This window comes from Microbacterium sp. NPDC077663 (assembly GCF_044542795.1).
GTDB lineage: Bacteria > Actinomycetota > Actinomycetes > Actinomycetales > Microbacteriaceae > Microbacterium.
Genome location: NZ_JBITVE010000003.1, coordinates 449938 through 562449, shown reverse-complemented (window position 1 = coordinate 562449; position 112512 = coordinate 449938). Strand labels below are relative to the sequence as shown.

Annotated in this window: 107 protein-coding genes and 1 pseudogene (1 of these 108 only partly in view); 64 read left to right on the top strand and 44 right to left on the bottom strand. The window is 71.3% G+C overall.

The window, feature by feature from the left end; translation table 11 throughout:
* Both ACIGEP_RS15360 and coaBC read right to left on the bottom strand, forming a co-directional pair.
* On the bottom strand, positions 1 to 522 hold the beginning of the coding sequence (locus ACIGEP_RS15360) for an AMP-dependent synthetase/ligase (protein WP_396662493.1). The gene continues 1281 nt to the left of window position 1, outside the view; the window shows 522 of its 1803 coding nt (coding positions 1–522); the start codon lies at positions 520 to 522; its stop codon lies off the left edge, out of view.
* A gap of 59 nt (positions 523 to 581) precedes the next feature.
* Positions 582 to 1799, bottom strand: a complete 1218-nt coding sequence (coaBC, locus tag ACIGEP_RS15355) for a bifunctional phosphopantothenoylcysteine decarboxylase/phosphopantothenate--cysteine ligase CoaBC (RefSeq protein ID WP_396662492.1) — start codon at positions 1797 to 1799, stop codon at positions 582 to 584.
* A 42-nt stretch (positions 1800 to 1841) separates the two neighbouring features.
* Here coaBC and ACIGEP_RS15350 point away from each other — a divergent pair, with 42 nt between their 5' ends.
* Positions 1842 to 2543 (top strand): NRDE family protein, encoded by a 702-nt coding sequence (locus ACIGEP_RS15350; protein WP_396662491.1) that lies wholly within the window; start codon positions 1842 to 1844, stop codon positions 2541 to 2543.
* The gene (locus tag ACIGEP_RS15345) at positions 2519 to 3214 is read left to right on the top strand and encodes a YdeI family protein (RefSeq protein ID WP_396662490.1); all 696 of its coding nucleotides are present in this window, start codon (positions 2519 to 2521) and stop codon (positions 3212 to 3214) included. The genes ACIGEP_RS15350 and ACIGEP_RS15345 overlap by 25 nt, the downstream gene beginning before the upstream one ends.
* Here the strand turns inward: ACIGEP_RS15345 and ACIGEP_RS15340 are convergent.
* Positions 3197 to 4132 (bottom strand): NAD(P)/FAD-dependent oxidoreductase, encoded by a 936-nt coding sequence (locus tag ACIGEP_RS15340; protein WP_396662489.1) that lies wholly within the window; start codon positions 4130 to 4132, stop codon positions 3197 to 3199. The two genes, ACIGEP_RS15345 and ACIGEP_RS15340, sit on opposite strands and share 18 nt — an antisense overlap.
* 66 nt (positions 4133 to 4198) lie before the next feature.
* Between ACIGEP_RS15340 and ACIGEP_RS15335 the strand changes: the two genes are divergently transcribed.
* Both ACIGEP_RS15335 and ACIGEP_RS15330 read left to right on the top strand, forming a co-directional pair.
* Positions 4199 to 4750, top strand: a complete 552-nt coding sequence (locus tag ACIGEP_RS15335; RefSeq protein WP_396662488.1) for a helix-turn-helix domain-containing protein — start codon at positions 4199 to 4201, stop codon at positions 4748 to 4750.
* A gap of 32 nt (positions 4751 to 4782) precedes the next feature.
* The gene (locus ACIGEP_RS15330) at positions 4783 to 5364 is read left to right on the top strand and encodes a hypothetical protein (protein WP_396662487.1); all 582 of its coding nucleotides are present in this window, start codon (positions 4783 to 4785) and stop codon (positions 5362 to 5364) included.
* 3 nt (positions 5365 to 5367) lie between these two features.
* Here the strand turns inward: ACIGEP_RS15330 and ACIGEP_RS15325 are convergent, their stop codons facing one another.
* A complete protein-coding gene (locus tag ACIGEP_RS15325) occupies positions 5368 to 5742 on the bottom strand; it encodes a VOC family protein (RefSeq protein ID WP_396662486.1) in 375 nt (124 codons plus the stop codon).
* Between the two features lie 62 nt (positions 5743 to 5804).
* Entirely contained in the window at positions 5805 to 6428 is a 624-nt protein-coding gene (locus tag ACIGEP_RS15320; protein WP_396662485.1) for a hypothetical protein, read from the bottom strand.
* A gap of 141 nt (positions 6429 to 6569) precedes the next feature.
* On the opposite strand from ACIGEP_RS15320, the gene ACIGEP_RS15315 reads away from it, so the two are divergent.
* Positions 6570 to 7811, top strand: coding sequence for a DUF222 domain-containing protein (locus tag ACIGEP_RS15315; RefSeq protein ID WP_396662484.1), 1242 nt, complete (start codon positions 6570 to 6572; stop codon positions 7809 to 7811).
* A gap of 7 nt (positions 7812 to 7818) precedes the next feature.
* Here ACIGEP_RS15315 and ACIGEP_RS15310 read toward each other — a convergent pair whose 3' ends face one another.
* The 3 genes from ACIGEP_RS15310 to aztA are packed head-to-tail and all read right to left on the bottom strand — an operon-like array spanning position 7819 to position 10574.
* Positions 7819 to 8178, bottom strand: coding sequence for a hypothetical protein (locus ACIGEP_RS15310; protein WP_396662483.1), 360 nt, complete (start codon positions 8176 to 8178; stop codon positions 7819 to 7821).
* Between the two features lie 12 nt (positions 8179 to 8190).
* Positions 8191 to 9873: a glucose-6-phosphate isomerase gene (pgi, locus tag ACIGEP_RS15305; RefSeq protein WP_396662482.1), complete on the bottom strand. Its 1683-nt coding sequence runs from the start codon at positions 9871 to 9873 to the stop codon at positions 8191 to 8193.
* Positions 9870 to 10574, bottom strand: coding sequence for a zinc ABC transporter ATP-binding protein AztA (gene aztA, locus ACIGEP_RS15300; protein WP_396662481.1), 705 nt, complete (start codon positions 10572 to 10574; stop codon positions 9870 to 9872). The genes pgi and aztA overlap by 4 nt, the downstream gene beginning before the upstream one ends.
* A 54-nt stretch (positions 10575 to 10628) precedes the next feature.
* On the opposite strand from aztA, the gene aztB reads away from it, so the two are divergent.
* From aztB to aztD, 4 genes are read left to right on the top strand one after another with little or no spacing between them, the layout of a single operon-like run.
* On the top strand, positions 10629 to 11474 hold the full coding sequence (gene aztB / locus ACIGEP_RS15295; protein WP_396662480.1) for a zinc ABC transporter permease AztB: 846 nt from the start codon (positions 10629 to 10631) through the stop codon (positions 11472 to 11474).
* Positions 11471 to 12661: a hypothetical protein gene (locus ACIGEP_RS15290; protein WP_396662479.1), complete on the top strand. Its 1191-nt coding sequence runs from the start codon at positions 11471 to 11473 to the stop codon at positions 12659 to 12661. Before aztB ends, ACIGEP_RS15290 begins: the two co-directional genes overlap by 4 nt.
* The gene (locus ACIGEP_RS15285) at positions 12658 to 13554 is read left to right on the top strand and encodes a metal ABC transporter solute-binding protein, Zn/Mn family (RefSeq protein ID WP_396662478.1); all 897 of its coding nucleotides are present in this window, start codon (positions 12658 to 12660) and stop codon (positions 13552 to 13554) included. The genes ACIGEP_RS15290 and ACIGEP_RS15285 overlap by 4 nt, the downstream gene beginning before the upstream one ends.
* A gap of 23 nt (positions 13555 to 13577) precedes the next feature.
* Positions 13578 to 14768, top strand: a complete 1191-nt coding sequence (gene aztD, locus ACIGEP_RS15280; protein WP_396662477.1) for a zinc metallochaperone AztD — start codon at positions 13578 to 13580, stop codon at positions 14766 to 14768.
* Between the two features lie 87 nt (positions 14769 to 14855).
* On the opposite strand, the gene ACIGEP_RS15275 is transcribed toward aztD, so the two are convergent.
* The 4 genes from ACIGEP_RS15275 to cofE form a co-directional block, all read right to left on the bottom strand.
* Positions 14856 to 15713 carry a hypothetical protein gene (locus ACIGEP_RS15275; RefSeq protein ID WP_396662476.1) on the bottom strand — a complete coding sequence of 286 codons (858 nt, stop codon included), beginning with the start codon at positions 15711 to 15713 and terminating at the stop codon, positions 14856 to 14858.
* Entirely contained in the window at positions 15710 to 16402 is a 693-nt protein-coding gene (locus ACIGEP_RS15270; RefSeq protein WP_396662475.1) for a LuxR C-terminal-related transcriptional regulator, read from the bottom strand. Before ACIGEP_RS15270 ends, ACIGEP_RS15275 begins: the two co-directional genes overlap by 4 nt.
* Positions 16390 to 17661, bottom strand: coding sequence for a histidine kinase (locus tag ACIGEP_RS15265; protein ID WP_396662474.1), 1272 nt, complete (start codon positions 17659 to 17661; stop codon positions 16390 to 16392). The genes ACIGEP_RS15270 and ACIGEP_RS15265 overlap by 13 nt, the downstream gene beginning before the upstream one ends.
* Before the next feature lie 63 nt (positions 17662 to 17724).
* Positions 17725 to 18501, bottom strand: coding sequence for a coenzyme F420-0:L-glutamate ligase (gene cofE / locus ACIGEP_RS15260; RefSeq protein ID WP_396662473.1), 777 nt, complete (start codon positions 18499 to 18501; stop codon positions 17725 to 17727).
* 33 nt (positions 18502 to 18534) lie between these two features.
* Between cofE and cofD the strand changes: the two genes are divergently transcribed.
* Complete coding sequence (gene cofD, locus ACIGEP_RS15255; RefSeq protein ID WP_396662472.1) at positions 18535 to 19557, top strand: 2-phospho-L-lactate transferase; 1023 nt, start codon at positions 18535 to 18537, stop codon at positions 19555 to 19557.
* A 938-nt stretch (positions 19558 to 20495) separates the two neighbouring features.
* Positions 20496 to 20705 (top strand): hypothetical protein, encoded by a 210-nt coding sequence (locus ACIGEP_RS15250; RefSeq protein ID WP_396662471.1) that lies wholly within the window; start codon positions 20496 to 20498, stop codon positions 20703 to 20705.
* A 653-nt stretch (positions 20706 to 21358) separates the two neighbouring features.
* Here ACIGEP_RS15250 and ACIGEP_RS15245 read toward each other — a convergent pair.
* The gene (locus ACIGEP_RS15245; protein WP_396662470.1) at positions 21359 to 22705 is read right to left on the bottom strand and encodes an aminotransferase class I/II-fold pyridoxal phosphate-dependent enzyme; all 1347 of its coding nucleotides are present in this window, start codon (positions 22703 to 22705) and stop codon (positions 21359 to 21361) included.
* A 113-nt stretch (positions 22706 to 22818) separates the two neighbouring features.
* Between ACIGEP_RS15245 and ACIGEP_RS15240 the strand changes: the two genes are divergently transcribed.
* The 14 genes from ACIGEP_RS15240 to ACIGEP_RS15175 all read left to right on the top strand — a co-directional run bounded on the left by ACIGEP_RS15240 (position 22819) and on the right by ACIGEP_RS15175 (position 38936).
* Positions 22819 to 23667 carry a nitrilase-related carbon-nitrogen hydrolase gene (locus ACIGEP_RS15240; protein ID WP_396662469.1) on the top strand — a complete coding sequence of 283 codons (849 nt, stop codon included), beginning with the start codon at positions 22819 to 22821 and terminating at the stop codon, positions 23665 to 23667.
* A 13-nt stretch (positions 23668 to 23680) separates the two neighbouring features.
* Positions 23681 to 25117: a dihydropyrimidinase gene (gene hydA, locus ACIGEP_RS15235; protein ID WP_396662468.1), complete on the top strand. Its 1437-nt coding sequence runs from the start codon at positions 23681 to 23683 to the stop codon at positions 25115 to 25117.
* Between the two features lie 23 nt (positions 25118 to 25140).
* A complete protein-coding gene (locus tag ACIGEP_RS15230) occupies positions 25141 to 26157 on the top strand; it encodes a TIGR03842 family LLM class F420-dependent oxidoreductase (protein ID WP_396662467.1) in 1017 nt (338 codons plus the stop codon).
* Positions 26154 to 27035: an ABC transporter permease gene (locus ACIGEP_RS15225; protein WP_396662466.1), complete on the top strand. Its 882-nt coding sequence runs from the start codon at positions 26154 to 26156 to the stop codon at positions 27033 to 27035. Before ACIGEP_RS15230 ends, ACIGEP_RS15225 begins: the two co-directional genes overlap by 4 nt.
* Positions 27036 to 27066: 31 nt before the next feature.
* Positions 27067 to 27861: an ABC transporter ATP-binding protein gene (locus tag ACIGEP_RS15220; protein ID WP_396662465.1), complete on the top strand. Its 795-nt coding sequence runs from the start codon at positions 27067 to 27069 to the stop codon at positions 27859 to 27861.
* 7 nt (positions 27862 to 27868) lie between these two features.
* Positions 27869 to 28633, top strand: coding sequence for an ABC transporter permease (locus ACIGEP_RS15215; RefSeq protein WP_396662464.1), 765 nt, complete (start codon positions 27869 to 27871; stop codon positions 28631 to 28633).
* Between the two features lie 67 nt (positions 28634 to 28700).
* Positions 28701 to 29876, top strand: coding sequence for an ABC transporter substrate-binding protein (locus tag ACIGEP_RS15210; RefSeq protein WP_396662463.1), 1176 nt, complete (start codon positions 28701 to 28703; stop codon positions 29874 to 29876).
* A 64-nt stretch (positions 29877 to 29940) separates the two neighbouring features.
* Positions 29941 to 31245: an aspartate aminotransferase family protein gene (locus ACIGEP_RS15205; protein WP_396662462.1), complete on the top strand. Its 1305-nt coding sequence runs from the start codon at positions 29941 to 29943 to the stop codon at positions 31243 to 31245.
* A gap of 21 nt (positions 31246 to 31266) precedes the next feature.
* Complete coding sequence (locus ACIGEP_RS15200; RefSeq protein WP_396662461.1) at positions 31267 to 32775, top strand: CoA-acylating methylmalonate-semialdehyde dehydrogenase; 1509 nt, start codon at positions 31267 to 31269, stop codon at positions 32773 to 32775.
* Positions 32776 to 32785: 10 nt separating this feature from the next.
* Positions 32786 to 35035, top strand: a complete 2250-nt coding sequence (gene cofG / locus ACIGEP_RS15195; RefSeq protein WP_396662460.1) for a 7,8-didemethyl-8-hydroxy-5-deazariboflavin synthase CofG — start codon at positions 32786 to 32788, stop codon at positions 35033 to 35035.
* Positions 35032 to 36501 carry a flavin-containing monooxygenase gene (locus ACIGEP_RS15190; protein WP_396662459.1) on the top strand — a complete coding sequence of 490 codons (1470 nt, stop codon included), beginning with the start codon at positions 35032 to 35034 and terminating at the stop codon, positions 36499 to 36501. The genes cofG and ACIGEP_RS15190 overlap by 4 nt, the downstream gene beginning before the upstream one ends.
* Complete coding sequence (fgd, locus tag ACIGEP_RS15185) at positions 36498 to 37505, top strand: glucose-6-phosphate dehydrogenase (coenzyme-F420) (RefSeq protein WP_396662458.1); 1008 nt, start codon at positions 36498 to 36500, stop codon at positions 37503 to 37505. The genes ACIGEP_RS15190 and fgd overlap by 4 nt, the downstream gene beginning before the upstream one ends.
* Positions 37506 to 37525: 20 nt before the next feature.
* Positions 37526 to 38101: a 2-phospho-L-lactate guanylyltransferase gene (gene cofC, locus ACIGEP_RS15180; protein ID WP_396662618.1), complete on the top strand. Its 576-nt coding sequence runs from the start codon at positions 37526 to 37528 to the stop codon at positions 38099 to 38101.
* Positions 38102 to 38105: 4 nt separating this feature from the next.
* Entirely contained in the window at positions 38106 to 38936 is an 831-nt protein-coding gene (locus ACIGEP_RS15175) for an aldo/keto reductase (RefSeq protein WP_396662457.1), read from the top strand.
* Positions 38937 to 38950: 14 nt separating this feature from the next.
* Here ACIGEP_RS15175 and ACIGEP_RS15170 read toward each other — a convergent pair whose 3' ends face one another.
* Together ACIGEP_RS15170 and ACIGEP_RS15165 are read right to left on the bottom strand one after the other, a co-directional pair.
* A complete protein-coding gene (locus tag ACIGEP_RS15170; RefSeq protein WP_396662456.1) occupies positions 38951 to 40120 on the bottom strand; it encodes an RtcB family protein in 1170 nt (389 codons plus the stop codon).
* A 481-nt stretch (positions 40121 to 40601) separates the two neighbouring features.
* On the bottom strand, positions 40602 to 41168 hold the full coding sequence (locus tag ACIGEP_RS15165) for a TetR family transcriptional regulator (protein WP_396662455.1): 567 nt from the start codon (positions 41166 to 41168) through the stop codon (positions 40602 to 40604).
* A gap of 85 nt (positions 41169 to 41253) precedes the next feature.
* Here ACIGEP_RS15165 and ACIGEP_RS15160 point away from each other — a divergent pair, with 85 nt between their 5' ends.
* Positions 41254 to 42378: a zinc-binding alcohol dehydrogenase family protein gene (locus tag ACIGEP_RS15160; protein WP_396662454.1), complete on the top strand. Its 1125-nt coding sequence runs from the start codon at positions 41254 to 41256 to the stop codon at positions 42376 to 42378.
* An 8-nt stretch (positions 42379 to 42386) separates the two neighbouring features.
* Here ACIGEP_RS15160 and ACIGEP_RS15155 read toward each other — a convergent pair whose 3' ends face one another.
* Positions 42387 to 43175 (bottom strand): siderophore-interacting protein, encoded by a 789-nt coding sequence (locus ACIGEP_RS15155; RefSeq protein WP_396662453.1) that lies wholly within the window; start codon positions 43173 to 43175, stop codon positions 42387 to 42389.
* 109 nt (positions 43176 to 43284) lie between these two features.
* Between ACIGEP_RS15155 and ACIGEP_RS15150 the strand changes: the two genes are divergently transcribed.
* Genes ACIGEP_RS15150 through ACIGEP_RS15135 form a run of 4 tightly spaced genes read left to right on the top strand, consistent with a single transcriptional unit; the run spans position 43285 to position 47009 of the window.
* Entirely contained in the window at positions 43285 to 44265 is a 981-nt protein-coding gene (locus ACIGEP_RS15150; protein ID WP_396662452.1) for a siderophore ABC transporter substrate-binding protein, read from the top strand.
* 20 nt (positions 44266 to 44285) lie between these two features.
* Entirely contained in the window at positions 44286 to 45251 is a 966-nt protein-coding gene (locus ACIGEP_RS15145; protein WP_396662451.1) for an ABC transporter permease, read from the top strand.
* The gene (locus ACIGEP_RS15140; RefSeq protein ID WP_396662450.1) at positions 45244 to 46257 is read left to right on the top strand and encodes an iron chelate uptake ABC transporter family permease subunit; all 1014 of its coding nucleotides are present in this window, start codon (positions 45244 to 45246) and stop codon (positions 46255 to 46257) included. Before ACIGEP_RS15145 ends, ACIGEP_RS15140 begins: the two co-directional genes overlap by 8 nt.
* The gene (locus ACIGEP_RS15135) at positions 46254 to 47009 is read left to right on the top strand and encodes an ABC transporter ATP-binding protein (RefSeq protein ID WP_396662449.1); all 756 of its coding nucleotides are present in this window, start codon (positions 46254 to 46256) and stop codon (positions 47007 to 47009) included. Before ACIGEP_RS15140 ends, ACIGEP_RS15135 begins: the two co-directional genes overlap by 4 nt.
* On the opposite strand, the gene ACIGEP_RS15130 is transcribed toward ACIGEP_RS15135, so the two are convergent.
* Positions 47006 to 47218, bottom strand: coding sequence for a hypothetical protein (locus ACIGEP_RS15130; protein WP_396662448.1), 213 nt, complete (start codon positions 47216 to 47218; stop codon positions 47006 to 47008). The two genes, ACIGEP_RS15135 and ACIGEP_RS15130, sit on opposite strands and share 4 nt — an antisense overlap.
* A 52-nt stretch (positions 47219 to 47270) precedes the next feature.
* Here ACIGEP_RS15130 and ACIGEP_RS15125 point away from each other — a divergent pair, with 52 nt between their 5' ends.
* On the top strand, positions 47271 to 48098 hold the full coding sequence (locus ACIGEP_RS15125; protein ID WP_396662447.1) for an alpha/beta fold hydrolase: 828 nt from the start codon (positions 47271 to 47273) through the stop codon (positions 48096 to 48098).
* Between the two features lies 1 nt (position 48099).
* Here the strand turns inward: ACIGEP_RS15125 and ACIGEP_RS15120 are convergent, their stop codons facing one another.
* Together ACIGEP_RS15120 and ACIGEP_RS15115 are read right to left on the bottom strand one after the other, a co-directional pair.
* Positions 48100 to 49035, bottom strand: coding sequence for a DNA-3-methyladenine glycosylase family protein (locus ACIGEP_RS15120; RefSeq protein ID WP_396662617.1), 936 nt, complete (start codon positions 49033 to 49035; stop codon positions 48100 to 48102).
* Between the two features lie 61 nt (positions 49036 to 49096).
* On the bottom strand, positions 49097 to 49822 hold the full coding sequence (locus tag ACIGEP_RS15115; protein ID WP_396662446.1) for a winged helix-turn-helix domain-containing protein: 726 nt from the start codon (positions 49820 to 49822) through the stop codon (positions 49097 to 49099).
* Between the two features lie 425 nt (positions 49823 to 50247).
* Here ACIGEP_RS15115 and ACIGEP_RS15110 point away from each other — a divergent pair, with 425 nt between their 5' ends.
* On the top strand, positions 50248 to 50547 hold the full coding sequence (locus ACIGEP_RS15110) for a GNAT family N-acetyltransferase (protein WP_396662445.1): 300 nt from the start codon (positions 50248 to 50250) through the stop codon (positions 50545 to 50547).
* Positions 50548 to 50552: 5 nt separating this feature from the next.
* Here ACIGEP_RS15110 and ACIGEP_RS15105 read toward each other — a convergent pair whose 3' ends face one another.
* Positions 50553 to 50846: a hypothetical protein gene (locus tag ACIGEP_RS15105; RefSeq protein ID WP_396662444.1), complete on the bottom strand. Its 294-nt coding sequence runs from the start codon at positions 50844 to 50846 to the stop codon at positions 50553 to 50555.
* Positions 50847 to 51004: 158 nt separating this feature from the next.
* On the opposite strand from ACIGEP_RS15105, the gene ACIGEP_RS15100 reads away from it, so the two are divergent.
* From ACIGEP_RS15100 to ACIGEP_RS15080, 5 genes are read left to right on the top strand one after another with little or no spacing between them, the layout of a single operon-like run.
* Positions 51005 to 51262: a hypothetical protein gene (locus ACIGEP_RS15100; RefSeq protein ID WP_396662443.1), complete on the top strand. Its 258-nt coding sequence runs from the start codon at positions 51005 to 51007 to the stop codon at positions 51260 to 51262.
* Between the two features lie 39 nt (positions 51263 to 51301).
* On the top strand, positions 51302 to 51619 hold the full coding sequence (locus ACIGEP_RS15095; RefSeq protein WP_396662442.1) for a DUF2277 domain-containing protein: 318 nt from the start codon (positions 51302 to 51304) through the stop codon (positions 51617 to 51619).
* A 44-nt stretch (positions 51620 to 51663) separates the two neighbouring features.
* The gene (locus tag ACIGEP_RS15090; RefSeq protein ID WP_396662441.1) at positions 51664 to 53160 is read left to right on the top strand and encodes an MFS transporter; all 1497 of its coding nucleotides are present in this window, start codon (positions 51664 to 51666) and stop codon (positions 53158 to 53160) included.
* A gap of 55 nt (positions 53161 to 53215) precedes the next feature.
* Complete coding sequence (locus ACIGEP_RS15085; protein WP_396662439.1) at positions 53216 to 54364, top strand: exonuclease SbcCD subunit D; 1149 nt, start codon at positions 53216 to 53218, stop codon at positions 54362 to 54364.
* Positions 54361 to 57372, top strand: coding sequence for an AAA family ATPase (locus tag ACIGEP_RS15080; protein WP_396662438.1), 3012 nt, complete (start codon positions 54361 to 54363; stop codon positions 57370 to 57372). Before ACIGEP_RS15085 ends, ACIGEP_RS15080 begins: the two co-directional genes overlap by 4 nt.
* Here the strand turns inward: ACIGEP_RS15080 and ACIGEP_RS15075 are convergent.
* Together ACIGEP_RS15075 and ACIGEP_RS15070 are read right to left on the bottom strand one after the other, a co-directional pair.
* Positions 57357 to 58016: pseudogene (locus ACIGEP_RS15075) on the bottom strand (response regulator transcription factor). The gene ACIGEP_RS15080 and the pseudogene ACIGEP_RS15075 sit on opposite strands and share 16 nt — an antisense overlap.
* A gap of 2 nt (positions 58017 to 58018) precedes the next feature.
* The gene (locus ACIGEP_RS15070; protein ID WP_396662437.1) at positions 58019 to 59500 is read right to left on the bottom strand and encodes an ATP-binding protein; all 1482 of its coding nucleotides are present in this window, start codon (positions 59498 to 59500) and stop codon (positions 58019 to 58021) included.
* A 90-nt stretch (positions 59501 to 59590) separates the two neighbouring features.
* Between ACIGEP_RS15070 and ACIGEP_RS15065 the strand changes: the two genes are divergently transcribed.
* The 3 genes from ACIGEP_RS15065 (at position 59591) to ACIGEP_RS15055 (ending at position 61405) form a co-directional block, all read left to right on the top strand.
* On the top strand, positions 59591 to 60742 hold the full coding sequence (locus tag ACIGEP_RS15065; protein ID WP_396662436.1) for an aminoglycoside phosphotransferase family protein: 1152 nt from the start codon (positions 59591 to 59593) through the stop codon (positions 60740 to 60742).
* A 61-nt stretch (positions 60743 to 60803) separates the two neighbouring features.
* On the top strand, positions 60804 to 61184 hold the full coding sequence (locus ACIGEP_RS15060; RefSeq protein ID WP_396662435.1) for a hypothetical protein: 381 nt from the start codon (positions 60804 to 60806) through the stop codon (positions 61182 to 61184).
* 41 nt (positions 61185 to 61225) lie between these two features.
* Entirely contained in the window at positions 61226 to 61405 is a 180-nt protein-coding gene (locus ACIGEP_RS15055; protein ID WP_396662434.1) for a hypothetical protein, read from the top strand.
* A gap of 30 nt (positions 61406 to 61435) precedes the next feature.
* Here ACIGEP_RS15055 and ACIGEP_RS15050 read toward each other — a convergent pair whose 3' ends face one another.
* A complete protein-coding gene (locus ACIGEP_RS15050) occupies positions 61436 to 61993 on the bottom strand; it encodes a nucleosidase (RefSeq protein ID WP_396662433.1) in 558 nt (185 codons plus the stop codon).
* A gap of 23 nt (positions 61994 to 62016) precedes the next feature.
* Complete coding sequence (locus ACIGEP_RS15045) at positions 62017 to 64083, bottom strand: NAD(+) synthase (RefSeq protein WP_396662432.1); 2067 nt, start codon at positions 64081 to 64083, stop codon at positions 62017 to 62019.
* Between the two features lie 100 nt (positions 64084 to 64183).
* Here ACIGEP_RS15045 and ACIGEP_RS15040 point away from each other — a divergent pair, with 100 nt between their 5' ends.
* Positions 64184 to 67729 carry a TM0106 family RecB-like putative nuclease gene (locus ACIGEP_RS15040; RefSeq protein WP_396662431.1) on the top strand — a complete coding sequence of 1182 codons (3546 nt, stop codon included), beginning with the start codon at positions 64184 to 64186 and terminating at the stop codon, positions 67727 to 67729.
* Here ACIGEP_RS15040 and upp read toward each other — a convergent pair.
* Positions 67714 to 68346 (bottom strand): uracil phosphoribosyltransferase, encoded by a 633-nt coding sequence (gene upp, locus ACIGEP_RS15035; protein WP_251578538.1) that lies wholly within the window; start codon positions 68344 to 68346, stop codon positions 67714 to 67716. The two genes, ACIGEP_RS15040 and upp, sit on opposite strands and share 16 nt — an antisense overlap.
* 67 nt (positions 68347 to 68413) lie before the next feature.
* Between upp and tadA the strand changes: the two genes are divergently transcribed.
* Positions 68414 to 68842, top strand: a complete 429-nt coding sequence (gene tadA, locus ACIGEP_RS15030) for a tRNA adenosine(34) deaminase TadA (protein WP_396662616.1) — start codon at positions 68414 to 68416, stop codon at positions 68840 to 68842.
* A gap of 8 nt (positions 68843 to 68850) precedes the next feature.
* Here the strand turns inward: tadA and ACIGEP_RS15025 are convergent, their stop codons facing one another.
* A complete protein-coding gene (locus ACIGEP_RS15025; protein ID WP_396662430.1) occupies positions 68851 to 69963 on the bottom strand; it encodes an alpha/beta fold hydrolase in 1113 nt (370 codons plus the stop codon).
* Positions 69964 to 70006: 43 nt separating this feature from the next.
* Between ACIGEP_RS15025 and proC the strand changes: the two genes are divergently transcribed.
* Positions 70007 to 70840 carry a pyrroline-5-carboxylate reductase gene (proC, locus tag ACIGEP_RS15020; protein WP_396662429.1) on the top strand — a complete coding sequence of 278 codons (834 nt, stop codon included), beginning with the start codon at positions 70007 to 70009 and terminating at the stop codon, positions 70838 to 70840.
* Between the two features lie 9 nt (positions 70841 to 70849).
* Here the strand turns inward: proC and ACIGEP_RS15015 are convergent, their stop codons facing one another.
* The gene (locus tag ACIGEP_RS15015) at positions 70850 to 72097 is read right to left on the bottom strand and encodes an MFS transporter (RefSeq protein ID WP_396662428.1); all 1248 of its coding nucleotides are present in this window, start codon (positions 72095 to 72097) and stop codon (positions 70850 to 70852) included.
* A gap of 64 nt (positions 72098 to 72161) precedes the next feature.
* On the opposite strand from ACIGEP_RS15015, the gene ACIGEP_RS15010 reads away from it, so the two are divergent.
* A complete protein-coding gene (locus tag ACIGEP_RS15010) occupies positions 72162 to 72659 on the top strand; it encodes a MarR family winged helix-turn-helix transcriptional regulator (protein WP_396662427.1) in 498 nt (165 codons plus the stop codon).
* 6 nt (positions 72660 to 72665) lie between these two features.
* Here ACIGEP_RS15010 and ACIGEP_RS15005 read toward each other — a convergent pair whose 3' ends face one another.
* Positions 72666 to 73337 carry a TrkA family potassium uptake protein gene (locus ACIGEP_RS15005; RefSeq protein WP_064003900.1) on the bottom strand — a complete coding sequence of 224 codons (672 nt, stop codon included), beginning with the start codon at positions 73335 to 73337 and terminating at the stop codon, positions 72666 to 72668.
* A complete protein-coding gene (locus ACIGEP_RS15000; RefSeq protein WP_396662426.1) occupies positions 73330 to 74772 on the bottom strand; it encodes a TrkH family potassium uptake protein in 1443 nt (480 codons plus the stop codon). Before ACIGEP_RS15000 ends, ACIGEP_RS15005 begins: the two co-directional genes overlap by 8 nt.
* 67 nt (positions 74773 to 74839) lie before the next feature.
* Here ACIGEP_RS15000 and ACIGEP_RS14995 point away from each other — a divergent pair, with 67 nt between their 5' ends.
* The 5 genes from ACIGEP_RS14995 (at position 74840) to ACIGEP_RS14975 (ending at position 76365) form a co-directional block, all read left to right on the top strand.
* Positions 74840 to 75244: an ArsR/SmtB family transcription factor gene (locus ACIGEP_RS14995; protein ID WP_396662425.1), complete on the top strand. Its 405-nt coding sequence runs from the start codon at positions 74840 to 74842 to the stop codon at positions 75242 to 75244.
* A gap of 99 nt (positions 75245 to 75343) precedes the next feature.
* Positions 75344 to 75535 carry a helix-turn-helix domain-containing protein gene (locus ACIGEP_RS14990; protein ID WP_018186843.1) on the top strand — a complete coding sequence of 64 codons (192 nt, stop codon included), beginning with the start codon at positions 75344 to 75346 and terminating at the stop codon, positions 75533 to 75535.
* Positions 75536 to 75616: 81 nt separating this feature from the next.
* Positions 75617 to 75715: a 30S ribosomal protein bS22 gene (locus tag ACIGEP_RS14985; protein WP_003792170.1), complete on the top strand. Its 99-nt coding sequence runs from the start codon at positions 75617 to 75619 to the stop codon at positions 75713 to 75715.
* 96 nt (positions 75716 to 75811) lie between these two features.
* A complete protein-coding gene (locus ACIGEP_RS14980) occupies positions 75812 to 76069 on the top strand; it encodes a glutaredoxin family protein (protein WP_396662424.1) in 258 nt (85 codons plus the stop codon).
* Complete coding sequence (locus ACIGEP_RS14975; protein WP_396662423.1) at positions 76066 to 76365, top strand: Dabb family protein; 300 nt, start codon at positions 76066 to 76068, stop codon at positions 76363 to 76365. Before ACIGEP_RS14980 ends, ACIGEP_RS14975 begins: the two co-directional genes overlap by 4 nt.
* A 6-nt stretch (positions 76366 to 76371) precedes the next feature.
* On the opposite strand, the gene ACIGEP_RS14970 is transcribed toward ACIGEP_RS14975, so the two are convergent.
* The 6 genes from ACIGEP_RS14970 to aspS all read right to left on the bottom strand — a co-directional run bounded on the left by ACIGEP_RS14970 (position 76372) and on the right by aspS (position 83081).
* Positions 76372 to 77478, bottom strand: a complete 1107-nt coding sequence (locus tag ACIGEP_RS14970; RefSeq protein ID WP_396662422.1) for an ABC transporter ATP-binding protein — start codon at positions 77476 to 77478, stop codon at positions 76372 to 76374.
* Positions 77475 to 78287 (bottom strand): ABC transporter permease, encoded by an 813-nt coding sequence (locus tag ACIGEP_RS14965; RefSeq protein ID WP_396662421.1) that lies wholly within the window; start codon positions 78285 to 78287, stop codon positions 77475 to 77477. Before ACIGEP_RS14965 ends, ACIGEP_RS14970 begins: the two co-directional genes overlap by 4 nt.
* Complete coding sequence (locus ACIGEP_RS14960; protein ID WP_396662420.1) at positions 78275 to 79219, bottom strand: ABC transporter permease; 945 nt, start codon at positions 79217 to 79219, stop codon at positions 78275 to 78277. The genes ACIGEP_RS14965 and ACIGEP_RS14960 overlap by 13 nt, the downstream gene beginning before the upstream one ends.
* On the bottom strand, positions 79216 to 80352 hold the full coding sequence (locus ACIGEP_RS14955) for an ABC transporter substrate-binding protein (protein WP_396662419.1): 1137 nt from the start codon (positions 80350 to 80352) through the stop codon (positions 79216 to 79218). The genes ACIGEP_RS14960 and ACIGEP_RS14955 overlap by 4 nt, the downstream gene beginning before the upstream one ends.
* 136 nt (positions 80353 to 80488) lie before the next feature.
* Entirely contained in the window at positions 80489 to 81652 is a 1164-nt protein-coding gene (locus ACIGEP_RS14950; protein ID WP_396662418.1) for a mechanosensitive ion channel family protein, read from the bottom strand.
* A gap of 88 nt (positions 81653 to 81740) precedes the next feature.
* Positions 81741 to 83081, bottom strand: coding sequence for an aspartate--tRNA(Asn) ligase (gene aspS / locus ACIGEP_RS14945; RefSeq protein ID WP_396662417.1), 1341 nt, complete (start codon positions 83079 to 83081; stop codon positions 81741 to 81743).
* A gap of 111 nt (positions 83082 to 83192) precedes the next feature.
* Here aspS and ACIGEP_RS14940 point away from each other — a divergent pair, with 111 nt between their 5' ends.
* Genes ACIGEP_RS14940 through ACIGEP_RS14910 form a run of 7 tightly spaced genes read left to right on the top strand, consistent with a single transcriptional unit; the run spans position 83193 to position 89579 of the window.
* On the top strand, positions 83193 to 83867 hold the full coding sequence (locus tag ACIGEP_RS14940) for a DedA family protein (protein WP_396662416.1): 675 nt from the start codon (positions 83193 to 83195) through the stop codon (positions 83865 to 83867).
* A 24-nt stretch (positions 83868 to 83891) separates the two neighbouring features.
* Positions 83892 to 84521, top strand: coding sequence for a histidine phosphatase family protein (locus tag ACIGEP_RS14935; RefSeq protein WP_396662415.1), 630 nt, complete (start codon positions 83892 to 83894; stop codon positions 84519 to 84521).
* Entirely contained in the window at positions 84518 to 85117 is a 600-nt protein-coding gene (locus ACIGEP_RS14930) for a TlpA family protein disulfide reductase (protein WP_396662414.1), read from the top strand. The genes ACIGEP_RS14935 and ACIGEP_RS14930 overlap by 4 nt, the downstream gene beginning before the upstream one ends.
* Complete coding sequence (locus ACIGEP_RS14925) at positions 85114 to 85929, top strand: cytochrome c biogenesis CcdA family protein (protein WP_396662413.1); 816 nt, start codon at positions 85114 to 85116, stop codon at positions 85927 to 85929. The genes ACIGEP_RS14930 and ACIGEP_RS14925 overlap by 4 nt, the downstream gene beginning before the upstream one ends.
* The gene (locus tag ACIGEP_RS14920; RefSeq protein ID WP_396662412.1) at positions 85910 to 87655 is read left to right on the top strand and encodes a cytochrome c biogenesis protein ResB; all 1746 of its coding nucleotides are present in this window, start codon (positions 85910 to 85912) and stop codon (positions 87653 to 87655) included. Before ACIGEP_RS14925 ends, ACIGEP_RS14920 begins: the two co-directional genes overlap by 20 nt.
* 27 nt (positions 87656 to 87682) lie before the next feature.
* Positions 87683 to 88705 carry a c-type cytochrome biogenesis protein CcsB gene (ccsB, locus tag ACIGEP_RS14915; RefSeq protein WP_396662411.1) on the top strand — a complete coding sequence of 341 codons (1023 nt, stop codon included), beginning with the start codon at positions 87683 to 87685 and terminating at the stop codon, positions 88703 to 88705.
* Between the two features lie 4 nt (positions 88706 to 88709).
* Positions 88710 to 89579, top strand: coding sequence for a metal-dependent hydrolase (locus ACIGEP_RS14910; RefSeq protein ID WP_396662410.1), 870 nt, complete (start codon positions 88710 to 88712; stop codon positions 89577 to 89579).
* A 36-nt stretch (positions 89580 to 89615) separates the two neighbouring features.
* Here ACIGEP_RS14910 and ACIGEP_RS14905 read toward each other — a convergent pair whose 3' ends face one another.
* Together ACIGEP_RS14905 and ACIGEP_RS14900 are read right to left on the bottom strand one after the other, a co-directional pair.
* A complete protein-coding gene (locus ACIGEP_RS14905) occupies positions 89616 to 91919 on the bottom strand; it encodes a YhgE/Pip family protein (RefSeq protein WP_396662409.1) in 2304 nt (767 codons plus the stop codon).
* Positions 91916 to 94795: an MMPL family transporter gene (locus tag ACIGEP_RS14900; protein ID WP_396662408.1), complete on the bottom strand. Its 2880-nt coding sequence runs from the start codon at positions 94793 to 94795 to the stop codon at positions 91916 to 91918. Before ACIGEP_RS14900 ends, ACIGEP_RS14905 begins: the two co-directional genes overlap by 4 nt.
* Positions 94796 to 94901: 106 nt before the next feature.
* On the opposite strand from ACIGEP_RS14900, the gene ACIGEP_RS14895 reads away from it, so the two are divergent.
* The gene (locus ACIGEP_RS14895) at positions 94902 to 95498 is read left to right on the top strand and encodes a TetR/AcrR family transcriptional regulator (RefSeq protein WP_396662407.1); all 597 of its coding nucleotides are present in this window, start codon (positions 94902 to 94904) and stop codon (positions 95496 to 95498) included.
* A gap of 15 nt (positions 95499 to 95513) precedes the next feature.
* Here ACIGEP_RS14895 and ACIGEP_RS14890 read toward each other — a convergent pair whose 3' ends face one another.
* On the bottom strand, positions 95514 to 96500 hold the full coding sequence (locus ACIGEP_RS14890) for an o-succinylbenzoate synthase (RefSeq protein ID WP_396662406.1): 987 nt from the start codon (positions 96498 to 96500) through the stop codon (positions 95514 to 95516).
* Positions 96501 to 96586: 86 nt separating this feature from the next.
* Between ACIGEP_RS14890 and metH the strand changes: the two genes are divergently transcribed.
* On the top strand, positions 96587 to 100213 hold the full coding sequence (gene metH / locus ACIGEP_RS14885; protein WP_396662405.1) for a methionine synthase: 3627 nt from the start codon (positions 96587 to 96589) through the stop codon (positions 100211 to 100213).
* A 9-nt stretch (positions 100214 to 100222) separates the two neighbouring features.
* Here the strand turns inward: metH and ACIGEP_RS14880 are convergent, their stop codons facing one another.
* Positions 100223 to 101035 (bottom strand): DUF1206 domain-containing protein, encoded by an 813-nt coding sequence (locus tag ACIGEP_RS14880; RefSeq protein ID WP_396662404.1) that lies wholly within the window; start codon positions 101033 to 101035, stop codon positions 100223 to 100225.
* 75 nt (positions 101036 to 101110) lie between these two features.
* Here ACIGEP_RS14880 and ACIGEP_RS14875 point away from each other — a divergent pair, with 75 nt between their 5' ends.
* The 3 genes from ACIGEP_RS14875 (at position 101111) to ACIGEP_RS14865 (ending at position 104429) form a co-directional block, all read left to right on the top strand.
* The gene (locus tag ACIGEP_RS14875; RefSeq protein ID WP_396662403.1) at positions 101111 to 102118 is read left to right on the top strand and encodes a LacI family DNA-binding transcriptional regulator; all 1008 of its coding nucleotides are present in this window, start codon (positions 101111 to 101113) and stop codon (positions 102116 to 102118) included.
* A gap of 227 nt (positions 102119 to 102345) precedes the next feature.
* Positions 102346 to 103857, top strand: coding sequence for an alpha-N-arabinofuranosidase (locus ACIGEP_RS14870; protein WP_396662402.1), 1512 nt, complete (start codon positions 102346 to 102348; stop codon positions 103855 to 103857).
* A gap of 26 nt (positions 103858 to 103883) precedes the next feature.
* Positions 103884 to 104429, top strand: coding sequence for a hypothetical protein (locus ACIGEP_RS14865; RefSeq protein ID WP_396662401.1), 546 nt, complete (start codon positions 103884 to 103886; stop codon positions 104427 to 104429).
* 1 nt (position 104430) lies between these two features.
* Here ACIGEP_RS14865 and ACIGEP_RS14860 read toward each other — a convergent pair whose 3' ends face one another.
* Positions 104431 to 105324 (bottom strand): zinc-ribbon domain-containing protein, encoded by an 894-nt coding sequence (locus ACIGEP_RS14860; protein WP_396662400.1) that lies wholly within the window; start codon positions 105322 to 105324, stop codon positions 104431 to 104433.
* A gap of 44 nt (positions 105325 to 105368) precedes the next feature.
* On the opposite strand from ACIGEP_RS14860, the gene ACIGEP_RS14855 reads away from it, so the two are divergent.
* Complete coding sequence (locus tag ACIGEP_RS14855) at positions 105369 to 106160, top strand: hypothetical protein (protein ID WP_396662399.1); 792 nt, start codon at positions 105369 to 105371, stop codon at positions 106158 to 106160.
* 7 nt (positions 106161 to 106167) lie between these two features.
* Here ACIGEP_RS14855 and ACIGEP_RS14850 read toward each other — a convergent pair whose 3' ends face one another.
* From ACIGEP_RS14850 to ACIGEP_RS14840, 3 genes are read right to left on the bottom strand one after another with little or no spacing between them, the layout of a single operon-like run.
* On the bottom strand, positions 106168 to 106581 hold the full coding sequence (locus tag ACIGEP_RS14850) for a glucose-6-phosphate dehydrogenase (protein WP_396662398.1): 414 nt from the start codon (positions 106579 to 106581) through the stop codon (positions 106168 to 106170).
* Between the two features lie 43 nt (positions 106582 to 106624).
* The gene (locus ACIGEP_RS14845; protein ID WP_396662397.1) at positions 106625 to 109363 is read right to left on the bottom strand and encodes an ATP-binding cassette domain-containing protein; all 2739 of its coding nucleotides are present in this window, start codon (positions 109361 to 109363) and stop codon (positions 106625 to 106627) included.
* Positions 109360 to 109899, bottom strand: a complete 540-nt coding sequence (locus ACIGEP_RS14840) for a hypothetical protein (RefSeq protein WP_396662396.1) — start codon at positions 109897 to 109899, stop codon at positions 109360 to 109362. Before ACIGEP_RS14840 ends, ACIGEP_RS14845 begins: the two co-directional genes overlap by 4 nt.
* A gap of 92 nt (positions 109900 to 109991) precedes the next feature.
* On the opposite strand from ACIGEP_RS14840, the gene ACIGEP_RS14835 reads away from it, so the two are divergent.
* Positions 109992 to 110894, top strand: a complete 903-nt coding sequence (locus ACIGEP_RS14835; RefSeq protein WP_396662395.1) for a 1,4-dihydroxy-2-naphthoyl-CoA synthase — start codon at positions 109992 to 109994, stop codon at positions 110892 to 110894.
* Between the two features lie 8 nt (positions 110895 to 110902).
* Positions 110903 to 112069 carry an AMP-binding protein gene (locus tag ACIGEP_RS14830; RefSeq protein WP_396662394.1) on the top strand — a complete coding sequence of 389 codons (1167 nt, stop codon included), beginning with the start codon at positions 110903 to 110905 and terminating at the stop codon, positions 112067 to 112069.
* On the opposite strand, the gene ACIGEP_RS14825 is transcribed toward ACIGEP_RS14830, so the two are convergent.
* Positions 112037 to 112441 (bottom strand): VOC family protein, encoded by a 405-nt coding sequence (locus tag ACIGEP_RS14825; RefSeq protein ID WP_251578614.1) that lies wholly within the window; start codon positions 112439 to 112441, stop codon positions 112037 to 112039. The two genes, ACIGEP_RS14830 and ACIGEP_RS14825, sit on opposite strands and share 33 nt — an antisense overlap.
* Between the last annotated feature and the right edge of the window lie 71 nt (positions 112442 to 112512).

Sequence of the window (112512 nt, the reverse complement as noted above, 5' to 3'; positions counted from 1 at the left end):
CGTCACCTCGTCGGCACGCGAACGCAGGTCGTCGAGAACCGGGATGCCGCCGGCCACCCGGTCGCGGGGATCCATCGCGTACGCGCCGAGCGGCCCGGTCGCGGTCTCGGCGAACCCGTCGGCGAGCAGGCGGGTCTGCGCCTCGGTGCCGCCGACGCCCAGCACGACGCGCGCGTCACGGACGATGGCGGCGACCTGGACAGGCGATGACGTCTCGTAAACGGGGACGACGACCGCGCCGGCGAACCACGCCGCGAGGTCGGTGACCGCCCACTCGTAGCGGGTGGAGGCGAGGATCGCGAGGCTGTCACCGGGGGTGACGCCTGCGGCCACGAACCCTTTGGCGAGCCGGCGGACGTCGGCGAGGAACTGCGCCGTCGAGACCCGTTGCCACGAGCCGTCGCCCACGGGGACGTCGAAGGCGGCATGGTCGGGAGCGAACTGCGCCCGCCGTACGAGCAGGTCGGTGACGTTGCGGTACCCGTCCGCGGGCGCGAGAAGGGGAGTGTGTATCTGCGGCACGCCTATGATTCGGAGCGCTCCGCGGATCGGATTCCTCCGATTCCGCGGCACGTGGAGGCTCAGCGCAGGCGCAGAACCGCGTCCCACAGGGCGTCGGCGACGGCCCGCTTCGAGCCCTCAGCCCGAGCGGTCACCTCGTCGGACGCGTCGACGAACAGCACCGCGTTGCGGCCCGACTCGAAACCCTCCTGCCAACCGACCCGGTTGACCGTGAGCAGGTCGACGCCTTTCCGGGTCCGCTTGCGGACGCCGCGCTCACGCAGCTCCTCCTCGTCGGCCGCCGTCTCGGCCGCGAAGCCGACGATCGTCTGTCCGGGGCGACGCTCCCGGACGAGTCCGACGAGGATGTCGGGGTTCTCGACCAGGTCGAGCGTGACGGTGCCGTCCTCCTTACGGATCTTGACGTCCGAGATCTCCGGTACCGAGAAGTCTGCGACCGCCGCCGCCATCACCACGACGTCCGACTCGGTGGCCGCGGCGCGCATCGCGGCGTCCATCTCCGCTGCCGTGAGGGCGCGTTCGACGGCGATCCTCGGGTGGTGCAGGGCGGTGTCGAGCACGCTCTCGTCGACGTGAGCGGCGACGATGTGCACGTACGCGCCGCGGTCGGCGGCCGCGAGTGCGACGGCAACGCCCTGCTTGCCGCTCGAGCGGTTGCCGATGTAGCGGACCGGGTCGATCGGCTCGCGCGTGCCGCCTGTCGAGACGACGACCTGAAGGCCCGCGAGGTCGCCCGCCGCCTCCTCCGCCGGCGCCCCGGCAGCGGTGAGGGCCGCGGCGACGATCTCGTCGGGTTCCACCATGCGCCCCGGTCCGCTGTCGCCGCCGGTCAGCGGGCCGTCGGCGGGGCCGACGATGCGCACGCCGCGCGCGCGGAGGGTGGCGATGTTGGCCTGGGTCGCGGCGTGGTCCCACATGGCGGTATGCATCGCGGGAGCGACGACGACCGGCGCAGTGGCGGCCAGCAGCGTGACGCCGAGGAGGTTGTCGGAGATGCCCGCGGCCATCTTGGCGAGCGTGTTGGCGGTGGCGGGCGCGACGATGACGAGGTCGGCCTGGGTGCCGAGCGCGACATGGCGCACCTCGGCGACGTCGTCGTGCACGCTCGTCGTGACAGGATGTCGGCTGATCGCCTCCCAGGTGGCGGTCCCCACGAAGCGGAGCGAGTCCTCGGTGGGAACAACGTGCACCTCGTGCCCGTTGGTCACCAGCGCACGCACCACCTGCACCGTCTTGTACGCGGCGATGCCGCCCGAGACGCCCACGACGACGAACATGGTCCGATCCTCCCACGGGGCCGGACGCGAAAGGCCCGAGCGATGTGCACCGTCATCGTCCACGTCCCCGAGGATCCCGCGGCGGCGATCCGCGTGCTCGCGGTCCGCGACGAGGATCCGCTGCGCGCGTGGGACCCGCTCGGCGCGTGGTGGCCCGAGCTTCCCGGGGCCGTCGGCGTGCGCGACACCCGCGCCGGCGGTGCCTGGCTCGCGGCCGACCCGGACGGTGCGCGACTGGCGGTGGTCCTCAACCGGGCCGACCTCATCGACGACTCGCTCGCGACCGGTTCGCGCGGGCACATCGTGCTCGACGCGACATCCGGGCGCGCCCTGCCGGACGCCCCGCCCACCCACGGGTTCAATCTGCTGACGGTCACGCCCGGCCGCGCGCGCGTCGCGATGTGGGATGGTGACGCGGTGCGCACCGTCGACCTCGCCCCAGGCGTGCACATGATCGCGCACGACGACGTCGACGATCCCAAGACCGCCCGCATCGTCGCTTGGCATGACGCCTTCGCCGCCCCCTCGGGTGAGGACTGGGTCGCGGAGTGGCTCGCCGCCCTCGAGCGCACGACGGCCCTCCCGCCGACCGACGACCGCGCGATAATCCGCGACAACCGCCCCCACGGCTACCCGACGCTGTCGTTGCTCGTGTGCGCGGCATCCGTCTCCGGGGCCGGCGCCGAGGTCGTCTACGGGGAGCTCGACGAGCCTGGCGCGTGGAACAGTCTGCAACTGCGCTGAGAGCGTCGGATGCCGGTGGTAGCTTCGCGGGCATGGTGGAACCGGCATCCGATCCGATCTTCTTCGCCTCGGCGGCGGAGTTCGGCGACTGGCTCGAGGCGAACCATGAGACCGCGCCTGAGGTCTGGACGGTGTTCTACAAGAAGGGCGACCCGCGGCAGGGGCTGACCTGGGCCGACGCGGTGCCCGAGGCCCTGCGGTTCGGGTGGATCGACTCGGCCAACCGCAGCATCGGCGACGGCGCCCGTGCGCAGCGGTGGACGCCGCGCAAGACGCGCTCGGTTTGGAGCGCCGTCAACATCGCGCACATCGAGCGGCTCACCGCCGAGGGGCGGATGCATCCGGCTGGGTTGGCCGCGTACGAGAAGCGCACCCCCGAGCTCACGGGTGTCTATTCGCACGAGCAGCGCAACGAGCTGACGGCGGAACAGGCGGCATCCCTCGCGGCGAACCCTGCGGCGCAAGCGTTCTGGGACGCCGCGACGCCGTCGTATCGGCGGGCGGTCGCGAATTGGGTGCAGAGCGCGAAGCGCGAGCAGACGCGGGCGGACCGCCTGGCGGCCCTCGTCGAGGACTCCGCGGCGGGGCGGCTCGTCCCGTTTCAGCGCTACGGCGACCCGCCCGCCTGGCTCGCCCGCGCGGCAGCCGCCGCGTCAGCGGCGAGCGAGTGACGCGAGCGCGCGTCTGCCGTCCTCCGTCACGAGGGCGGCGTTGAGCCCGGCGCCGGCCATCGATCCCTGGCCCATCGAGAGGGGGACGTTGCCGAACGGGGTGACGACGTTGCCCGCGGCGAACACGCGCGGGTGACTCGTCGCCCCGCGCATGTCGACGCGGAGCCCCTCGCCCGGGTTCTCCGACAGGGCGAGTGCGAGCCCGTCGGTGAACGCGAGGTCGAGGCGCGGGGTCGGCGCGGTGAGCAGCGCATCGATGGCGTGCTCGGTGGCGTCGGTCGTCACCGCGGCGACGATCTCGTCATCCTCGATCCGCAGGTGCGCGACTGGGGCGGTGACGAGGCGGATGCCGCGCGCCTCGAGGCGTCGCGCGACCGTCTCGTCGAGCTCGCCCATCGCGGCGGTGAACGCGGTCACGTCGTCGCTCCACTGCCGGATCAGTTCGATCTGGTGCACGCTCGCGGGTGAGGTGGCGAGCACACCGAGACGCCGCCCCGCCACCTCGTGGCCGTGGCAGTAGGGGCAGTGGAAGACGCCCCGGCCCCACTGCTCCTGCACGCCCGGGATGTCGGGGAGATCGTCGACCACTCCCGTCGTGAGGACGACCCCCCGCGCGCCGATGGTTCCGCGCTCGTGGGTCACGATGAGGCGATCGCCCTCGTCGGCGAGGGAGAGGACGGCGGCGTCGAGGAACTCCACACCGTAGGCACCCGCTTCGGCCCGGCCGGTCGCGAGGAGTTCGGAGGGGGAGCGGCCGTCGTGGCCCAGCACGCCGTGCATGTGCGCGGCGAAGCGGTTGCGGGGTGCGCCCGCATCGATGACGAGCGTGCGGCGGCGGGCGCGGCCGAGCATCTGGGCGGCACTCAGGCCGGCCGGGCCGCCGCCGACGATGACGGCGTCGTAGAGGGCTTCTGTCATGTCTCCACCCTGCGGGGGCTGCTGCCAGAGCGGCAAACGGACTTGCGGAAATGGCAAACTGCCCGCATGGCGATGGATCTCACACGTGTCGGTCCGCGGTTGCGCGCGGCCCGGCAGCAGCGCGGGTGGACGCTGGCCGACCTGGCGTCGAAGGCCGGGATGTCCGCGAGCACGCTGTCGCGATTGGAGTCCGGGCGGCGGCAGGCATCCCTCGAACTGCTGGTGCCGCTCGTGTCGGTGCTCGAGCTGCGCCTCGACGACCTCGTGCGCGGCGAGCCCGCCGACCCGCGGGTGCGACGGGCGACCGAACGGCGGCACGGCATGGTGGTCGCGCCGCTCACCCTCGAGCACTCACCCGTGCAGACGTACAAGATCCGGTTCGCGGCGGCATCCTCGGTGCCGTCGCCCAAGGTGCACGAGGGCGTCGAGTGGTTCTACGTGCTGAGCGGCACGATCCGGCTCGTGCTCGATGGCGAGGAGCACCGCATCGGTGCGGGCGAGGCGGCCGAGTTCGACACGCGGCTGCCGCACAGCATCAGCGCCACGTCGGACGGTCCTGCCGAGGTGGTGAGCATCTTCAGCGCGTCGGGCGAACGCATCCACGTCCACGGGTCGTGACGGATGTCGGGGGTCGGTCGTACGGTGTCATCATGAGAGCCGATGAGCTGTTCCTCCAGGCGGATGCCGCGTTGCGCTCCGTCATCGATCGCATCGACCCGGCCGATCTCTCGAAGCCGGCGCCGCAGGAGTGGACGACTACCCCTGACCCCACCTTCCGCGACATCCTCTTCGCCCACGCCTACGACGAGGCGTGGATCCCCGACGTCCTGGCGGGCACGTCGCCCGCCGACGGCGACGAGTTCCGGCACGCGGATCTGCTGGGCGACGACCCGATCGCGTCGTACGACGGGCTGAACGACACCGCGACAGCCGCGGTGCGTGAGGGCGTCGCGCCGGGCACGGTGTTCCGCTTCCAGTACGGCGACTACTCCGCCGACGAGGGCTACGCGCACATGGCGACGTACCGCGCGTTCCAGGCGTGGCTGATCGCGAAACACCTCGGCATCCCGTTCCACCTGTCGCCTGAACTGATCGCGGGGCTGAACGAGCACGTCGTTCCGCACGCCGACGAGTGGCGTCAATGGGGCGTCTTCCCGCCCGCGATCGAACCGCCGGCGGATGCCGATGACGAGACGCGACTGCTGTGCGCGGTGGGGTACTGGATCCCCTGACGCTCAGCGTTCGTGGACGGCGAGGACGTTGCCGGCGGGATCGCGGAACCACGCGATCACCGGGCCGTCCGTCTCGCGCATGATGCCTTTCGAGTCGGTGGGCATGTCGTCGTAGATGGCGGTCTCGACGCCCTTCGCATTGAGCTCATCGACGGCGGCGTCGACGTCGTCCACGGGGAAGTTGAGGATCGTGAAGCCGGCGGGCTCGTGGTTCGGCTTGCCGTAGATCAGGACGGTGGCGCCCGATGCCAGACGCAGCTGCAGGAAGCCGTTGTCGAGCGTGGCGACGTCGAGGCCGAGCGTGTCGGCGTAGAACGTCTTCGCTGCGTCGAGGTCGTTCACCGCAAAGCCGCTGTAAGCGCCGTCGATCTGGAACATGGCCGTCTCCTTCGTCCGGGGTGTGCGACCAGGCTCCCGCTCCGGACGGGGCTTGTCCAGGGTCAGTCGTGGGGCGTCTCTCCGGGCGACGAGTACACCGGGACGGATGCCGGCCGCGCCGATGCGACGGCGAGGAGCGCGACGATCCCGAGGCCGAGCGTTCTGGCGAGGAAGCCGAGCATGCCGAGGGCGGAAGCGAGACCGATGGTCTGCATCGCGGTGGCCTGGTCCATCATGAGGAGTTGGCCGATCGCGACACCCGCCACCTGCACGCCGAGCGCGATCGCCGGAGCCCACCGCCACCGACGCGGCACGACTCCGGCGCGCGCGATCTGCACGACGGCGACGACGCTGAGGGCGAGCGGGACGAAGGTCGTCACCTCCCACGGGACGAGGGGAGTCGGGCTCGTGGGGTCCTGAAAGAGGCCGACGACCCGCATCGCGAGCGACCACAGCGCGAGGACGACGAGGGTGATCGTGCCGAGCGGCTTCCGCGCGGTGACGCTGTCGTGCGCCGACGAGCCGATCGCGAACACGAGCACCCCGGCCGCCCACAGCAGGTCGACCAGGAGGGCGAGGGTGCCCGTGAGTGACGTTCCCAGGGTGGCGCTCTGCAGCATGCCGGCGATACCGGCCGCAATGAGTGCCGCGCCGCCGATCGTCCAGGTGAGTCTGCGTCCGCGCATGCCTGCACGCTAGCGGGTGGGGCGGGGTCGTGTCGTGTTGTGTGACAGGGGGAAGGGGGTGACGGGGACCGCGAGATAGGGGTCCGGCACCGGAGTCACGGTGCCGGAGGGGATGTCGGAACCCCCTCCTAGTCTGGGACTATGTCCGATCCGATGCCGCTACCTGATCAGGTGCCCGACGGGATCCCGTCGACCCTGGATTGGGTGGTCATGTGCGCCGACATGGCGACGGTGCATGCGGCGCAACGGTACGCGTGCATCATCGAACTGTGGGATGACGCGATCGCCGACGCGCGGCGCCGGGAGGAACCGGTCGCGTTCGTGGAACGGTCGGTCCGGCTCGAGGTCGCATCCGCGTTGCGGATCACCGAGCACGCCGCGGGCCGGTTGATGGGGGTCGGGCACGCCTTGATGCGCCGGTACCCGCAGGTGTGGGAGGCGATGAGCCGGGCGGTGATCACCGAGACCCACGCGACGATCATCGTCGACGGGTTCGACCAGCTTGACGATGTGACCTCCGGGTTGGTTTTCGAAGCGTTGTCGTTGGCGGAGGAACTGTCGACCGGTCCGTTCCGGCGGGCGATGAAACGGATCGTCGACCGGGAGCAGGAAGCGACCCTCGCCCAGCAGCACGCCGCCGCGCTGCAGCACCGGCATGTTCGGGTCGATGCGGGAGTGGACGGCATGGCGTGGTTGACTGCGCACCTCCCGGCGGTGGAAGCGCACGCGATCCTCGGCCGGGTCACCGCGATCGCCAGGACCCTGACCGCCGACGGGGATGAACGGGCCCTCGACCAGAAGCGAGCGGACGTGTTCGGGGACTTGCTCCTCGACGGGGAGACCGTCTCGCTGCCGGAGAACGCGCGCGGCATCCGTCCGACCGTCGCGGTCACCGTCCCCGCCCTGACGTTGCTCACCGGCGAAGGCCCTGCGGCGCAGGTCGACGGCGTCGGCCCCATCCCGATCGACCGCGCCCGCGAACTGTGCGGGGCAGCATCCGGATGGATGCGGGTGCTCACCCACCCCGAAACCGGGGTCGTCCTCTCCGTCGGGCGCGACACCTACCGGCCACCCGCCGACCTGCGACGGCTGGTCGCATGGCGGGCAGCCAGGTGCATGGGACCGGGGTGCGGGGTCCCCGCCGACCGGTGCGACATCGACCACACGATCGACTGGCATCACGGCGGCGACACCGACGCGTCCAACCTCGCACCGCTCTGCCGCGGGCATCACACCCTCAAACACCAGACCGACTGGCACGTCAGAGCAAAACCCGGCGGAGCGCTCGAATGGACCTCACCCGCCGGACGCGTCTATCTCGTCCAGCCCGAACGACGCGTCCCGACCTTCACCACCGACCCACCCGGGCCACCACCGTTCTAGCCGTCGATCAGTCCCGCACTTCGACGGTCGCAATGAAACGCTCGTCCGACACGTCGACGACACGGTCGGTGTACAGCTCGATGACGTCGCCTGCGTCCTCTTCGTCCAAACCGCCCAGGGCGCGTCCACTGGGGATACGGGTGATGGGCGTGCGCGAACCGTCGTGTTGGATCGCCTCCAGCTCCGCGATCGTGCCGGCGACCGTGACGACCTCTAGACCCTCGGATTCGTCGAGGCCGTGATGCGTCTCAAAGAATTGCCCGGACGGCAAAGGGACGACAGTCCATTCCACGTTCGTGAACCGATGCAGTTCGGGTCCGCAGCACGCATGCTCCCACCCGCCGACCTCGATCTCGACGCGCCGCACGATCGCTGAGCGTCAGGCGCGGTGGTCGCGGTAGTACTCGAGCAGCGCCTTCGTCGAGGCATCCTGCGATTCCAGCGCCTCGCTGTCGCCCTCGATCGCCGGCGCGATCTGGAGTGCCAGCTGCTTGCCGAGCTCCACACCCCACTGGTCGAACGAGTTGATGCCCCAGATCACGCCCTGTGTGAAGGTGATGTGCTCGTACAGCGCGACGAGCTGCCCCAGAACGGCAGGCGTTAGAGACGGAGCGAAGATCGACGTCGTCGGCCGGTTGCCCGGGAACGTCCGCGCCGCGACGAGCGCACCGGTCGTGCCCTCGGCCTCGACCTCCTCGGCGGTCTTGCCGAACGCGAGCGCCTTCGTCTGCGCGAGGAAGTTCGCCAGGAACAGCCCGTGCACATCACGGTCACCGTCCGTCAGCGCGTAGGCCGGGTTCGCGAACGCGATGAAGTCCGCCGGGATCAGCCGCGTGCCCTGATGGATCAGCTGGTAGAACGCGTGCTGCCCGTTCGTCCCCGGCTCTCCCCAGAACACCTCGCCGGTGTCGGTCGTCACGGGGGATCCGTCCCAGCGCACGGACTTGCCGTTCGACTCCATCGTCAGCTGCTGCAGGTACGCGGCGAACCGGCTCAGCTGCTGCGCGTACGGCAGCACCGCGTGCGACTGGGCGCCGAGGAAGTTCGTGTACCAGACGTTCAACAGGCCCATCAGGACGGGCACGTTCTGCGCCAGCGGCGTCGTCCGCACGTGCTCGTCGACGGCGTGGAAGCCGGCGAGAAGCTCCCGGAACGTGTCGGGGCCGAACTCGATCACGAGCGACAGTCCGATCGCCGAGTCCACCGAATAGCGGCCGCCCACCCAGTCCCAGAAGCCGAACGCGTTCGCCGTGTCGATGCCGAACTCCGCGACCTTGTCGAGCGCGGTCGACACCGCGACGAAGTGGTGGGCGACGGCATCCTTCTTCTGCTCGTCGCTGCCGTCGATCGCCCCCGCCGATGCGAGGCCCTCCCACAGCCAGTCGCGCGCGAGACGCGCATTCGTCAGGGTCTCGAGCGTTGTGAACGTCTTCGACGCGACGATGAACAGCGTCGTCTCGGGGTCGAGGTCCTTCGTCTTCGAGGCGATGTCGAACGGGTCGATGTTCGACACGAAGCGTGCCGAGATGCCGGCATCCGCATACGGCTCCAGCGCCGCCGAGATCATGACGGGACCGAGGTCGGACCCGCCGATGCCGATGTTGACCACCGTCTCGACCTTCTTGCCCGTGATGCCGGTGAACTCGCCCGAGCGCACCCGCCCGGCGAACTCCGCCATCGCGTCGAGCACGCCCTGCACGTCGGCGTCCACGTCCTGACCGTCGACCGTCAACGACGGCGTGGCATCGGCCGGACGGCGCAGCGCCGTGTGCAGCACGGCGCGGTCCTCGGTCGTGTTGATGTGCGCACCCGACAGCATCGCGGCGTACCGCTCGGCGACACCGGTCTGCTCGGCGAGGCGCACGAGAGCGGCGACGATCTCGTCGGTCACGAGGTTCTTCGACAGGTCGACGTGCAGATCGGCGAGGTCGTGCGTCAGCTTCGCCACGCGCTCCGGGTCCGACGCGAACCAGCCCCGCAGATCGGGGGTGAACCCGGCCTTCAGCGACTCGAGTTCAGCCCAGGCGGAGGTGGTGGTGGCATCGATCGGAGCGTTGGTCACCCCTCAACGCTACTCACGTTCTCGAGGCTCCGTCCACGCATGACGGACTCGGGCCGGCGTGCCAGCACCCGCCCGCTCGCGAGCGTCACGACCTCGTCGACACCGTCGAGTTCGGCGAGGTCGTGCGTCACCACCACGACTGCGGCGCCGCGCGCGGCCGCGACGCGCAGAGCAGATGCCGCTGCCCGCCGCGACGCGTCGTCGAGACCGCTCGTCGGCTCGTCGAGCAGCAGCAGATCCGCCTCCTGTGCGAGGGCCTGAGCCACGAACGCCCGCTGACGTTGACCTCCGGACAGGGCGCCCAGAGGCCGCGCGGCGAGCGGGGTCAACCCGACCGCGTCGATGGCCTCGGCGACCCTCGCCCGATCGCTCCGACGCAGCGGGCGAAAGGCGCCCCGCTCCCGCCACCGGCCCATCGTGACGAGATCGGTCACGGTCAGTGGCAGCCGCGCGCTGTCGGCCGTGTGCTGCGCGACGAGCGCGACGGCGGTGCCGGCGCGCAGCTCCGCGGTGCCCGACGTCGGCGCGCGGAAACCGGCCAGCACCGCGACGAGCGTCGACTTCCCCGAGCCGTTCGCGCCGACGACGGCGACCAGCCGGCCGGCGTGCACATCGAGGTCCACTTCGTCGAGCGCACGGTGGGCGCCGAGCTCGACACGCACGTGTCGCAGGCGGGCTACGGGCTGATCGAAGGGCGGCATCCCGTCATTATTGCAAATGAAAACCGTTCTCAATTACGTGTACAGTCGAGCACCGTGTCCGCCCTCCTCGACCCGTTCGCCGTTGCGTTCGTCCAGCGCGCGCTGGTCGGCGGCGCCCTCGTCGCCGTCATCTGCGCGGTCGTCGGGACGTGGGTCGTGCTCCGCGGGATGGCCTTCCTCGGCGAGGCGATGGCACACGGCATGCTGCCCGGCGTCGCCGTCGCGACCATCGCGGGATTCCCGCCCGTCGCCGGGGCCGCCGTCAGTGCCGCCGTGATGTCCGTCGGCGTCGGGGCGCTCCAACGCCGCGGACGCCTCTCTGCCGACACGAGCATCGGTCTGCTCTTCGTCGCGAGCCTGTCGCTCGGTGTCATCGTGATCTCGGCGTCCCGCAGTTTCGCGACGGATGCCTCCGCGATCCTCTTCGGCGACATCCTCGCCATCGAGCCGGGCGATCTCGCGCTGCTCGCGGTCGCCGCGACCGTCACCCTCCTCGTCGCCGCCGCAGGGCACCGATCGTTCGTCGCCCTCACGGTCGACCCCCGTCAGGCGCAGCTGCTCGGCCTGCGGCCCCGTCTCGCCCACGTCCTGCTCGTCGGGCTCGTGACCCTCGCCGTCGTCTCGGCGTATCAGGCCGTCGGATCGCTCCTGGTCGTCGGCATGCTGCTCGGCCCCGCGGTCGCCGCCGGGGCCTGGACGCGACGCATCGTCCCCACGATGGCGCTCGCCGCCGTCATCGGTGTCGCCGCCGTCGCGGTCGGCCTCGTCCTCTCGTGGCACCTCGGCACCGCAGCCGGGGCCACGGTTGCGTTCACGGCGATCTGCTCGGGTGCGGCGTCCACCGGCATCCGCTCGCTCACTCGACCGACCCGCTCCACCCTCGACGAAAGGACCGCATGAAGCGCCGCGTCCCGATCGCCCTCCTGCCCGCTCTCGCTGTGACGCTCGCCGGCTGCCAGACGGCACCGCCCCCGCCGGCCGCTCCCGAGGGCGACGACGACCACGGCACCATCGCCGGCGCGACCGAGCTCGCCGAGCCGGCGCTCCACCTCACGAGCGTCTCGCCCACCGGCGCGGTCCACCACCTCGACCTGCTCGACGAACAGGTCGAGCCGCTCGGCGAGATCGCCCCGCCGACCTCGCTCGAGACCGACGGACGCTTCCTCTACGCCGGACGCGAAGGCGGTGTGTCGCTCGTCGACAGTGGCGTGTGGACCTGGAGCCACGTCGACCACTTCCACTACTACGAGGCCCCCGCCCTCGTGCTCGGCGACCTGACCGGCGACGGCGCGCCGACCGTCGTGGCGAGCGACCTCGGCGCGGGCGTCCACTTCGACGGGGGAGAGGCCGTCCTCCTCGACCTCGACGCGCTGAAGGACGGTCGCATCGAGGAGCGTTTCCGCCTCGACGCGCCCGCCGGCCCCGGCATGGTCGTCCCCCTCCCATCCGGGGCGCTGGTGACGGATGCCGACGGTCTCCGACACGTCGACGCGAGCGGTGCGATGCAGCACACCGTCCCGTGCGACGAGCCCGCCGGCTCGATCGCCACGAACGTCGGCGTCGTCGTCGGCTGCGCGGACGGCGCGGTCCTGGCGGTGACGGATGCCGACGGCACGACGCTCGAGCGGATCCCCTATCCCGACGGCGCCACCGACCGGGCACTCTCGTTCGCCGCGCGCGAGGGGCGGCCCACCGTCGCCGGTCTCACCGGAGGTGACGCATTCTGGCTGCTCGACACCCGCGAGCGCGCGTGGAGTCGCATCGACGCCGGCGACACCCTCGCCCGGGTGAGCGCGGTCGACGACGCCGAGCAGCACGTCGTCGCGGTGACGACGGCGGGCGAGGTGCTCGTGCTCGACGGCGAGACGGGCGAGACCCTCGCCCGCACGGAGCCGCTCGTCTCGGCATCCCTCTCCGATCCGGACCTCGCAGCCGGGGTCACGCTGCAGGTGGACGCCGACCGTGCCTACGTGAACGGTGCCGCCGAGAACGCGCTGTTCGAGATGGACTACGCCGACGCGGCACGGATCTCGCGCATCTTCCCGACGACGGACGCGCCCGCCTTCTACGCGGAGACGGGTCGATGAGGCGCGCGCTCGCGGCGCTCGCCGTCGCCGCCGCCACTGCACTCTCGGGCTGCGCCGCGGTCGACCCCGACACACCGACCGTCGTCGTCACGACCGACCTGCTCGGCGACATCACGGCGAACCTCGTGGGCGACGAGATCGATGTCGTCACGCTCATGCCGCGCGGCAGCGACCCGCACTCGTTCGAGCTGTCGGCGCGTGAAGCCGCGACCCTGCGCACCGCCGACCTCGTCGTGTCCAACGGCCTCGGACTCGAAGAGGGCGTGCAGCACCACGTCGACGCCGCCGTCGCCGACGGGGCCGAATCGTTCGTCGCCGGGGACCACATCGACCCGCTCGACTACGCGGACACGGATGCCGTCGACCCGCACTTCTGGACGGATCCCACCCAGAGCGCCCGCGTCGTCGAGGCGCTCGCAGCCGAACTCGCGCGGATCGACGGGGTCGAGGCATCCGTCATCGACGCGGCCGCCGACGCCTACATCGCCGAGCTCGCCGCGCTGGATGCCGAGATGGCCGAGACGCTCGGCGCGATCCCCGCGGAGAACCGCGCGCTCGTGACCAACCACCACGTGTTCGGGTACCTCGCGCGGCGGTACGACGTGCGCATCCTCGGCGCCGCGATCCCGGGCGGCACGACTCTCGCGGCACCGAGCGCCGCCGATCTGCAGGGCCTCGTCGCCGCGATCGACGAGGCCGGTGTGACGACGATCTTCGCGGACTCGTCGCAGCCCGACCGGCTCATGCAGGTGCTCGCCGACGAAGCCGGCCGCGACGTCGACGTCGTCTCGCTGTTCACCGAATCACTCGCGCCCGAGGGTTCCCCGGGCGGCACCTACCTCGACATGATGCGACGCAACCTGCAGAGCATCGCCGACGGCCTCACACCGTGAGGCATTCCCTGGAAAGGAAACCCATGAAGAAGACCCTGCAGTTCGGCGCCCTGGCCGGCGCCGCTGCCCTCGTGCTCGCGGGCTGCGCGTCCGCCGGGCAGCCGGCATCCGCGCCGGGCACCTCCGAGCCCGCGCAGAGCGACGCGACGGCGCCGGGCGGACCGCGCGTCGCCGTCGCCTACGAGGGCGGCGTGCTCGTCCTCGGCGGGGAGGACTACGAGAACCTCGGCGAGTTCGCCTCCGAGGACTTCATCCGCCTCAACGCCGCCGGCGATGGGCGCCACGTCATGGTGACGACGTCGCGGGGCTTCCAGCTCCTCGACGTGCAGCAGCCCGAGCTCACCGACCTCGTGATCCCTGCCGCGGCGGCAGGGCACGTCGTCTCGCACGCGGGCACGACCGTGCTCTATGACGACGCCACCAGCGACACGACGATCTTCGACTCCGCCGCACTCGCCGAGACCGACGGCGAGCTGCCCGAGGCCGAGGTGGTCCCGGGCGTCACCGCGCACCACGGCGTCTCGGTCGAACTCGAGGACGGCACGCTGCTGACGACCGTCGGCGACGAGGCGGGGCGCACCGGCATCCGTGTCCTCGATGCCGACCGGCAAGAGGTCGCCTCCAACGACGAGTGCCCCGGCGTCCATGGTGAGGGGACCGCGAAGGACGAGGCGGTCGTGTTCGGCTGCGAGAACGGCGCGCTCGTCGTGAAGGACGGCGCGATCACGAAGCTCACCTCGCCCGACGAGTACGGCCGCATCGGCAACGCCTACGTCTCCGACGACAGCCCGCTCGTCGTCATGGACTACAAGGACGACCCGGATGCCGAGGGCTACCTCCTCCGAAACATCGCCCTCGTCGACACGGCGGCGGGAACGCTGGAGAAGGTCGCTCTCCCCGAGGGCGTCGAGTACACCTACCGCGGCATCGGCCGCGGTCCGGACGATGAGGCCGTGCTGATCGGCACCGACGGCAAGCTTCACACGATCGATCCGGCGACCGGCGAGATCACGGCGTCGCTGGCCGTCGTCGACCCGTGGGAGGGCCCCGCCGAGTGGCAGGACCCGCACCCCTCGGTCAAGGTCGCGGGCTCGTTCGCCTACGTGACCGACCCCGCCGACCGCGAGGTCGTCGTCGTCGACCTGGACGCCGACGAGATCGCTCACACCATCGCCCTCGACCACGTCCCCAACGAGATCGCCGTCGTCGGCTGACCCCCCGCACGGCGTCGAGGCGTCGCAGATGGTCGCGATTCCCGGCGTGGAACGACCATCTGCGACGCCTCGCGGCGCGTGAGCGGATCAGTCGGCGGGGCGGAGGGTGACGGAGCCGGCGGAGACCTGCACGTCGACCGTGCGCGCGGCGCCGGGGGAGGTGTCGAGCAAGTTGTCGAACGAGCCCGCCGAGACCTCGGACGACACGTCGTACGTGCCGGCGGGGAGGCTGCCGACGAGGGTGCCGGCGCTGACATCGACCCCGACGTCGTCGAGCGCATCGCCCGTCAGGTCGGCGATGATCTGCCCGGCGCCGATCGTGAAGTCCGCTCGCTGGGCGTCGTCGATCCGGACATCGGCCTCTCCGGCGCTGACGTCGACGCGCAGATCGTCTGCGGTGCCCGAGACGTCGGCGTCCCCCGCGCCCACGTGCAGGTCGAGCAGCCCGTAGGTGCCGTCGGCCGTGAGCGAGCCGGCCGAGACGTCGAAGTCCGCGTCGAGCTTCTGGTCGGCCATCGCCTCGGGAAGGGTCAGGGTGGCGCGGTTGTCGTCCCAGCTGAAGCCCGCCTGGAACGCCCACCAGGGGCGTCCGTTCGAGAGGGTGAGCGTGTCGCCGCGTCGCTCCAGCTTCCAGTCGCGGTCGCGTCCGGTCACCTCGAGCGTCGCCTGGTCGACGTCGGCGTACTGCACCACGACGTGGCCCGCCGAGACATCGAGCGCCAGGGCGCTCACCCCGGTCGCATCGGCGGTCCGGCTGCCTGCGCCCCGATCCGCGGCGGCGTAGGCGATCGTGCCGATGCCCGAGAGGAGCGCGCCGAGCAGGAGGAGCCCGCCGACGCAGATCGCGATGATCGCGACGATCTGCGCGGACGGCCGCGGCTGCTGCGGCGGCTGCGGGTCGGCCGGGGGCGCTGCGGTGGGCGGGGGAGTGAGGTCGATGCTCATCGGAGGTGTCCGTTCTGATCGGGATGCCCGGGGGCGGGCGGTGCGCTGTGTTCGAGGTGGACGAGCGCGGCGAGCACCCGCCGGTTGCCGTGCTCGTCCTGTTCGAGGCCGAGCTTCTGGAAGAGGGAGGTGATGTACTTCTCGACGCTCGCCTCCGAGACGAAGAGCGCCGACGCGATGGCCGCGTTGCTCTTGCCCTCGGCGATGAGCGCGAGCACCGAGCGCTCGCGGTCGGTGAGGCGCGACATCCGCTCGTCCCGTGCCCGCCGCGTCAGCAGCTGCGCGACGACCTCGGGATCCAGAACGGTGGCGCCGGCGGCGATCCGGTCGATGGAGTCGAGGAAGTCCTTCACGTCGGCGACGCGGTCCTTCAGCAGATATCCGAGGGCCGCGTTCTGCCCGGTGATGAGATCACTCGCGTAGCGCTCCTCGACGTACTGGCTGAGGACGAGGACGGGAAGGGCCGGATGCTGCGCCCGCAGCTCGAGGGCCGCCCGGATCCCCTCGTCGGTGAACGTCGGCGGCAGCCGGACGTCGAGGATGCAGAGCTCCGGAGTCGTCTCGGTGACGGTCTCGACGATGCCGTCGGCGCGGGGGAGGGCGGCGACCACGGTGTGACCGGCGTCCTCGAGCACGCGGACCAGGCCCTCGCGCAGCAGCGTCGAGTCCTCGCAGATCAGGATGCGCACGGGACCGTCACCTCCAGAGCCGTCGGCCCGCCGGCCGGGCTGTCGAGCGTCGCGGTGCCGCCGGCGGCGAGCACCCGGTTCATGATCCCGTCGAGACCGCCGCCGGGGAGGACGCGCGCCCCGCCGATGCCGTTGTCCTCGACGCGCGCCCAGATGAGGCGTCCCGTCGCGGCGTCGCCGCGGCTGCGGACCACGACGCGCACCTCGGTGGCGCGGGCGTGCTTGGCGGCGTTGGTGAGCGATTCGGCGATGACGAAGTAGATGGCTGCCTCGGATGTCGCACTGCAGCGTTCGTCGAGTCGGATGTCGAGGGCGACCGGGACGTGGGACCGTGCCGCGAGCGCGGAGAGGGCGGCATCCAGTCCGCGGTCGTCCAGCACTGAGGCGTGGATGCCGCGCGCCAGCTGGCGGAGCTCGGTGATCGCGGCCTTCGTCGAGGTGTGCGCCTCGTCGATCAGGGCCTTCGCGGCGACCGGGTCGGAGTCGATCTTCTGCTGCGCGAGGCCCAGGGTCATGCCCACCGAGACGAGCCGAGGCTGGACGCCGTCGTGCAGGTCGCGCTCGATGCGCGTGCGCTCGACTTCGCTGGCGCGCACCGCACCGGCCCGCTGCGCGCCGGCCGTCCGCGCCTGTTCGGCGAGGATCGCTTCGCGCGAGGGCACGAGGATCGACCGGGTCAGGAGGTCGTCGAGCAGCGAGATGCCGAAGAGGATGCCGAGGCTCGCGAGGCCTCCGACGATCCCTCCGACGACGACCCAGCCCTCCGTGACGGCGATGCCGGTGAGCGGCAGTGTGCCGCCCGCGGCACCGGAGAGCGGCGACAGCGCGAGCCCGACGGAGGAGATGACGCCCCAGGTCGCCCCGATGACGATCCACCCGAGGACCGTCGCGATCGCGAGGCTCCCGATGCCGCGCCACATGCCGCCGTCGGTGAACTGCAGCCACAGCGTCCGCATCAGGCCGCGAAATCCCGGTTCGCCGCTCGTGCGGACCGTCAGGCGCGGTACCCCGTGGCCGTAGAGACCCTCCACCCGCTCGTGCTCGAGCCAGGCCGCGACCCAGGCGAGGTAGAGCGCGCCGACGAGGAAGAGGATGCCGATCCCGAAGACGAGGACGGTGCCGATCCCCGTGCTGAACAGGATCACGACGGTGGTCAGGAGGCCGACGCCCACGACGGCGACGGCGGCTAACTGCGCGAGTGTGCCGAGGCGTCGCAGCGGCCGCAGCCGTCGGGGCGGCGAGGAGGTGTCCGAAGTCATGTCCCCACGCTAGGGCGGGGTGCGCGCGTCGACAGCGGGGCCGTCCGGAGACCTGCGTTCGGGTTATCCCCCGGTGCCCGCGCCGGCCGCGCCGTCGGCGAAGCCGCGCGCGTAGGCCTCGCGGGTTCCCTCGCCGAACAGGTCGCGCTCCGCCGGACGTACGATCGCGCGCGCACCGGGCAGGTCGAGGTCGCCGACGAGGTCGGCGCGACCGCGGACGACGGCCACCGGCATCCCGCTCGATTTTCGTTTGACGAGGTCGGCCGCCGCGGCGAGCTCGTCGGCCACGCACGGCAGCGTGACGGCCAGCGGGCGACCCGAGGCATCCGTCGCCCCGCGCAGATCCTCGATAACGACCACTCCGGCCGCACCGATCGCGCAGTCGGTCTGCCCCTCGCGCCAGGCGCGGCCGAGCGTGTCGGACACGATCACGCCCACCGTCGCTCCGGTGCGTTCGCGGATGCCGGTGGCCAAGACGCGCGCCGAGGCGTCGGGGTCCTCGGGGAGCAGCAGGATGAGGCCTTCGGGGGTATTGCTCGCGTCGACGCCCGCCGCGGCGGCGACGATGCCGAGCCTGCTCTCGACGATGCGGACGGTGCCCGCCTCGTTCTCGGCGACGACGCGCACGGTCTCGGCGGCGATGGCCGCGTCGCGCTCCTCGGCGGGGCGGTAGCGCCCCTCGGCCTTCGAGACGATCTTGCTCGTGACGACGAGGACGTCGCCGTCGACGAGGGTGCCGCCCGCGGCATCCGCGATGGCCGCGACCAGGTCGTCGCCGGGCGAGATCTCGCCGATGCCGACGAGCGGCCAGACAGTCAGGGCGGCGGGGGCGTCGGGCATCGGCCCAGGATACGGCGACCGTACGCTGGAGGGGTGACCGCCCCCACCGCGCCCCGTGTCGTCCTGCTCGCCGGCGGTGTCGGCGGTTCCACCTTCGCCGTGGGTCTCCGCGACGAGCTGAGGCAGCGCGGCGGCGAGCTGACCGTCGTCTGCAACACGGGCGACGACCTGTGGCTGAGCGGGCTCCGCCTGCAGCCCGACGTCGACTCGATGCTCTACGCGCTCGCCGGCGTGAAGGACCTCGCTCAGGGGTGGGGGCGCGCCGGGGATTCGCGCCGCGTCGCCGACGAACTCGCCGCCTGGGGTGTCGGCTGGGAGTGGTTCCTGCTGGGCGACCTCGACCTCGGCGCACACATCGCCCGCACTTCCTGGCTGCGCGAGGGGGCCACGCCGACCGAGGCGATCGCCCGCCTGCAGGCCCGGTGGGAGCTCGGTGCGACGCTCCTGCCGATGACCGACACCGAGGTCGACACCCACGTGGTCCTGGATGCCGGTCGGATGCACTTTCAGGAGTGGTGGACGCGGCACCGCGCCCGCCTCGAGCCCGTGCGCTTCGAGAACCCTGGGATAGAGGCATCCGTCCCCGCGCCGGGCGTGCTCGAGGCGATCGCGGCGGCCGACGCGATCCTCGTCGCCCCCTCGAACCCCATCGTCTCGATCGGTCCGATCCTCGCCGTCCCGGGCCTGGCAGATGCGCTCCGGTCGGCGTCCGTCCCGGTCGTGGGCGTCTCGCCGATCATCGGCGACGCCCCGGTCCGCGGAATGGCCGACGTGTGCCTGCGCGTCGCCGGGGTCCCGTGCACGGCGGCCGGGGTCGCGGGGCACTACGGCGCGCGTCGTGACGGCGGAGTCCTCGACGCGTGGCTCATCGCCGAGGAGGATGCGGGGGGCGCGGCATCCGTCGACGCCCTCGGGATCGAGGCGCGCGTCGAACCGTTGTGGATGTCGGATGCCGCCCGCACCCGCGCGCTCGCTGTCGCCGCGCTCGCTGCCGCGGGGCTTGACGTCAGGGCGAGACCCGCGGGGTCGGACAAGCGGCAGAGCGATCGCTCATAAGTCTGCTCTGACCGATCGAATCGGCTTGAAATCGGATCCTGTCTCGGTGAGGCAGCGAGTCGCGCCGAAAACGCTTGCGCCGACGTTTCGGCGGATCAGGTTTCGGCAGGGGGTTTCGGTTGATTGATTTCCGGCGTGTCACGGTCGCCGCCGACGCTGCGGTCAGTCGCGCCGATAACGATCGTTTCCGGCTCGCTAGGCGCGTGGCGGCCGGATGGGCTCCCAGAAAGGCTAGCCGGAACGGTTTTGAGGGACTTTTTTTATGGGCCATGTACATGGGAGGTCGCGGCGAGGTAGTGAGTCGTCATCATTGCGCGTCATGCCTGGCATCCTGGCGCTCTGTTCGTACGCATCGCCCAGGCGAGACAAGCACTATCCCCGGGGCGAGGAGGCACTTTCGATTCGTCGAGAGGGCGTCTCACTTCGGCTTCCGGAGAATAATCACGGCCAGGAAGATGACACACACCGCAATTCCTGCCGCCATCAGTGCCCACCCAGGTAACCCCAGTGCTGCAAAGACCCCTACATCCGGTGATCCCTGGCGAATTTGCGGGACGAAGAGGAGAAGCGAGAACAGGACGGCCAACCCCCCGAAAAAGACTATTCCCGCGGTCCTGCCATTCATAGTTGACTCCTGCTTCAACCGCATCCGATGGCTCACGACACTATCTCGCCCGAAACGATGCATCGGGCTAGCTGCAAAGGTCCCAAGCAGCCCGCAACCGCCGGGATCCTCGAAGAATCGGTCACGTCGAACCCGCTTGTAGCTCACCGCATAGCGACCTCTTCACGGCCTGCCCTTTGCCTGCCGAAAACGATCGTTTTCGGGTGATCGAACGAGGCTGCTCGGCGTCACTCCGGAACTTTCGACGACGGGCCCCTCCCGCATGCGCGCTCTTCGCGTATCGCTACGCCTGCATCCCTGCCATCATCGTCCGATGGGCCTCCGGGTGACTGTCATCCTCCTGCTCCTCATCGGAGGGGGCGGCGTCGGCGTGGGATCCGGCGTCGCGATCGTGTTTGACCTCCCGTGGGGATGGCTGCTCGTCGCCGGGGGTGCGATTGCCCTGATTCCCGGGTTCATTCTCTTCGTGCGGCTGAAACAGCGCGACGCGCCGCGGAAGGCTCCCGGAGACCACCGGTCGTGACCAGTTCACAGAGGTGGGGCGGATTGGCGATGGGGATTCTCTTCGCGCTGATCGGCCTGCTTCTCCGATCCTCAACAGCGGGATTGGTCCTGATCGTTGTCGGTGTGAGCATCGCCGCCGTTCACGCGGGCCTGCTCCTCCTCGCTCGTCGCAAAAGGTGAGCGGCACCGCTGGGCCGGCTTTCACCACTCCGCACTGTCGCAGCCGCTCCAGAGACGTCTGCCAAAACCCAGTAGCGGGTACCGTTTGCGGCGCGCCGAGTTCAGCATCTCGGGAGCATGACGGTCGGGGCGGGGGTTGCGGATGTCTCGTTGTCACACTTTGTTCTCTGCCGGGCATTTCCCCTAAGACAGCGGATGGCCCGTTGCCGGGAGACGGATGGAGCGACCGTGAGTAAGCGCACTGTAGACGAGGTCTCGGCGGGGAGCAGCCCGCGATTCGTGGCATCGATCGCCACGGAAGCCGCACTGGACGAGCTTGTGCTCCAAGCGTGATCAGCGGGCAGCCGCAGCCGTTGCCGCTGCCGGTAGCTGATGCGCGCCTGTCTCGCGCGCGGAAAGTTCTGCGCGACCAGTTAGCTCCAACCGACCGTGTCCACTGAGTAGGGGTGATCGCGGCCCGGGCGCGGGAATCGTTCGTTCTCGCCCCCGCGCTCACCCGACCGGCGGGGCCGCGGCCGCCTCGGCCAGCGCCTCGGCGACCAGGCGCACGTTCGCGGTGAGGGCACCGGCGGTGACGCGGATGTGCGGCGTGGTCGACTCGTCGGTGGGGGCGCGATAGGGGATGCCGGGGGAGACCGCGATGCCCGAGGCGGCGAGCCGCATCCGGGTGGCGCGCTCGTCGACCACGGGGACCCAGAGGTTGAGGCCGTCGGGGTCGCCGACATCGACCCCGAAGCGGCGGAGTGCGGTCGCCATGCTGTCGAGGCGATCGCGGTAGATGAGTCGCGCGGTGCGCACACGCGCGACCGCGCCCGGGTCGGTGAGAAGACCCAGCAGCACCGTCTGCAGCAGGCGCGAGGTCCACCCGGGCCCCAGCATCCGTCGGGCGACGAGCCGTTCGACCACGCGCGCCGGCCCGCCGAGCGCGGCGATGCGCAGGTCGGGCCCGTGCGACTTCGAGAAGCTCCGCACGTGCACGACCTGGTTCGGGATCCAGCGCGCGAGGGTCACATCGGGCGCTGTCGAGATGAGCGCCGAGTGGTCATCCTCGATCACGGTGACGCGCCTTCCGTCGGGCGCGTTCATGATGAGCTGCGCGAGGGCGCGCGCGCGCTCGACGGTCATCGAGATGCCGGTCGGGTTCTGCGCCCGCGGCTGCAGCACGACCGCGGCGGGCTTTCGGCCGAGGGCATGCGAGAGGGATGCCGGGGTGACGCCGTCGCGATCGAGGGCCAGAGGCACGGGCTCGGCGCCCAGTGCTTCGAGCAGGTCGAAGAAGTAGGGGAAGCCGGGGGATTCCACCGCGACGCGGTCACCGAAACGGACGACCTGTTCGAGCGTCCGTGAGATGCCGTCGAGCGCGCCGTCGACGACCGTGAAGGTCTCGACGCCGGGCGCGGGCCACGTCTCGGCGATGTGCGCGTGCAGCTCGGGGAGCACCGGCAGGTCGTGGTACCGGCCGGTGTCGGCGCGTGGCGCGACGTGCGCGAACGCGTTCTCGAGGGCGGGGAGCATCGCCGGGTCGGGGGTGCCGTGCGACAGGTCGAGGCGCATCGGCTGCGCGCTGCCGGCGAGCCCCTGCACGCGCGGGCTCAACCACTCGCGCGGCTCGGCGCGCACGAAGCTGCCGGCACGGCCCCGCGAGACGATCGTGCCGGCATCCGACAGGGCGCGCCACGCGGCGGCGACGGTACCGGCCGAGACGCCCAGGGCCGCGGCCATCTCGCGCACCGTCGGCAGGCGCTCGCCCGGCTCGAGCGAGCCGTCGGCCACGAGTCGAGCGATCTCGCCCGCCATGCCCAGCGGGGTGCGGGACTCGAGCGACTCGGGGCGCAGCATCCGTCTCCTCGGGTGAGCGAGGTGTCCGGAGGATTAACGGCCGCGACACACTCGGAAACTGTCGAGAAATGTTCAAGCAGGACAGTAACAGAACCGAGGGAAGGAAGGCCGACATGGCAACGGTGAGGGCGGCGATCACGCAGACGACGTGGACCGGCGACAAGGAGTCGATGCTCGACAAGCACGAGCAGTTCGCTCGGGAGGCCGCAGCGCAGGGCGCCCAGGTCATCTGCTTCCAGGAGCTGTTCTACGGCCCCTACTTCGGCATCACGCAGGAGAAGAAGTACTACCGCTACGCCGAACCCGTCGACGGCCCCATCGTGCAGCGCTTCGCCGCGCTCGCGAAGGAACTCGGCATGGTGATGGTCCTCCCCATCTACGAAGAGGCGCAGACCGGCGTGTACTACAACACGGCGGTGGTGGTGGATGCCGACGGCACGATCCTCGGCTCGTACCGCAAGCACCACATCCCGCACGTCGAGAAGTTCTGGGAGAAGTTCTACTTCCGTCCGGGAAACCTCGGCTACCCCGTCTTCGACACCGCGGTCGGCAAGGTCGGCGTCATCATCTGCTACGACCGCCACTTCCCCGAGGCGTGGCGCGAGCTCGGTCTCAACGGCGCGCACCTCGCCTTCAACCCGAACGCGACGAAGCCCGGTCTGTCGAACCGCCTGTGGGAGGTGGAACAGCCCGCCGCCGCCGTCGCCAACGGGTACTTCGTCCTCGCCCCCAACCGCGTCGGCCGCGAGGACAACGAGTACGGCGACGAGGCGGTCACCTTCTACGGCACCAGCCAGATCGTCGACCCGCGCGGCAACTACGTCGGCGAGCTCGGCTCGGGCACCGACGAGGAGATCCTCATCCGCGACCTCGACATGGACCTCGTCCGTGAGATGCGCGACGACTGGCAGTTCTACCGCGACCGCCGTCCCGACTCCTACGCCGAGATCGTCGCCCCGTAAGGAAGGCGGAACCATGCCCACCACCCTCATCACCGGCGGCACCGTCGTCTCGTCGACCGGCCGCGGCCCCGCCGACGTCCTCATCGACGGCGAGACGATCGTCGCCGTGCTGACGCCCGGCTCCACCCTGCTCGGGCACGACCTCGCGGCATCCGTCGACACCGTGATCGACGCGACGGGGAAGTACGTGATCCCGGGCGGCATCGACGCGCACACCCACATGCAGCTGCCGTTCGGCGGCACCTCGGCATCCGACACCTTCGAGACCGGCACGCGCGCCGCCGCCTGGGGCGGGACGACCACGATCGTGGACTTCGCGGTGCAGCGCCAGGGCGAGCGGGTCGAGGACGGCCTCGCCGCCTGGCACGCGCTCGCGGCGGGGGAGTGCGCGGTGGACTACGGCTTCCACCAGATCATCGGCGGGGTCGACGAGCACTCGCTCGCCGCGCTCCCGACCCTGATCGACGAGGGCATCACGAGCTTCAAGATGTTCATGGCGTACCCGGGGGTCTTCTACGCCGACGACGCGCAGATCCTGAAGGCCATGCAGGTCTCGGCCGACACCGGACTGCTCACGATGATGCACGCCGAGAACGGCCCCGTCATCGACGTCCTCGCCGAGCAGCTCGTGCGCGCCGGCAACACCGACCCCTACTTCCACGGCAAGGCACGCGTGTGGCAGGCCGAGGAGGAGGCGACGCACCGCGCGATCATGCTCTCGAACATCACCGGCGCCCCGCTCTACGTCGTGCACGTGAGCGCGAAGCAGGCCGTCGAGCAGCTCGCCTGGGCGCGCGACAGGGGGCAGAACGTCTTCGGCGAGACCTGCCCGCAGTACCTCTACCTCTCGCTCGAGGAGCACCTCGGTGCCAAGAGCGAGCAGTGGGGATCGTTCGAGGGCGCCAAGTACGTGTGCTCGACGCCGCTGCGCTCCCGCGCCGAAGGCCACCAGGACCACATGTGGCAGGCGCTCCGCACGAACGACCTGCAGATGGTCTCGACCGACCACTGCCCGTTCTGCATGAAGGACCAGAAGGAGCTCGGCCGCGGCGACTTCCGCGCGATCCCCAACGGCATCGGGTCGGTCGAGCACCGCATCGACCTCATGTATCAGGGCGTCGTGACCGGCGAGATCACCCTCGAGCGCTGGGTCGAGCTCACGAGCACGACTCCCGCGCGCATGTTCGGCATGTACGGCAAGAAGGGCGTCATCGCCCCCGGCGCGGACGGCGACGTCGTGATCTACGACCCGAACGGGCACACCTCGATCGGGTACGAGAAGACCCACCACATGAACATGGACCACTCCGCGTGGGAGGGCTTCGAGATCGACGGGCACGTCGACACGGTGCTCTCGCGCGGCAAGGTCATCGTCGACGACGGCGCCTACCTCGGACGCAAGGGCGACGGTCGCTTCGTCAAGCGCGGCCTCAGCCAGTACCTCATCTGACCCGAACCCCCGAAAGAGGACCCATGGACTTCGGCGTCGTCCTGCAGACGAACCCACCCGCCTCGCGCACCGTGCAGCTGTCCACGCTGGCCGAGGCCCACGGCTTCAGCCACGTCTGGACCTTCGACTCGCACCTGCTGTGGGAGGAGCCCTACGTTGTGCACTCGGCGATCCTCAACGCCACCAAGCGGATCACGGTCGGTCCGTTCGTCACGAACCCCGCCACCCGCGACTGGACCGTCACGGCATCCGTCTTCGCGACCCTCAACGAGATGTACGGCAACCGCACGATCTGCGGCATCGGCCGCGGCGACTCGGCGGTGCGGGTCACCAACGGCAAGCCGGTGACGATGCGCGAGCTGCGCGAGTCGATCCACGTCATCCGCGAGCTCGCGAACTCGCGGCCGGTCGAGTACAAGGGCGCGACGCTGCAGTTCCCGTGGAGCCGCGGCTCCGAGCTCGACGTCTGGGTCGCGGCCTACGGCCCCCTGGCGCTGAAGCTCACCGGCGAGGTCGGCGACGGCTTCATCCTGCAGCTGGCCGATGTCGACATCGCCGCCTGGATGATCAAGGTGGTGCGGGATGCCGCCGAGGCCGCCGGGCGCGACCCCGATTCGATCGCGTTCTGCGTCGCCGCCCCCATGTACATCGGCGATGACTGGGAGCACATGCGCGACCAGTGCCGCTGGTTCGGCGGCATGGTCGGCAACCACGTCGCCGACATCGTCGCCAAGTACGGCGCCGACGGCGACGTGCCGCAGGCCCTCACCGACTACATCGCCGGCCGCACCGGTTACGACTACAACAGCCACGGCAAGAGCGACAACGACCACGTCGACTTCGTCCCCGACGAGATCGTCGACCGCTTCTGCCTGCTCGGCACCGCCGAGGACCACATCGCCAAGCTCGAACAGCTGAAGGCGCTCGGGGTGACGCAGTTCGCCGGCTACCTGCAGCACGACAACAAGGAGGAGACGATGCGGGTCTACGGCGAGACCGTGATCCCCGCCCTCTCCGACCACATCACGGCCAAGTCATGACGCGTCGCGCGGCAGCCGGATGGGGGTGGGGCGTCGTCGGCGTCCTCGCCCTCGTCGCGCTGTGGGAGGCGTACAAGTGGCTGGGGCCGGCCGACGGGCTCGTCCTCGGCGGCGAGGGCGGCCTCCGCATCCTGCCCCGCACCCACGATCGGGCGATGCCCCACGTCGTCGACATGATCACGCGCCTGTTCGACCCGACGAGCGGCGCGGCGACCCCGCCGCTGTGGGCGACGGTCGCCGGCGCGGGCCTGCTCACCCTCGGCATCGCCCTCGTCGGATGGGTCATCGGCGTCGTCGTCGGGGTCGCGTTCGCCCTCCTCATGCAGCGCTGGCGCATCGTCGAGCGGGGACTCCTGCCCTGGATCGTGGTCTCGCAGACCGTGCCGCTCATCGCCTTCGCACCGCTTGTCGCCCGCATCGGATCGCAGATCGACCGCGCCGGCCTGCCGTGGCCCGAGTGGCTCTCGGTCGCCGTCATCGCGTCCTACCTCGCGTTCTTCCCTGTCTCGATCGGTGCGCTGAAGGGGCTGGCCTCGCCCGATGCGATCCACCTCGACCTCATGCGCAGCTACGCCGCGGGCTACGGTCAGACCCTCCGGCGTCTGCGCGCACCCGCTGCGGTGCCCTACCTGATCCCCGCCGCCCGTCTCGCGGCGGCGAACGCCGTCGTCGGGGCGATCGTCGCCGAGGTCTCGATCGGCATGCGCGGCGGACTCGGACGCCTGCTGCTCCAGGCCGCCCAGTCCGCCTCCGCCGACCCCGCCCTCCCGTGGGGCCCGATCTTCGGTGCCGTGCTCCTCGGCCTCGTCGTCGCCGGGGTCGTCGCCCTGCTCGCAGCGGGCCTTCGCCGGTACCGCCGCGGAGAGGCATCCGCATGATCCCCCGCCCTCACCCGAGAGGAACCTCCGCATGAGCGAGATCGCCGTCCGCGCCACCGGTGTCGGCCGCACCTTCGGGGGCCGCCGTACGACCGAGGTCCACGCCCTGACCGGAGTCGACCTCGAGATCGCCGCGGGCGAGTTCGTGTCGCTGATCGGTCCGTCCGGATGCGGCAAGTCGACCCTGATGCGACTGATCGCCGACCTCGATCAGCCCACCGCGGGGTCGCTCGAGGTCTTCGGCAAGACCCCCAAGAAGGCGCGCCTCGACCAGGACTACGGCATCGCCTTCCAGCAGGCCGGCTTGCTGCCGTGGCGGACCGTCCTCGAGAACATCGTGCTGCCCCTCGAACTCCACGGCGTCGCCGCGCGCGAGCGGCGTGCCCGCGCCGCCGCGCTCGCCGAGATGGTCGGCCTCACCGACTTCAGCACCCGCTACCCCGACGAACTGTCGGGCGGCATGCAGCAGCGCGTCGCGATCGCCCGGGCGCTCGCCTCGCGTCCCAAGCTGCTCCTGATGGACGAGCCGTTCGGAGCGCTGGACGAGATGACCCGCGAGCGGATGCAGACCGAGCTGACCCGCATCACGGGCGAGACCGGAGCCGCCGTCGTCTTCGTGACGCACTCGATCCCCGAGGCCGTCTACCTCTCCGACCGGGTGGTCGTGATGTCGCCGCGACCCGGCCGCATCACCGATCTCGTGTCGGTGCCGTTCGGGCACGACCGCCCCGACCTGCTGCGCGAGTCGCCCGAGTTCTTCGAGAAGGTGACCGAGGTGCGCGAGGCGCTCCACGGCGCCCCCGTCGCCCGCGCGAACGAGCGGTGAGCGCACCATGACCGTGACCGAGCGGATCTCGCGCGTCGCCGCGCCGGTGGCCACCGGCATCCTTCTCCTGCTCCTGTGGCAGGTGCTGTCGGGCGTCAAGATCGGCCGACTGGCGCTCATCCCCGCCCCGGCCGACGTGGCCGAGACGGCCGGGCGGATCGGCGGCGTCGTCGCCGAGGACGCCCTCGTGACCGGAGGCAACACGCTCGTGGGCCTCGTCGCCGGTACGGTCCTCGGCATCGCGCTGGCGGCGCTCGCCGCGTGGCTGCGTCCGGTGGACGGCATGGTCGCGCCGCTCGTCGCGGCGATCGCAGTCGTGCCCATCGTCGCCCTGACTCCGCTGCTCAACACGATGTTCGGTGCCTCGGCGCAGACGGGCCGCCAGATGGTCGCCGGCGTCGCCGCATTCGTGCCGGTCTTCGTGAACGTCCTCCGCGGGCTGCGGCAGTCGCGTCCCGTGCAGCGCGACCTCTTCCTCGCCTACGCCGCGACCCCCGGCCAGCTCTTCCGCGGGCTGACCCTGCCCGTCGCGCTGCCCTACCTCGTCACCGGCATCCGCATCGCGAGCTCGGTCGCCGTCATCTCCGCGCTCGTCGCGGAGTACTTCGGCGGCCCCACCGACGGACTCGGCACGGCCATCGCCAGCTATGCCAAGACCGGCAACGCCGCCGTCGCCTGGACCTACGTCGGCGCCGCGATCGCCGTCGGCCTCGTCTTCTTCCTCGTCACCGTGCTCGTCGAGCGCGTCGTGACCAGGCGGAGGCCGGTCTGACACCCGTCGGACCGGTTTGCTCCACCCACCGCACCACCCGCACCATCCGACTCCCGAAAGGAACACCATGCGTCACAGCACCCGACGCCGGTTGGCGGTCGTCACGACCCTGACCGCCGGCGCACTCGCCCTGTCCGCGTGCGCGGGCACCACGAGCACCACCCCGACCGCCGACGGCGACGCGGACTTCACGCCCATCACCGACATCAAGCTGCAGCTGCAGTGGCTGCCGCAGGCCCAGTTCGCCGGCTACTACGTCGCACAGGAGATGGGCTACTTCGAGGAGGAGGGTTTCGACAACGTCGAGATCGTGCCCTCGGGCGGTGACATCGTCCCGCAGGACGCCCTGGCCGCGGGCGACGTCGACTTCGCGGTCGCGTGGGTACCGAAGGTGCTCGGCACCATCGAGTCCACCGGCGTCGAACTCACCGACATCGCTCAGGTCTTCCAGCGCTCGGGCACGACGCAGGTCTCGTGGAAGGGCGACGGCATCACGGACGTCGCCGACTTCGAGGGCAAGCGCATCGGTTCGTGGGGCTTCGGCAACGAGTGGGAGATCTTCGCCGCGATGGCGGCGGACGACCTCGACGCGTCGACCGTGTCGATCACGACGCAGGACTTCTCGATGAACGCCCTGCTCGACGGCGACGTGGATGCCGCGCAGGCGATGACCTACAACGAGCTCGCCCAGGTGCTCGAGGTCGTCAACCCCGACACCGGCGAGCTGTACACGCTCGACGACCTCGACGTCGTCTACTACGAGGACACCGAGGGGGCCATGCTGCAGGACGCCATCTGGGCCGACACCCAGCGCCTCGACGAGGACCCGGCGTACGCCGACGCCGCGGTGCGCTTCTTGAAAGCGGTCGCCAAGGGATGGCTGTACGCCCGTGACAACGTCGAGGATTCCGCCTCGCTCGTCTGGGACGTCGCCTCGAACGCCGAAGCGGCCTTCCCCGTCGGCCCGGTCCACCAGCTGTGGCAGCTCAACGAGGTCAACAAGCTGATCTGGACCGACGCGCCCTTCGGCACCGTCGAGCAGGACAAGTGGGACCAGACGGTCGACGGCGCCCTCGCCGCGGTGAACCAGGACGGCATGAACCTGATCACGCAGGAACCGCCGGCATCCGCATTCTCGAACGAGTACATCGAGAAGGCGATCGCGGAGCTGGAGGACGAGGGCGTCAGCCTCGATGGGGAGTACACGCCTATCGACGTGACCCTCACCGAGGGCGGACAGTAAGAGCACCATCCCGGCGGTCCCGGGCCGCGAGCCCCGGGACCGCCCCCGACAGAGAGCACCTCAGATGACCTCCGACGACCTCGACCTCCGCACCCGCGAACTCGACCGTGCCCACGTCTTCCACTCGTGGTCGGCGCAGGCGCTCATCGACCCGTTCCCGCTCGCCGGCGGTTCGGGGTCGACCGTCTGGGACCATGCCGGACACCGGATGCTGGACTTCTCGAGCCAGCTCGTGAACGTCAACATCGGCCACCAGCATCCGGCCGTCGTCGACGCCATCAAGGCGCAGGCCGACCTGCTCACGACCGTCGCGCCGTCGACCGCCAACCTCGCCCGCGGCGAGGCGGCGAAGCGGATCACCGATCTCGCTCCCGACGGGTTCTCGAAGGTGTTCTTCACGAACGGTGGGGCGGATGCGAATGAGAACGCGATGCGGATGGCGCGGTTGCACACGGGGCGCGACAAGGTGTTGTCGCGATACCGGAGCTATCACGGCAACACGGGGGCGGCGATCGTCGCGACGGGGGATTGGCGTCGAATCCCGAACGAGTACGCGCGCGGTCACGTGCACTTCTTCGGTCCGTACCTGTACCGGTCGGAGTTCTGGGCGAGCACTCCGGAGGAGGAGTGTGCGCGGGCGTTGCATCATCTGCGTCGGGTGATCGAGGCGGAGGGTCCGAGCTCGATCGCGGCGATCCTGTTGGAGTCGGTGCCGGGGACGGCGGGGATCATGGTGCCCCCGCCGGGGTATCTCGCGGGGGTGCGCCGCCTGGCGGATGAGTTCGGGATCGTGTTGATCCTGGACGAGGTGATGAGCGGGTTCGGGCGCACGGGCCGGTGGTTCGCGTTCGAGGGGCACGATGTGGTGCCGGATCTGATCACGTTCGCGAAGGGCGTGAACTCGGGGTATGTCCCGATCGGCGGGGTGATCATCTCGGACGAGATCGCGGCGACGTTCGACGAGCGGGTGTTCCCGGGCGGGCTCACATACTCGGGGCATCCGTTGGCGGCGGCATCTGTGGTCGCGGCGCTGGACGCGATGCGGGAGGAGGGGATCGTCGACAACGCCCGCCGGATCGGGGAGGACGTCCTCGGCCCAGGGTTGCACGCCCTCGCACAGAAGCACCCGATCATCGGCGAGGTCCGCGGAGAGGGCGTGTTCTGGGCGCTCGAACTGGTCGCCGACCCGGTGACCCGCGAACCCGTCGCTCCCGCGGTGGTCGGCGTGCTGAAGAAGGACCTCATGGCGCGCGGGCTGCTGCCCTTCGCCGCCGACAACCGCATCCACGTCGTCCCGCCCTGCGTCGTCACCGACGACGAGGTGCGGCGCGCCCTCGACATCTACGACGCGGCCTTCGCCGCGCTCTGACCCCACACCTTCGGAGGAACCATGACCGAACAGTCTTCTGTCGCCGTGCTCGAGCACTGGGTCGACGGTGCCGCGTGGAGCGGCGACTCGGGCCGCACCGGCCCGATCCACAACCCCGCCACCGGGCGCGTGAGCGGACAGGTCCGTCTCGCGAGCACGGCCGACGTCGGCGTCGCCGTCGACCGGGCCGCCGCCGCCCTTCCCGGCTGGCGCGACGCGAGCATCGCGAAGCGGCAGGGCGTCATGTTCTCGTTCCGCGAGATCCTCAACGCCCGCAAAGACGAGCTCGCCGCGATCCTCACCGCCGAGCACGGCAAGGTCCTCTCCGATGCGCTCGGCGAGATCGCCCGCGGCCTCGAGGTCGTCGAGTTCGCGTGCGGCTCCGGACACCTGCTCAAGGGCGAGTACTCCGAGAACGTGTCGACGGGTGTCGACGTCTACACGCTGAAGCAGCCGGTCGGCGTCGTCGGGGTCATCAGCCCGTTCAACTTCCCCGCGATGGTGCCGCTCTGGTTCCTTCCCATCGCGCTCGTGGCGGGCAACACCGTGGTCCTCAAGCCGAGCGAGAAGGACCCGAGCGCGTCCGACTGGATCGCCCGCGCGTTCGCGGAGGCGGGTCTTCCGGCAGGCGTCCTCAACATCGTCCACGGCGACAAGGACGCCGTCGACGCGATCCTCGACCACCCGACGGTCGGCGCGGTCTCGTTCGTCGGCTCGACGCCGATCGCGCGCTACATCTACGAGCGCGCGAGCGCGCAGGGCAAGCGGGTGCAGGCGCTGGGCGGTGCGAAGAACCACATGCTGGTGCTGCCGGATGCCGACCTCGACCTCGCCGCCGACGCCGCCGTCAACGCGGGTTTCGGCTCGGCGGGAGAGCGCTGCATGGCGATCTCGGTGCTGCTCGCGACCGAGGCGATCGCCGACACGCTCGTCGCGAAGATCGCCGAGCGCGTCGCGACGCTGCGCACCGGCGACGGCACGCGCGGCTGCGACATGGGTCCGCTCATCACCCGCGAGCATCGCGACAAGGTCGCCGGCTACCTCGCGATCGCCGAGACCGACGGCGCCGAGATCGTCGTCGACGGTCGCGACGTGGTCCCGGATGCCGACGGTGACGGCTTCTGGCTCGGTCCCACGCTCATCGACAAGGTGCCGACCTCGTCCGCCGTCTACACCGACGAGATCTTCGGGCCGGTCCTCTCGGTCGTGCGGGTGAGCGGATACGAGGAGGGCCTCGGCCTCATCGAGGCGAGCCCCTACGGCAACGGCACCGCGATCTTCACGAACGACGGGGGCGCGGCCCGTCGCTTCCAGCGCGAGGTGAGCGTCGGGATGGTCGGCGTCAACGTCCCCATCCCGGTGCCGGTGGCCTACCACTCGTTCGGCGGCTGGAAGGCATCGCTGTTCGGCGACGCGAAGGCGTACGGGCCGCAGGGGTTCGCGTTCTTCACCCGTGAGAAGGCGGTGACCTCGCGCTGGCTCGACCCGTCGCACGGCGGCCTGAACCTGGGCTTCCCGCAGCACGACTGAGAGCGCCGCCATGCCCCACCTCGACGACACCCTCACCGACCCGGTTGAGGCCGAGCGCCTGCTCGGCGCGACCGGGCGTGAGCTCGACGCCCTCCTCGCCCGCGCCGCGGCGATGCGCGACGCCGGCCTCGCCGCGGCGGGGCGTCCCCGCGTCGTGACGTATTCGCGCAAGGTGTTCCTGCCGCTCACGACGCTCTGCCGCGACCGATGCCACTACTGCGCCTTCGTCGACACCCCCGCGCAGCTGCTCCGCAAGAAGGCGCCCGCCTACCTCGACGACGCCCAGATCCTCCGCGTCGCCCGGGCGGGTGCCGCGCAGGGCTGCAAGGAGGCGCTGCTCACCCTCGGCGACCGGCCGGAGGACCGATGGCCCGAAGCGCGGGCGTGGCTCGACGCGCACGGCTTCGCCTCGACGATCGACTACGTCGCCCACGCGGCGCGACTCGTGACGGCGGAAACCGGGCTCCTCGCCCACGCCAACCCGGGCGTCATGACGCCGCGCGAGCTCGCCACCCTCCGACCGGTCTCGCCGTCGATGGGGATGATGCTCGAGACCACGTCGCGCGCCCTCTTCGAGACACCCGGCGCCGCGCACTACGGTTCGCCCGACAAGGACCCCGAGCTCCGTCTCGCCGTGATCGAGGATGCCGGGCGCGCCCGCATCCCGTTCACCACCGGCATCCTCGTCGGGATCGGCGAGACCCTCGCCGATCGTGCGGCCTCCCTGTTCGCGCTTCGCGACGTGCACGCCCGGCACGGCCACCTGCAGGAGGTCATCGTCCAGAACTTCCGTGCCAAGCCGAGCACGGCCATGCAGGGGGAGCCGGATGCCGCCCGCGACGCGTACCTCGCGGCCATCGCCGTCGCCCGCCTCGTGCTCGGACCCGACATGCGCATCCAGGCGCCGCCGAACCTCTCCGACCCGGGCGAGCTCGCCTCGCTGCTCGCTGCAGGGATCGACGACTGGGGCGGGGTCTCGCCCCTGACGGCCGACCACGTCAACCCCGAGCGACCGTGGCCGCACCTCGACGACCTCGCCGCCCACACGGCGGCAGCGGGTTTCGAGCTCGTCGAGCGGTTGACCGCCCACCCCGAGTACGTGCGAGACCCTGCCGGATGGATCGATCCCGCCCTCCACGCCGCTGTCGCGCAGCTCGCCGACCCGGCGACGGGTCTGGCGCGCCAGGCGAGGGCCCTGCCCTCCCGCCGTCGCCGCGGCACGATGCTCCTCGAGACCGCGGCATCCACCCCGCGCGAGCTGGATGCGGCCGATTGGGAGCACCTGCTCACGGCGACCGGTGGCGACCTGGAGCGCCTCGTGCGCACGGCCGACGACGTCCGGCGGACGACCATCGGCGACACGGTGAGTCTCGTCGTCAACCGCAACCTCACCTCGTCCGGACTGCGGCGCGTACCCACGGCGGCGGGGTCGTTCGGCCTCGCCGACGCCGAGGCGATCGCCCGGGATGCCGCGTCTCTCGGCGCCACGGAGCTCTGCATCCAGGGCCGCCTCGACCACACCGAGGACCCCGCGCTCTACGTTGAGCTCGTGCATGCCGTGCGGGCGGTCGCGCCGTTGCTGCACCTGCACGCGTTCCGCCCGCAGGACGTCGCCGATCTGGCGGATCGGACGACCATCGGCGTTGCCGCCGCCGTCGCGACGCTCCGTGGCGCAGGCGTGGGCACGATGCCGGGCACGGGGGTGAAGGTCCTCGACGACGACATCCGACGCCGCATCGCTCCGGGCGACCTCGAGGTCGATCGGTGGCTCGAGATCATCCGCACCGAGCACGCCCAGGGCGTGCGCACGAGTTCGGTGCTCTTCTACGGCCACGTCGAGTCGGCCGCCGAGCGCATCGCGCACCTGCTGACTCTCCGCGGACTGCACGATGAGACCGGCGGATTCACGGAGTTCGTGCCGAGCCCGATCCCTGGTGGAGGAGCGCGGGTCGCCGACCGGTCGGACCTCGATGAGCACCGCGCGATGGTCGCCGTCGCCCGCCTGCTGCTGAACGACGGCATCCGTCACATCCAGATCCCGTGGACCCGGCACGGCCGCGCCGTCACCGCCGAGCTGCTGCGCAGCGGCGGCGACGACCTGGGCGGCACGCTCCTCGACGGGCGCGTACGGCCCGACACCGGCGTCGAGCAGGGGCTCGAACTGCCTTTCGCCGAAGCGTCCCGGCTGGCGGGTTCGCTGCGGCGCCGACTGCGGGAGCGCACCACCGTCTACGGCACACCGGCCGAGGCGGCTGCATGAGCGGTCACGCCGAGGTCGTCGTCGTCGGCGCGGGCTTCGCCGGCGTCCTCGCGGCGATCGAGCTGCGCGAGGCCGGCCACGACGTCGTCGTGGTGGAGCGGGCGGACCGGGTCGGGGGAACGTGGCGCGAGAACGTCTACCCGGGTGTCGCGTGCGACGTGCCCTCCCATCTCTACAGTCTCGAACGCCACCCGAACCCCGCCTGGTCCGCCGAGTTTGCGCCGGGCGCGGAGATCGCCGCCTACCTCGATGGCATCGTCGACCGCGAGGGTCTGCGAGACGCGATCCGCTTCGGGACGGCGTTGACGGATGCCGCCTGGGACCCCGTCTCCGAGCGCTGGCGACTCGGCTTCTCAGCGGGCGGTCCCGACACGGCCGACGTGCTGGTCCTCGGCTGCGGTCGGTTGTCGCAGCCGCGCATCCCGGACGTCCCGGGACTGTCGTCGTTCCCGGGCCCGGTCGGCCACACGGCGCGGTGGGACCCGACCGAGCCGGTCGCCGGCGCCCGCATCGCGGTCGTCGGCACCGGATCGAGCGCGGCGCAGCTGGTGCCCGAGCTCGTCCGTTCCGGCGCCGAGGTCGTGCTCTTCCAACGGTCGCCGGCGTGGGTGCTCCCGCGCGGCGGTCGCCGGTACGACGAGTCCGACGCGGCGCGGTTCGCGGCGCCCGGGGCGGTTGCGCGCGAGCGGGTGAGGCTCGCCGCCGGCGACATCGAACGGTTCGCCGCGCGATCGGGGCGGGGGGCTGCATCCGCCCGGGCACGGCGCGCGGCACTCGCGCACCTGGCGACGAATGTGCCCGATCGCGGCCTGCGCCGCGCGCTGACACCGGCCTACCCCTTCGGCTGCAAGCGCGTCGTGCTCTCGGACACGTTCTACCCCGCCGTGGCGGGGGAGGCGGTGACGCTCGAGGCGTCGGCCCTCGCATCCGTCGCGGGGCGCCGGCTCGTCGGGGCATCGGGTGCGGTCCACGACGGGATCGACCGGATCGTGCTCGCCACCGGGTTCGAGACGACCCATCAGGCCTACGCCGGGATCGTCCGCGGCGAGGGCGGGCGTACGCTCGCCGAGCACTGGGCGGGCGGTATGAGTGCCGTCGCCTCGACCATGGTCGCCGGCTTCCCCAACCTGTTCGTCATGAACGGCCCCCATTCCGCGCTCCCGCACGCGTCGTCGCTGCTCGTCCTCGAGCAGCAGGCCGCCTTCGTCCGCCGGATGATCGCGGGCGGCGGCGTGGTCCGGGTCGAGGCGGATGCCGAGGCGCGAGCGACGGCCGACGTCGCCGCCCGCGCGGCGGGCACAGCGTGGCTCGGCGGCTGCGACAGCTGGTACCTCGACGACCGTTCCGGCGGACTGGGCGTCCTCTGGCCCGGGACGGTCGCCGATATGGCGGCGGCGATGGACGTCGCGGCACGCACCGCGGTGTCGCGGACCGAGCGGTCCGCACTGACAGGAGGATCACGATGAGCGTCCCCATCCGTTTCGGATACAAGGCGTCGGCGGAGCAGTTCGGACCGATCGAGCTGCTCGAGAACGCCGTCGCGGCCGAAGCGGCGGGCTTCGACAGCGTCTTCATCTCCGACCACTTCCAGCCGTGGATGCACGACGGCGGGCATGCTCCCGCCGCCCTGCCGTGGCTCGGCGCACTCGGCGCCCGCACCTCGCGCATCCTCATGGGGACCTCGGTGCTCACCCCGACCTTCCGCTACCACCCCGCCGTCGTCGCACAGTCCATCGCGACCCTCGCCGTGCTCAACCCCGGGCGCATCGTGCTCGGCGTCGGCACCGGCGAGGCGCTCAACGAGGTGACGCTCGGCCTCGACTGGCCGGACCCTCCCGAACGCTTCCAGCGGCTCAAGGAGTCCATTTCGCTCATGCGCGAGCTGTGGGACCACGAGCGCGTCACCTTCGACGGATCGTTCTGGAAGGTCGAGGACGCCACCGTCTACGACCGGCCCGACCAGCCGGTGCCGATCTACATCGGCGCCGCCGGTCCTGCTGCCGCGCGACTGGCCGGGCGGGTCGCGGAAGGGTTCATCACGACGAGCGGCAAGGATCGCGGCCTCTACACCGACACCCTGCTCCCGGCGGTTGCCGACGGCGTCGCCAAGGGCGAGCGGGCCGACGAGATCGACCGCATGATCGAGGTCAAGGTGTCGTACCACCCGAACCTCGAGACGGCGCGCGAGCGCACCCGGTTCTGGGCTCCCCTCGCGCTCTCGGCCGAGGAGAAGATGGGCATCCACGATCCGCGTGAGATGCAGCGTCGGGCGGCGGCGCTGCCGGTCGAGCGTGCGGCATCCCGTTTCATCGTGTCCGACGATCCCGACGAGCACGTCGAGCGGATCGCGGAGTACGTCGACATGGGGTTCCGCCACCTCGTCTTCCACGACCCGGGGGGCGACCAGCAGGCGTTCCTGCAGCGGTACGCCGACGACATCCTGCCCCGACTGCGCCGGAGGTTCACGTGAGGGAGCGGGGGTGGGCCGTGATGATCCCGGTCAAGCCCGCCGTCGATGCGAAATCACGTCTCGGTGAGGACGTGCCGCGCGGAGACATCGCCCGCGCGCTTGCGCTCGATACGGTCGACGTTGCGACGCGCACCCCGGGGGTCGCCCGCGTGCTGGTGGTGACGGCCGACGCGGCGCTCGCCGATCTACTTCCCGGCGGTGTCGAGCTGATCCGCGAGCGCGCGGCGGTGGGTATCGACGCCGCGCTCGCTGCGGCATCCGCTCGCGTCGGTCTGCGGCGGCACCGGGCGTCGCTGCCGGCCGACCTCGCGGCGCTGTCGCCGTCGGAGCTCTCGGCGGCGCTCGCGATGGCCGCGATGGTGCCGCGAGCGGTGATCCCGGATGCCGTCGGTGCCGGCTCGACCCTCGTCACCGCACGGGCGGGTGTGCCGTGGACCTCGGCGTACGGCCCCGATTCGTTCTCGCGTCACGTCGCGCTCGGCTGCCAGCCGCTGCCGGTGCGGGCGACGTCGGGTCTGCGGTGGGACCTCGACACCCCCGACGATCTGGCGGGCCTCCTGCCGCGAGCGGGGGAGCGGGTGCGGGGCGTAGCGTGAGCACATGGTCACCATCCCCACGGTCACGCTCAACGACGGCACCGCCTTCCCTCAGCTCGGTCTCGGCACGTACAACCTGCGCGGCGAGGAGGGGACGCAGTCCATCGTCGCCGCGATCGAGGGCGGGTACCGCCTGCTCGACTCGGCGGTCAACTACGAGAACGAGCGGGAGGTCGGCGAGGCCGTGCGGCGGAGCGGCATCCGCGACGACCTCATCGTGACGACGAAGGTCCCCGGTCGCGACCACGGCTACGACGAGGCCCGGCGCAGTGCCGAGGGCTCGCTCGAGCGGCTGGGGCTGGACCGCATCGACCTCTATCTCATCCATTGGCCGAACCCGAGCGTCGACAAGTACGTCGACACCTACCGGGCGATGGTCGACCTGCAGAAGGAGGGGCGCGTCGGATCGGTCGGCGTCTCGAACTTCACCGAGCCGATGCTGGCCCGCATCATCGAGGCGACGGGTGTCGTCCCAGCGGTGAACCAGGTCGAACTGCACCCGTACTTCCCGCAGGCAGCGCTGCGCGCCTTCCACGTCTCGCAGGGCATCCGCACCGAGAGCTGGAGCCCGCTCGCGCGCCGTTCCGAGCTCCTGAACGAAGCGGTCGTGACCGAGACCGCCGCCGCTCACGGCGTGACGCCGACGCAGGTGGTGCTGCGCTGGCACGTGCAGCTCGGCAGCACCCCGATCCCGAAGTCGGCCGACCCCGCCCGTCAGGCCGAGAACGCCGACGTCTTCGGGTTCTCGCTGACCGACGACGAGATCTCGGCGATCTCCGCACTCGAGCGCGGCCGGCTGTGGGACGGCGACCCCGACACCCACGAGGAGATGTAGGGCCGCCGCCCGCGTCAGTCGCCCTTCACGTTGACGACCTGGCGCAGCGTGTGCCGGATCTCGACGAGGTCTGAGGCATCTGCCATGACCCGGTCGATCGGCTTGTAGGCCTGCGGGATCTCGTCGATGAAGGCATCCGTGTCACGGAACTCGATGCCCGCCATGGCCTCCCGCAGCTGCTCGTGCGTGAAGGTCCGCCGAGCCGCGGACCGGGAGTACTCCCGTCCCGCACCGTGCGGGGAGGAGTTCAGCGACACCGGGTTCCCGAGTCCGGCCACGACGTACGAGGCCGTTCCCATCGATCCCGGGATGAGGCCGGGCCGGCCCCTGTCCGCCTGGATGGCGCCCTTCCGCGACACCCACACCTCCTTGCCGAAGTGCTTCTCCCGCTCGGTGAAGTTGTGGTGGCAGTTGATCCGCTCGTGCTCCACGACGTCCTCGCCCATCGTCTCGGACAGCTGCCGCGCGACCCGGTCCATCATCTCCTCCCGGTTCAGGAGGGCGAAGTGCTGCGCCCACCGCAGGTGGCGGATGTACGCCCAGAACTCCTCCGTCCCCTCCACGAGGTACGCGAGGTCGGAATCGGGCAGGTCGATCCACCACTGCTTCGCGAGCCGCTGAGCGACGCCGATGTGGTGCGTGGCGATCTTGTTGCCGACACCCCGGGACCCGGAGTGGAGGAACATCCACACCGCATCCGTCTCGTCGACCGAGATCTCGATGAAATGGTTCCCCGATCCGAGCGAGCCGAGCTGGTTACGCCAGTGCCCCGCGTACGACGCCGGGTCGAACCCGTTCTTCGTCGCGAGCTCCTCCAGCTCGGCGACGCGCGGCTCGGCGGTCGCGACGATCTTCCGGTTGGCGTGGCCCGCCGACAGCGGGATCGCCCGCTCGATCTGCTCCCGAAGCTCAGCGAGCTCGCGTGCGACGAGCTGCGACTTCGTGAACTGCGTGCGAACGGCGATCATGCCGCATCCGATGTCGACGCCCACGGCAGCCGGCATGATCGCACCCAGCGTCGGGATGACCGATCCGACGGTCGCCCCCTTGCCGAGGTGCGCATCCGGCATGAGCGCCAGGTGCGGGTAGATGAACGGCATCCGCGCCGAGGTGCGAGCCTGCTCGACGGTCTTCTCGTCGATGATGCTCGCCCAGGACATCAGCCTGTTCGAGAGGTTCTGCATGGTTCCTTTCCTTCGTGGAGGGCCCGCGGGCCCACGTGTGGAGAGGAACACACGAGAAGACGCCCCGGACCTGTGCGGTGCGGGGCGTCGGACGGTGATGGCGTCAGACGGCGCGCGCCGGAGGGTACGGCTCGTAGCGGAACGGGAGGTGGGTCTCGTTCCGCTGGAGCAGATCACGCTTCTGCGTGGTCATGGCGTCCTCCGGGTTCTCGCCGTGCCGGTTGGCACAGCTTTGCCACGTTAGCGGCCCGGGCGTGTCGCGTCAACGAAGGCCCGTGCGGCGGGGCTCTGCGTGTGGCAGGGTGGCGGAATGAGCGGACTCTTCGGCTGGCACCTGATGATCATCCTCGCGGTGCTCGTGCTCATCGCCCTCGCGGTCTTCGGGATCTACTGGGTCGTCCGTCTGGCGTGACGACATGGCAGCGATGACTCGGCAACCCGTCGCAACTCCGGCGTCGGCTGACGCATTCCGAGGGTGGCGTCACCCGACGCGCAGCACGGCCCGCATCCGATCGAACGCGGCGTCGAGGTGATCGGTCAGCGGCACCTCATCGACGTCTGACGCCCAGGCATCCAACGCGCTCTGCAGAGCCTCCACCGTGATGCCGGCCACCGCCGCGGCCGTGCGTTCGTCTTCGCCCCGCGCGGTGAAGCCGCGTCGGATGGCGTCGCGGAGGTCCGCCTGTTTGCGTAGATCGCGTTCGCGAAGCGCCGGCTCCGCGGCGATAACACTGCGGGCGAAACAGATCTCGGCACGGCGGGGCTCGAAACGTTCGCGGGCGAGCGAGTGCAGCCCTTGAGCGACGACGGTCATGGGCGCGAGGTGTGCGGGTGCGGTGGCGATCATCCGAGCGGCGAGCTCGGGGATCTCGTCGCCGTCGAAGAACACCTCTCGCTTGTCGGCGAAGTGGCGGAAGAACGTGCGCCGTGTCACGCCCGCTCGCGCGACGATGTCGGGGACGGTCGTCGCGGCATAACCCCGCTCTTCGAAGAGGGCGAGGGCCGCGGCGCGCAGTCGTTCCCGGGTGTTCGGCGCCCATCTGGCCATGCTCACAGCCTAGTGATGGCACCAGGTGTCATGAAAGGGCGTACAGTGATGGCACCCCGTGCCATCATCGACCGAAAGAGCTGCCGTGACCGATCGACAGAACACCGCCGCACTCATGCGCGCACCGCGTGCCCGATTGACGGTGGAGCGAATGCCGATGCCCGAGCCGGCGGCCGACGAAGTGATCGTGCGCGTCCGCGCCGTCGCGGTCAACCCGGTCGACTGGGTCATCCAGGGCACCGGCGCGGTCACCTACCGGTGGCTGCCCGCTCCTGCCGTGCTCGGTTCCGACGTCGCGGGAGAGGTCATCGCGGTCGGTTCGCAGGTGACCCGATTCCACGTCGGGGATCGGGTGGTCGGGCTGGCGACGGGCACCGACAAGGGGCGCGACTCCCGCCACGAGGGCGCATTCCAGCACTACACGGCACTCCTCGAGCGGCTCACCGCCCCCATCCCGGACGCGATCAGCGACGCGCAGGCCGCCGTCCTCCCGCTGGGGGTGTCGACCGCGGCGTGCGCGCTGTTCCAGCCGCAACACCTCGGCCTCGCCGTCCACGACCCGGTCGAGCCCCGCACCGCCCGCGGCGTCGTCGTGATCTGGGGCGGGTCGACGAGCGTCGGCATGAACGCGATCCAGCTGGCGCGCGCCGCGGGGTACGACGTCGTGGGCACCGCCTCGCCGCGGAATGCGGACCTGGTGTGCTCGCTCGGCGCTGACGTCGTCGCCGATCACGGGTCGTCCACCGCGGTCGACGACCTCGTTGCAGGCATCGGTGGCCGTCCGGTCCTCGGCGCGGTCGCGTTCGGCGAGACCTCGGCGGCCCCCTGCATCGAGGTCCTCCGGCGCACCGGCGGATCGGTTCTCGTGATGGCGAGCACGCCGGTGTCGCTGGCAGATCTCGCCGGACGTCGTCGCCTCTTCCCCGCGATGGTGCCGGTCTTCACGAGGCTCGGGCTCCGCATGGTGGCGCTGATGCTGCGCGCCCGACGGGCTGGCATCCGCGCCGGCTTCGTCTGGGGCACGAGCCTGCGCGACGACGGCCTCGGCGACCGGGTTTGGGGCGGACTGCTCCCGCAGTGGCTCGCCGACGGTACGGTGCGCCCGTCCCCCGAGCCGCTCGTGACCGGGCACGGCCTCGAGGCGATGCAGGACGCGCTCGATCGTCAGCGCGCCGGTGTCTCGGCGCAGAAGGTCGTCGTCACGCTCTGACGCCACGCTCAGTGCGGAGCGTGGTATTCGGCCTCGCCGCTCTTCCAGTAACCCTTCACGACGATCTGATCGGATGCCAGGGCCCACCGCTCCAGCAGCAGGCGCCGCCCCGACTTGACGACGCCTTGCTCGGCCGCGACGAAGCCGAATACGTCGCCCTCGGGGCGATCCGCCGGCGACAGCGCATCGAGCGCGGCGGCCAGCGCCGTGCCGGGGAACGCCGCGCCGCGGTGGACGAAGCCGACGTCCACTCCGCCCGGTGCGGTCACCGGCAGCTCGTGGGCACCATCCGTCACCTCGACGAGGATGCGGCCCACCGCGTCGGCGTCCATCAGCGCGGCGAACCGACGGATCGCGGGGACGGCGGTCTCATCGCCGGCGAGGAACCACGCGTCGGGGCGGCCCGTCACGAGCATCGATCCACGGGGTCCGCCCACGCCGATCGTCGAGCCGAGGGGAGCGGATGCCGCCCACGGCGCCGCGACACCCATGTCGCCGTGGAGGGCGAACTCGACCTCGAGCCAGCCGGCCTCGGCATCCCAGACGAGCGGGGTGTACTCGCGGCTGGGTGACTGTCGGATCCCGTCGAGGTCGTCGGTGGGCTCCGTCGGGAAGAACAGGCGCATGTGGTCGTCGCTGCCGAGCGAGGTGAAGCCGCGCAGGTCGCCGCCTTCGAGACGGACGCGCACGTAGGTCGATGTCTCCCAGGTCCGTGCCGCGAGGGCAGCGCGACGGAAGCGGAGGTCGAGCGGCTGTCGCTCCAGTCGGAAGGAGGAGGCGGATTTGACGGAGCTCACACAGGTAAGGCTAACCTAAAACCGCCAGGCAATCGCCGGCGATCCCCTACCGACCGACGGCGCCAGCGTGCTCATACGCGCCCGCTCCGTCGACGACAGGAGCAGTCACATGCGCAGCATCCGTCCCCTGAGCGCCACCCCACTCGTCGCCCTCGCGGCCCTCGCCCTCGCCGGGTGCGCCGGCGGAGCACCCGACGCCGAGTCGGTCGCCGAGACCGAGACGGTCACCGTCGAGGACAACCACGGCGAGCAGACCGTCACGACCCCGCCGCAGCGCGTCGTCGCCACGGACAACCGCACCATCTCGATGCTCGATTCCTGGGGAGTCGAGGTCGTCGGCGCACCGCTCGACATCTTCCCCGCGGGACTCTCGTTCAAGGACGACCCCGACGTCGCGAACCTCGGCAACCACAACGAGCCGGACCTCGAGGCGGTCGTCGCCGCCGATCCCGACCTCATCGTCAACGGACAGCGTTTCTCGAGCTACTACGCCGACTTCCAGACGCTGGTCCCCGACGCGACCATCGTCGAGCTCGACCCCCGCGACGGCGAACCGCTCGACGACGAGCTCCGCCGGCAGGTCACGACGCTCGGCGAGGTCTTCGGCAAGCAGGACGAGGCGGCCGCCCTCGTCGCCGACTTCGACGCCGCGATCGCGCGGGTGACCGCCGCGTACGACGACAGCGAGACGGTCATGGGCGTCATCACATCCGGCGGCGAGGTCAACTACGCGGCACCCACCACCGGCCGCACGCTCGGACCCGTGTACGACATCCTCGGGCTGACCCCGGCGCTCGACTCCGACGGCTCGACCGACCACCAGGGTGACGACATCTCGGTCGAGGCGCTCGCCGCCGCGGACCCGGACTGGTTCCTCGTGATGGATCGGGATGCCGCGGTCAGCGTCAACACCGACGAGGCCTACACCCCTGCGAACGACATCATCGCGGGCTCCGAGGCGCTGCAGAACGTCACCGCCGTGCGCGAGGGCAACATCGTCTACATGCCGCAGGGCACCTACCTGAACGAGGGCATCGAGACCTACACGGCGTTCTTCGAGGACCTCGCGGACGCCCTCGAGAGCCGGTGACCCACACCCTCGGACACCGGGTGGACAGGCGCTCCCCGGGGCGCCTGTTCACCTGGCCGCTCCTGCTCGGCGTGGTCGTGGTCGCCGGCCTGGTGGTGCTATCCCTCTTCGTCGGCGTCTACGACGTGGTCGGGGCGGCCGACGGCGCGGAGATGTTCGCGATCACGCGCATCCCGCGCACCGCGGGGCTCGTCCTCGCCGGCGCGGCACTGGCGATGTGCGGACTCGTGATGCAGTTGCTGACCCAGAACCGCTTCGTCGAACCCACGACCACCGGCACCACGGAATGGGCGGGACTCGGGCTCCTGCTGATCATGCTGCTGGTGCCCGACGCGCCCCTGCTCGTGCGCATGCTCGGCGCCGTCGGCATGGCCTTCGTCGGGACGATGCTCTTCTTCCTGTTCCTGCGTCGCGTGATGCTGAGCTCGTCGATCATCGTCCCGATCGTCGGGATGATGCTCGGCGCCGTCGTGGGCGCGATCTCGACCTTCCTCGCGCTGTCGACGAACATGCTGCAGAGCATGGCGATCTGGTTCACAGGCTCGTTCACCTCGGTGCTGCGCGGGCAGTACGAACCGCTCTGGATCGTGCTCCTCGTCGTCGTCGCCGTCTTCGTCGCCGCCGATCGCTTCACGATCGCGGGCCTCGGTGAGGACGTGGCCACGAACGTCGGCCTGGACTACCGGCGCATCGTCCTCCTGGGCACGGTGCTGATCGCTCTCGCCGCCGGCGTCGTGACGGTCGTCGTGGGCAACCTGCCCTTCCTCGGACTCATCGTGCCGAACGTCGTGTCGCTCATCCGGGGCGACGATCTGCGCTCGAACCTGCCCTGGGTCGCCCTCGGCGGCATCGCCCTGATCACCGCCTGCGACATCCTCGCCCGCGTCGTCAACGCCCCGTTCGAAGTGCCCGTCTCCCTGATCCTCGCGATGGTCGGCGCTGTCGTCTTCATCGCCCTCCTGTTGAGGCAGCGCCGCCGTGCCTGACATCGTCGCCCTCTCCGGCCCGTTCCCGACCACGATCCGGGCGCGTCGGTACGCGCTGACCGTCGTGGTGCTCGGCGTCGTCGCCGTCGCGGTCGCCGCCGGCATCCTGCTCTGGGACAACCCCGCTCCGGCCGGCAGCGACGGCTTCTGGCGCATCGCGCAACTGCGCGTCACGAGTGTCATCGTCATCGCGATCGTCGCAATCTGCCAGGGCGTCGCCACGATCACCTTCCAGACCGTCACCGCCAACCGCATCGTGACCCCGTCGATCATGGGGTTCGAATCGCTGTACACCGCGATCTCGACGGCTGCGATCTTCTTCTTCGGCGCCGCCGGAGCGCTGCTCGTGCAGGGGCCGGGGCCGTACCTCCTGCAGGTCCTCACGATGCTCGTGTTCTCGGGAGTCCTGTACGGGTGGTTGCTGTCGGGGCGGTACGCGAACGTGCAGATCATGCTTCTCGTGGGCATCATCCTCGGCGGTGCGCTCGCCGCCTTCTCGACCTTCCTGCAGCGGCTGCTGACGCCGACCGAGTTCGACCTGCTCACGGCGCGACTGATCGGCAGCGTCGCGAACGCCGACGCGGCCGTCCTGCCGATCGCGATCCCGCTGGTCGTCCTCGCCGCAGGCCTGTTGACCTTCGGCGGTGGGCGCCTCAACCTGCTCGGCCTCGGACGCGAGGTCGCGCTGAGCCTCGGCTCATCGCAGCGTCGCGACTCGATCGCCGCGCTTCTGCTCGTCTCGGTGCTGATGGCCGTGTCGACGTCGCTCATCGGGCCGATGACGTTCTTCGGCTTCCTGGTCGCGATGCTCACCTATCAGCTGGCGGACACGTACGACCACCGTCGCATGTTCGCCCTCTCCGCGCTCGTCGGCTTCGTCGTGCTCGGCGGCGCGTACGTCGTGCTCAAGCACGTCTTCTACGCCGCGGGGTCGGTCGGGATCATCGTCGAGATCGTCGGCGGCACCCTCTTCCTCATCCACCTCCTCCGAAAGGGTCGCCTGTGATCTCGCTCACCGCCGTCGAGAAGCGCTACAGCACCGAGGTCGCGATCGGCCCGGTGACTCTCTCACTGCCCGCCGGCGGCATCACCGCCCTCATCGGGCCCAATGGCGCCGGCAAGTCGACGCTCCTGACGATGATCGGACGCCTCCTCGCGGCCGACGCGGGGTCGATCTCGGTGGGAGGGCACGACGTGGCGGCCACGAAGTCCCGTGAGCTCGCGAAGGTCCTCGCCATCCTGCGCCAGGAGAACCACTTCGTCACCCGGCTCACGGTGCGCCAGCTCGTCGGCTTCGGTCGTTACCCGCACTCGCAGGGGCGCCTCACCGTCGCGGACGAGGAGATCATCGACCGGTCGATCGACTTCCTCGGCCTGCGCGGGCTGGAGGGCAGGTACCTCGACGAGCTATCGGGTGGACAGCGGCAGCGCGCCTACGTCGCCATGGTGCTCGCGCAGGACACCGAGTATGTCCTGCTCGATGAGCCCCTCAACAACCTCGACATCCAGCATGCCGTGCAGATGATGAGCCACCTGCAGCGGGCGGCCACCGAACTGGGCCGCACCGTCGTCGTCGTCCTGCACGACATCAACTTCGCCGGTCACTACGCCGACCGGGTGTGCGCGATGAAGGACGGCAGGGTCGCCGCCGTCGGTACACCCGAGGAGATCATCCGCGCCGATGTCCTCACCGAGATCTTCGAGACTCCGGTCGACGTCGTCGACGGTCCGCGCGGCCGGCTCGCGGTCTACTACTAGATCTGCGCGCCGTCGTCGTCGCGGTCGTAGATCCCTTCGTTGCGGCCGCGGCGCGACTCGTACGCGATCAACCAGCCGATCGAGATCGCGGCGGCCAGCACGAGGCCGACCCACACGTTCTGCAGGACGAGACCGAACAGGATGCCGCCCGCGAACAGCAGCACGGTGCCGAGGAGCCAGAATCCGCGTCCCCGCTGCCGTCGTGTCATGTCCTCAGCCTAGGTCTCGCGCGCGGGGCCGGACCGCGTTAGCGTGGCGCGGATGAAGCTCGAGCTCCCCGATCTGCCGCATCACGTGGTGCACGCGACCGTCGCCCGGCCGGGTGAGCAGCGCCCCGTCCTGCTCTGGCACCACGGATCCCCGCAGACCGGGGCCGTCCTCCCGCCGGTCGCCGAGGCTGCCGGTGCTGCGGGCTTCGATGTCGTCTCGGTCGCCCGACCCGCCTACGGCGGTGCTCCCCGCCAGCTCGGCCGCACCGTCCGCGACGCCGCCGAGGGCCTCGTCCCCGTCCTCGAGACCCTCGACCTCCGCGACGTCGTCTCGGTCGGCGCGTCCGGGGGCGGGCCGCACGCGCTCGCGGTCGCCGCCGTCTCCGACCGTGTCGCCGGAGTGGTCACCCTCGCGGGCATCGCCCCGTTCGACCCCGGCGACCCGTCATGGTTCGCCGGGATGGCCGACCCCTCCGGCCTGCGCGCCGCGGTCGCGGGACTCGACGCACGGGCCGCCCACGTCCAGGTCGACGAGTTCGACCCGTCGAGCTTCGTCGACGCGGACTACCGAGCGCTCGAGACCACCTGGTCGTCGCTCGGCGAGGACGTCGCGGCAGCCGCCCGATGGGGTTCCGACGGGCTCGTCGACGACGACCTTGCGTTCACCCGCCCGTGGGGCTTCGCGCTCGCCGACATCAGGGTCCCGGTCGTCGTGGTCCAGGGCGGTCTCGACCGCGTCATCCCGCAGGCCCACGGTGCGGCGCTCGCCGACGGCCTGCCGCACGCGCTCCTGCACCGCGTGCCGGACGCCGGTCACGTCGCCGTCCTCGACCATCTCGCCGAGGCGCTCACCGAGCTGATGACTCTGCGCGCGGGCTGAGTCAGCGGGCCCGGTGATCCTCGGGCGCGAGCCGGGGACCGCGCCGCGGCTCGACCACCCCGCACACCTCGATCAAGCGGATGACGCGCTGTCGGTGTCCCCTCCACGGCTCGAGGAGTTCCCGCATCCCGTCGTCGTCGACCCGTGACCCGGTGAGTGCGTATCCGACGCGGTGGGCGACGTGGTAGTCCCCGAAGCTCACGGCGTCGGGATCGCCGAAGGCGCGGATGCGGGTCTCGGCGCTCGTCCAGATCCCGACGCCCGGCAGGCTCATGAAGACGCGGTCGCGCTCGTCGCCCGTCACCGCGGCGACCGCGGCACGCTCGATGGACGCGCGGCGGCGGGCGGCGTCGACGATCGTGCGTGACTGGGGCGGCTCGAGCCCCGCGCGGTGCCACGACCAGCTCGGGATCATCCGCCAGTCCGCCGGCGGCGCGAACATCGGCCGCGGGGTCGGCCCGGGGGCGGGCTCGCCGTAGTGGGCGAGGATCCAGCGCCACGCGCCGAACGCCTGCAGCCCCGTCACCTTCTGTTCGAAGACGCTGCTCGCGAGGGCGTCGAAGACGAGATCGGTCGCGCCGATCCGCAGGTCGGGACGCCGGTGGTGGGTCGCGGCGATGACGGGATGCCGCGACGAGTCGAACCCCTCGGGATCGTCGTCCGCGCCGCACAACCGCGGCAGCTGGTCGAGCGTCCACGCCGCGCCCGGCCCCCAGGCGGCTGCGCGGACCGTCCGCAGCCCCGGGCGGATCGCGATCGTCGCGACGCCCTCGGGCGTGCGCGTGGCGCGCCAGATCACGCCGTCCACGGTCGTCTGCGATGGATCGTGCGCGCCGCGCTGCTGATAGCGGACCGCACCCATCACGTCGACGGGCATAGGCGGTCGGTACTCGGCTTCGAGCGGCTTGAGGGACGAGGGCGGCGGCGGATGCGGCATCCGTTCGCGCAGTCCCGACCTCATGCCGACACCCTACGTCCGGGCGCCGACAGCCTGCTGATCAGAAGCGGTCGGGCGAAGGCGTGCCGTGACCGTAACGGATGACGACGTCGGCGTGCCGGTCGAAGCGGTAACCGATGCCGCGGACGGTGCGCACGATGTCCTCGTACCGGCCGAGCTTGGACCGCAGGCGACGCACGTGCACGTCGATCGTGCGCTCGCCGGGCGCGTCGTCGCCGTCGGCGTGGCTCCACAGCGACGAGACGAGCTCGGTGCGCTCGATCGTGCGGCCCTCGCGCAGCACGAGGTACTGCAGCAGCTCGAACTCCTTGAAGGTGAGCGCGGCGCTCTCACCGTCGATGTGCACGCGGCGGCGGGAGATGTCGATCGTGACGCCACCGGGCACGTGCTCGGTGAGCGGCTCCTCGGGCTTCGTGCGAGCGACGGCGGCCGGCTCGTGCAGCGCGAGACGCACGACGTCGACGTCGCGGCCACCCGCGCCGACGGGGGCGAGGGCCACGGTCGCGTGCGTCTCGGCGGAGGGTGCGAGCTCGGCGATGGTGCGGCGCAGGGCGTCGACGATGACCGAGAGGCTGACGCCGTCGGCGGCGGCCTTCAGCTCGTCGAGGCCGACGTAGAGGGCGAAGCCGCGCGGCGCCGTCCCGGCGGGGAGGCCGCTCGAGGACGGCGCGGGGCGCGGGGCGACGGGACGTGCCGGAGCGATGTCCTCGACGGCGCGGAGATGACGGGGGGCGGTGGGGGCGGAGAGGAGAGCGGAGGTCGACATGGCGATGTCCTTCGAAGGGGGAACCCGGAGCGGGACGCGGGGTTCGCGAGTGTTGCGCGGATGGCCTCACTGGGGCCGATGTGCGAGGCCACCGGCATCCGCGTTGTGGGCGGAGGAGCCGGAGCCTCGGGGGTCGGACGACGCCGTGTTCAGAAACGGCGGCGCGACCCGGCGGGGATCACCGTGTCAGCGACACATTCGGCAACACATGACAGCACGCTGCGGCATCATGATGCCGGCAGTTCCGTTCGCCTCCCGGGCGGACAGAGTGCGTGCGAAGTCAGTCATGAGGCCGATTATGACGAAACGCGTCGCCGTGTGTCAAACCGCCCGCCCCCTGCGCCGTCCGCATGACGGAATGTGACAGATTGCTCAATTCGCTGGGCATCGTCCGCGCGGGCGCCGGATCGGCGTAGCGTGAGCGCATGAGCGAGCTGATGTTCACCGATGAGAAGGATGCCGCGCGCTACACGCTGCACCGCGGCAAAGACCTCGTCAGCGTCCTCGACTACAACGACGATGGTCGCACCGTCGCGCTCACGCGCGCCTACACGATCCCCACATTCCGGGGATCGGGGTACGCCGGTGAGCTGGTGCGTCGCGCGGTCGACGACCTCGAGCGGCGCGGCGACCGACGTGTCATCCCGGTCTGTTGGTACGTCGCCGACTGGTTCGAGGCGAACCCCGGTCACGAGGCGCTGCTGCAGGAGCGCCGCACGGCCTGACCCGATCAGGCCTCGCCCGGTCGCGGGTCGCGGATCCGCCAGCCGAGTCCCTCGAGTGCGCCTCGCAGGCGGACGGCCGCCGCGCGGGCGACGTCGATCGATTCGTCCGAGCAGACGTCGACCGCGAGCGGTGGCGGATCGCCGAACTTCGGGATCTGCACCTCCGCCCATGCGCCGGGGGAGAGGCTGACGCGGGGGTAGGCCGTGCGCGCGTGCTCGACGACCCCGTCGCACGCGAATGCGATCGTCTCGAGCGCGTCGGGCTTGGCGATCGGCAGGTCGACGACGAGGGTCACCACGAACGGTCCTCCCGCCGTGTCCCGCCCGTGTCCCGACATCCCGTTCCCTTCCCTCCGCCCTTCGTTCGTAGTCGCCGTGAACCGGCGCGGTCAAGCCCGTCGACCCTCACCGCGGCTCGGTGGACGATGGGCGGACGATCACGAGCGAGGAGACGGCCATGGACCGCGATGAGAACGACCGCACGAGCGAGGCCGCACCTGCCGGCGGCTGGTCGGAGGACGAGTCCGCCATCGTCGCCTCGGGCGCGGTGACGAACGAGGAGAAGGAGCAGCAGGATGCCGCCGACCGCGGTCGCGGCGAGGGCGCCCCGATGCCCGAGGCTGCTCCCGACCCGTTCGTCGAGAGCGCCGAGATCCAGCAGGGACTCGACCCCGACGTGCTCACCGACGAGCAGGCGCAGCGCCGCGCCGAATGACCCTGGTGGCGCCTCGGGTGGCGGCGTACCGTGGCGGCCATGTGCCGCAACATCGTGCCGCTCCACAACTTCGATCCCGCCGCGACGGACGCCGAATGCCACGACGCCGCCCTGCAGTACGTCCGCAAGATCAGCGGGATGACCAAGCCGTCGCGTGCCAACCAGGAGGCGTTCGACCTCGCCGTCGAGCAGATCGCCGCCGCGACGCGTCGGCTGCTGGACGATCTGGTCTCGGCCGTGCCGCCGAAGGACCGCGACGAAGAGGCCGAGAAGCGGCGGGCGCGATCGGCCGACCGTTACGAGGCACTGCGCGAGTTCCAGGAGCGCAAGAAGGCCGAGCGCGCCGCAGCATCCTGAGCCCGGCCCCCGCGCGTCTGGCGGGCCGGTAGCGTGGGACGGTCATGACCTCGCCTGCCACCGCCAGCATCCCCCTGTCCTCCTCGCAGCGTTGGCGGGCCTTCTGGGTGTGCGTCTCGGTGGCTGCCTTCACGATCCTCGACCTCAGCAAGGTCAACGTCGGTCTCCCGGCGATCGAGGCGTCGCTTTATGCGACCTCGACCCAGCTGCAGCTCGTCGTGTCGGGCTACATCCTCACGTTCGGTCTTGCGCTCGTGCCCTTCGGACGACTCGGCGACCAGCGGTCGCGCAAGGTGCTCTTCATCGTCGGGCTGAGCCTGTTCACCGTCATGAGCGCGGTGTGCGCCCTCGCGCCGACGATCGAGGTGCTCATGGCGGCGCGCCTCGTGCAGGGCATCGCCGCCGGCATCCAGATGCCGCAGGTCATGGGCACGATCCAGCAGCTGTTCACGGGCAAGGAGCGCGGTCGGGCGTTCGGCCTGTTCGGCGCGACGATCGGCATCGCGACCGCCTTCGGCCCCACGCTCGGCGGTCTGATGATCGCGCTCGGCGGCCCGACCGACGGCTGGCGCGGCATCTTCTGGTTCAACGTGCCGCTGTGTCTTCTCGTGCTGGCGGGCGTGATCTGGATCCTGCCGCAGACTCGTCAGGCCAGCGGCCGCCCCCTGCAGCTCGACCCAATCGGCATCGTGCTCTTCGGGCTGATGATCATCTCGCTGATGTGGCCGTTCCTGTTCACGACCGGCTCGCCCGACGACGACCCCAACCGGTGGTGGCTGCTGACCGCGTTCGTCCTGTTCGCGACGCTCTTCGTGTGGTGGGAGCGGCGGTACGCGGCATCCGGACGTCAGCCCCTCATCCCGTTCCGGATGTTCCGCATCCGCTCGTTCCGCAACGGCACGTTCGTCGTCGTCGCGTACTTCACCGCTATCCCGCCCATGTTCCTGCTCGGCACGCTCTTCCTGCAGCTGGGCGTCGGGCTGGAGCCGGTGTTCGCCGGCATGGTCTCGATCGGGTTCGCTGTCGCGAGCGCCGCGAGCTCGTACTACGGCGGACTGCTCGTCAACCGGCTCGGTCGTCAGCTCGTCACCATCGGTCTCGTGACGGTGCTCGTCAGCGTGATCGCGCTGACGATCATCGCCTACACGATGTCCCGCGAGACGGTCGCCTACGGGATGGCCGCGGCCCTGCTGGTCGCCGGGGCCGGCGGTGGCCTCGTCGTCTCGCCGAACCAGACCCTGACGCTCTCCGAGATCGCGGTGCGAGAGGGCGGACTCGCCGGCTCGGTCGGTCAGCTCGGGCAGCGAGTCGGGACGGCGGTCGGCACCGCGATCGGACTGTCGCTGTTCTACGCGTCGATCTATCGCGAGAAGGATGCCGGGCTCGACTCGCTGGCGGTGTACCACGACGCGTACGCCTACGGCATGGCCGCGGTCGGAGTCTTCCTGGCGATCGCCACCCTCGTCTCGGTGATCGACCTCATCGGTCTGCGCCGCCGCGGCACGCGGGTGCCCGGAAGTGAGGTCCCCTCGGCGGACTGACGCGGCACCGGCACGCCTCGGCGGCGATGTCCGAGGCCCGATCTACCGTGTGAGCATGCGCATCCTGCACACCTCGGACTGGCACATCGGGCGGACCTTCCACGGTCACTCCACGCTCGACGCGCTCCGCGACGTGCTCGACGAGCTGATCGCGCAGGTGCGCGCGCGCGACGTCGACGTGGTCATCGTCGCGGGCGACGTCTTCGACTCCGCGACCCCCGCCGCCGCCTGCTACTCGCTGCTGTCCGACGCGCTCCGCGGCATCGCCGACGCCGGCGCCCGGGTCGTCGTCACCAGCGGCAACCACGACTCGGCGGCTCGGCTGGGCTTCCAAGCGGGGCTCTTGCGCGACGGCATCCACGTCCTGACCGATCCGGATGCCGTCGGTACCCCGCTCACGATCGACGACGACCACGGTCCGGTCCACTTCTACGGCATCCCCTACCTCGAGCCCGCGCTGCTGCGACACCGCTGGGAGGGCGTCCGCACCCAGGCCGCGGTCCTCGGTCGCGCGATGGACCTCGTCCGCACCGACCTCGCCGAGCGGGGCGGGCGCTCGGTCGCGATCGCACACTGCTTCGCTGCGGGCGTCGAGCCGACGCCGCATCTCGAGCGCGACATCCAGCAGGGCGGCCTCGACGTCGTCCCGCTGTCGACCTTCGACGGCGTCGACTACATGGCTCTCGGGCACATCCACGGGCGCCAGCGGCTGGCCGAGAACGTCCGCTACGCCGGGGCGCCGCTGCACTACAGCTTCGGTGAGGGCGACAAGCCGCGCGGGTCGTGGCTGATCGACCTCGATGCCGACGGACTCTCCACGGTCGAGTGGCTCGCGCTCCCGGTGCCGCGGCGGCTCGTGACGCTGCGCGGTCCGTTGGCCGAGATCCTCGAAGACGCGGGTTACGCGACCGCCGAGGACGCGTGGGTCTGCGTCGAGTACACCGACGACCTGCCCGAGGCCGACCCGTTGCGCCGCCTGCAGCAGCGGTTCCCGTTCTGCGCGAAGGTCGTGCACGCGCCCACCCTGGTGCGCACAGCGGACCCGCGGAGCTACGTCGAGCGGGTGCGCGCGGCGCGCACCGACCGCGAGCTCGTCGAGGCCTTCCTCTCGCACGTCCGCGAGGGCCAGGGGGCGTCCGAGCGTGAGGCCGAGATCCTCGAGGACGTGCTCGACGAGCGGGTGCGTCAGGAGGCCCTCGCGTGAAGCTGCACCGCCTCGAACTGACGGGATTCGGCCCGTTCCGCGAGCGTCAGAGCGTCGACTTCGACGCGTTCGACGACGACGGACTGTTCCTCATCTCGGGGCGTACCGGCGCCGGCAAATCGAGCATCCTCGACGGGGTGAGCTTCGCGCTGTACGGATCGGTTCCGCGCTACGAGGGGGGCGATCGACGGCTGCGCAGCGACCACAGCTTCGTGACCGACCCGACCGAGGTGCGTCTGGAGTTCACGGTCGGCGGCACGCGCTGGCGGGTGACCCGTGCGCCGGAGTACGAGCGTCCGGCCAAGCGCGGCGGTGGTCTCACGCTCGAGCCTGCGCGCGCCGAACTCGAGGAGTGGGTCGACGGCGTGTGGGTGGGGCGGGCGGCCAAGCAGCGCGAGGTCGGGATCGCCCTCGACGAGGTGCTCGGCCTCAGCGCGCAGCAGTTCCAGCAGGTGATCCTGCTCGCGCAGAACAAGTTCTCCCGCTTCCTGCTGGCCCCCAACGCCGAGCGGCAGCACCTGCTGCGCACACTGTTCGGCACGCGGCGCTTCGAGGCGTACAAGGAGGCGCTCGAGGAGCGCCGCCGCGAGGCGCAGAAGCAGCTCGACCAGAGCGGCACCCGCGTGCGCACCCTGCTCGACGTCGCGGAGCGCGAGGTCGCGGCGCACTCCCTGCATCCCGCCGACGCCGGCGACCCGCCGGCCGAGGCCGACGTCCTGGGGCGCACGGCCGCCATCGAGCGGGCCCTCTCCCGCGCCGAGTACCGGGTCGAGGCGCGCGGCAACGAGCGTGCCCTCGCGACGGCCCGCGCCGAAGCCGCCCTGGCCGAGCATCGACGTCTCCTCGAGGTGGCTCAGCGTCTCGCCGATCTGCAGTCGGCGCGCGCCGACCTCGCCGCCCGAGAGGCGGGGGCCGCGGAGATCGACGCCCTCCGCGCGAAGGTCGGTCGGGCTCGCACCGCCGAGGCGCTGCGGGCTCCCGTCGAGACAGCCGTGCGCATCTCGGCGGAGTGGTCGGCCGCGCAGCAGGCGCTCCGCGCTGCGGAGCGGGAGTGGATCGCTGCCGGCGGCTCCACGGCGGATGATCCGAGCGCCGTGGTCGAGGAGCTCACCGGCCGCATCGCGCGCGCTCAGGCCGCAGCCGATGCGGAGCGCGAGGCCGCGGCGCTGACGGAGACCCAACGCCTCCGCCGGGAGGAGCTCGAGAAGGTCGAGGACGCGCTCCGCGATCTCGATGCCGCCCTTGCCGCCGTGCCGGAGCGGCGTCGCCAGGCGACGGCCGACCTCGCGCGGACTCGCGCGGTCGCGGACCGGCACGACGACCTATCGGCCGCACGAGAGGAACTTGCGCCGCGCCTCACGGCGGCTCGCTCGCTCAAGCGGGTCACCGTTGCCGCGACGGACGCCGAAGCGGCCTACGCCGAGGCGAACGCCCGCTCCGCCGCCGCCTCCACCCACGTGGGGGAGCTGCTGCGACGACGCCTCCGCGGCTACGCGGGCGAGCTCGCAGCATCCCTCGTCGACGGCGAGCCGTGCGCGGTCTGCGGCGCCACGGCGCATCCGCGCCCCGCCGCCCACGACACCGCGCACGTCACCGACGACGACCTCGCCGCCGCGGAGCGAGCCCGCGACGAGGCGTCGGCAGCGGAACGGGATGCTGCGCAGGCCGCCGCCGCTGCACGCGAGGCGGTCGCCGCCGCCACCGCGTCGTCGGGTGGTCGGGACGTCGATGACCTCGTGACGGCGCTGGCGGGTCTCGACGCGGACCTCGCGGCGGCCCGCGCCGCGCGCGACCGGCTCGACGGTCTGACGAAGGCCGTCGACGACATCGACACGCTCGAGGCCGCTGCGCTGGGCGAGGCGACGCAGCTGCGTCGGCGCGCCGGAGTCTTGCGTGAGGAGCTCGCTGCCGCCGAAGGAGCGCTCGAGACCGCGAGGCGGGCCGTGGAGGTCGCGCGGGGCGATCACGAGAGCGTCGCGGCGCGGATCGAAGCAGACGACGAGCACCGACGGCTCGCGGCCCGTGTGCTCGACCTGCGCCGCAACCAACAGACGCGACGCGAGGCGGCGCAGGCTGCGGAGCGTGACCGTGACGACCGCCTCGAGGCATCCACCTTCGAGAGCCCCGGAGACGTGCTCGACGCGCTGCTGCCGGTCGCCGAGGTGACCAGGCTCGCCGAGCGCATCGACGCGCACGCGGCCGCCCTCGCCGCAGCGCAGGCGCGGACTCTCGAGCTCGAACTCGCCTCCGTCGACGAGACGCTCGACCCCGATGCCGTCGCGGCAGCAGCAGAGGCGGCGACGGCGGCCGACGAGGCGCGCACCGTCGCCATCACGGCCGAAGCCGACGCGGCGAAGGTCGCCGCGGGGCTGCGCGACCTCGTCGCCCGCGTCGCCGCCGTGAGCGAGGAGGTGGCCACCCAGGCGGAGGATGCCGCTGCCGTCACCCGTCTCGCCGACACCGTCGCGGGACGGGCGCCGAACACGATGAAGATGGACCTCGAGACGTTCGTCCTCGCCGCCGAACTCGAGGAGATCGTCGCCGCCGCGAACCTGCGGCTCTCGGAGATGTCGTCGGGCCGCTACACGCTGCGCCATTCCGATGCGCGCCAGGCTCGGGGCGCGGCATCCGGTCTGTCGATCGAGGTGCTCGACGCTCACACCGGTCGGCTCCGCTCGCCGCAATCCCTGTCGGGCGGCGAGACGTTCCTCGCCTCGCTCGCCCTCGCCCTCGGGCTCGCCGAAGTGGTGACCTCACGGGCCGTGGGCATCCGCCTCGACACCCTGTTCATCGACGAGGGGTTCGGCTCGCTCGATCCCGAGACCCTCGAACTCGCCATGCGCACCCTCGACGAGCTGCGCGCCGGCGGAAGGGTCGTGGGGGTGATCAGTCACGTCGAGGCGATGAAGGATCAGATCCCGGCGCAGCTCGTCGTCGAGGCGACACCGGAGGGGCCGAGCGTCGTGCGGCAGGGGGCGCTGAGCCCCGCGGCTCACACCATCCGGTAGCCGACGCCGCGGACTGTCTCGATGCGGTCCGAGCCGAGCTTCTGCCGGAGGTATCCGACTTACACGTCGGCGACATTCGAGCCCGGATCGAAGTCGTACCCCCACACGCGGCTCAGCAACTGCTCGCGACTGAGCACCTGCCCTGCGTTGCGGACGAACTCCTCTGCGAGGGCGAACTCGCGCGCCGAGAGCTCGACGCGCTTTCCCGCCACGCGCGCCTCCCGGGTGCGGATGTCGAGGGTCAGGTCTCGGTGCGAGAGGGCGGGGGCGCCGCCGCTGTCGTCGTCCTTCCGCATCCGCAGCCGGATCCGTGCGAGCAGTTCGTCGAACCGGAACGGTTTGCCGAGGTAGTCGTCCGCCCCGCCCTCGAGGCCCGCCACGGTGTCCTGCAGCTCGACGCGTGCCGTCAGCATGATGATCGGCATCCGCGACCCGCTGCCCCGCAGCTGCTCGAGAACCTGGAATCCGTCCATCCCGGGCAGGTTGACATCCAGCACCAACAGGTCGAACTCGTCGGTCTGCGCCAGGTGAAGGGCATCGGGACCGGTCGCCGCGATCTGCGTCGCGTATCCCGCAGCCCGAAGCCCCTTCTCCACGAAACCGGCGATGCGCGCCTCGTCCTCTGCGATCAGGATGGATGCCACTCTCAGCGCTCCTCGGAGATGGTCACGGGTGTCGGCGGTCGATCCGGCAGCCTACCGTCATCGGCCATCGCACCCTCGTGGGGGATCGACAGGACGAAGAGCGCACCGCCGCCTTCGGCATCCGTCACCCTCACGGATCCGCCGTGCGCCTTCGCGATGACCTGCACGATGTTCAGACCCAGCCCGCTGCCGTGACCGTCGTCCGTCCCCCGGTGGAACCGGTCGAAGACGAACGGCTTCTGCTCGTCGGGGACACCGGGACCGTGGTCGCGCACGCGGAACTCCACCGCGCCGTCGGTCAGCCTGCTGCTCAGCACGATCTCGCCGCCGCCGTGCGTGACGGCGTTCTGCGCGAGCTGCAGAAGCGCCTGGGTGAGCCGCTCCGCATCGGCCGCGATGACGACGTCGACCGCCGGTCCCGTCGTCACCGACGCCCCCGAGAGAGCGCCGGCCTTACGGACGACCTGAGTCAGCAGGTCGGCCGCGTCGACGGGGGAGAGGGCCACCGGACGGGGGCCGTGCAGGGCGGCGGCGGCGCCGAGGTCGCGCACGAGGTTGTGCATACGGTCGAGCTCGTCGACGGCGAGGTCCCTCGAGCTCTCGACGTCGGCGACGTCGCGCGGGTCCATCACCTCGAGGTGTCCGCGGACGATCGTGATCGGGGTCTTCAGCTCATGTCCGACGTCGCTCAGCAGGCGGCGCTGCGAATCGAGGGCCTCGTCGAGCCGGTCGAGCATCGCGTTCATCGTCGCGGCGAGTTCGGAGACATCGTCCTCGCCCTCGACAGGGAGCCGCTCGGACAGCGACTGGCCAGAGACCCGCTCCGCCGTCTCGCGCATCCGCCGCAGGGGGCGCAGCAATCGCGTCGACACGATGAAGGCGACGGCGGTGATGATGATCAGCGCGATGCCGCTCGCGAGCAGATACGCCCGCGCCGGGCCGTCCATCTCGGCGAGCTCGGCCTCGACGTCGTAGACCAGGGCGAACACGACGTCTCCGGGGGTCGTGTCGCCTTCGATGGCGATGGGGACCGCGAGGTACCGCCAGGTGACACCGTTGCCGCTGTACGTGCGCACGACGGGGTCGCCGCCTGCCCCGGCCTCGGCAGCGGCGGCGATGAAGTCGCTGTCCGTGCTCGGGTCGACGTCCAACCGGATGCCGGGGGTGTAGCGGGCTTTGCCTGCCATGATGCCGACGGCCCCGGTGTTGTCGTCGGGACTCATGCGCTGGACGACCTGCCGCAACGCAGCCTCTGCACTGAGCCAGACCCCGGTGTCGTTGTCGCCCGCCGCGACGATGTAGCGCGCGGAATCGAGGTTGGCGCTCAGACGGCTCTCGATGCTCTGCAGATTGACACTGCGTTCGACGACGTAGACCGTCAAGCCCACCGAGGCGAGCCCGATCGCGGCGACCACGGTGATCGCCACGACGATGCGTGTGCGCACCGACACCAGGAAGCGGCGGCGGCGGGGGGCGGCATCCATGCCCTCCAGTATCGCGACGCGGCGCCACCCGAAAGTCACCCTAAGAAAGGTCTCACGCCCCCGGCGGGCTCATCGTGATGGGATCGAGGCATGCCTGCGCCCGCCGTGACACCCGAGGCCGCCCTGCTCGCGGACGCCCTCGACCTCGAGGAGTCGCAGCTGGTCCCGATCGGCCGGGAGCCGCTCGGCGAGGGGACCGTGGCCGGCTTCCGGCTGCCCGGTGAGACCGAGGTGCACGCCTACGTGGACACGTCCCTCCTCCCGGTCCGGGCCGAGACCGGTCTCGCGCTGGAGGGAGTCGCGCGCATCTGGATGCACCCGGCCGACCCGCACCTGCCCGCGCTCGCTCCCGTCGCATTCGGTGAGGCGTTGTCGATCCTCCTGGCGCGACTCGGTTCCCAGAGTGAGGGCACTCCGGTCCTGGTCGCCTACCGGCCGGGTCGCCGTGCCGTCGTCCGCGCGGACACCGACGGCGAGCCGGTCTGGGTCAAGGTCGTCCGCCCGCGGCGCGTCGAGCGCATCGTGGACCTGCACACCGCGTTCCGTTCAGCGGGCCTCCCGGTGCCCGGGGTGCGAGGGTGGGCGCCAGACGGCATACTCGTCACGACCCACGCCCCGGGGACACCGGCCATCGGCGCAGTGGCGGCCGGCGCCCTCGCCGCCGAGCCCCTCCTCGACCGGGTGGACGAGCTGTGCACGCGGATCGCCGCCGCGTCGCTCGAGGGCAGAGCGCGGATCTCGATCGCGACGCGACGGGGGTGGTACGAATCCCGCCTGCGCGGAGTCGACGCCGGCATCGACGTCCTCCTCGAGGAGATGCCCCGCGACGCCGGCCACACCGCCGCGGCATCCGTGGGTGTGCACGGCGATCTGCACCTCGGTCAGCTCTTCGTCGACGACAGCGGGCAGCTGACCGGTCTGATCGACGTCGACACCGCGGGGATCGGACACCCCGCGGACGACGTGGCGGCCTTCCTCGCCCACACGATCGCGAGCGCGACGCTGTCGGGTGCGGATGCCGCCGGCGCGCTGTGGGAGGTGGCGGATGCCGCCTGGGCCCGGTGGCGGAATGTCCCCGACAGCGCCTCCTTCACGGCCGCGCACCTCGTCGGGCACGCGCTGTCCGCGGTGGATGCGGGAGACCGGGCACGAGCCCGCGGGCTGCTGCGGGTGGCGGCCGCCCTGCGCGACGGACGCGGCGAACATAAGGGCGCTCTCATGAACGCCTTCGAGTCGGCTTAGCCCCGTCCGTCAGGCTGGTGCCATCGGGCGAGTACCCGCCCCTCGATCAGGAGACAGGATCATGAAGACCAAGAAGTGGATCGCGTACGGAGTGACCGGCATCGTCGGTCTGGGCCTCATCGCCGGCGGCGCGACCGCCGCCGCCACCGCCATGGATCTGCGTGACGCGGAGGGGACGACCCTCCCCGGTGGTCAGGTGACCGGCAAATCGACGCCGACCCTCGACGGCTCCACCCCCGTGAAGATGGACGTGACGGACGACACCGCGAAGGTCGTCACGGCCGTGACCCCGACGCCGAGTCCCGTCACCCCGCCCTCCGCGACCACTCCGGTCACGCCGCCGACGCCGGTGACGCAGGCCACACCGCCGTCGCCGCTCACACCCCCGTCGCCGGTGACGCCCGCGACGCCGGCGACGGCGGCATCCGCCCCGTCGAACTGACCCCGGAACCCCTCGCCTGCCCAGGCCCTTAGGCTGGACGTATGAAGAAGGGCATGATCTGGACGATCCTCGGTGTCATCATCGCGATCGTCATCGCATGGATCGTCGTGGACATCGCGCTGAAGGCGGTCTTCCTCGTCGGGAAGCTCATCCTCGTCGCGATCGTCGCGCTGATCGTCTTCTTCGTCCTGCGGTCGCTCTTCGCCCGTCGCGACGCCTGAGGCTCGCCGCGGCGCCCGGGCCTCCAGTCCTCAGACGCCGTAGAGCTCGGTGATGCGTTCGCGCAGCTGCACGCTGCACGCGGCGACCGCATCGCGCCAGTCGGTGATCGCGTCGTCCTGCGCGCTGTCCGACACGGCCTTGAGCACGCGGATGGGCACGCCGAACTGCTGCGCCACCCAGATGTAGGCGTACGCCTCCATGTCGACGAGCGTGCCGCCGAGCGCGCGGATCGCCTCGACGGTGCCGGCGTCGTCCACGAAATGGTCGCCGGTCGCGATGATCGTGCCGTCGCGTCCCGCGATCGACACCGTCGTCGGCAGCGACACGTGCTGCCCGGCGATGCCGTCGACGTCCGAGACGTCGTGCTGCAGAGCGGTGGTCACGTCGTGCACACCGGTCGCCGCGGGGTCGACCGAGCCCGCCGTGCCGACCACCACGATCTCGTCGTACTCGCCGCGATCGAGTGCCCGCGTCAGCGCGTAGGTCGCCTGCAGTTTGCCCGGCCCCGTCACGAGTCGGTCGAAGCCGGGGAGCTCCTCCGGGAAGGCGACCAGTTCGGAATCGAGGGCGGCGACGAGGAGCTTCACCGCTCCATCATCCCACCCGTGTGTCAGGCCGCCGGCCGCGGGAAAGCCGCATCGAGCTCGGCGAGCCACGCCGCCGCGTTGCCGTCCGAGGGCGCGCGCCAGTCGCCTCGCGGCGAGAGCGAGCCCGCGGGCGACACCTTGGGCGCGTTCGGGACGGCGCTGCGCTTGAACTGCGCGAATCCGAAGTAGCGCTGCAGGAACACCCGCAGCCAGCGCACGATCGTCTCGCGGTCGAAGGCGAACCGTTCATCCTCGGGGAAGCCGGGCGGCCACGCTCCGGCATCCGCGTCCGCCCACGCCTGTTCGGCCAGGAACACGATCTTCGACGGGCGGAAGCCGTAGCGCAACACGTGGAAGAGCGTGAAGTCGTGCAGCGCGTAGGGGCCGATCGTGCTCTCGGTCGACTGCACCTTGCCGTCGGCGCCGGCCGGCACCAGCTCGGGGCTGATCTCGGTGTCGAGGACCGCCTGCAGCACCTCCTTCGCCCGGTCGGTGAGGGTCGTGCCCGACTCGTCGCTGTGGGCGATGACCCACCGGATGAGGTGCTGGATGAGGGTCTTCGGAACGCCTGCGTTCACGCCGTAGTGCGCCATGTGGTCACCGACGCCGTAGGTCGCCCAGCCGAGGGCGAGTTCGGACAGGTCGGAAGTGCCGATGACGATGCCGCCGCGCTGGTTCGCGAGGCGGAACAGGAAGTCGGTTCGCGCGCCCGCCTGCACGTTCTCGAACGTGACGTCGTAGACCGGCTCGCCCTCGGCGAACGGGTGCCCCAGTCCCTTCAGCAGCTCGGTGGCCATCGGACGGATGTCGATCGTCTCGATGGTCGCGCCGATCGCCTCGGCGAGCGCGATCGCGTTCGACTTCGTGTGCTCGCCGGTGGCGAAGCCCGGCATCGTGAAGGCGAGGATGTCGCTGCGCGGCCTGCCCAGCCGGTCCATCGCCCGTGCGGTCACGAGCAGCGCGTGGGTGGAGTCGAGCCCTCCCGAGACCCCGATGACGGGCTTCGGCTGCCCGATGGCGCGCAGTCGCTGCTCGAGGCCCGACACCTGGATGTTGAACGCCTCGTAGCAGTCGAGGTCGAGGCGGGCGGGGTCGTCGGGCACGAAGGGGAAGCGGTCCATCGGGCGCCGCAGTCCGCGCACGGATGCCGCGGGTGCGACGGTGAACGGGATGCGGCGGACGGGCACCCCGACGGTGCGCCGGTTGTCTTCGAACGTGCCCTGCCGCAGCCGGTCCTGGCGCAGCCGGTCGAGGTCGACGTCGGCGATCGCGTGGCGCGGCCCGTCGGGGAAGCGCTCGGTCTCGGCGAGCGGGGCGCCGTTCTCGTAGATGATCGTCTGGCCGTCCCACGAGACGTCGTTGGTCGACTCGCCCTGACCGGCGGCGGCGTAGACATAGGCGGCGAGGCACCGGAAGGACTGCGACTGCGCCAGAATGCGGCGGTCCTCGGCGCGCGCGATCGTGATGGGGCTGCCCGAGAGGTTGGCGAGCACGGTCGCGCCCGCGAGTGCCGCGTGGGAGGACGGCGGCACGGGTACCCAGAAGTCCTCGCAGATCTCCGCGTGGACGACGAGGCCGGGGACGTCCGTCGCCTCGAAGAGCAGGTCGGTGCCCACCGGCACGTCCTCATCCCCGAGGGTCATGCGGGTGGGAGCGTCGTCACCGCGGGCATACCACCGGGATTCGTAGAACTCGCGGTAGGTGGGCAGGTGGGATTTCGGCGCGACGCCGAGCACGCGGCCGCGGTGGATGACGAGGGCGCAGTTGTACAACCGGTTCTCGATCCGCAGCGGCGCACCGACGATCAGCAGGGGTCCGAGATCGACGGATGCCGCGGCCAGCCGGTCGATGGCGACGAGGACGGCATCGAGGACGACGTCCTGCATGACGAGGTCCTCGATCGCGTACCCGGTCAGCCCCAGCTCGGGGAAGACCGCCACGGCGACGCCCTCGTCGTGGCAGGCACGGGCGCTCGCCAGGATCGCGTCCGCGTTGGCCGCGGGGTCGGCGATCGCCACCGGCACCGTGCACGCGGCGACGCGGGCGTAACCGTGCCGGTACGGGTTCTCGAAGGGCAGGTCCTGGGTCACGGCTCCAGTCTGTCAGGTGCCCGGCCGGCCGTGCCGGGCTTGTACGAGCCCGGCGGGCATGTCGGCGACCGCGGATAGTGTCGATTCCCGAGAGGGGATCATGCGATACATCGAAGACGACGGCCGGATCGTCTGGAGCGCGAGCGACCTGAAAGCCGCAGCCGAGTGCGAGTTCGCCTGGTTGCGGGCGATCGACGCGAAGCTCGGCCGGATCGCGGCGGTCGAGGACCCCGAGGACCTCACGCTCGAGCGCGCGGGCCGTCTCGGCACCCAGCACGAACTCCGCGTGTACGAGGCGTACCGAACGGCCCACCCGGGTGCGGTGGTCGAGATCCCCGAGACGCGGTCGTCGGACGCCGCGGGCCTCGCGGCTGCCGTCGCCGTGACGGATGCGGCCCTCGCCGACCCCGCCGTGCACGTCGTCTATCAGGCGGCCTTCTCGACCGACGAGTTCGTGGGCTTCGCCGACTTCCTCGTCCGCGCCGCCGACGGCCGCTGGATCGTGCAGGACACCAAGCTCGCCCGGCATGCGCGGGTAACCGCTCTGATGCAGCTCGCGGCATACGTCGACCAGCTCGACCGCCTCGGCGTCCCCCGGGCCGACGAGGTGCAGTTGCTGCTCGGCGACGGCACGGTCTCGACCCATGCCGTGCGCGATCTGCTTCCCGTCTTCGGCCTGCGCCGCGATCGGTTGCGCGCGCTCATCGCCGACCGCGACGTGCCCGCGGGCGCCTCGGGATCGCCGATCCCGTGGGGCGATGACCGAGGCGAGCTCCGTGTCGTCGCCTGCGGCCGCTGCGCGACGTGCGACCTCGAGGTCGTCGCGCACCGCGACCTGCTCCTGGTCGCCGGGATGCGTCCCGTCCAGCGCGATCGCCTGCGGGCTGCGGGGGTCGTGACGATCGACGATCTGGCGGCCTCCCGCGAGGCTCCGCCGCGGATGTCGTGGGACACCTTCTCCGGACTCCGCACCCAGGCGCGACTGCAGCTCGAGAGCCCCGCCGGCGGTGTGGACGACGGTCCGGCGCGGGTCGGCCCCGCGAGACCCACCTACGACGTCGTCTTCCCCAAGGCGCTCGGCGCCCTTCCCCGCCCCGACCATGGCGACCTGTTCTTCGACTTCGAGGGCGATCCGCTCTACACCGAGGGCGCTGCGGTGCAGTGGGGCATCGACTACCTGTTCGGCTGGGTGGACGAGACCGAGCAGTACTCGGCCCTGTGGGCGCACTCCTTCGCCGACGAGAAGCGCGCGCTCGAGGAGTTCCTCGAGTTCGTCGCCGTCCGCCGTCGCACGCACCCCGGCATGCACATCTATCACTACGCCCCGTACGAGCCGACGCACCTGCTCGCGATGGCGGCGCGGCACGGCGTGGGTGAGGCCGCCGTCGACCGGCTGCTGCGCGACGGCGTCTTCGTCGACCTCTATCCGATCGTCCGCCGTGCGTTGCGCGTCGGCTCCCGGTCGTACTCGATCAAGAAGCTCGAGCCTCTCTACATGGGCGAGGAGGTCCGCACGAGCGACGTGCAGCGCGGGGACGATTCGATCGTCCGCTACGTCGAGGCGCGGGCGCTGCAGGACGCCGGCGACGATGCGGCGGCGCGCCTCATCCTCGACGACCTCGCCGACTACAACCGCTACGACTGCGTGTCGACCCGCCGCCTGCGGGACTGGCTCGTCGAACGCGCCCGTGAGGCGAAGCTCGTCCCGTCGCGCGAGCCCGAGGCGGGTGAGGCCGTGTACGAGCCGTCGCCGCGCGCGGAGGCGCTCGCCCGATTCGCCGCGGATGCCGAGGACGAGGCGACCGCGCAGGCCCTCCGCCTGGGCGCGGCGGCCATCGATTACTACCCTCGCGAGGCCAAGACCTTCTGGGCCACGCACTTTTTGCGGCTGCGCGAACCGGTGTCGGTGTGGGAGGACACTCGCGACGTCGTGGTCGTCGATCGCGACCGCTGTCGCGTCCTGACCGACTGGCACCGTCCCGAGGGCCTCACCGCCGTGCGCCGCGTGGTCGAGATCCGCGGCGAGTTCGCCCCCGGTACCCGCCTCACCGTCGGCCAGAGCCCGTACGCCGTGTACGAGTTGCCGGCACCGTTCCCGATCGAGACGAGCCCGCGGTGGATCCACGCGGCGCGTTCGGTGTACGTCGTCGACGTCCTCGACGACGGCGTCGTGATCGAGGAGAGCGCCTACCAGGGCTTCACGTGGCAGGAGCTGCCCGTGGCCCTGACCCCGCCCGCCCCGCCTCGCGCGGGCAGCCAGCAAGCTGCGATCGACGAATGGGCGGATGCGGTCCTGGCGGCGGCCCCCGCGCTCCCCGCCGATCCGGCGACCGATCTCCTGACGCGGCGCCCGCCGCGGCACGAGGGTCCGCTTCCGCGCACGGGTGACGATGTCGCCGACATCGCAGCGGCGCTTATCGGCCTCGACGACGGCTACCTCGCGGTGCAGGGCCCACCCGGCACCGGCAAGACGTACGTCGGCTCGCACGTCGTGGCGCGGCTGGTGCGCGAGCGGGGTTTCCGCATCGGCGTGGTCGCCCAGTCGCACAACGTCGTCGAGCACATGCTCGAGCGCATCGTCGACGCCGGGCTCGACCCGGCTCAGGTCGCGAAGGCGCCCAAGGGGCCCGCGACCGGGGACGAGCGGTTCACCGTGATCGCGAAGAACCAGCTCGCGGCCTACATCGAGTCGCAGCCCGCCGGGTTCGTCGTGGGCGGCACGGCCTGGGACCTCACCCACACCGGTCGGGTCGCCCGTCGCTCGCTCGACCTGCTCGTCATCGACGAGGCGGGGCAGTTCTCGCTCGCCTCCACGATCGCGGTCTCCGCTGCAGCCCGTCGGCTCTTGCTGCTCGGCGACCCGCAGCAGTTGCCGCAGGTCAGCCAGGGCACGCACCCCGAGCCGGTCGACACCTCGGCGCTCGGGTGGGTGATGGACGATCACGCCGTGATCCCCGCCGACCGCGGCTACTTCCTCGCCCGCACCCGGCGGATGCGACCCGAGGTCGCCGAGCCGGTCTCGCAACTGGCCTACGACGGTCAGCTCGAGGCGCACCCCGACACGGCGCTGCGCCGGCTCGACGGAGTTCCGGCAGGCGTCATCCCCGTTCCGCTCGCGCACACGCGCAACGCGACGCAGTCACCCGAGGAGGCCGACGAGGTCGTCCGCATCGTCCGCGACCTCGTCGGCACCGGCTGGACCGACGGCGAGCGGACCCGTCCGCTGGGCGCGGAGGACGTCATCGTCGTGACGCCCTACAACGCCCAGCAGGTGCTGGTGGAGGAGACCCTCGCGGCAGCAGGGTTCCCCGGTGTCCGCGTCGGTACGGTCGACCGCTTCCAGGGTCAGGAGGCAGCCGTCGTCATCGTCTCGCTCGCGGCCTCGTCCGGGCGGGACGCGCCGCGGGGACTCGAGTTCCTGCTCTTGCAGAACCGCATCAACGTCGCCGTCTCCCGCGCGATGTACACCGCGTTCGTGGTCTACAGCACAGGTCTACTCGACGACCTGCCGCGCACGCCCGACGGGGTCGCGCGGCTGAGCGCCTTCGCCCGCCTGGTCGGTGTCGGTGGCATTTTGTCGGACGCCGTCACGGCCGACCCGCAGACCGTGCCGGCTCAGACCGTTCCGCCTCAGACCGTTCCGTAGAGGCGGTCGCCCGCGTCGCCGAGCCCGGGAACGATGTAGCCCTTCTCGTTGAGGCGCTCGTCGAGGGCGCCCAGCACGAGGGTGACGTCACGGTCGCCGACCTGCTTCTCGATCGCGGCGAGACCTTCGGGGGCGGCGAGGATGCAGACCGCGGTGACGTCCTGCGCGCCGCGGGCGAAGAGGAAGTCGATCGCCGCGCCGAGTGAGCCGCCCGTCGCGAGCATCGGGTCGAGGACGAAGCATTGGCGGTCGCTGAGGTCGTCGGGGAGACGCTCGGCGTACGTGTACGGCTCGAAGGTCTCCTCGTTGCGCGCCATCCCGAGGAAGCCCACCTCCGCCGTCGGCAGGAGCGTCGTCATCCCGTCGAGCATGCCGAGGCCAGCGCGCAGGATGGGGACCACGAGAGGACGCGGCTCGCTGATCTTGAGACCCGTCGTCCGGGTGACCGGCGTCTCGATTTCGATCTCCTCGACGCGGACGCCGCGGGTCGCCTCGTAGGCGAGGAGGGTGATCAGCTCCGCCGTCAGCTGACGGAACACCGGTGAGGTCGTGCGCTTGTCGCGCAGCACCGTGAGCTTGTGGGTGATGAGGGGGTGGTCGGCGACGTGCACACGCATGGGTCCAGGCTAGCGGGGCTACGCTGACGACGTGAGTCTGCCCGTCCCCGCTGCCGACGATGCGGCGATGGTGCGGGCCCTCGAGCTCGCCACGCAGGCGTCGACGCACGACGACGTGCCGGTCGGGGCGGTCGTGACGCGGGCCGGACGCATCGTGGGGGAGGGACGGAACCTTCGCCAGCGCGACGGCGACCCGCTCGCACACGCCGAGGTCGTGGCGTTGCGGGCGGCGGCATCCGCTCTCGGTTCGTGGAACCTCGACGACTGCACCCTCGTCGTCACGCTCGAGCCGTGCGTCATGTGCGCGGGGGCGATCCTGCAGACCCGCGTCGCGCGCGTCGTGTTCGGCGCGTGGGACGAGAAGGCGGGGGCGGCGGGATCGGTGCACGACCTGTTGCGCGACCGGCGGCTGCCGCACCGCGCCGAGGTGCTCGGCGGCGTCCGCGCTTCCGAGGCAGCAGGACTGCTGCGGGACTTCTTCGACGCGAAGCGCTGAGCGATCCGTCAGTCCGACGAACTGAGGATGATCGCCTCGGTCGGCGGTGCGGGTGAGGCAGGGGAACCGATGTACCCCGTCAGCTCCAGCAGCGCGCGCCGGAAGACCGCGGGGCGCTCGAGATGCGGCGTGTGGCCGACGCCCGGCAAGGCGAGCTCGGTGGCGATGCCCCCGGCATCCGTGTAGCGGCGCAGCACCTCGCGGGTCTGCGACACCATCGGCTGTGCGGGGGCGACGTCGGCACCGGGCCAGCCGGGGATGATCCCCAGGGCGCCGAGGTGGTTCGGGTCGGAGAACGACGTGTCGGAGATGACCGGGTCGAGCGCGCCCCGCACCCAGAGGATCGGGGGCTTCTCGGGCAGGTCGACGATGACCGAGACGTCGAAGTTCCGGGGCGCCAGGGCGTTGAGCACGCCGAATCGGCCGGGCGCGTAGCCGGGCCAGTGGGGGCTCGTCACGGACTCGCCGGGGTAGGTGCCCGTCGCGGTCGAGGTGGAGAGCATGGCTACGATCCACAGGTCCTCGTGCTCGGTCTCGAACCCCTCCGCGACGAAGGTCGCCCGGAAGACGCTCCGCGGTGAGGTGGATGCCTCGGTGCCGGTCTCGCGCGCGGTCAGCCGGCGGACGAACTCGGGATTGGCGGCGCCTGCGCCGCAGCCGGCGTCGTCGTCGGTCAGCCGGGAGCCGTCGAGCCGGGTGCCGCCCAGACCGAACGGGGAGATCGGGGACTCGAGCAGGATGCTGCGCACCGGGTGGTCGAGGGCGAACTGCAGCGCGACGGCACCCCCGACATCCCACCCCACGAGGTGCGGGGCCTCGATGCCGAGTTCTGCGAGGGTGGCGGCCACGTCGTCGCTCAGGTCTCGGACGCCGCGCGAGGCGTCGACCGGCATGTGCTCCGTGCCGCCGAATCCGCGCAGATCGACGGCGACGACCCGGAACTCGGTCGGCAGATCCTGCATGAGCTCCTGCCAGACGAGGGCGGATGACAGGGCGCCATGCAGCAGGACGACGGTGCGCTCGGGTGCGGCGTCGGCGGTGTCCCCGGCGCGCTCGAGGATGTTGACGCTCAGCCGGTCCGTGTCGATGATGCGGGACGTGATTCCGTCGAGGAGGGTCATGAGGCGATGATAAGCCGCGGGGGTGGATGACAGGATGGAACGCATGACGCACCACCTCCCGCCCGTCGCCATCCTCGGAGCCGGCTCGATGGGAGGTGCGATCGCGCAGGGCATCTCCCGCTCGGGTCAGGCCGCGTCTGTCGTGGTGACCAACCGCACGGCCGCCAAGGCGAGCGAGCTCGCGGGGCTCGAGGCGGTGACGAGCCTCGCCCTCGCGGACGACCCGTCGGCGAACGCGGATGCCGCGGCATCCGCTGACATCGTTCTCGTAGGCGTCAAGCCTGCGATGGTCCCCGACCTGCTGCGCGAGATCGCCGGCTCGCTGCGGCCGGGGACGATCGTCGTGAGCCTGGCGGCGGGTGTGACGATCGAGACGTTCGAGTCGATCGTGGGGCCCGAGATCCCCGTCATCCGGTCGATGCCGAACACGCCGGCCGTGGTCGGCAAGGCCGTCACCGGTCTCGCGGCGGGCTCGACCGTGACCGCCGAGCATGTCGGGCTGGTCCGAGCGCTGTTCGAGACGTGCGGTGTCGTGATCGAGGTGCCCGAAGCGCAGATCGACGCGCTCTCCACCATCTCGGGGTCGGGGCCGGCCTACGTCTTCCTGCTCATCGAGGCGCTCACCGAGGCCGCGCGGGGCAAGGGGTTCGACGAGGACGACGCGCGTCTCATGGCGGAGCAGACGTTCATCGGCGCGGCCGCTCTGCTCGAGGCGACGGGGGACGACCCGGCGGAGCTGCGCCGACGGGTCACGAGCCCGAAGGGCACGACCGAGCGCGCCGTCGGCGTCCTGCAGACGGCGAACCTCGACGGGCTCTTCTCGCAGGCGACGGATGCCGCACTCGCCCGCGCCCGCGAGCTCGCGAGCGGCGTCTGAGGCATCCGTTCAGGCGTCGCCGAGGGTGAGATCCTCTGCGGTCGTCCGCTCACTCAGCTGGGCGGTGTGGTCGGCGCGGCCGATGAGGCGACGCAGCGCGAACAGGAGCGCGGCGCCGAGCGCGGCCGAGATCGCGGCGGCGGCGTAGGGCGCTCCGACCCCGAAGACGGCCAGCGCGGTACCGACGGGGGCGCCGATCGCGCCGCCGAAGAAGCGGAATCCGGAGTAGGCGGAGCTCGCGACGGCGCGCGGCAGGGTGGTCGCCTCCATCGCCGCCTCGGTGAGGATCGTGTTCACCGCACCGATCTCGATGCCCAGCAGCACGACGCACACGATCAGCAGCGGCCGCGAGCCTGCGCTCAGCGCGGCGAGGACGTGCGTCGCGGCGAACGCGACGAGGAACCAGAACAGCACCGAGACGACCGAGAAGCGCCGGGTCAGCTGCGGGGCGATCACGACGCCCGCGATCGCGAGTCCGACGCCGAAGCCCATCATGACGAGGCCGATGCCGACGGCCGGCAGCTCGAGGGCGTACGGCGTGTACGACAGGGTCACGAAGAAGCCCGCGTTGTAGAGGAACGCGACGATGCTGATCGCGAGCAGGCCACGGTCGGCGAACGCGCGGAAGGGGGCGCCCACCGTGCTGCGACGGGCGGCGTGGCCCGGATCCCGGACGAGCGCGACCAGGGCGGCGACGCCGACGGCGAAGAGGGAGGCGGTCCCCCAGAACGGGGCGAACCAGCCGATCTCGCCGAGCAGTCCGCCCAGCAGCGGTCCGACGGCCAGGCCGATCCCGAGTGCCGCCTCGTAGAAGATCACGGCGTGCTCGCTGCGCCCGCCCGAGGCGGAGACGATCGAGGCGAGTGCCGTGGAGAGGAACAGCGCGTTGCCGAGGCCCCAGACGGCACGGAACCCGATGAGGGCGCCGATGGTCGGCGACAGGGCACAGCCGATGGCGGCGAGGCCGATGACGGCGAGACCGAGGATCATGACCGCCCGGGTGCCGATGCGGGTCGACAGCCAGCTCGTGAAGAACATCGCCGACGCGGTCACGGTGAGGTAGCTCGTGAACAGCAGCGAGGTCTGGACGGGGGTCGCCTGCAACGCGGACGCGACGGTCGGAAGGATGGGGCCGACGAGTCCGATGCCCATGAACGCCACCATCGCCGCGAACGCGATGGCCCAGACGGCCGCCGGTTGCGACAGCAGGCGGGGTGTGGGGGTGGCGGGGCGGGTTCGGGTGTCGAGCGCGGTCATTCCTCCGATTGTACACCGATAATTCACCAGTAAACTAAAGCGGATGCCTCGCTACAGTGGAACGGTGACCGAGCGCGCCGACTTCATCGATCGGATCCGCGCCGCCTGGGCGGCGGAGATGCCCGCGATGGACACCTCGCCCATCGACGTGTGGGGCAGACTCAACCGCGCCTCCGTGCTGGCGACGGCGCAGATCGAACGACTGCTCGCCGACAGCGGTGTCTCGCGTTCCGAGTTCGACGTGCTGTGCGCGCTCGCCCGCACCGGACGGCCGCTGCGGGCGAGCGAGGTGACCGCCGAGACGATGCTCAGCGGCGCGGCGACGACGAAGCTCACGAACCGGCTCGAGGCGGCGGGACTCCTCCGCCGCGAGCGATCCGACCGCGACGGGCGGGCCGTCCAGCTCTCGTTGACGGATGCCGGTCGTGCCGTCGTCGAGCGCGAGATGCCGCGCGCGCTCGCTCACGATCAGAGGCTCCTCGACGGGCTCAGCGACGCGGAGCGGCAGACCCTCGCCGACCTGCTCGCGCGGCTGCTCGCGAACGCGCAGCGCGAGCTCTGACCCGGCTCAGCGGTCGAGCGACGCGAAGCGCTCGATGTCGGAGTTGGTCCCCGACACGATGATGAGGTCGTGGTTGGTCACGACCGTGGTCGCCTCGGCGTAGCGGAACGGCTTGCCGGGGCTCTTCACGCCGACGACGGTCACGTTGTACTTCGACCGGACGCCCGACTCGTTGAGGCCGACGCCGCGGATGAAGCGGGGCGGGTACATCTTGGCGAGGACGAAGTCGTCGTCGAAGCGGATGAAGTCCAGCATCCGCCCGCTGACCAGGTGCGCGACGCGCTCACCGGCCTCGCGTTCGGGGTAGATGACGTGGTTGGCGCCGACGCGGGCCAGGATCTTGCCGTGCGACTGCGACACCGCCTTCGCCCAGATCTGCGGGACCTTGAGGTCGACGAGGTTGGCCGTGATGAGGACGGATGCCTCGATGGAGGAGCCCACGGCGACGACGGCGACCTGGAAGTCCTGCGCGCCGATCTGCTTCAGCGCCTCGATGTTGCGCGCATCGGCCTGGACGGCATGCGTGACCCGTTCGGACCACTTCTGAACGAGGTCCAGGTTGTCGTCGATCGCGAGGACGTCGCGGTCGAGGCGGTCGAGCTCGCCCGCGCACGCGGCGCCGAAGCGACCGAGTCCGATGACGAGGACGGGCGAATCGCTGCGCAACTGCTCAACCAACGATGGGCCTTTCCACGGGCAGCGCGTAGTGCTGCGTTCGGCTGGTCGCGGCCACCGCCGCGGCGAGTGTCACTGTACCAACGCGGCCCATGAACATCGTCAGCGCCATGACGAACACGGCCGGGTCGGGGAGCTCCTGCGTGAGTCCCGTCGACAGACCCACGGTGGCGAAGCCCGACACGACGTCGAAGAGCACCTCGTCGAGGGGTGCCTTCGTGAGGTGCGCGATCGCGATCGTCGAGAGGGCGACGATGGTGGCCCCCCACGCGACGACCGACAGGGCCACGCGCTGCACGTCGCTCGGGATGCGGCGGCCGAACGCCGAGACGCTCGGGCGGCCCTTGGCCTCCGACCAGACCGCCAGGGCGAGGACGGCGAGGGTGGTGACCTTGATCCCTCCCGCGGTCGACGCGGACCCGCCGCCGACGAACATGAGCATCGATCCGACGACGATGGAGGACTCGTGCAGCTCGCCGATGTCGATGATCGAGAAGCCGCCGGAGCGGGTCATCGCGGAGAGGAACAGGGCCTGGAACGTGGTGTCCCAGGCATCCATCGTCCCGAAGGTCTTGGGGTTGCCGTATTCCAGGATCACGAACGCGATCGCGCCGGCGAAGAACAGGACGACCGTCGTGATGAGCGTCAGCTTGACGTGGATCGACCAGCGTCGCACGTGCCAGTGGTGTTTCCACAGCGCGTAGATGACGGGGAAGCCGATCGACCCGAGGAAGACGCCCGCCATGAGCACGCTGAGCAGCAGGTAGTTCTGCGCGAACGGCGCCAGTCCCTCGGAGTTCGGCGCGAACCCCGTGTTCGTGAAGGCCATGGCCGCGTAGTACGGGGCCTCCCAGAGGGCGGTCAGCGGATCGATGCCGCTGGCCAGCAGCATCGGGTAGAGGAGGACGGCGAGGGCCGCCTCGATCACGAGGGTCGAGAGTGCGACCGTCGCCAGCAGCTGGCCCACCTCGCCGAGGCGCACCGCTTGTCCCTCGTTCACCGGACCGCCGTGGGCCCGCATGGGGTTGCTGTCGCCCGCCGCGAGGAGCTTGGCTCGAAGGCCCAGGCGCTTGGAGATGACCAGGCCGAGGATCGAGGCGAGGGTGAGGACCCCGAGGGCGCCCACGTTGACGCCGATGAAGACCACGACGTGACCCAGCGGCGACCAGTGGGTCGCCATGTCGACCGTCGAGAGTCCGGTCACGCAGATCGTCGACACCGCCGTGAACAGCGCGTCGGGGAGTGGGGTGACGCGGCCGTCCGAGGCCATCACGGGCAGCGAGAAGATCGCCGTGAAGAGAAGGATGAGGGCCGAGAAGATGAGGACGGCGAAACGCGAAGGTGACGCGGTGGCCAGGTCGCGCATCGCGGAGAATACCCGTCGATGCCACGCCGGTCCGCGCCGGGGAGCGCGCTCGTCGACGGTAAGGCCCGTCATCCGCGCCCCTTTCTCGTTCGGATCGTTGTCATGGTACTCCCGCGCGCGGGCGGGCTAACCTAATGCCATGGCGGACATCTTCGACGTGATCGCCGACGGGACCCGTCGGGACATCCTCCAGCTGCTGCGCGAGCGAGGGGCGTCGGGGGAGAAGGGGACGAGCGTCTCGCAGATCGTCTCCGCCCTGGGCGTCAGTCAGCCGACGGTCTCGAAGCACCTGAAGGTACTGCGCGAGGCATCCCTCGTCTCTGTGCGCGAAGAGGGGCAGCATCGGTACTACAGCCTCTCTCCGGCGCCGTTGGACGCGGTGGACGACTGGCTGTTCCCCTTCTTCGCGGTGGATGACGACGATCTGCCGGCGACGCCCGCCCTCCCGGACGGCGCGGCTCATGCCGCCGAGGTCGTGGGTCGCGCGGCGGCGTCGGCGAAGCATGCCGTCACGAGCGTGTTCAACAAGCTCCCCGGACGCTGAGGGGCCCGCAGCCACACGAGTCACACAGGTTTACACGCGTCCCAGCGACCCCCTAATGTGGAGGCATTCATGGGGGCAGAACACCATAAAGGGGACACCATGTCGGACATCTCGGATGTGCGCTTTCTCACGGTCGCGGAGGTCGCGGACCTCATGCGCGTCTCGAAGATGACCGTCTACCGCCTCGTGCACTCCGGCGAACTGCCCGCCGTGCGCTTCGGCCGCAGCTATCGCGTCCCCGAGACCGCGGTCACCGCAGCACTGCAACGTCCTATCGCCGACGTCGGCTAGACTGATCCGAGGCATTTTTCCGTCTTGCCGTTCCCGGACGCCGACACCGCGCGTCCAGACCCCGACTTAGTGAGGTTTACCGTGGGTTCAGTCATCAAGAAGCGCCGCAAGCGCATGGCGAAGAAGAAGCACCGCAAGCTGCTTCGCAAGACTCGCCACCAGCGCCGCAACAAGAAGTAAGCGGCATCGCACACAAGCGCCCCCGACCGGTCCGCCGGTCGTCGGGGCGCTTCGTGTTGCGTCCGCAGGGCGGATGAGCGGGGGAGAATGGATGCCGTGACCGCACTCACCCTCATCTCCAAACCCGACTGCCACCTCTGCGACGTGGCGCGCGAGATCGTCGACACGGTCGTGGCCGATCTCCCGGAGGGGCGGGTCGAGGTCGAGGAGCTCTCGATCGCCGAGGACCCGGCGCTGTACGCGACGTGGTGGGAGAAGATCCCCGTCGTCCTCATCGACGGCGAGCTGCACGCCCACTGGCGGCTGTCCGCCGACCGGTTGCGCTCCGCGCTGACCCAGAAGGAATCCGCATGATCCGTCACGTCGTCGTCTGGAAGATGGCCGCCGAGGATGCGGGCACCCGCGCCGAGCACGCGGCCGAGGTCGTGCGCCTGCTGCGCGGTCTCGAGACATCGGTTCCGGTGATCCGGTCGCTGAGCGTCGGAACCAACGTCGCCGTCCCCGAGGCGAACGCCGACGTGTCGCTGGTCATGGACGTCGACGACCTCGATGCGCTCGAGGCCTATCAGACCCATCCCGCCCACCAGGAGGCGGCGGCGTTCATCCGCCGCGTCGCGGGCGGCCGGATGGCCGTCGACTTCGAGGTCTGACGCCGCTCAGTCGCGCGCCTTGACCGGCACCGGAACCGGCGCCACCGCGATGCGGACGCGCTCGCCGTACTCCAGTCGGTCGTCGGCGGGATGCTGCAGCCGCACCAGGGCACCGTCGTCCGTGCGGACGAGGGTGCGGCGGATGCTGCCCAGGAAGGTGCTCTCCTCGACCACGGCGCCGATCCCGTCGCCCGCGCCGACGAGTCGCACGTTCTCGGGCCGCACGAGCGCGTCGACGGCGCCGTCGACAACGTCGCCGTGGACCGGCACGGAGGCGCCCCAGATCTCGACGGCACCGGCCGAGGCGACACCGGGGACCGCGCTGGAGAGCCCGACGAACCCCGCGACGTCGGGTGTGGCCGGCCGCAGGTAGAGGTCCTCGGGCGTACCGATCTGAGCGATGCGACCCGCCGCCATGACGGCGATGCGGTCGGACACCGCGAGCGCTTCCTCCTGGTCGTGGGTGACGAAGATCGTCGTGATCCCCAGGCGCAGCTGGATGCGGCGGATCTCATCGCGCAACTGCACGCGGACCTTCGCGTCGAGTGCCGACAGCGGCTCGTCGAGCAGCAGGACGCGGGGTTCGGTCACGAGGGCACGGGCGAGCGCGACACGCTGCTGCTGCCCACCGGAGAGCTGATGGGGGAAGCGGTCGGCGAGGTGGCCGAGGCCGACGAGGTCGAGGGCCTCGCCCGAACGGCGCCGGGCCGTGGCGGTGTCCACGCGTCGGCGGCGCAGGCCGAACGCCACGTTGTCGACCACGCGCAGGTGGGGGAACAGCGAATACGCCTGGAACACCATCCCGATGTCGCGCTTGTTCGTCGGCACCCGCGAGACATCCGTCCCGCCGAAGGCGACGATCCCGTCGGTGGCGTCCTCCAAACCGGCGACGACACGCAGAGCGGTGGTCTTGCCGCATCCGGACGGGCCGAGCAGCGAGACGAACTCGCCGGGCGCGACGTCCAGGTCGACACCGTGCAGCACACGGGTCGGGCCGTAGTCCTTCACGATGCCGCGCAGCTCCACACGGGTCCCCTCGCTCGCGCCGGCGAGCAGGGTGTTGTCGGCCGTCCGGGGGAGGGCCCGGGCGGTGGGGGTGGGGTCGAGGGTCACGGGGTCTTCCTTCCGGTGCCGACGCGTCCTGCGCGGCCGATGACGAGGAGCAGGACGAAGGCGAAGGCCAGCGCCAGCAGGGTGAAGATCGCTGAGGCCCAGGCATCCTGCTTGTTGATGACGACGAGGCCCGTCTGCAGCACCTGACGGTTCAGGAGCGACGCGATGGTGAATTCGCCGAGGACGACGGCGACGGAGATGAGGGATGCCGCGAGCAGCCCCTGCCGCAGGTTCGGCGCCACCACGCGCACCAGGACGGTCGGCCATCCCGCGCCGAGCGTGCGCGCCGCCTCGGTCAGCGTCGCGAGGTCGACGGCGTCGATCGCGGCCTGGATCGAGCGGTAGGCGAAGGGCAGGACCAGGACGCCGTAGGCGAAGGCGAGCGTCCACGCGCCGGTACCGAAGGTGCGGCCGATCTGCAGGTAGATCGGCGCGAGACCCACGACGAGGACGATCGCGGGGATCGTGATGGGAAGGAGCGCGAGGAACTCGAAGGTGCGGCGCAGCCGGGGGAACCGGAGGTTCACGAGGACCATCGTGGGCGCGAAGACGAACAGGACGACCCCCACCGTCACGGTCGCCAGGATGAGGGAGTTGACCAGGCCGGTCCACACCGGTCGGTAGGTCGCCGCGCGGGCCGGGTCGAACAATGCCGCCCAGCGGTCGAGGGTGAGGGAGCCGTCAGCTGCGGTGAGGGTGAACAGCGCCGTTGCGACGAAGGGGACGGCGAAGACGAGCCCGACGACGAGCCCGATCGTCCAGCGCGTCGCCCTCGAGGGAGCCAGCGTCGCCGGGCTCACGACCGCCACCGGGCGGCGCGGCGCTGGATGAGGGCGTAGGCGACCATCACGACCGCGACGACGACGATCATGCCGAGGGCGAGTGCCCCGGCGAGATTCTCGCGACCGAGCACGGTTTCACTTGTGAGGGCGGTGCGGATCTGCAGCGGGACGATCTGGGATCCCTGGCTGGCGAGGGCGGCCGCCGTCGCATAGGACGAGAACGCATTGGCGAACAGCAGCAGGAAGCTGGCGAGGAAGGACGGGGCGAGCACCGGCATCCCGATCTGCGGCCAGAAGCTGCGCAGCGTTCCGCCGAGTGTGAGGTGCGCCTCGAGCCACTGGGGCTTCAGCGCCGACAGCGCCGGCATGAACGTGATGACCATGAGGGGCACCTGGAAGATGACGTAGGCGGGGATGAGGCCGGGGAGCGCGTAGATCCAGGCGCCGTCTGCGAAGATCTGCAGCCCGAAGAGGTCGCTGAGCAGACGCGTCACGACCCCCTGCGTCCCGATGGTCGCGATGAGGACGAAGGCCAGCATCACGCCGCCGAACTGCGCGAGCACCCCGGATGCCGCATCCACCGTCGTGCGGACGATTCCGGTCTCGGAGAGACCGAGCATCGCGAAGCAGACGAGTCCGCCGACCACGGCGCCGATGGCGGCGGTGAGCAGCGAGACCCAGGTCGAGTTCGCGAAGGTCGTCAGGACCACGGGATCGACGAGCGCGGCGATGTTGTCGCCGGTGAGGGCTCCCGACCCATCGACGAACCCGGTCGCGAGTGCGAGGACGGTGGGCAGGACCAGGAACAGGGCCAGGTAGGCGGCGAAGGGGGCGAGCCCGAGCCACGACCAGTCGATGCGGCGCCGCCCACGAGGGGCCGGAGCGTGCTGCTCCGACCCCTCGGGTGCGCCGAGCGGGGAATCCGTCGCCGGGCCCCCCGCCGGTGCGGTCGTCGTCACTGGACCGCGGCGGCCCAGTTCGCGCCGAGCAGCTCGCCGGCAGCGGTCGACTGCGCCTCGGTCGGCACCACGGTCTCGGCCGGGGCCTCGGGGAGCGCGGCGGCGAGGTCGGCGTCGATCGTGCCGGCGTCGGTCATCGCCTCCATGCGAACGGGACGTGCGCCGCCCTTCAGCCACAGGTTCTGCACCTCGTCGCTGTACAGGAACTCCTGCCACAGTCGGGCCGCGGCCGGGTTCGGCGCGTCGACGTTGATGGCCTGGTTGTAGTACCCGGCGTAGCCGACGCCGTCGAAGACCACCGTCTCCCAGGTGGGGACGTCGGCCTTGTGCGCGGCGTTGAGGTAGTCCCAGTCGAAGACGACCGGCGTCTCGCCGCTCGCGACCGTCGCGCTCGTGACGTCGAGCTTGAGCATGTTGCCGGCCTTGTTCAGCTCGCTGAAGAAGTCGATGCCGGGCTGGAAGTCGTCGAGCGTGCCGCCGGACTGCACCGCCGCGAGGCCGACGGCGGCGAAAGCCGCGCCCGCCTGTGTGGGGTCGCCGTTGATCGCGACCGAACCGCGGTACTCGTCGCCGAGCAGATCATCGAGCTCCGCGGGGGCGTCGAACTTCGCGGAGTCGTAGCCGACCGACATGTAGCCGCCGTAGTCGCCCACGAACAGGCCGGTGGGCTCCTTCAGCGCGTCGGGGATCTCGTCCCAGGTCTGCACCTTGTAGGCCGCGAAGCGATCGGTGTTCTGGAGGGCGACAGTGAGGCCGAGGTCGAAGACGTCCGGGGCGGTGTCGAGGCCCTCGTTCGTCTCGGCGGCCGTGATCTCCTCGGCGCTCGAGATGTCGGGGGACTGCTCGTTGATCGTGATCTCGGGGTACCGGTCGGCGAACAGGTCGAGGATCTCGCCGTAGTTCGCCCAGTCGCGGGGCAGCGCGATGACGTTGAGGTTGCCTTCGGCCTTCGCCGCGGCCTCGAGGTCGGCGAACGAGCCGAAGTCGGCGACGCTGGTCGCGGTGGCCGCCGCGGAGCCCTCGCCGGCGGCGTTCTCGGCGTCGGGGCTGCCGGCGCAGGCCGCCAGCGACAGCGCGGCGATGGTGGTGAGGCCGACGGCGACGGACGCGCGGCGCGGGAACAGACGGGACATGCGATTCCTCTCGGGTGGTCCTGCGCGTGCACATGAGCGCTGCGCGCAGGGGGACGAGGGGAAGCTACGACCGCCGGATGGACCCGCGGCCCCCGGCGGATGAACGGCCGGTGACCGTCGGGGAACGGGTGGGCGCTCAGTGCTCCGGGTCGGTCTGGCGGACGATCGGAATCGCGTTGGTGAACGTCGACGCGCGGCGCTCGGCCTCGACGCTCCCCGTGAACAGACCGTCGTGAGGGCGGGTCTCGGTGTCCTCGCCCGGCGCGGCACCAGCGTCATCCGTCATCCGCACCCGCTGCACGGGCAGCGCGTCGGGCATGGTGCGCTGCACCCACGTCACCATGGCCTCCCGGACCAGGCAGCGCAGATCGAAGAGCGTGGGCGCGTCCTTCGCGGTCACCAGGATGCGGACCCGCACGTAGCCGGCGACCGCGTCGGTCACCTGCAGCACAGCGGTGCGGCCGTCCCAGAGGTCGGTTCCCGCTACGATCTCGTGCAGGTGCTCTCGCATCCGCTCGGGCGAGACGTTCCAGTCGAGGTCCATCTCGACGGCGCCCAGCAGCTCCGATCCGCGGCGGGTCCAGTTCTCGAACGGGGTGGTCGTGAAGTACGTGCACGGCAGGACGAGCCGGCGGTCGTCCCAGAGGTCGAGGACGACGTAGCTCAGGGTGATCTCGCCGACGCGGCCCCACTCGCCGTCGGCCACGACCACGTCGTCGACGCGCAGCGAGTCGCTGAAGACGATCTGGAGCCCGGCGAACACGTTGGCGAGGACGGACTGCGCCGCCAGTCCCGCGACGACCGAGGCGATGCCGGCCGAGGCCAGGACGCTCGCACCGACCGCCCGCACCGAGTCGAAGGTCAGCAGGACCGCCCCGATCCCGATGATCACGATGATCGCGATCGCGAGGCGCCGCACGACGAGGGTCTGCGTACGGATGCGGCGGGCCACCCGGTTGTCGGGCACGTCGATCCGATAGCGGCCGAGCGCGATGTCGGTGGCGACGACCACGAGCGAGGCGAGCAGCCAGGCGCTCGCCGCGATGATCGCGATGGTGAGGATCCGCGACAGGATGCCGCCCCACGTCTCATCGGGGAATGCCACCCGGACGGCGACCCAGAGCGCTGTGACCAGCACGAGCATCCGGAACGGCGCGCGCGACTGCCGGCTGAGCACGCCGGCCCATCGCCGGCGGCGCGCGATGATCGCCAGCACGATCGACGCGATCACGGCGGCGACGGCGGCTGCGGCGACGGCGATGAGGACCGCGACCCCGAACTGCGTCCATTGATCCCACACAGGCTGATCCTTCCGATCGAGGAGTCAGCCACGATACGACGAGCGCCCGGCCGAAACCGAGCGCTTGCCGAACGTGCGGGGTGCCGTGTTAGGGGGCCAGGCGTGTCGGTCCGCGGAAGAGGTACGTGACCTCGCGGATCGACTCCTGGCCGAGCAGCAGCATCAGCACACGGGCGAGGCCCATGCCGAAACCGCCGTGGGGCGGCGCGCCGAAGCGGAAGAAGTCGAGGTAGAAGTCGAGGTGCTCGGGGTCGAGCCCCTTCTCCTTCGCCTGCTCGATCAGGACGTCGACGCGGTGCTCGCGCTGCGCACCCGTCGTGATCTCGACGCCGTTGAACAAGAGGTCGTACGACTTCGTCAACCCGGTCGCCTCGTCGCGCATGTGGTAGAACGCGCGGATCTCGGGGTGGTAGTCGGTGATGAAGACGAACTGGTGGCCGTAGGTCTCCTGCACGTGCGCCGCGATCTGCCGCTCGCCCTCGGGGTCGAGGTCGCCGTCGGTGCGGGGGATCTGGTAGCCGCGTGCCGCGACGATCTCGCGTGCCTCGGCGAGCGGGATGCGCGGGAACGGCAGTTCGGGGACGACCACGTCGATGTCGAAGAGCGCCTTGATCTCGTCGCCGTGCTTGTCGGCGACGGCGCGGATGGCGGTCTGCAGGAGCTCCTCCTGCATCCGGGCGACGTCCTCGTGCGAGTCGATCCAGCTGATCTCGGCGTCGATCGAGGTGAACTCGGTCGCGTGGCGCGAGGTGAACGAGGGGTCGGCGCGGAAGGCGGGGGCGATCTCGAAGATCTTGCCGAAGCCGGCGACCTGGGCCATCTGCTTGAAGAACTGGGGGCTCTGCGCGAGGTACGCGGTCTTGTCCTCGAAGTAGGGCACTTCGAACAGCTCGGCGTTGGACTCGGACGGCGACGCCATGAGCTTCGGGGAGTGGACCTCGATGTAGTCGCGCTCGACCCAGTACGTGCGCATCGCGTGCTCGAGGGTCGTCTGCACCCGGAAGACCAGGTTGTTGCGGCGCTGTCGCAGGTCGATGAAACGCCAGTCCATGCGCTTGTCGAGGCCGGAGTCGGCCGCGATGGGCGTCTCGGGCAGCGCGGCTGCGGCGATGTCGAGCCCGCCGATCTTGATCTCGACGCCGCCGAGCTTCACGCGCTCGTCGTGCTTGAGCTCGCCCGTCGCCGTCAGGAAGGTGCCGGTGGAGAGGTTCGAGATCAGGTCGGTCAGGGCGAGAGCCGCGGCATCCTGCTCGCTGCCGTCCTCGGCGGGGCGCGTGGCCGGGTTCACGAGCTGCACCGCGCCGGTCTCGTCGCGGAGGATGACGAACTGCACCTTCTTCTGATCGCGGACGGTCTCGACCCATCCGGAGACCGAGACGGGACCGTCTTCACGGGACTGCAGCTGCTGGACGAGGGTGCGTTCACTCACGAGGGACGAGTCTACGCGGCGCCCAGGAGACGCAGAGTCGGGTCCGCCTAGGCTGGAGCGACACAGGGGGCCCGGCCGGGCATCCGATCACCGAGCGCAAGAGAGCACCCGATGACCGACTTGTTCCACGCCGCGTCCGGTTCCGGCGGCGGCTCGTGGTTGTCCGCGCTCGCGGACTGGCTCGTGACCCTGATGGAGACCATCGGTCCGATCGGAGCGGCGATCGCCGTCGGTCTCGAAAGCCTCTTCCCGCCGATCCCCAGCGAAGCCGTGCTGCCCGTGGCGGGTCTCGCCGCGTCGCGGGGCTCGTTCACCCTCGCCGAGGCGATCGGCTGGACGACGGTCGGTTCGGTCGTCGGCGCCTACCTCCTCTACGGCCTCGGTCGGGTGCTCGGCGCGGAACGCCTCACCCGCGTCGCCGAGAAGATGCCCCTCATGAAGGGGGAGGACGTCACCAAGACCGTCGCGTGGTTCGAGCGCCACGGTCCCGCCGCCGTCTTCTTCGGTCGGATGCTGCCCCTGTTCCGGAGCCTCATCTCGATCCCCGCGGGCGTCTCGAAGATGCCCTGGTGGACCTTCGGACTCCTCACCGCGGCGGGAAGTCTCATCTGGAACTCCCTCTTCGTGCTCGCGGGATTCTTCCTCGGGGAGAACTGGCACATCGTCGAGGAGTACGCGGGCGTCTTCCAGAACGTCGTGATCGCCATCGTCGTCCTCCTCGTAGCCTGGTTCCTCTTCGTCCGCATCCGCGCCGCCGTGCGCGAGCGGCGCTCAGGCCCTGCATAGGAGGCCCGCACGTAGACTGGAGGGGTGCCCGCCGCCCGCCTCCATCTCGTGCGCCACGGGGAGGTCCATAACCCCGAACGCGTGCTGTACGGACGCCTCCCGGGCTTCCACCTGAGCGACGACGGCCGCGGCATGGCACGTGCCGCCGCGGAGCACCTCCAGGCGCAGGGGCGACCGGTGAAGTCGCTGGTGTCCTCCCCGCTCGAGCGCGCGCGAGAGTCCGCCGCCCCCGTCGCGGAACTGTTCGGCCTCACCCCCGTCATCGACGCGCGGGTCCTCGAGCCGACCAACGTCTTCGAGGGCAAGCGGATGCGGAGTGCCCTCCGCAATCCGCTCAACTGGTGGCACCTGCGCACCCCCGCCCTCCCGAGCTGGGGCGAGGCATACCTCGAGGTCGTCGAGCGGATGCAGGCGGCGATGCGCGACGCCTGGAACCGCACGCCCTCCGGTGACGCGGTCATCGTCTCGCACCAGCTGCCGATCTGGATCACGCACCTCTCCGTCGCGGGACTGCCCCTGCGGCACGACCCCCGTCGCCGGCGTTGCGAGCTGTCGAGCATCACGAGTTTCGAGCTCTCGGGCGACGTCTGGCGCGAGGTCGACTACGCCGAGCCGGCCGCGACCGCGGGCGCGGTGGACGTGGGGGCCGTATGAGGCGCCGCATCCTCGGGGCACTCGCGGCCGTGACGCTCGTCGTCGGCCTCGCCGCGTGCTCGGGCCAGAACGACGATCTCGCGAACCTGTACCGCGAGGGCAACACGCAGGGCTTCATCTCCAGCGACGGGCGCGTCGAGACGATCCCGGCCGCGGAACGCGGCGAGGCGCTTACGTTCACCGGGACCGCCGTCGACGGGTCGACGATCTCGAGTGATGACTTCGCCGGCGACGTCGTCGTGCTGAACTTCTGGTACGCCGCGTGCGGTCCGTGCCGAGCCGAGGCGCCGGTGCTCGAGGAGACCTTCCAGGACACGAAGGCGGACGGCGCGCAGTTCCTCGGCGTCAACATCTACGACGGACCCGAGCAGGCGACCTCGTTCGACGAGACCTACGGGATCACCTACCCCTCGATCCTCGCCCGCGGGGACGTCGACCTGAAGCTCGCTTTCGCGGACTGGACCTCACTGCAGGCGGCGCCGACGACACTCGTCGTCGACCGCGAGGGCCGCGTCGCCGCGCGACTGTTCGGCCAGCTGCCGGATGCGACGACGCTCCGCGACCTCGTCGAGGACACCCTGGCGGAGAAGCAGTGAACCCCGGCGCGGTCGTCGCCGACGGGGCGCTCTGGATCGCGATCCCGATCGCCGCGCTCGCCGGTCTCGTCTCGTTCCTCTCGCCGTGCGTCCTGCCGCTCGTCCCCGGCTACCTCGGGTTCCTCGGCGGCGCCATGACCCCGCGAGACGGTCGACGGATGCCGGTGGCCCGGGATGCGGCATCCGGTGCCGGCGTCGCCACGGCGACCGCGGCACCCGCCCGCCCCACCGTGGGACGGGGCCGGCTCCTGGTCGGCGTGCTGCTGTTCATCGCCGGCTTCACGGTCGTCTTCCTCTCGATGGGGGTGTTCGCCGGCAGCCTCGGACGACTCTTCCTGCAGTACGAGGAGGTCATCACGCGCGTGCTCGGCGCCGTCGTCATCGTCATGGGACTGATCTTCGTGGGCGTGTTCGGCCTCGCGCAGCGCACCTACCGACCGCAGTTGACGCAGAACCTGGGTCTGGTCGGGGCGCCCCTGCTCGGCGTCGCGATGGGCGTCGGGTGGGCGCCCTGCATCGGCCCGACGCTCGCGACGATCCTCAGCATGGCCTACAGCCAGGCCGATCCGACGCGGGCGGGGCTCCTGGCCGTCGCGTACTCGCTGGGCCTCGGCGTGCCGTTCATCCTGCTGGCGCTCGGCGCGTCGTGGGCGACGCGGTCGGTCGCGTTCATCCGTCGGCACATCCGCGTCGTGAACATCATCGGCGGTGTCATGCTCGTGCTCCTCGGCGTCCTCATGGTGACGGGTCTGTGGACCTCGCTGATGGCCTCGTTCCAGGGGGTGGTGGCCGGTGTCCCGACGTTCCTCTGACGCCCGCGCGGACGTCGTCGACGGCCCGCTCCGTCCCGGCGATCACCTCGACCGCACCGAGGACCGCCTCGACCCGGCTGTCCGGGGGCGCGACGAGTCCGAGGCCATGGCCCAGCCTGCGCTCGGATTCGTCGGGTGGGTGCGGTGGGGTTGGCGCCAGCTGACGAGCATGCGGACGGCCCTCGTCCTCCTGCTGCTGCTCGCGATCGCGGCCATTCCGGGCTCGCTGGTCCCGCAGCGCAGCGCCGACCCGAACGGCGTCACGCAGTGGCGGGCCACCAACCCCGATCTGTACCCGACGTTCGACGCGCTCCAGCTGTTCGACGTGTACACCTCGGTGTGGTTCTCCGCGATCTACATCCTGCTGTTCATCTCGCTGATCGGCTGCGTCCTGCCGCGGACGAAGCACCACTGGAAGGCGCTGCGCGCCCGCCCGCCCCGCACCCCCGCGCGGCTGTCGCGGTTGGCCGACCACGCCGAGACCACGGTCGCGGTCCCCGAGGGAGAGGATGCCGCGGGTCACGCCGCGCACGCCGTCGACCTCGCCGAGGCGCAGCTCCGCTCGGCGCGCTATCGGGTCGAGCGCTACGACAGGGGCGGCGTCGCCTCGGTCTCGGCCGAGCGCGGCTATCTGCGCGAGACGGGGAACCTGGTCTTCCACGGCGCGCTCGTGGGCGTGCTGCTGTCCGTCGGCATCGGGGGCGGCTTCACCTACACCGGGCAGACCGTGATCACCGAGGGCGACGGCTTCGTCAACTCCCTCGGTCTCGGGTACACGTCCTTCAATCCCGGCAGGTTCGTCGACACCGAGGCGCTGACCCCGTACTCCATCACCCTCGACCGGTTCGATGTGACGTACGCGCCGGGCTCGGGCCAGGCGGGCGACTTCGCCGCCCACGTGACCACCCGCTTCCCGGGCCAGGAGCCCGAGGACCAGGTGATCGAGGTGAACCACCCCATCACGATGGCCGGTGACCGCGTGTACCTGATGGGCAACGGCTACGCCCCGACGATCACCGTGCGCAACGGCGAGGGCGACGTGGTGTTCAGCGAGTCCGTCCCGTTCCTGCCGCAGAGCGCGACGATGACCTCGCAGGGCGTCGTCAAGATCCCCGACACCGGCGGCGAGCAGCTCGGCATGGTCGGGTTCTTCTACCCCACGGTCGCCGAGCTCGACACCGGCGCGCTGACCTCCGCCTACGGCGACCTGCTCGACCCCCGTCTCACCTTCTTCGTCTACGAGGGCGACCTCGGCATCGACGACGGCACGCCCCGCTCGGTCTACGCGCTCGACACCGACGGCATGACCGAGATCGCGGGCCGCAACGCCGACGCCCCGTCGCTCCAGCTCTCCCCGGGCCAGACGGTCGACCTTCCCGGCGGGCGCGGGACGGTGACCTTCGAGGACGCGCGGAGCACCGGCGCACCCGAGTCGGTCAAGCGCTACATCTCGCTGTCGATCCACAACGACTCCAGCGCGACGTGGGTTCTCGTCTTCGCGATCCTCGCGATGCTCGGCCTGTTCACGGCGCTGTTCGTGCCGCGCCGGCGTATGTGGGTGAAGGCGACGCCCGACGGCGACGAGGTGCGGATCGAGTACGCGGGCCTGGCCCGCGGTGAGGACCCCGCGATCGCCGTCGCGGTCGCCGACCTCGCCCGACGCCACGGTGACGCGCTCGGCGACCAACCGGCATCCGCCCCGGTCAGCCCGGCGAACGTAGACTGAAACCACCCATCTCCTCCGGAGGACCCCATGTCGTTCGATGACATCTCCGTCCTGCTGTTGTGGACCGCGATCGCGGTCTACACGCTCGGCTTCCTCGCCTTCACCGTCGACCTCGCGCGCCGTTCCGAGCTCGCGATCGTCGCGCAGGACGCCAAGGCGCAGGCGCGCACCCTCGTCGCGGCCGGCGGCGGTCAGACGATCGACGAGATCCGCGCCGAGGAGGCCGCCGCCAAGGTCGCCCTCGAGGCCGCCCCGTCGCAGCGCGGGCGGTTCCTGTTCGCCCGCCTCGGCGTCGTGCTGACGACGATCGCGTGGCTGTTCCACCTCGGTGCCGACATCACCCGCGGCATCGCCGCCGGTCGCGTGCCGTGGTCGAACAACTACGAGTTCGCCCTCACCGGCACCCTCCTTGTCGTCGCCGTCTTCCTCGGCGTGCTCGTGAAATACGACCTGCGCTTCCTCGGCGCCTTCATCAACGGGCTCATCGTCGTCCTGCTCGGCGGCGCCGCGCTCGCGTACTACGTCGAGGTCGTGCCGCTGTCCGACCCGCTCAAGAGCGTCTGGCTCGTCATCCACGTCTTCGTCGCGTCGCTCGCCTCGGCGTTCCTGGCGATCGCCTTCGCCCTGTCGGTGGTGCAACTCCTGCAGTCGCGACGCGAGCGGATGGCGCTGGCCGCGGTGGGGACGGATGCCGCGCCGCGCACCCGGCTGCCGTTCCTGCGGACCCTCCCGAGCGCCGACGTGCTCGAGTCGCTCGCCTACCGGTTCGCCATCATCGGCTTCGTCCTGTGGACCTTCACGCTGATCGCGGGCGCCATCTGGGCCAACGACGCGTGGGGCCGTTACTGGGGCTTCGACACCAAGGAGGTCTGGACCTTCGTGATCTGGGTCGTGTACGCCGGGTACATCCACGCCCGCGCGACGCGCGGCTGGCGCGGCACCCGATCGGCCTGGCTGTCGATCGTCGGCTTCACGGCGGTGCTGTTCAACTTCACGATCGTGAACCAGTTCTTCCAGGGCCTGCACTCCTACAGCGGCCTGCCCAGCTGACCCCGTGACCGAACTCGCTCCGACCGTCGTCACCTACCCCGACGGTGCGCTCACCGGTTCGTCCACCGTCACCCACGTCACGCCCCTCGCCGACGGGCGGACGGGGGTCGTGCTCGACAGCACACCCTTCCACCCCGTCGACACGGCGTGGCCCGACCAGCCCGCCGACACCGGCATCCTGAGCACCCCCGACGGGGATCTGCGCGTCGCGACCGTCGTGACCGGTGGAGTGTACGACGGCGACCTCGTCGTGGGTGAGGATCTGCCTGTCCGTACGGGGACGGAGGGATGGACCTTCGTGGTCGTCCACGTCGTCGACGGCGCCGCGCCGGCAGTGGGCACCGCCGTGGACGCACAGGTCGACGGCGGTCTGCGCGCCGCGGTGTCGGCCGGGCACACGGCGTGCCACCTCGCCTCGCTCGCCCTGGACGCGGCTCTCGCCGACGCCTGGAAGAAGGACGTCCCGACGGATGCCGCGGGTCACCCGGCGTTCGACATGCTGGCGATCCAGACCTCCCGCATCACGGAGTACGGCTCGACCGACGTGTATCGCATCGGCAAGTCGCTGCGCCGGAAGGGGTTCGATACCGCCGTGTTCGACGATCTGCGCGCCGTCGAGGCGCGGGCGAACGCGACGCTGGCCGGCTGGGCGGGAGCGCCCGGAGCCATCGGGATCCACCGTGAGGACACCACCCTCGCGGGGCGTCGCACGTGGCGATGCGAGCTCCCCGAGGGGACGGTCGAGCTGCCGTGCGGCGGCACCCATCTCTCCTCGCTCGCGGAGATCGAGGCGATGAGCATCGCGCTCGAGGCGGCCGAGGTCCCCGGCGGCGTCGAGCTGACGATGACCACCGTCATCCGCGTCGCCCCCTGACCCGCGCCGGCATCCGCACGCGGGTCAGGTCGCGGCTCAGGCGGGCTGGGTGAGCACCGCGCGGGCCGACGTGGAGCGGTGCCGTGCAACAGCCAGGACGCTCGCCGCGACGGCCAGGACGGTCCAGATGACGAGGGCGATCGCGGCGGGGGCGCCGCCCCCGGCATCCGTCAACGACGCCAGCATCGCGGTGTAGGCCGGAGCCGTCGGCAGGAGCCCGGCGATGTCGAGAAGCGTGCCCGGAACGGTCGAGACGATTCCCGTCGCGACGGCCAGGACCCCGACGAGGACCGACACCCAGCGGCCGACGCCGCCGAACAGGGCGACGAGCGCGTGGTTCACCGCTGCGAAGGCGACCCCGGCGAGGACGCACATCGCCGCGAACAGCGCCCACGCGCCCAGGTCGTACCCGGCGGCGAGCTGGACGACCGTGGCGACGAGCACACCCTGCAGGGCGCCGACCGCGGCTCCCGGCGCCAGTGCGCGCAGCGCGAGGGCCGCGGACGACCGCCGCGACGAGAGCGCCGTGCGCGGGATCGCCTGCAGCACGACGAACGATGCGAGTCCGCCGAACCAGAGCGCGAGGGTCGCCAGGAGCGGGACGGCGGACGCCCCGAAGATCGACGTCCCGGTGCCATCGGCGACGACGGGCTGGGCGACGACGGCCGCGAGGTCCTTCGCCTGCGAGTCGGTGTAGGTCGGCACCCCGTCGACGGCCTTGCCGAGGCCGCTCGCGAGGTCGCCGGTGCCGTCGGCGAGCTTGTCGACACCCGTCGACAGGTCACCCGCCCCCGTCGCCAGCGCACCCACGCCGTCGGCGAGCTGGTCGGTGCCGTCGGCGGCCGTGCCGGCGCCGGTGGCGAGGGCCTGGGCTCCCGTCGAGAGCTGCCCGGCACCCGAGGCGAGCTGGTCCGCACCGTCGGCGAGCTGATCCGCACCGCCCGCGAGCTGACGCACCCCCGTCGCTGCCGTCCCCGCGCCGTCCGCGAGGTCGGCGGCGCCCGTGGAGAGCTGCCCCGCGCCGCCGGCGAGCTGGTCGGCGCCGTCGGCGAGCTGGTCCATGCCGGTCGCGAGCTGCTGTGCGGCTGCGGCGGAGGTCTGCAGTCCCTGCGTCAGGGTCGGGCCGAAGTTCGCGAGCGTCTCGATGTCCTTCGCGAGCTGCTCCGCATCTCCGACGGTGTCCTGCAGGCCGGGGAGGGCGGCGGTCGCCTGGGTCGCGGCATCCGTCAGCGAGTCGCAGAGATCCTCGCCGGCGACCTCGGCATCGCAGGCCTCGGCGGCGGCGGAGATCGCCTGCACGGCGGCCGTCACGGCCTCGCGGTTCTGCGCGCCGTCGGAGGTCAGCGCCGTGATCCCGTCGACGATGTCGCTCGGGATGGCGGGGATCGCCGCGGTCTGCTGCGCAGCCTTCGTCAGGCCGTCGGCGAGCTCCTGCGTGCCGTCGGCGATCGGGCGGGCGCCGGCCGCCCACTCGTCGAGACCCTGGGAGGTCTGCGCGGCGCCGCCGGCGAGCTGGTCCGCGCCCTCCGCGAGCTGGTCGATGCCGTCCGCGGCGCTGTCCGCACCGTCGGCGAGGCCTCGGGCGCCATCGGCGATGCCGCTCGCGCCGGTGGCGAGCGACCCCGCTCCCGACGCGACGCCCGCCGCCCCGGACTGCAACTGCCGCACACCGTCGGCGAGCGAGTACCCGCCGTCGGCGGCGGTCGACGCGCCGTCGGCGAGCTGGGCGGCGCCGTCGGCCGCGCTGGTCGCGCCGTCGGCGAGCTGAGTCGCGCCGTCGGCGGCCTCTCCGAGCTGTTCGTTCAGGGTGGTGAACCCGAGGAACACGTTCTCGAGGTACGTCGTCGTGAGCTGTTCGCCGAGGACGGATGCCGCGGTGGTGGTCACCTGGTTGGTGATGGCGTCGTCGACGATGCGCGCGTCGGGGGAGGGCGTGAGCTCGATGGTCGCGCGTTCAGGGGTGCCGCCGGGGGCGGTCGAGGTGGCCGCAGCGGAGAAGTTCTTCGGGATGGTGACGATCGCGTCGTAGGTGCCGTCCTCGAGGCCCTCCGTGGCGTCCTCCGTGTTCGAGATGGTCCACGTCAGGTTGCTGTCGAGGTCGTCGGAGCCCTCGACGAGCCCGGCGGTGAGGAGCCGGCCGAGCGGGGTCGTCTGCCCGTTCACCTCCACCGGCTCGTCGTTGTTCACGATCGCGGTGTTCATCGCGTCGAGGCGCTCGGTCGGGTTGTAGAGCGCCGCGACGAGGATGCCGCCGATCACGGCCGGCAGCAGGAGCACGCCGAGGAGCGTGAGCCACGAGACGGGGCGTCGGGTCTGGGCACGTTCGATAGGGAGAGTCATGAGGGGATCACCTGGGTGTCGGCGTCGGTCGTGCGGGGGGTGGGGACGGTGAGGCGCAGCGTGTCGGGCTTCGGCCGGTAGGCGTCCGCGAGCAGGGCGCGGGCGGCGTCGAGATCGCGCGCCGAGGCGACGATCGTCAGTTCGCCGGCCTTGGCGGCGATCGCGTTCGCGGCGTCGCGCAGGAGGGCCGCGGCCTGGTCGCGGGACGCGCCCGTCAGGGTGTCGAGCCCTGCGATCACCACGAAGCGCGTGCGACCGGCGAGGGCGCGACGCAGCTCGGTCAGCGGGGCGTCGGCGCCGGCGAGGTCGGCGACCGACACGTGGGCGCGGACCCAGGCGGCGCGACCGGGCAGCAGGTGCCCCGAGACCCGGACGAGCCCGTCGGTCGGGTCGACGCGGCCCGCGACGGTCAGCAGGAAGGCGCGCGAGACGTGCGGGTCGTCGGCCGTCACGAGCAGCGTGCCGCCGTCCGCGAGCCGGGCGCTCGCACCCGAGAAGAGCACGAGGTCGCCGTCGGCGGTCTCGGCACGGACCTCGAGGTCGTCGGCCGCGAGTGCGCCGCGGTAGTCGGGCTCCGGCCAGTCGGCGTGGCTGCGTTCGTGCTCGACGGCCTCGCCCTCGATGTCGACCTTCGGGAGCAGGCGTCCGAGCCATCGCGGCATCCACCACGCCTTGTCGCCCAGCAGTGCCATCACGGCGGGGGTCAGCGTCATGCGGACGAGGAATGCGTCCACGGCGATGCCTACGGCGAGGCCCAGGGCGATCGGTTTGATCGAGCTGTCGCCTTCAGGGACGAACGCGGCGAAGACGGCGAACATGATGACGGCCGCGGCGACGACGACACGCGCCGAGGCGGTGAAGCCGCTCCGGACGGCGGCGACGGCGGTCTCGCGGTCCGCTCGCCCGCCGCGGGCGCGGACGGCGTGGACGAAGTCCTCCCGCATGCGCGAGACGAGGAAGACCTCGTAGTCCATCGCCAGTCCGAACAGCACCCCCATGAGGATGATCGGCATGAAGCTGATGACGGGGCCCGTCCGCGTGACGTGGAGGAGGTCGGCGAGCCAGCCCCACTCGAAGACCGCGGCGACCGCGCCGAAGGCGGCGAGGATCGACAGCAGGTAGCCGAGGGTCGCCTTGAGGGGCACCCAGATGGAGCGGAAGACGATCATCAGGAGGACGAAGGAGAGGCCGACGACGAAGATGCCGAAGGGCAGCAGGGCCGCGCCCAGCCGGTCGGAGACGTCGATGCCGACGGCGGTGTAGCCGGTCACCTTGAGGTCGACGCCGTATTCGTCCTGCCACTCGTCGTGGTGGGAGCGGAGCTCGCGGACGAGGTCGGCGGTCGCGGGGTCGTCGGGGGCCGTCGTCGGCACGATCTGGATGAGGCCGGTGTCGGCGGTCTCGTTCGGCGTCGCGAGCGCGACCCGCTCGACGCCGGGGATCGCCTCGACCTCCTTCTTCAGGTCGTCCATGAGGCCCAGCGGATCGGTCGACGTGACGATCGTCCCGGTCATGACGAGGGGACCGTTCGACCCCGCACCGAAGTACTCGGCGTTGAGGTCATAGGCCTGGCGTGCCTGGCTCGACGGGGGCTGGACGCCCGCGTTCGGCAGCGCGAGGTGCAGGCTCGCCGAGGGGATCGCCATGACGCCGAGACCGACGATGACCGCCACGGTCGCGATGATCGGATGCCGCGTCACGAGCATCACCCAGCGGTTCGGCGGCATGACCGCGGGCGCCGCGGGGGCGGCATCCGTGGTGCTCTCGGTCTCGCCCGCGTCGTCGGCGGCGTCCTCGGCGGTGTCCTTCGTGCGGCGGCGCGTCGGGATGCCGCGCTGCAGCATCCGTCCGCCCCAGCCGACCACGCGACCCTTTGCGAACCCGAGGAGCGCGGGTGTCAGGCTGACGGCGACGGCGACGGCGACCGCCACGGCGACGGCGGCGGCGATGCCCATGGTGGTCAGGAACGGGATGTTCGCGATGCTCAGACCGACGAGCGCGATCATGACCGTGACGCCCGCGAAGAGGACGGCCGAACCGGCGGTGCCCACGGCCCGGGCGGCGGATTCCTCGGGGTCCATGCCGGCACGCACCTGATCCTGATGGCGCGACACGATGAACAGTGCGTAGTCGATGCCGACGGCGAGGCCGAGCATCACCGCCAGCATCGGCGTGGTCGACGAGATCGTCGCGACGGAGGTCGAGAGGAAGATCAGGGCGATCGCGAGGGCGACCCCGATCAGCGCGCTGACGAGCGGGAACCAGGCCACGGCGAACGAGCGGAACGTCACGATGAGGACGAATAGCGCGACCAGCACGCCGACCACCTCGACGATCGACAGGGCGGGGATGGACGCCGCGAACAGGTCGCCGCCGAGCGCCGACTGCGACCCGTCGGGGAGCCGGTCGTGGAAGTCGGCCGCGGCCTTCTCGACCGCCGAGATCGTCGCATCGGACACCTCGGTCGACTGGCCGTCGAACTGCATCTGGATGAGAGCCGCGCGCTCGTCGTCGGAGACGAGGCCGTCGACCATCTCGTCGAACGGCGAGGTCGCCGAGGTGACACCGTCGATGTCGCCCAGCGTCGTCACGAGGTCGTCGATCTCGCCGCGCAGCGGCTGGTCCTCGACGGTCTCGCCCTCGGGCGCGACGACGATGAGCTGCGCGCTCGCGCCGCTGGCCTGCGGGAAGGTGCGGTTGAGCAGCTCGATGCCCTGCTGCGCCTCGGTGCCCGGGATCCCGAACGAGTTGTCGGTGCTCTTGGCGAACAGGGCGACCCCGCCGCCGACGATGCCGAGCAGGACGATCCAGGCGATGAGCACGCGCCACGAGTGACGGTAGGCCCATCGGCCGAGGGTGAAGAGGATGGTGGACACGGGCGCTCCTGGTCAGAGTCGGACGGTTTCGATACAGCGCTGTATCCAATACACATGTGTATCGTAGACCCGCACGTCGGTGCCGAGTCTGAGGGGTGGGTGTGAGATGGCGCGCAGTCGCGAGAACACGCGGGCCCGCCTGCTCGAGGCCGCTCACGAGGTCTTCGCCGAGGTCGGGCTCGATGCGGCATCCGTCGAGGCGATCTGCGAGCGTGCCGGCTTCACCCGCGGCGCGTTCTACTCGAACTTCGAGTCGAAGGACGAACTGTTCCTCGCGCTCATCCGCCAGCTCTCCGAGGACAAACTCGATGAGGTGTCGGTGCGGGTCCGCAGGCTGTCCGGTACCGACAGCCCTGTCGATCTCGTGCGGCAGATCGCCGACATGTCGCTCGCAGAGCGCATGGAACCGCAGTTGCTGAGCGAGGTCAGGACGCAGGCCCTCCGCGATCCGCGGCTGGCGGAGGCGTTCCTGGCGTGGCGTGCGCAGATGCTCGGGCGCATCGAGACGATCGTCCGCGACGTGAGCGAGCGCCACGGATTGCCCCTGCGAATGCCGGTGGCCGATGCGGCCGCGTTGCTGCTGGATGTGTCGGAGCAGTGCAGTGTGCAGGCGGCCCTCGAGCGGATGTCGGAGCGGCAGGCGAACCGCGCGATGCAGTCGCGCTTGGAGCAGCTGGTGCCGCTGCTGGTCGGCGCGACCTGAGTCCTCTCCGGCGTCCTATCCGGCGGCGAGGATCGCGTGGCAGCGTTCGAGCCGCGCGAGCCACCAGTCGCGCCGTTCCGGTGACGCGGCGTGAGCGCCGAGCAGCTCCGCGTCGGGGGTGACCCGCCCCACGGGCAACTCGCCGGAGCGGGGGCGGAGCGGGTCCGCCGTGACGTCGGCGGCGAGCAGCGACGCCGTGCCGAGTCCGCAGTCGAACTCGAGCTCGGGGAGCGCGGCGGCCAGGGCGACACCCATGGCGAGACCGACTGAGGTGTCGAGGGCGCTCGAGACGACAGCGGGCAGCCCGGCATCGGCCACCACCGCGAGCACGCGCCGCACGCCGCCGAGCGGCTGCACCTTCACCACGAGCAGGTCGGCTGCGCCGGCGCGGGCGACCGCGAGCGGGTCCGCCGCCTTGCGGACGCTCTCGTCGGCGGCGATCGGGATGTCCATGTAACGGATGCGGGCGCGCAGCTCCGCGAGCTCGGGCACTGTGGCGCACGGCTGCTCGACGTACTCGAGGTCGAACTCCGCGAGGGCATGGACCGCGTGCTCGGCCTCGTCGACGTTCCAGGCGCCGTTCGCGTCGACGCGGATGCGTCCCTCCGGACCCATCGCCGCGCGGACCGCCCGGACGCGGGCGACGTCGTCGGCGAGGGTCTGACCGGGTTCGGCGACCTTGATCTTCGCCGTGCGGCATCCGTCGAAGCGGGCGAGGACGTCGGGGACGGATGCCGCGGCCACGGCAGGCACCGTGGCGTTCACGGGGATCGTCTCGCGAACGGGGTCGGGTGCCTCCTCCCACCCGTACTCGATCGCGGCGGCCAGCCACGCGGCCGACTCGGTGTCGTCGTACTCCGGGAAGGGCGAGAACTCCGCCCACCCCTCAGGGCCCTCGAACAGCATCGCCTCGCGGACGAGGATGCCGCGGAACCGGGTGTGGAGGGGGAGGGCGACCACCCGCGCGCCGGTGCGCAGGTCGCTCAGCGGGGGCAGGTGCATGCCCCCATCCTGGTCCCGTCGCGGGTGATGACGCCCGTGGTCGGCGGGCGGGTCCGCGATGCCGCCCCGGAAGTAGACTCGCGCGGGTGAGCAGCCCCGTCGCCCTCCGCCATCCCCTCGACGTCGAATCCGTCCCCCGCCCCGCCCGTGCACAGGCGCTGCTGGACGCGCTCGGCGAACGGGTCGTCATCGCCGACGGGGCGATGGGGACGATGCTGCAGCGCCACGACCCGACGCTCGAGGACTACCGGCAGCTCGAGGGGTGCAACGAGATCCTCAATGTGTCGCGTCCCGACATGATCGCCGCGATCCACGACGAGTACCTCGCGACCGGGATCGACGCGATCGAGACGAACACGTTCGGGGCGAACTGGTCGAACCTGTCGGATTACGGCATCGACGATCGCATCCACGAGCTCGCCGCCGCGGGCGCCCGCATCGCCCGCGAGCGCGTCGAAGCAGCGGAGGCCGCGGATGGCCGCATCCGCTGGGTACTCGGGTCGCTGGGACCGGGGACGAAGCTCCCGAGCCTCGGGCACACGACCTACGACCACCTCAAGCAGACCTTCGCGCTGCAGGCCGAAGGCCTCATCGACGGCGGCGCCGACGCGCTGCTGATCGAGACCTCGCAGGACCTGTTGCAGACCAAGGCCGCCGTCAACGGCTGCAAGCAGGCGATCGTGGCGCGCGGCATCCGTCTGCCGATCTTCGTCGAGGTGACCGTCGAGACGACGGGGACGATGCTCATGGGGTCCGAGATCGGCGCGGCGCTGACGGCGCTCGAGCCGCTCGGCGTCGACGCGATCGGCTTGAACTGCGCGACCGGTCCGACCGAGATGAGCGAGCACCTGCGGCACCTGTCGAAGCACGCGACGGTGCCGGTCGTCTGCATGCCGAACGCCGGGCTCCCGGTGCTCACCGCGGACGGCGCGCACTACCCGCTGACGCCCGACGAGCTCGCGACCGCGCACGAGCAGTTCGTCCGCGAGTTCGGACTGGGCCTGGTGGGCGGATGCTGCGGCACGACGCCCGAGCACATGGCGGCTGTCGTCGACCGGCTCCGCCCGGTCGCCGCACCCGCGGCGCGCACGCCCGTCGTCGAACCGGGTGTGGCCTCGCTCTACCAGCACGTGCCCTTCGACCAGGACACCGCCTACCTCGCGATCGGGGAGCGCACGAACGCGAACGGCTCGAAGGCGTTCCGCGAGGCGATGCTGGAGGGCCGGTGGGACGACTGCGTCGAGATCGCGCGGAACCAGATCCGCGTCGGCGCCCACCTGCTGGACGTGTGCGTCGACTACGTCGGCCGCGACGGGGTCGCCGACGTGCGCGAGATCGTGTCGCGCTTCGCCTCGGCATCCACCCTCCCGCTCGTGATCGACTCGACCGAGCCCGCCGTCCTGCAGGCGGGGCTCGAGCTCATCGGCGGACGCCCGGTCGTGAACTCGGTCAACTACGAGGACGGCGACGGCCCGACGAGCCGGTTCGGCCGCATCATGCCGCTCGTGAAGGAGCACGGCAGCGCTGTCATCGCGCTGACGATCGACGAGCAGGGGCAGGCGCGCACCGCCGTCGACAAGCTGCGCATCGCCTCGCGGCTCGTCGACGAACTGGTCGATGTGTGGGGGGTGCGGGTCGCTGACATCGTCGTCGACTGCCTCACCTTCCCGATCGCGACCGGTCAGGAGGAGACCCGCCGCGACGCGATCGAGACGATCGAGGCGATCCGGGGCCTCGTGGCGAAGTACCCCGGCATCAACACGACCCTCGGCGTCTCGAACGTGTCGTTCGGCCTGAACCCCGCGGCCCGGTCGGTCCTCAACTCCGTCTTCCTGCACGAGGCGACGCAGGCCGGGCTCACCTCAGCGATCGTCGACGCGGCCAAGATCGTCCCGCTCGCCTCGATTCCCGAGGAACAGCGCACCGTGGCGCTCGATCTCGTGTGGGACCGGCGCGAGAGGGATGCCGAGGGGAACGTCACCTACGACCCGCTGGCCGTCATGCTCGACATGTTCGCCGGCGTCGACACCGCCGCCCTCCGCGATCAGCGCGCCGCCGAGCTCGCGGCGCTGCCCGTGGGGGAGCGGCTGGAGCGCCGCATCATCGACGGCGAGCTCAAGGGCCTCGAGGCCGACCTCGACCTCGCCCGCGCGAACGGCGTCGCCCCGCTCGACATCATCAACGACCACCTGCTCGAAGGCATGAAGGTCGTGGGCGAGCGGTTCGGAGCGGGCCAGATGCAGCTGCCGTTCGTGCTGCAGTCCGCCGAGGTCATGAAGACGGCGGTCGCGCTCCTCGAACCGCACATGGAGCGCACCGGCGCCTCGGGCAAGGGCACGATCGTGCTCGCCACCGTCCGCGGCGACGTGCACGACATCGGAAAGAACCTCGTCGACATCATCCTGACGAACAACGGCTACACCGTCGTGAACCTCGGCATCAAGCAGCCCATCGCCGAGATCATCGCCGCCGCCGAGGAGCACGACGCCGACGTCATCGGCATGAGCGGCCTGCTCGTGAAGTCGACCGTCGTCATGAAGGAGAACCTCGAGGAGCTCGCCTCGCGCGGCCTCGCCGGTCGCTGGCCCGTGATCCTCGGTGGTGCGGCCCTCACCCGCGCGTACGTCGAGGACGATCTGGCCGAGATCTTCCCGGGCGAGGTCCGCTACGCGAAGGACGCCTTCGAGGGCTTGGCGCTCATGGAGCCGCTGGTGAAGATCGCCCGCGGGGCGGACCCGGCATCCGTCGGCCTCCCGGCGCTGAAGAAGCGCATCCATTCCGCCGGGTCGAAGCTGACCCTGACCGAGCCCGAGGCGATGCCCGGGCGGTCGGACGTGGCATCCGACAACCCCGTGCCTGCGCCGCCGTTCTGGGGCACCCGCATCGTCCGCGGCGTCGCCCTCGCGGACTACGCCGCGTTCCTCGACGAGCGCGCGACCTTCATGGGGCAGTGGGGCCTCAAGCCCGGCCGCGGCGCGGACGGACTCAGCTACGAGCAGCTCGTCGAGACCGAGGGGCGCCCGCGGCTGCGGTACTGGCTCGACCGCATCCTCGGCGAGGGCATGCTCGACGCCTCGGTCGCCTACGGCTACTTCCCCGTGGTGAGCGAGGGCGACGACGTCGTGGTGCTCCACCACGGGGCGGATGCCGCCGGTCGCCTGGGCGTGCCCGGGCTGCTCGCCCCCGACGGGGGTTCGGGCGGCGAGGTCGGCACGGACCGGCTGCGGTTCGCCTTCCCGCGGCAGCGACGCGACCGGCACCTGTGCCTCGCAGACTTCGTGCAGTCGCGGGAGTCCGGGCAGGTCGACGTGCTGCCGGTGCAGCTCGTGACGGCCGGCGCCCGTATCGACCAGGTGACGGCGAAGCTGTTCGCCGAGGACCGGTACCGCGACTACTACGAGCTCAACGGCCTCGTGATGCAGCTGACCGAGGCGCTCGCCGAGTTCTGGCATGCACGCGTCCGCGCCGAGCTCGGCTTCGCCGACGAGGACCCGGCCGACACCGCCGGGCTGTTCAAGCTCGAGTACCGCGGCGCCCGCTTCTCGCTCGGGTACCCGGCGTGCCCCGACATGGAGGATCGGCGCAAGGTCGTCGAACTGCTGCGACCCGAGCGCATGGGAGTGGAGCTCAGCGACGAGCTGCAGTTGCACCCGGAGCAGTCGACGGATGCCTTCGTCTTCCACCACCCCGAGGCGAAGTACTTCTCGGTCTGAGCCGTTCGCTCACAGGCGCGTGTACCGGGCGCGGAAGAAGGCATAGACGCCGTAGGCGATCCACCCTGCGCCGACGAGGACGAGCAGGATCTTGCCGGCGGGGAGGCCGGCGATGGTGCGCAGGGCACCGTCGAGACCGCTTGAGCGTTCGGGGTCGTTCGTCGCGGCGGCGACGAGGAAGAGGATGCCGACACCGGCCATCGCCACGCCGCGGGCGATGTAGCCGACCGTCCCGAGGATGCGCACACCCCGACCGGCGGCGCCACCCGGCATGCTCAGGTCGCGCTCGAAGCGACGCGTCGCGCCCTTGAACACGAGGTATCCCGCGATGGCGATCAGCACGATCCCGACGGCGACGACGAGGAAGACCCCGCCCGGGGTCGACAGCAGGCCCGCGGTGAGCGAGGTCGTCGACCCGGACGAGCTCGACGACCCGCCCGCGGCGAACGTCCCTGCCGTGACGGCGATCGCCAGGTAGACGACCCCCTTGGCGCCGTTCTTCACGATGTGCACGGTGCGGTCCTTGCTCGAGGAGGCGCTGCGGTCGAGGATCGCGCTCAGCAGGTGCCACAGTCCCAGGGCGGCGAGCCCGATCGTCACCGCCCAGAGCAGGAAGACGCCGCCGGGTGCGGCGGCGAGCTGCGCGAGGGCACCGGACTGGTCGGCCTCCTGCCCCCCGGCGGCGCCGAGGGCGATCGAGATCGCGATGACCCCGATGAGGATGTGGACGACGCCGCTCGCGGCGAACCCCGCCCGCGCGAGAAGGTGCACCGCCTTGCTGTTCTTCGCGTCGTGCGCCGCGTTCTTCGCCGTAGAGGTCATGGCGTCAGCCTAGGGAGGACGCTCGTCGTCCGCGCAGGGGTTGCGCCGCGCTGTACAGTGACGCCGGGAGGGCGGATGACACCGACGCTGCACGACGTCGCACGGCTGGCCGGCGTGTCGATCAAGACCGTGTCGAACGTGATCAACGGGCTCCCCCATGTGCGTCCGGCGACGCGGGAGAAGGTGCAGCGGGCGATCTCGGAGCTCGGCTACACGCCGAACCTCACGGCGCGGAGCCTGCGCAGCGGGCGGACCGGGGTGATCGCGCTCGCCGTGCCGGACCTGTCCTTCAGCTACTTCGCCGAACTCGCCAGCATGGTCATCGCCGCCGCCGAGGCACGCGGGGTCGTGGTCCTCGTCGAGCAGACCGGCGGAGAGCGCGACCGGGAGCGCGAGCTGCTGCGCAGCCCGCGGCTCGGCCTGACGGATGGCTTGATCCTGAGTCCGCTGGGACTCGAGGCGTCCGATCTGTCCGACCGCCCGACCGCGTATCCGACGGTGCTCCTCGGCGAACGGGTCTACGACGCGCCCGTCGACCACGTGACGATGCGCAACGTCGAGGCGGCGCAGGCGGCGACGGCGCACCTGCTGGGGACGGGTCGTCGACGCATCGCCGTGCTCGGCGCGCACGACGCCGACGCCGAGGGCGCGTCCGGGCTGCGGCTGCAGGGGCATCGCGCGGCTCTCGCCGACGCCGGTGTCGCGCTCGACCCGGACCTGGTCGTCGCGACCCGCTTCTGGGACCGCGCCGGCGGCGCGCACGCGGTGCGCGACCTGATCGCACGGGGGGTCGCCTTCGACGCGGTGTTCGGGCTGAACGACATGCTCGCCCTCGGCGCGATCCGCGCGCTGCAGGAGGCGGGGCGCCGCGTGCCCGACGAGGTGGCCGTCGTCGGCTTCGACGACCTCGACGAGGCGCGGTACTCGATCCCCTCGCTCACGACGATCGACCCCGGCCGGCGCTGGATCGCGCAGAACGCCGTCGACACCCTCCTCGGTCGGGTGACGGATGCCGCAGGCCCGGCGCACGTCGAGTCCGCACCGTACGAGCTGCGCGTGCGCGAGTCGGCGCCGGGTCGCTGACGCGGCATCCGTGCGCGGGTGTCGCGGGGCGGCATCCGCTCGTCCCGCGCTCGCGGATGCAACAGATCTCGCCCGACACGCCGGTCCCGGGCTGCCCGCATCGGCGTGTCGCCCCGGATCCATTGCATCGGTGATCGCCGGAGGTGCGCGCAAAGGTCTTGACGGACCGGCATCCGGCTCGCCATCATGAATTACAACGTTTACCGGTTTGACCAAGAAAGCCCTACATGACCTCCGCACGCCTCATCGTCGACGCCGCAGCCCCCATCGGCGAGGTCCGCCGCAAGATCTTCGGCGGCTTCGTCGAGCACCTCGGCCGACACATCTACGACGGCATCTTCGAGCCCGGTCACGAGAGCGCGGATGCCGAGGGTTTCCGCACCGACGTGATCGACCTGGTCAAGGAGCTCGGGGTCGACACGATCCGCTACCCCGGCGGCAACTTCGTGTCGGGCTTCCGCTGGGAGGACTCGGTCGGGCCCGTCGCCGAGCGTCCGCGCCGCCTCGACCTCGCGTGGCACTCGACCGAGACCAACGAGGTCGGGTTGCACGAGTTCTCGTCGTGGCTCGACAAGGTCGGCAGCGACCTGATGATGGCGGTGAACCTCGGCACGCGTGGCACACTCGAGGCGATCGACCTGCTCGAGTACTGCAACATCCGCTCGGGCACGGCGCTCAGCGACCGGCGCGTCGCCAACGGTGCGACCGCACCCTTCGACGTGCGCATGTGGTGCCTCGGTAACGAGATGGACGGACCGTGGCAGCTCGGCCACCGCTCGGCGGAGGACTACGGCAAGCTCGCCTCTCGCACGGCGAAGGGGATGCGGCAGCTCGACCCGTCGATCCAGCTCGTCGTGTGCGGCTCGTCCGGTGCGACGATGCCGACCTTCGGCGAGTGGGAGCGGGTCGTCCTCACCCACACCTACGACGACGTCGACCTCATCTCGTGCCACGCGTACTACGAGGAGAAGAACGGCGACATCGACAGCTTCCTCGCCTCGGCGGTCGACATGGACCGCTTCATCGAGACGGTCGTCGCCACCGCCGACCACGTGGGCGCGGTGAAGCGCTCGACGAAGAAGATCGACATCTCGTTCGACGAGTGGAACGTCTGGTACCTGTCGCGATGGGAGAACGTCGAGAAGATCGACGGCCTCGACAACTGGCCGGTCGCGCCGCGCCTGCTCGAGGACGTGTACTCGGTGGTGGATGCCGTGGTCTTCGGCAGCCTCATGATCTCGCTGCTCAAGCACGCCGACCGTGTCGCGAGCGCGTCGCTGGCCCAGCTGGTGAACGTCATCGCGCCGATCATGACCGAGCCGGGCGGACCGGCGTGGCGCCAGACGACGTTCTTCCCGTTCTCGCTGACGTCACGTCTCGCGCAGGGGACCGCGATGCGGGTCCTCGTCGATGCGCCGTCGTACGAGACCGCCGTCTTCGGCGAGGTGCCGCTCGTCGACGCCGTCGCGACGCACGACGACGCCACCGGCCGCAGCGCGGTCTTCCTCGTGAACCGCAGCACGACGGATGCGATCGAGGTCACCGTCGACGTGTCGGGCCTCGGTGCGACCTCGATCGTCGAGACGCACACGCTCTCGGACGACGACGTCTACGCGAAGAACACGCTCGCCGACCGGGAGCGCGTCGCGCCGCGCGCGAACGACTCCGCCGTCGTCGACGGCGGCACGCTGACGATCACGCTGCCGCCGGTGTCGTGGACGGCGGTCGGGCTGGGCTGAGACGGGGGTCGTCGTAACGTGGTGCCGTGAACCTCGTCTTCCACCAGCGGGTCGACCTCGTCGGCGACGGGCTCGTCCCGGCATCCGCGCTGGCGGCGATCGATCCGACGGCGCACGCGCGGGCGATGGCGAAGTACGACGACACCCCGGAGCGGCGGCGGTTGCGCGAGACCGCGATCCCCGGCACGGGGCGATCGTGGACCGAGGTGGTGTTCCTCAGCCCGGTACACCCGCACGCGGTCTGGCGCGCCTGGCGGGAGGTCCGTGGCAAAGAACTGCCACGGACGGAGTTCTGGGCGATCCCCGCCGCGGACCTGCCGCCGGGGACCGTCGTCCTGGACCGCACGGTGTCGGCGGTCGGCGACGCGCTCGACCCGTCGGAGGTGGTGCCGTTCGAGGCGGCATCCTTCGTCACCGTGACCGAGATCCCGCCGGCCAACCGTGCGTGGCTCGAGGAGATGGTGCGGCGCGGCGTGAGCGGGGCGTGGTTCCACGGCATCCCGCACGTGCTCGCACCGGGCACGGTGCCGCTCGGCAACGCCCGGGTGATCAGTTGGGACGAGCCGATCTGACTCAGCGCCGGTAGGCGTCGACGACCAGGTCGCCGCGGATCCCACGCAGCGCGTCGATGATCGCCGGAACCGTCTTCGTGCCCGCCGTCCGCAGTACGACATCGTGCGGGCCGAGGGGCTCGAGCCCGCCGGTGCGCACCCGCACGACCTCCCAGCCGGCGGCGCGCAGCAGGGCGTCTTTCCGCCGATCGGATGCCTCCCGCTTTCCCACGTGCTCGAGCCCGTGACGGCCCGGAGTGTCGTACTCGATCGCGACTCGCAGTTCGGGCAACAGGATGTCGGGCCACACCTCGCGGTGCCGGAAGAACGGTCGCCCGACGCGCACCGCCGTCATCCCCTCGGTGAACAGGAGCGCCTGCGAAAGCTGTTGTCGCAGTCGGCCTTCGGCAGCGGATGCCGGTCGTGGCGCGCACTCGCTGACGAAGGGTTCCCCGACGGCAAGGTCGGGGGTCTTCTCGCAGACCGCGGGCGCCGCCCGCTTCGGTCGCGGGGCCGGAGCGGGGGCCACCGGCATCCGCACCGCCTTGGCGCGGTCGACGGCGGCGAGCACCTGCGCGGCATCCACCCGCTCGACGACCTTCACCGGTCGCGGCGCCGCGAGGGCGGAGCACTCGGGACACCACGCCGACCGCCGCCGGACGCGTCCCGGTCGCTCGCGCTGTTCGGAGGGGGTCGCCGCGAAGCGGTGGCCCGCCGTGCACTCCCAGCACAGCAAGACGTCGGCCGCCGGCGGGATCTGCGACAGCGAGATCCCCTCGTTGAGGTCGGGGTGGTACTGCCGCACGAGCTCGGGGTAGGCGGCCCACGCCGACCGGTACGTGCCGACGGGGTAGGGCACGTCGACGCCGCGCGAGAACTGGCGCCGCTGCCACCACCACCGCACCGGTTCCGTCACGGTGCCGACGGTAGGCGAGGGCTCGGACACGGCATACTGCGAGGATGCGTCCCCTTCGACTCGCGCTCGTCCTGCTCTCCGCGATCGCGCTCGCGGGGTGCGTCTCCACAGCGAGCCTCGAATCCGAGCGGTCCCCGATGCCGAGCGCCGAGCGGACACCGGCCGCGTCGGCCGAGGACGTCACCGAGCCGCCGCGGTGCGCGGAATGGGCCGGCGACACGACGATGCTCATCAACCTCGACGAGGTGCTCGGCGTGATCGAGCCGGCGGACCCGATGGCCGGGTGGACGGCGTCCGGCGATGACCTCCTGAGGGGTGACGGTGCCTGCGCGCCGGTCTCCACGCAGCCGGTGGGCACCGTCGAGACCTGTGCGGCGCCGACCGCTCCGCTCGACGACGTGTCGCGTGCTCTCTCGGGCGCCCCCGTCGAGTACATGTTCGCCGCGGGAGCGCAACGGCAGATCGCGGGTTACGTCGTCGGGCGTACGACCGCCGAGGAATACATGGTCATCGGGATGCAGGCCTGGCGGTTCGCGACGACGGCGGAGGCTCTGGACGCGCCGATCCTCGAAGCCCTCGCCGCCTGCCCGGGGTCGCAGACCGACGACGACGGTCGGGTGCGTGTCGTCGACGGGAGGGAGCCCACGGTCACCGCGTCGGTGAAGGGCCGCGACGTCTTCGTCGTCCGCAGTGCGCGCCCCGTCACCACGGAGGGGGAGGACGCGGGGCTGACCGCCACGGAGTCGTCGCTGCTCCCGGAAGCGAGCGTTAACGCGGCCGAGGAGTGGTGGCGTGTGCAGGCCGCGACGGCGTTGAGCCGCGAGCCGCGGAGCTGACCTGCGCTCAGGCGACCTGCTGGCCGCACATCCCGCACACGCCGGTCGCGGAGACCTCGACGAAGCAGTCCGGGCACATCGCCCGCACCACGTCGAGCGACGCCGCGGGCCGCTTGGGGGCGACGGTGCGCTCGGGCCGTGCCTTGGCCGCCGAACCGCGGGCCCGCCCGGGGCTCGCGACGGACGGCGGGGGCGGGGGTGCGGTCTTCGGGGAGTGCTCCGCGCAGTAGTACCGCACGAAGCCGGCGTGGTTGTTCGGATGCCGGTGCTTCACGACCCACAGCTCGGTGCGCTCACGCGGCTCGCTCCCGGTGGGGCAGCTCACGCAGCGGGTCGGTTCGCCGGGCACGGCCTCGGCGGCGAGAACGGGCGTCTCGAACGGAAGAGCGTCCCGCCAGTCGGATGATCTCGTGATCTTCATGCGGGGTCCCTCCGCGGCGCTCGTTTCGGGGGTGAGGGCCGCCCTACAAGCTTCGCACGGTCGCGACAGGTTCGGGTGCTGCCGACGGCGCGACCGGCAGGGACACCGGCTTCACCCGCCGCAGCGATCGGAGCACGGGGCGCGCGACGAGCACGATCCCCACGACGGTCGTGACGGCGCGCACGGTGTCCCACCCGGCCGTCGACGTCACGAGGGAGTACAACAGGAAGCTCGCCAGGTTCTCGCCCATCGGTGCGCCGGCCTGGTACGAGATCGTCGTCCCGCCGCCGACGGCGAACGGCCAGAACCAGAGGTTCATGACGAGACCGAACAGATACGACGCCACCACGCCGTAAATCGCGAGCAGCACGATCTCGCCGCGCCCGCGCACCCTCGTCGGCAGCAGCGCGGCGCCCGCCGCCACCCACCCGCACGCGAACATCTGGAACGGCAACCACGGTCCGACACCGCCCCACACGAGCGACGAGAGCAGCAGCGACGCGGCGCCCAGCAGCATCCCGAACCTCGCACCGTAGGCGCGGCCGGCCAGGATCAGCAGGACGAACAGCGCCTCCACCCCGCCGACCCCGGTCGAGGCGAGACGGATCGCGCCGCCGATCGCGGCGAGCGTCGCGAGCAGGGCGAGGGTGTGGGCCGAGCGGATCGACGCGTCGACGGCGGTCGCCACGAGCAGAACGGCCAGCGGCGCGAGGGCGAGGGCGATGACGGGTGCCGCCGCCTGCGCCTGCGACGGGAGCGCTGCCGCGACCAGCGGCCAGGCGAACGCACCGGCGGCGAGCAGGTTCGCGGCGAGCAGCACGAGTCCGCGCGAGCCAGGGCGGGCGGGGGCGGCATCCGCTCGCCCTCGGATTGGGACGACGCCGTCGGAATCTGATGCCGGGGGCACGAAGGGTCCGGATCCGGTGACGGTCTCCGGATCCGACGCGACGACGCCCGCGCGCAGGACGCCCGCCTCGATGCGCAGCGCGCGGTCCGCGAGCACCCGGGCGAGCTCGGCATCGTGGGTCGCGAACACCACGGCGGTCCCGGCCTCGGCGGTGCGCACGAGGGCGGCGGCGACGAGCGCGCGGGCCGCGGGGTCGAGCCCCCGCGTCGGCTCGTCGACGAGCAGCGCTGCGGGGCGCCGGGCGCACTGGATCGCGATCGCGAGGCACCGGCGCTGCCCGGTGGACAGGTCGAGCGGATGCCGCCGACGCACCGCGTCTGCCGTGGGGGAGTCGGGCGCGACCCCGAGCAGGTCGAAGAACAGCGCGGCCGTTCCCGGCACCCGCGCGCGCCGGTCGGCGTGGCGGCACTCGGCCTCGACCGTGTCGCGCACGAAGAGGTCGTCCGAGGCATCCGGGACGAGCGCGATGCTCCCGGTCGCCTGCACCCCGGCTGCACCGAGCGCGAGCGCCGTCAGCAGGCTCGACTTGCCGGCGCCGTTCGGCCCCTGCACCGCGACGATCTCGCCGGCCGCGATGCGCAGGTCGGCGCCGTCGACCGCGGTCCGCGCGCCGTGCCGGACCGTCACCCCGTGTGCGTCGAGGACCGCCCCGCCGATCGCCCTCGCCGATGGGCGGGGCAGCGGCACGTCGTCCCGCGTGCCCACACTCACGACGTCGTCGACGACGTCGGCGAACTCGCGGACGCGATGCTCGGCGACGACGACGCAGACGCCCGACCGATGCGCGAGGTCGGCCAGCACGGCGGCGATCCGGGCGCGGGCTGCCGTGTCGAGATCGGCGAGGGGTTCGTCGACGAGCAGCAGCGCGGGCTCGTCGACGATGGCGGCGGCGATCGCGACGAGCGTCGCCTCGCCCGCCGACAGCTCGGCGACCCGCCGGTCCAGCAGGGCGTCGACCCCCGTGCGCATCGCGACCTCGGCGACCCGTGTGTCGATCTCGGGCGTCGCCGCACCCCGCAGCTCGAGTGCGAGGCCGATCTCGTCGCGCACCTGTTCGGCCGCGAAGCCCTGACGCGGATCCTGCAGCACGGTCCCGACCGACCGGGCGGTGTCGCGGGGGAGCCGGGTGTCGCGCGGCATCCCGATCACATCGATCGTGCCGGTGCTCCACCCGCCGTCGGTCGTCGTGTGCAGCCCGGCGAGGCCGCGCAGCACGGTGCTCTTGCCGACGCCGGTGGGTCCGACGACGAGGGTGAGCGTCCCGGCTGCGAGGTCGAGCCGTTCGACGGTCGCGACGGCGCGGTCGCCGAATCCCCACGCGGCGCCCGCCAGCTGCACGACCGGGTCGGCGCGCAGGGTCTCGCCCGCCCCGGCGTAGCCGCGCAGCTCGAGCGCGGTTCCGAGCGCGACGGCCCGCTGGAGGGTGCGCTCGAGCACCGGCGCGAGCAACCTCACACCGGGGCGCTCGCCGCGCAGGCGCGCCGCCCGTCGCGTGGCGCGGACCGCGTCGGCGAGTGCGGGCAGTGTCGCCCACGCCAGAGCCAGCGCGCGGGCGAGGCCCTGCAGCGGACCCCGCCGCGCCCCGCGCGCGAGCAGGCGCGGCACGTCGAGCACCGCGACGAGCGCGCCGACGATCAGCAACGGCACCGCGATCGGCAGAGCGGATGCCGCGGCCGCAGCGATCCCGCCCGAGGTCACCGGGCCGAGCACCTCGACGTGCGCGAACGGTGCGGGCAGGCGCCAGGACGGGAGATCGAGGAGGACTGCTCCGTCGCCGTCCGCGCCGCCGAACAGGATGCGGTACAGCACCCGGACCACGACGAACCCGGCCGCGACGGCGGCCGCGGCGCGCAGCGGTCCGGGTCGGAAGGTCACGACGTCGGCGCCGCCGGTTCGCCGTCGAGCGAGAACAGCAGCTCGAGGCTCTCGCCGGGTGCGAGCTGCAGGGTCTCGATGCCCTCCTGCGCGAAGCCCCACTCGCCGTCGGCGGACGGCCGGACCCACAGGCCCCAGTACGCGAAGCCGGCGGGCATGCTCTCGCACGACTCGACGTAGTCGGGGTCCTCGGTCGACCCGACGGGCTCGTCGGCGGAGGGCTGGCCGTCCACGCGGCAGACGATCGCGTCGCCGTATTCGGTCGTCCCCTCGAGCTCCACGCCGGCGGCGGCGAGGGCGTCGGTCGCCGCGATCGGCTCATCGGTGGCGACGCACGTATCGAGGGCGACCTCGTCCGCTCCGGACAGGCCACCGCCGTCGACGATGACCGTCACCCCGGAGTCGGCGGTGCACGTCGCGGCGGACGGCGTCGGCGACGCCGGACCGGGGTCGGCGTTCGGAGCCACCGGCGCGCAGGCGGAGAGGGCGAGTGCCAGCACGGCGGCGGCGAGGGCGGGAAGGGCGCGGGACGTCACCGCTCCAGGGTAGGGGCGCGCGGGCGGTGGCGACGCGGTGTGTGACGCCGCGCGGCATCCGCTCGGATCGGCCCCGCGCGTAGGCTTGCCCGGTGACCGTCTCCGAGCTCTTCGACCCGGCGGAGTGGACCCCGGCGCCCGGCGCCGAGGCCTACACCGACATCACCGCGCACGTCTCGAATGACGGGCGCATCGCGCGCATCGCGTTCGACCGGCCCGAGGTGCGCAACGCCTTCCGCCCGCACACCGTCGACGAGCTGTACCGTGCGCTCGACATCGCGCGTCAGGACCCGAAGATCGGCGTCGTCCTGCTCACCGGCAACGGGCCGAGCCCGAAAGACGGCGGGTGGGCGTTCTGCTCCGGCGGCGATCAGCGCATCCGCGGGCGCGACGGGTACAAGTACTCCGACGACGAGACCGCGGTCCACGATCCGGTCCGCGCGGGACGCCTGCACATCCTCGAGGTGCAGCGCCTGATCCGCTTCATGCCGAAGGTCGTCATCGCCGTCGTCCCGGGGTGGGCGGCAGGAGGCGGCCACTCGCTGCACATCGTCTGCGACCTGTCGATCGCGAGCGCCGAGCACGGGCGGTTCAAGCAGACCGACGCGGATGTCGGGTCGTTCGACGCCGGCTACGGCTCGGCCTACATGGCGCGTCAGGTGGGACAGAAGGTCGCGCGCGAGGTGTTCTTCCTCGCGGAGGAGTACTCGGCGCAGCGCGCGTACGAGATGGGCGCGGTCAACCGCGTCGTGCCGCACGCGGACCTCGAGCGCGAGGCGGTCGCGATGGCGCGCACCATCCTCGGCAAGTCGCCGACCGCGATCCGCATGCTGAAGTTCGCCTTCAACGCGATCGACGACGGCATGGTCGGCCAGCAGGTTTTCGCCGGCGAGGCGACCCGGCTCGCCTACGGCACCGACGAGGCCGTCGAGGGCCGCGACGCGTTCCTCGAGAAGCGCGACCCCGACTGGTCGCCCTACCCGTACCACTTCTGAGTCCCGCGATGCAGCTGCGCCCGCTCGACTCCGCCGATCCGCGCGATGTGCTGCGCGCGCTGCGGGCGGCCGTGCTGGGGGCCGGGCCGGCTGTCGCGCTCGGTGCCGCGGACGGCTTGCCCGACGAGGTTCCTGCGGGCACGGCGGTCGTCGTCACCACGAGCGGGTCGACGGGGTACCCGAAGTCCGTCGCGCTCAGCCGATCCGCGCTGACGTCGTCGGCGCTCGCGACCGCCGACCGCATCGGGAGCGGCAGCTGGCTGCTCGCCCTGCCCGCCACTTACGTCGCCGGGGTCCAGGTCATGGTGCGGGCGCTCGTCGCCGGGCGCGACCCGGCGATCCTCGCGGGGTCGTTCACGGCGCAGACCTTCACGGCGGCCGCGTCGGCCATGGCCGCGAGCGAGGGCGGACTCCGCATCCCGACCTACACGTCGCTCGTGCCGGCGCAGGTGCAGACCCTGGTCGAGGCGGGGGAGTCGGATGCCGCTGTCGCCCGCGCGTTCGCGTCGTTCGAGGCCGTGCTCGTCGGCGGGCAGGCGCTGCCGCCCGCGCTCGCCGAGCGGGCCGCCGCCCTCGGCGCGCGCATCGTCCGCACCTACGGATCGACCGAGACGAGCGGAGGCTGCGTCTACGACGGCCGACCGCTCGAAGGCGTGCGCGTGCGTGTCGCCGACGGCGAGGTGCAGCTGAGCGGCCCGACGCTCGCCGACGGCTATCTCGGCGATCCTGAGCTCTCCGCCGAGGCGTTCGTCCGGGACGAGGACGGGGCGCGCTGGTACCGCACGGGTGACGCGGGATCCTTCGACGACGGCGTGCTGCGGGTGACGGGGCGCCGCGACAATGTCATCGTCTCGGGCGGTGTCAACGTGTCGCTCGATCGGGTCGAGCAGGCGGCGCGAACCGTGCCAGGACTCGACGGCGCCGTCGTCGTGCCGACGACGGACGAGCGGTGGGGCGCGGCATCCGTCGTCGTCCTCTCACGGGCAGCGCTCGCCGGCCGGGGTGAGCCCGGCGTGCTCGAGGAGGTGCGCCGGGTCGTCGCGGCCGCGATCGGCGCGCCGGCGCGCCCGCGCGAGCTGCTCGTGCTCGACGCCGTGCCGCTGACGGCGAGCGGCAAGCCCGACCGCGCGCTGCTCCGGCGGCTACTCGCGGAGGACGCCGTCCCCGGCGCCTGATGCGAACGGACCGGTCTGCACGACGCAGAATCGGTTGCCTTCGGTGTCCTCGAGGACGATCCAGTCCGCATCGTCCGGGTACCCGTCCCAGTCCACCTCGCGCGCGCCGAGGGCGAGCAGACGGGCGACCTCCTCGCCCTGATCCTCGGCGTAGAGGTCGAGATGGATCCGCGGCGGGTAGTGCTGCGGGTAGCCGGTGACCGAGAGGGCGAGGCTCGGCAGCGGGTCGCTCCACCGGGTCTTCTCGGGCGAGTCGAGGAGAGCCCAGTCGACGTCGGTCTTGCGGGCGGTGTAGCCGAGTGCCTGCGTCCAGAACGTGATGGCGCGATCGATGTCCTCGACGGTGAGCACGATGTTCCCGATGTGCAGCATGCGCCCAGTCTCCGCCTGCGGCGCCGTACGCGGGAGGGGGTGGCGCGGGGGAGCGCGGATAGGATTCTTGC

Bases quoted from the DNA above. Each gene is read 5' to 3' on its own strand.
- ACIGEP_RS15085 (WP_396662439.1), top strand. From the start codon at position 53,216: ATGCGCATCCTGCACACCTCGGACTGGCACATCGGGCGGACCTTCCAC.
- ACIGEP_RS15320 (WP_396662485.1), bottom strand. From the start codon at position 6,428: ATGCGCGGACGCAGACTCACCTGGACGATCGGCGGCGCGGCACTCATT.
- ACIGEP_RS15040 (WP_396662431.1), top strand. From the start codon at position 64,184: ATGCGATACATCGAAGACGACGGCCGGATCGTCTGGAGCGCGAGCGAC.
- cofG (WP_396662460.1), top strand. From the start codon at position 32,786: ATGCCCCACCTCGACGACACCCTCACCGACCCGGTTGAGGCCGAGCGC.
- ACIGEP_RS14870 (WP_396662402.1), top strand. From the start codon at position 102,346: ATGACCTCCGCACGCCTCATCGTCGACGCCGCAGCCCCCATCGGCGAG.
- ACIGEP_RS15265 (WP_396662474.1), bottom strand. From the start codon at position 17,661: ATGACTTCGGACACCTCCTCGCCGCCCCGACGGCTGCGGCCGCTGCGA.
- ACIGEP_RS15015 (WP_396662428.1), bottom strand. From the start codon at position 72,097: ATGACCGCGCTCGACACCCGAACCCGCCCCGCCACCCCCACACCCCGC.
- ACIGEP_RS14875 (WP_396662403.1), top strand. From the start codon at position 101,111: ATGACACCGACGCTGCACGACGTCGCACGGCTGGCCGGCGTGTCGATC.
- ACIGEP_RS14830 (WP_396662394.1), top strand. From the start codon at position 110,903: ATGCAGCTGCGCCCGCTCGACTCCGCCGATCCGCGCGATGTGCTGCGC.
- coaBC (WP_396662492.1), bottom strand. From the start codon at position 1,799: ATGTTCGTCGTCGTGGGCGTCTCGGGCGGCATCGCCGCGTACAAGACG.
- ACIGEP_RS15285 (WP_396662478.1), top strand. From the start codon at position 12,658: ATGAGGCGCGCGCTCGCGGCGCTCGCCGTCGCCGCCGCCACTGCACTC.
- ACIGEP_RS15215 (WP_396662464.1), top strand. From the start codon at position 27,869: ATGACCGTGACCGAGCGGATCTCGCGCGTCGCCGCGCCGGTGGCCACC.
- ACIGEP_RS15190 (WP_396662459.1), top strand. From the start codon at position 35,032: ATGAGCGGTCACGCCGAGGTCGTCGTCGTCGGCGCGGGCTTCGCCGGC.
- ACIGEP_RS15275 (WP_396662476.1), bottom strand. From the start codon at position 15,713: ATGAGCATCGACCTCACTCCCCCGCCCACCGCAGCGCCCCCGGCCGAC.
- ACIGEP_RS15170 (WP_396662456.1), bottom strand. From the start codon at position 40,120: ATGCAGAACCTCTCGAACAGGCTGATGTCCTGGGCGAGCATCATCGAC.
- ACIGEP_RS15000 (WP_396662426.1), bottom strand. From the start codon at position 74,772: ATGACGGGCCTTACCGTCGACGAGCGCGCTCCCCGGCGCGGACCGGCG.
- proC (WP_396662429.1), top strand. From the start codon at position 70,007: ATGACGCACCACCTCCCGCCCGTCGCCATCCTCGGAGCCGGCTCGATG.
- hydA (WP_396662468.1), top strand. From the start codon at position 23,681: ATGCCCACCACCCTCATCACCGGCGGCACCGTCGTCTCGTCGACCGGC.
- cofE (WP_396662473.1), bottom strand. From the start codon at position 18,501: ATGCCCGACGCCCCCGCCGCCCTGACTGTCTGGCCGCTCGTCGGCATC.
- ACIGEP_RS14905 (WP_396662409.1), bottom strand. From the start codon at position 91,919: ATGACTCTCCCTATCGAACGTGCCCAGACCCGACGCCCCGTCTCGTGG.
- ACIGEP_RS15290 (WP_396662479.1), top strand. From the start codon at position 11,471: ATGAAGCGCCGCGTCCCGATCGCCCTCCTGCCCGCTCTCGCTGTGACG.
- ACIGEP_RS15200 (WP_396662461.1), top strand. From the start codon at position 31,267: ATGACCGAACAGTCTTCTGTCGCCGTGCTCGAGCACTGGGTCGACGGT.
- ACIGEP_RS15025 (WP_396662430.1), bottom strand. From the start codon at position 69,963: ATGACCCTCCTCGACGGAATCACGTCCCGCATCATCGACACGGACCGG.
- ACIGEP_RS15150 (WP_396662452.1), top strand. From the start codon at position 43,285: ATGCGCAGCATCCGTCCCCTGAGCGCCACCCCACTCGTCGCCCTCGCG.
- ACIGEP_RS14930 (WP_396662414.1), top strand. From the start codon at position 84,518: ATGAGGCGCCGCATCCTCGGGGCACTCGCGGCCGTGACGCTCGTCGTC.
- ACIGEP_RS15240 (WP_396662469.1), top strand. From the start codon at position 22,819: ATGGCAACGGTGAGGGCGGCGATCACGCAGACGACGTGGACCGGCGAC.
- ACIGEP_RS15115 (WP_396662446.1), bottom strand. From the start codon at position 49,822: ATGTCGACCTCCGCTCTCCTCTCCGCCCCCACCGCCCCCCGTCATCTC.
- ACIGEP_RS15065 (WP_396662436.1), top strand. From the start codon at position 59,591: ATGCCTGCGCCCGCCGTGACACCCGAGGCCGCCCTGCTCGCGGACGCC.
- ACIGEP_RS14825 (WP_251578614.1), bottom strand. From the start codon at position 112,441: ATGCTGCACATCGGGAACATCGTGCTCACCGTCGAGGACATCGATCGC.
- upp (WP_251578538.1), bottom strand. From the start codon at position 68,346: ATGCGTGTGCACGTCGCCGACCACCCCCTCATCACCCACAAGCTCACG.
- ACIGEP_RS15100 (WP_396662443.1), top strand. From the start codon at position 51,005: ATGGACCGCGATGAGAACGACCGCACGAGCGAGGCCGCACCTGCCGGC.
- cofC (WP_396662618.1), top strand. From the start codon at position 37,526: ATGATCCCGGTCAAGCCCGCCGTCGATGCGAAATCACGTCTCGGTGAG.
- ACIGEP_RS15070 (WP_396662437.1), bottom strand. From the start codon at position 59,500: ATGGATGCCGCCCCCCGCCGCCGCCGCTTCCTGGTGTCGGTGCGCACA.
- ACIGEP_RS14995 (WP_396662425.1), top strand. From the start codon at position 74,840: ATGGCGGACATCTTCGACGTGATCGCCGACGGGACCCGTCGGGACATC.
- fgd (WP_396662458.1), top strand. From the start codon at position 36,498: ATGAGCGTCCCCATCCGTTTCGGATACAAGGCGTCGGCGGAGCAGTTC.
- ACIGEP_RS15340 (WP_396662489.1), bottom strand. From the start codon at position 4,132: ATGACAGAAGCCCTCTACGACGCCGTCATCGTCGGCGGCGGCCCGGCC.
- ACIGEP_RS14975 (WP_396662423.1), top strand. From the start codon at position 76,066: ATGATCCGTCACGTCGTCGTCTGGAAGATGGCCGCCGAGGATGCGGGC.
- ACIGEP_RS15165 (WP_396662455.1), bottom strand. From the start codon at position 41,168: ATGGCCAGATGGGCGCCGAACACCCGGGAACGACTGCGCGCCGCGGCC.
- ACIGEP_RS15090 (WP_396662441.1), top strand. From the start codon at position 51,664: ATGACCTCGCCTGCCACCGCCAGCATCCCCCTGTCCTCCTCGCAGCGT.
- ACIGEP_RS14990 (WP_018186843.1), top strand. From the start codon at position 75,344: ATGTCGGACATCTCGGATGTGCGCTTTCTCACGGTCGCGGAGGTCGCG.
- ACIGEP_RS15335 (WP_396662488.1), top strand. From the start codon at position 4,199: ATGGCGATGGATCTCACACGTGTCGGTCCGCGGTTGCGCGCGGCCCGG.
- ACIGEP_RS15330 (WP_396662487.1), top strand. From the start codon at position 4,783: ATGAGAGCCGATGAGCTGTTCCTCCAGGCGGATGCCGCGTTGCGCTCC.
- ACIGEP_RS15220 (WP_396662465.1), top strand. From the start codon at position 27,067: ATGAGCGAGATCGCCGTCCGCGCCACCGGTGTCGGCCGCACCTTCGGG.
- ACIGEP_RS15245 (WP_396662470.1), bottom strand. From the start codon at position 22,705: ATGCTGCGCCCCGAGTCGCTCGAGTCCCGCACCCCGCTGGGCATGGCG.
- ACIGEP_RS15175 (WP_396662457.1), top strand. From the start codon at position 38,106: ATGGTCACCATCCCCACGGTCACGCTCAACGACGGCACCGCCTTCCCT.
- ACIGEP_RS14880 (WP_396662404.1), bottom strand. From the start codon at position 101,035: ATGACCTCTACGGCGAAGAACGCGGCGCACGACGCGAAGAACAGCAAG.
- tadA (WP_396662616.1), top strand. From the start codon at position 68,414: ATGGTGCGGGCCCTCGAGCTCGCCACGCAGGCGTCGACGCACGACGAC.
- ACIGEP_RS15130 (WP_396662448.1), bottom strand. From the start codon at position 47,218: ATGACACGACGGCAGCGGGGACGCGGATTCTGGCTCCTCGGCACCGTG.
- aztD (WP_396662477.1), top strand. From the start codon at position 13,578: ATGAAGAAGACCCTGCAGTTCGGCGCCCTGGCCGGCGCCGCTGCCCTC.
- ACIGEP_RS14855 (WP_396662399.1), top strand. From the start codon at position 105,369: ATGCGTCCCCTTCGACTCGCGCTCGTCCTGCTCTCCGCGATCGCGCTC.
- ACIGEP_RS15350 (WP_396662491.1), top strand. From the start codon at position 1,842: ATGTGCACCGTCATCGTCCACGTCCCCGAGGATCCCGCGGCGGCGATC.
- ACIGEP_RS15055 (WP_396662434.1), top strand. From the start codon at position 61,226: ATGAAGAAGGGCATGATCTGGACGATCCTCGGTGTCATCATCGCGATC.
- ACIGEP_RS15225 (WP_396662466.1), top strand. From the start codon at position 26,154: ATGACGCGTCGCGCGGCAGCCGGATGGGGGTGGGGCGTCGTCGGCGTC.
- ACIGEP_RS15205 (WP_396662462.1), top strand. From the start codon at position 29,941: ATGACCTCCGACGACCTCGACCTCCGCACCCGCGAACTCGACCGTGCC.
- ACIGEP_RS15125 (WP_396662447.1), top strand. From the start codon at position 47,271: ATGAAGCTCGAGCTCCCCGATCTGCCGCATCACGTGGTGCACGCGACC.
- ACIGEP_RS15210 (WP_396662463.1), top strand. From the start codon at position 28,701: ATGCGTCACAGCACCCGACGCCGGTTGGCGGTCGTCACGACCCTGACC.
- ACIGEP_RS14895 (WP_396662407.1), top strand. From the start codon at position 94,902: ATGGCGCGCAGTCGCGAGAACACGCGGGCCCGCCTGCTCGAGGCCGCT.
- ACIGEP_RS15110 (WP_396662445.1), top strand. From the start codon at position 50,248: ATGAGCGAGCTGATGTTCACCGATGAGAAGGATGCCGCGCGCTACACG.
- ACIGEP_RS15325 (WP_396662486.1), bottom strand. From the start codon at position 5,742: ATGTTCCAGATCGACGGCGCTTACAGCGGCTTTGCGGTGAACGACCTC.
- ACIGEP_RS15250 (WP_396662471.1), top strand. From the start codon at position 20,496: ATGGGCCTCCGGGTGACTGTCATCCTCCTGCTCCTCATCGGAGGGGGC.
- ACIGEP_RS14850 (WP_396662398.1), bottom strand. From the start codon at position 106,581: ATGAAGATCACGAGATCATCCGACTGGCGGGACGCTCTTCCGTTCGAG.
- ACIGEP_RS15230 (WP_396662467.1), top strand. From the start codon at position 25,141: ATGGACTTCGGCGTCGTCCTGCAGACGAACCCACCCGCCTCGCGCACC.
- ACIGEP_RS15315 (WP_396662484.1), top strand. From the start codon at position 6,570: ATGTCCGATCCGATGCCGCTACCTGATCAGGTGCCCGACGGGATCCCG.
- ACIGEP_RS15095 (WP_396662442.1), top strand. From the start codon at position 51,302: ATGTGCCGCAACATCGTGCCGCTCCACAACTTCGATCCCGCCGCGACG.
- ACIGEP_RS14940 (WP_396662416.1), top strand. From the start codon at position 83,193: ATGACCGACTTGTTCCACGCCGCGTCCGGTTCCGGCGGCGGCTCGTGG.
- ACIGEP_RS15060 (WP_396662435.1), top strand. From the start codon at position 60,804: ATGAAGACCAAGAAGTGGATCGCGTACGGAGTGACCGGCATCGTCGGT.
- ACIGEP_RS14890 (WP_396662406.1), bottom strand. From the start codon at position 96,500: ATGCACCTGCCCCCGCTGAGCGACCTGCGCACCGGCGCGCGGGTGGTC.
- ccsB (WP_396662411.1), top strand. From the start codon at position 87,683: ATGTCGTTCGATGACATCTCCGTCCTGCTGTTGTGGACCGCGATCGCG.
- ACIGEP_RS15120 (WP_396662617.1), bottom strand. From the start codon at position 49,035: ATGCCGCATCCGCCGCCGCCCTCGTCCCTCAAGCCGCTCGAAGCCGAG.
- ACIGEP_RS14955 (WP_396662419.1), bottom strand. From the start codon at position 80,352: ATGTCCCGTCTGTTCCCGCGCCGCGCGTCCGTCGCCGTCGGCCTCACC.
- aztA (WP_396662481.1), bottom strand. From the start codon at position 10,574: ATGCCGCCCTTCGATCAGCCCGTAGCCCGCCTGCGACACGTGCGTGTC.